The sequence below is a fragment of the Streptomyces sp. NPDC102462 genome, assembly GCF_044765425.1.
In the GTDB taxonomy this organism is placed as follows: Bacteria; Actinomycetota; Actinomycetes; order Streptomycetales; family Streptomycetaceae; genus Streptomyces.
Genome location: NZ_JBIWKB010000022.1, coordinates 1 through 89711, shown reverse-complemented (window position 1 = coordinate 89711; position 89711 = coordinate 1). Strand labels below are relative to the sequence as shown.

Genomic DNA, 89711 nt, shown 5'->3' with positions numbered 1-89711 from the left:
CCGCTGCAGTCGACTGATGGCGGGGTCGTGCCCCCGAAGGGGCGCGGGGCTGTATCAATATGCGGCTCCGCCGCGCGGGCGCGACCAGCCACGCCGGCGCTGCAGTCGACTGATGGCGGGGTCGTGCCCCCGAAGGGGCGCGGGGCTGTATCAATATGCGGCTCCGCCGCGCGGGCGCGACCAGCCACGCCGCCGCTGCAGTCGACTGATGGCGGGGTCGTGCCCCCGAAGGGGCGCGGGGAACTGCGCGACCAGCCACAACGCTGCCGCAGACGCCCGACGGCGGGGTCGCGCCCCGAAGGGGCGCGGGGCTGTACCGATATGCGGCTCGCCGCGCGGGCGGCGCCCAGCCACAACGCCGCCGCACCCGCCGGAGGCCCCCGCACCCCCTACCGAGGTAGCACCTCCACATTGGCTCCCAGGCGTGACGCCCGGCGCGCAGCCGCCCCGCACACTCGATCCCGTCGGCACGAGACCTGCCGTCGCTGAACCTTTGAGCCCGCCCAACGGGCTCGCCCACGCCGGTCCGCCCCCAGAACCCCGGGTCCTCGGCTCTCACGCATGGCCAGTGCAACCACTCTTGAAAGGCAGGACGTCCATGAGCGTGACTCTGGCTCCCCCGGTCCGTATCGGGAGGGCCGCTGTAGGGGCCCTCGGCATGCTGGCGGTCGCCACCGGTGCCTTGGAGTCGGTGGTGACGCCGACGCTCCCGCTCCTGCAACGCGAGCTGGACATGAGCCCGGCCGAAGGGGCCTTACTCAGCGTCATGCTCCTGATCACCGGCGCGCTCATCACACCGGTCGCGGGCAAGTTCGGCGACCGCTACGGCGGAAAACGCGTCCTGATACGGCTGATGTCGGTGGTCTGTGCCGGCGGCCTGGTGTCCGCGCTGGCGCCGAACCTGCCCGTGCTGCTGCTCGGCCAGGTACTACAGGGAGCGATGGTGGGCGCGCTGCCCCTGTCGTTCATCCTGGTGCGCACACACCTTTCCGCGGGAGAGTCGAAGGTGGCCATCGGGGTGGTCAGCGGGCTGTTCGTGGGCGGTGGGATGGCGGGAACGCTGGCGGCCGGGCCCGTGGCGGAGGGGCTGTCCCGGCACTGGATGTTCGCGCTGCCGACGATCGCGGTCATCGGGGCCACGATGCTGGTGAACAGGCTGATGCCGCAGGATCCGCCGGGCCGTTCGGACGCCGCCGGGGTCGACTGGCCCGGCCTGCTCCTCTTGAGCGGGACGCTGGTCACGCTCATGCTCGTGCTCGCGCTGGCGCCCGACATCACCTCGCAGCCACTCGTGCTCGGCGCGCTCATCGTGGTGCTGGCCGTCTTCGTGACCGCATGGGTGGCCGTTGAGCGGCGTGCGGCCGCGCCGATGATCGATCTGCGGATGCTGGCACGGCCCGCGATATGGACGTCGTGTGTGCTGACGTTCGTGATCTGCGTCGGTACGTCGGTGGCGGTCTATCTCGTCCCGCAGCTGTTCGCGGTGCCCGCCGACGAGCACGGTTTTGGGGCCGGCGCCACCGAGATCGGCATCTTCCTGCTGCCCGGCGCCGTGGCCGCGTCGCTCGCCGGTCCGCTCGGGGGGATCGGAGCGCGGCGTTTCGGCTCGCGTGCCGTGGTCACCGCCGGGATCGTCATCATGGCCGCCGCCCTGACCGCCCTGGCAGCCGTACACACCGAGACCTGGCACCTCGTCATCGGCAAGGCGGCCATCGCGCTTGCCAACGGCCTGTGTGTCACGGCGATGGTGACCAGCACCGCCACATCAGTCGAGCAGGGCGACACCGGCATCGCCACCAGCCTCGTCCTGGTGACCCGTGTGGTCGGCTACGCCGTGGGTGCGCAGGTCAGCGGCGCGATCCTCACCGCCGGAACCCCCTCCGGATCGGATGTCCCGGCCGAATCGGCCTTCGTCACCGGCTTCGTCATGGCCGGCGCCGTCACGGCGCTGTCCCTGCTCGTCGTCCGAAGCATAAGCAAAGGAGTAAAGGAATGACCCGCACCGATCAGCTGACGGACATCCGTTCCGGGCCGAGGCGCACGGTTCTGATATCCGGGGCCGGCCTCGCGGGGTCCGCCCTCGCGTTCTGGCTGAACCGCTACGGATACGCGGTCACGGTGGTCGAGAAGGCGGCCACGCTGCGCAGGGGTGGCTACCCCATCGACGTGCGCGGCACCGCACTGGAGGTCGTCCGGAGGATGGGCATCCTGCCGCGGCTGCGGGACGCGCACATCGACCTGCGCCGGCTGACCTTCCTCGACGCCGACGGCAGCGTGGTGGCCTCGGTCGACCCGCACACCGTCACCGGCGGTGTCGCGGGACGGGACCTGGAGGTGCGGCGCGGTGATCTGACCGACGCTCTCTACGCGGCGGTCCGTGACGACGTGGAGTTCTTGTTCGACGACTCCATCGACACCCTCGACCAGTCCGGCCACGGGGTCGACGTCACCTTCCGCGGGGGCGGCAGGCGTACGTTCGACATGGTGCTCGGCGCGGACGGTCTGCACTCACACACCCGGGAGATGCTGTTCGGCCCCGAAGAGCAGTTCCACCGGTACCTCGGCTGCTGCTTCGCCGTGTTCACCATGCGCAACACCTTCGGGCTCTCCCACGAGACCGTGATGTGGAACACCCCGGGCCGGGCCGCGGCACTCTACGCCGTAGGAGACGACGACGAAGTGCACGCCTTTCTGAACTTCGCCCAGCCGGAACCGCCGTTCGACGCGTTCCGGAACCCGCAGGCCCAACGGGACCTGCTCGCCGCGGTGTTCGCCGACGCGGGATGGGAGGTACCGGGCATGCTGGCCGCCCTGCGCGACGCGGATGACCCGTTCTTCGACGGGGTCAGCCAGATCCGTATGCCCCGCTGGTCCAGCGGCAGGGTCGCGCTGGTGGGCGACGCCGCGTACGCTCCGTCGTTCCTCACCGGACAGGGCACCAGCCTCGCCCTCGTCGGCGCGTACATGCTCGCCGGTTCCCTGGCCGGCCGGGACCACGCCGCGGGCTTCTCCGCCTACGAACACGACACCCGTGCGTTCGTGACCGTGAACCAGGGGCTGGTCGGCGAGGGCGGCGCCACCCTCTTCCCGACCACCGCCCGGGCCCTGCGACAGCGCAACGACAGGCTGCGCAACCCCACCGCCATACCCTCCCCGGAGGGACGACCGGCCCATTCGGCCCTCACCCTGCCCGACTTCACCCCCCTGCGGTGAGCCCGCACACACACCGACAACGGACGCCACCGCCGTCCGGGACCCCGGCGTGAGCCACCAGCCGCGTACGACGACGTCACTCCCCGTCCATCCGGTCCGGCCGCGAGCCCGAGCAGCCGCCGGACCGGGGCGCGGCCCCGTCAACTGCCTTGCGCCGTAACGGCGTTCATGCCTGCGGGGGACTGGTGGGCTCAGCGGCCGGTTGAGCCGTCGATCAGTTCGCGGAGGATGTCGGCGTGGCCGGCGTGGCGGCCGGTCTCCTCGATCATGTGGGCCAGTGCCCAGCGGACGGAGGGCGCGGGCTTGCCCGGCTGGGAGCGGGGGAGCGGTGCGCCGGGGTCGGCGCATGTGTCGAGTACGTCGTTCGCCTCTGTGACCGCTTCCCGGTAGCGGGTGACGACGTCGGTCGCGCTGTCCGAGGGAGAGGCATGGAAGGTCGCCTGCCAGTGGGTGATCCGGGCTCCGAGGAACGTCGCTCGTTCGACGCAGGTGAGGTGGTTGAGCAGGCCGAGCAGATTCGTGCCCGACGGCACCGCGGCCGTGCGGATCTGGGGCTCGGGGGCGCCTTCGACCTTCGCGGCGATCGAGTCCCGCAGATAGTCGAGGAACCCGCGCAGAACCTCCATCTCGGTGTTCTGGGTGCGGGGCGGCGGGGTGTCGGAGCGGCGGTTGCGGCGGGAGGAGGTGGCCATGGTGCCTGCCTTCGAAAGAGCGCGCCGGTTCAGACGGTGCGGCGGACGATCAGGACATGGTCGGTGACCTCGGCGGTGCGGCCGTCAGGTCCGTTCGCGGTCCGCACCTGTGCGTCGGCCCGCTCGACCGCCCACGTCCCCGGGTCCAGCGCCAGGCCGGCGGCGACCTCCTGCGGGCTCGGGTACCGGACATCCGGGTCCTGGTTCCACGACCACGGCGCAGTCGAGCCGTGGTCGACGACCAGCAACCGGCCGCCCGGGCGCAGGGCATGCGCGGCGGCACGCAGCACGGCCGCCCTGTCCAGGTCGAGGGGCGTGTGCAGGTAGTGAGCGCACACGAGATCGAATGTGCCGTCCGGGAAGGACTCGCCCAGGTCGTGGCGCCGCGCCGCGATCCGGTCGGGCAGGCCCTGGGCGAGGGCGAGAGCGGTGAGCCGTTCGACCGCCACGGAGGAGACGTCGACGGCGGTGACCTGCCATCCCCGGCGGGCGAGCCACAGCGCATCGCCGCCGTCTCCGCATCCCAGGTCCAGCGCGTGGCCGGGCGGCAGGCCGGTGACCGCCGCCGTGAGGCAGACGTTGGGGCGGGGGTCGGCGGCCGCGGGTCGGGCCGCGTACACGCCGTCCCAGAACTGGACCGCGTCGCTGGTGCTCATCGAGGCTCCTTCTGCCATGAACGAACGCGTCCCAGTCTCACCAGGCTTGCCCAGGCCGGCACGTCATCTTGCGGTTCCGGCAAATAGACTCGACGCCGTCCCATCCCGGCTCCATGCGATGCGCCGCGAACACGCCATGACCCTCACCGCCCCCGCCTCCGGGAGACCGCCGAGTTCCACACGCCCCTGCCGCACTGGCCGGGAAGTGCCGACGGCAATGCGGTCCAACTCCTCAACGACCCGAATCCTCGAGAGCATCAACGCCGCGACGGCGCCCACCTGGTGACGGCGTTGGCGTCAAGCCGACAATGCCGGTGAGCGGGAACGACGAGAGGCGAGAACGCGTGGGACTCAAAGCGCTCATGACGGGCGTCCTGTTCGGCCTGCCCGTCGGAGTCATCTTCGGGCTCTCGGCTTTCGACAACCTGTCGGTCGGCCTCATCGCAGGAATCGGGGTGGGTGGTGTCGCCGGCGTCGCCTTCGGCTCCACCCACCAAAGCGGTGAGGACCGCCGGGACGGGAAGTGACGCCGCCGCACGGGGCGGTGAACCCGCAACCTGCACACGGCGCGGGGGAGGGGCAGTCGTTCATCGGTGGGGCCTCGCCCACGCGAGGCCCACGACGGCATCAGACGGTGAGGACGAGCTTGCCCCGGAGGTGACCGCCGTCGAGCAGGCGGTGCGCGTCGGCGACGCGCTCGAACGGGAACGTCTCCTGCACATGGACCCGGAGCCTGCCCTGTTCGACGAGTCGGACGAGACCGCGCAGGGCGACCGGATCGGGGTCGACCGCGATGCCGCTGAAGCGCATGCCGGCCGCCTCGTACCTGGCGACCAGCGCCGAATCCCCCTCGGCGACCGCCGTCACCAGGTGACCGCCTGGGCGGAGCACTTCGAGCGACCGCTCGACGCTGTCGCCGCCGATCGTGTCGAGCACGACGTCGATGTCGCGGACCGCCTCGGTGAAGTCGACCGCCGTGTAGTCGATCACCTCGTCGGCGCCGAACCCGTCGACGAACTTCCGCTTGCTCCCGCCGGCGGTCGCGATCACGTACGCTCCGAGCGCTTTCGCGATCTGGATCGCGACGTGGCCGACCCCGCCACCACCGCCGTGGACCAGGACGCGGTCGCCCTCGGTCACGCCGCCGAGGTCGACGAGGCCCTGCCACGCAGTCAGCCCGACGACCGGCAGCGCCGACGCCTCGACGTGCGAGAGCGACGCCGGCTTGCGTGCCAGGTGCAACGCCGGCGCCGACACGAACTCGGCGTACGCGCTTGCCGGCCGGGGGAACAGCGGCATCCCGAACACCTCGTCGCCGGGCCTGAACCGCCCCGTCTGCGCCTTTTCGACGACGCCGCTGATGTCCCAGCCGAGGATGAACGGCGGCCGGCCGAACAGCGGGAACTCGCCGGCGCGCAGGCGTGCCTCCAGCGGGTTCAGCCCGATCGCCTTGACGCGGACGAGAACTTCGGTCGGCAGGGGCTCGGGCTCGGGCGCGTCCACGACGGTGAGCACCTCGGGACCGCCGAGCGTCTGCTGGGTGATGACTCGCATGACTCTCCTGGCTTTGAAAGGGGGGAGAGAACCCAGGCTAGGTTTCTGATAGGAACCCACAGGTACCTTTGGCGCCATGAGCGATTTCGGTCCCGGTGATCTCTTTCTCGCCGACTGCCCGGCGCGTATGGCGGTCGAGCTGATCGCCGACAAGTGGACGGTGGTCGTGCTCTACGGCCTCAGCAGGGGCCCGGTGCGCCATGGCGAGCTGATCGAGCTGATCGGCGGCATCTCCCGCAAGATGCTCACCCAGACGCTCCGACGGCTTGAGGCACACGGACTCATCCGCCGCCACGCCTACGCCGAGGTGCCGCCCCGCGTCGAGTACGAACTGACCCCGCTCGGGGCGACGCTGATCGATCCGATCCACATGCTGACCGAGTGGGCCAGGGAGAACGGCGACGCGGTCCTCGACGCGCTCGACGCCCATCCCGAGCCGGCCACCCCCGGCGACTGAGGGCCCCGCCAGGACAACCGGGCATCCCGGCCAGTGCGCGCTCATCCGCCGGTGATGTCCGAGGTCGTTGCGGCGGTGGTCTTCACCGCAGGTGAGAGCAGTCGGAATCAGGGTCTCGGGTGAGGGCGATCACGTCGTCGAGCCGGTCGCGCACAGCGAGCAGATCGGTGATCCGCTGGTCGATGCGGACCCGCTCGGCCGCCAGCTGGTCCAGGAGCGCCGGGGGCGCCTCCTTCTCACCCGAGTCCACGCAGGGCAGCACCTGGCGGACCACTCTGCTCGGGAGGCCCGCGGCATACAGCTGCTGGATCAGCCGGACCCGGCCGACGGCGGTGTCGCAGTAATGCCGGTGGCCGCCGGGGCTGCGGCACGCCTGGAGCAGGTCCTGTTCCTCGTAGTAGCGCAGCGCCCGGACGCTCACTCCTGCCTTCTCGGCGACCTCACCGATGCGCACAGGTCCTCCTCCGCTCGGGCGGCCGCCCGACTTGCAACTGACGCCAACGTCAGCTTTTAGCGTAGTGGGCGTCGGCGCTCGCCGAACATGCACCCACTGATCTCACGTACGGCCGGTTCGGGCCGTGTGGAAAGGCAGAACGTCATGCGCGCAGTCCGGTATCACCAGTACGGCGGTGTGGAGACACTTGTGGTCGAGCAGGTGCCGGACCCGGATCCCGGGCCCGGCGAGATCCGCGTCCGCGTCGCGGCGGCCGGCGTCAATCCCGTGGACTGGAAGGTGCGTTCCGGTGCGGTGCGCGAGGTGCTTCCCGTGGACCTGCCCGCGATTCCCGGGCGTGAGGCCGTCGGCGTGGTCGACGAGACCGGTGAGGGCGTGCGGGGGGTGAGCATCGGTGACCGTGTCTTCGGGCTGGGCGGCGTCACCGGCGCGACAGCGGAACTGGCCGTGCTGTCGGCCTGGGCCCACGCGCCTGCCACGTGGACCGACGAGGAGGCCGCCGGCGCCGGTCTGGCATCCGTGACCGCGATGGGCGGGCTGAAGGCACTCGGTCCCCTGCGGGGGCGCACCCTTCTCATCGAGGGTGCCGCCGGAGGCGTGGGCAGTGCCGCGGTCGAGATCGCGGTGGCTCAGGGCGCCACCGTGATCGGGACGGCAAGCGAGCGCAACCACGAGTTCCTCACCTCTCTGGGTGCCGTTCCCACCACCTACGGCACCGGCCTCGCGGAGCGCCTTGCCACCCTGGCTCCGGACGGTGTCGACATCGCGCTCGACACCGCGGCCTCCGGGTCCCTGGCCGATCTCGTCGCGATCGTGGGCGACCCTGCTCGTGTGGCGACGATCGCCGACTACTCCAACGCGCACCGCCTGGGTGTGCGTCTGGCCAACGCGGAGAACGACTCCACGCTCCTCGCCGAGGCGGGCGAACTCGGCCGGCAAGGCCACTACACACCGCGCATCGAGCGGACCTACCCGCTCGAACAGACCGCGCAAGCGCACGCATACGCCGAGCGCGGACACACACGGGGAAAGATCGTGGTCCGCATCTGAGCCTGTCCCACCCACCGTTCAGGGCGTCCCCCGGCTTCGGCCGTCGTCGGTGCAAGGGACGTGATTACCTGACCACACGTCAGGTACAGCCTGCTGTACCGGGAGTTGGGGTGCGCACCGCAATGATCTCTGGGCGCCGCACTGATGAGCTGAGCACATCACGTCAGCCCCTTCGAAAGGCACCGCGGTGAGCTCCTACGTTCCCGTCACCCCCGGCATCACACCGACCCCGCCGGCCCCGCCCCAGCAGGACACGGGTCTGCGCGGCAGCCTCCGCCGCCGCCCGCTGATCTGGTTCTTCGCGCTGGCCTACGGGCTGAGCTGGGTGGCCTGGACCCCCTACATCCTCTCCCGCAACGGCACCGGCGTCTGGCACTTCACCTTCCCGGGCGGCGCGGCCGGCTCCCAGGTCCTCGGTGTCCTGCCCGGCGCCTACCTCGGGCCGATCACAGCGGCCCTCCTGATCACCGGCGTCACCGAAGGACGTGCGGGGCTGCGGACCTGGCGGGCCCGTATGACCAAGTTCAAGGTCGGCTGGCGCTGGTATCTGGTGGTCCTCCTCGCGGTGCCGGGCGCGCTGGTGCTCGGCTCGGCCGCGCTGTCCGGCCGCGCGCCCGAACTGCCCCCCGCCGCGGTCCTCGTCGCCTACCTGCCCGCACTGGTCATGCAGATGCTCACGACCGGCCTCGCCGAGGAGCCAGGCTGGCGCGAGTTCGCCATGCCCCGCATGCAGAACCGCTACGGCGCCCTGACCGCCACCGCCGTCATCGGCGTCCTGTGGGGCATCTGGCACCTGCCGCTGTTCCTCACCGAATGGGGCGGCGGACCGGATGTGGCGCTGATCGAGCCTGTGGAGTTCATCGCCACGACCATCGCCTTCAGCGCCGTGATGACCTGGGTGTTCAACAAGTCCGGCGAGAGCATGCCGCTCGTGATGCTGCTGCACTGCGGCGTCAACAACTACACCTCCATGGCATGGTCGGACATGTTCCCCGACCAGGTGCGCAGCGACGCGTCCCACGCCTTCCTGCTCGCCTCGGCCACGGCGGCCCTGATCCTGCTGATCGCGACACGAGGACGGCTGGGCCAGCCCAGGACCACGCCGGCCGGCCCCGGGCTCTCGCCGGCCGGCTGACCGGGAGCGCCCACCACACGATCCGCGCGAAGCCCGGACCCGGCCCCCTCCCACAGACCGGCCGGGCTGCCGCGCCGCATGCGGTACGCCGTCGGGTCAGGCGGCCTTCTGCTGCCGTTCGAGTGCGTCGGCGGCCCTGCGGCGCTCGGTGTCGGTCACGTCCACCGGTGATCCGGCGCCGAGTCCAGGCTCGTCGGTCCAGTTCCGCAGCTTGGTCACAAGGGCCGTCAGCCGCCGGTCGCCCGGTGGTACGTCGATGGAGAACAGGGCCTCGTACGGGCGCTCGTCGCCGCCGCCCCACCGCACCACGCCGTCGCACTCGGCGAGGATGTCGCGGATCACCGTCAACTCGTGCGCGAAGAAGCCTCCCCTGGCTCCGGGCGGGTAGGAGCCGGGCCGGATCGCCACGGCGGTGCCGGAGGCCTGATTGCCCTCGGCCTGTTCGAGCCGCACCCGGGAGGGCGCGCGCCAGCCGGTGACGTCTCCTTCGCGGAGTTCGTCGATCTCGTAGTGGAAGCGGCGGACGAGGTAGACGAGCACGGTCTCCACGTCGCCGATGCGCACGTCCACGCCGAAGCCGGTGCCGGGCACCGGCCGCCTCCACACCGTGGAGACGTCATTGGCCTTCTCCTGGAGCGCCCATCCGTTGGGTGACGCCGGCCGTCCCCGGGCCTCGCCCGATCCGGGTCTGCCGGCGGCCGCCGCCACTGCGGGCACGGACAGCAGGGAGCCTCCCGTTCGAAGGGCGTGGTCTGCTCCTGCTCCCCTCCTTCTTCTGCTGGGGTGCCCCGATCACCCTGCGCGACGCGGGCCCCTCGCCCGTCATCGTCTACCCCATAGCGCACGACCTCGGCTGGTCCAGGGCGGATGCCAGGCCCGACCGGGAGGCGCTGCGCGCGCTGCTCGGGCGGACCCGTGCCGATCTGCTCGCAGCCATCGCCGATGGGGGCGGATCCACCACTGAGCTGGCGCGGCGACTTGTCGTCTCGCCGGCCGCCGTGTCCCAGCACGCCACCGCCCTGCGCGACGCGGGCCTGATCGTCACCCGGCGCCGCGGGCAGGGCGTGCACCACTGCGCGACCCCGCTCGGCAACGCGCTGCTGAACGGAAACCGTCGCATCCCGCCGGCACACGTGGTGCGTTCCGCGCCGGGACCGCGCGCGGCTCGGCTGCCGTCATAGCCGTCCAGGGGCCCGGGCCTGGGCGTCACGAGCGCCCGCGGTACCAGTCGGCGACAGCGGTGAACGCGGCTTTGGGCTCCCACGGCATGCCGGGGTAGGTCGCCCCCAGGCGGTCCTCAAGGGCCTTGACGACGCCGTAGCTGGCGAGGTCCAGATCGTCGCGGGGGTCGCCGCCGGTGCGGTGCGGATAGTCGTGAGATCACCGACGAGGTGTACCTGCCCCTGCTGCACGGCCGGGGCAGGTACACCGGCATCATGAGACCCCGCGCCAGGGTTCCTCTCACGCCGGTGCGGTGCTGGTGCCCGGCGGGCGGCGGAGCAGGTGCAGGCAGATGACCGAGGCGACGACGGTCCGGCGTTCGGAGACGTCGAGGCGAGGGTCCATTTCGACGACGTACTGCTGCAATCCGAGCCACCTGTCGACGGTGCTCACCGTGACCCGGCCGAGCATGTTCGGAGCCGGGTCCCCTTCCGGATCGGTCTCCGTGAGCTGCCATGCGCTCTCCAGGAGACCCGGCCGGGTGAGCAGGAGCCGGCGTCCCCGCTCGGTGCGGAGGCTCAGCTGCCGGGCCTTGACGAGTCCAGGGGCACCGGCGGTGCCGACCTCCCGGTCCGCGGCGTCGGTGAAGCGGAACTCCACCGGCCCGAACTGCTCGATGCCGACGATGAACTCGCCGGACGTCTGTCTGAGGACGCAGTGCGTGTCGTCGGTGTGTGTGACCCGGGCGAGCGGGGTTCCCTGCACGGTGGACACGGCCAGGGCGGGGCCCGTGTATCCGCGCCACCGTGAACGCTTCGGCTGTGCCACCACGACGGCTTCCCGCTCGAACAGACCGGGTTCCGTCATCGGTCTTCCTTCCTGCGGCAACGTACCGTGTGGTGCCTGCGGTCAGCGGCGGTTCAAAAGGGCTCGGGCCACTTCGATGTCGGTGATGAGGATGTTGATCCAGCCGCCGCGAACGGCTCCTCGGATGGCGGCCAGTTTCGACATGCCGCCGGCGACGCCGATGCGACGGTCCACGGTCCGCAGTTGTTCCGGAGCGATACCGATGATCCGGTCGTTGAAAGGAGCGTCCACCGCACGGCCCTCCGCGTCGAAATACCGCGTACAAACGTCGCCGACCGCCCCCAGTTCCTCGAGTTGGTGTTGTTCCTGCGCGGCAATCGCGTTACCGGAACGCCGCAGCAGCGGAGAGGGTTCCAGCGTTCCGATGCCGACCAGGGCAAGGGTGAGACGGGACCACGCTTTCATCACGCCGACCACAGCCGGTTCCTGCGACAGCAGATCGCGCAATTCACGGCTTCCCACCAAGGCGGCCGAAGGAGCGAATACGGGCCGGGCCCCGGTGAGTTCGGCAAGCCGGCTGGTGAGCCGGGTGGCGTGCAGCTGGACTTCGGGGCTCCCGGACCCTCCGACTATCTGAACCACGTCCTCGGCCACGGGCGGGTTCTTGGCGTGCATGACGTTGACCGCCTCGAGCAACGTCGCGCTCCACGACGAGATACCGATGACGTCACCGCCTTTGAGGGTGGCGTCCAGATAGGTGGCCGTCGCCGCGGCAAGAGCGGGAATCACGTCCGGTCCTGTGCCTTCGGTGTCCACGACGACGGCGTCACGCAGCTCGTACTGTTCGACCAGTGCTTCTTCGATTTCGGCGTGAACACCGTCGGGAGAGACGACGACCGTGCGCACTATGTTCCGGTCGGCGGCCTCTTTCAGGAGACGTGAGACCCGCGGCTGGGACATATGCAGATGTGAGGCGATCTCGGGCTGCCGCAGCCCCCGCTCGTGGTACATGCGAGCCACTTTGACCAGCAGTCGCAGGTGATCCTGGCTCGGCGTGGAAGCGATCGCCACCGGTGAGTCCTGTCTCCTCTGGCGTGCAAAGGGTTGATCGAAGTGTCTGATCATACATGTTAGGGCTGAATGGCACGGGGCGAAGCCGATTCCGCCGTTTTCGCCCCGTGCCATTGAGCGGCTTTCTACTTTCTGGCGAAGACGCCGAATTCGTCAGCGTTTGCCTTGGTGACCAGCTCACAGTCGATGGACTGCTTCTCCGGCTGCCCGGTCTTGCCGGTCTTGATGAACTTGTCCGCCTGCTCCACGGCCTGCTGAGCGCCAAGGGCCGCCGGCTGCAGCGCCGTGGCCAGCATCGCGCCGGACTTGATCTGCGCGATGGCGTCGGGGCTCCCGTCGAAGCCGACCACGACCACGTCGGTCTTCTTCGCGGCCTTCAGCGCGGCGAGCGCTCCGAGGGCCATGGTGTCGTTGCCGGCGATGACACCCTGGATGTCCGGGTTGCGCTGGAGGATGGTCTCCATCTTGGAGAACGCCTCCTGCTGGTCCCAGTTGGCGGACTGCTGCGCGACCTTCTTCAGGCCCGGGTACTGGGAGATGACGTCGTTGTAGCCCTTGGAGCGGACACCGGCGTTGGTGTCGGAGGCCCTGCCGGTGAACTCGACGTAGTTGCCCTTCTCCTTCATGCCCTTGACGAACTCCTGGGCGGCGATCTGGGCGCCCTGGGAGTTGTTGGACACGATCTGGGCCTTGGCGACGCCGGTCTTGTTGATCTCCCGGTCGATGAGGAAGACGGGGATACCCGCGTTCGCGGCCTTCTGCACGGGGCCGATCGACGCGTCAGCTCCGGCGTTGTCGAGGACGATCGCCGCGGCATGGCGGGAGATGGCGGCGTCGATCAGCTCACTCTGCTTGTTCGGGTCGTCGTCGTGCGAGGCCACGGAGGTCTTGTAGCCCATGCTCTCGGCCTTGGCCTTGGCCGCGTCCCCTTCCGCCTTGAAGAAGGGGTTGTCAGGCGACGGGATGATGATCGCTATCAGGTTGCTCTTGCTCGACGACTTCGAGGTCTTGGTGCCCTGCGCGTCGTTGCCGGAGTCGTCCGACGAACCGCATGCGCTGAGAGTGAGGAGCAGCCCGGTGGTGACGGCGGCAGTGGCCGTGGTGAGCAGGTGACGTCGAGAGTGGGACATGGTGGCCTCCTGGGTATGCGTCGACGCTGACGCCGGTGGGAGAGGACAGCAGGAAAGAGGCGTGGGGGAAACTGGTGGGGTGTGAGGTACGTCAGCGGGAATCGCCAGGGGACGTACGGGAATCGCCGGGGGGCGCGCCGGTGGCACGTGTTTCTGCCGGCGATGTGTCGGGCTGCGCGGTGGCGACGGCGACTGCCGAGGCGGCGGCACCTCGTCGCTGGAACCGCTGCTGGCTCTGGTCGAGGATGACCGCGACGATGATGACGGCGCCCTTGATGAACGTCTGCCAGAACGTGGAGACACCGAGGATGACGAGACCGTCGGCCAGGAAGCCGATCACGAAGGCGCCGACCATGGTGCCGCGCACCGTGCCGCGCCCTCCGGACAGGGCTGCGCCACCGATGACGACCGCCGCGATGGCGTTGAGTTCGTAGCTGTCGCCGGCCTGCGGGGCCGCCGAGGTCAGCTCGGAGGCGATGATGACTCCGGACAGGGCGGCGCAGGCACCCGAGATGACGTACACGACCATCTTGACCCGCTTGACGGGGACACCGGTGAGTTCGGTGGCGCGCTCGTTGCCGCCGGTCGCGTACAGCCAGCGCCCGAAGGCGGTGGAGCGCAGCAGCACGGTGACGACGACGGCCAGCGCGATCATCAGCCAGATCGCCACCGGCAGGCCCAGCGGGCGGCCGGAACCTATCCAGCCGAATCCCGTGTTGTGGGTGCTGGGGTGGCCGCCCAGATCGGGGTAGGTGGTGCCACCGGAGATCAGCAGGGCCGCGCCGCGCGCCACGTAGAGCATGCCCAGTGTGGCGATGAAGGGGGCGACGTTGAGGCGGGTGACGAGGATGCCGTTGATGGTGCCGACGACGGCGCCCGTCATCAGGCACAGGACGACCACGGCCCATACGGGCGGGTAGGCGACGACGTCCAGGATGCTGATGTGCAGCCCTTTGAGCGCTTCACCGGCGATCACTCCGGAAAGGCCGACCGTGGAGCCGACCGACAGATCGATGCCGCCTTTGAGGATGACCAGCAGCATGCCCAGCGCGAGCACCGCGTTGATCGCGACGTGCTTGGTCATGGTGATGACGTTGTCGACCGTCAGGAAGGAGTCGGAGAGGAGGCTGAAGACGACGATCAGGACGCCGAGTGCGATGAACGCCCGGAGTTCGAAGATCGAGTTGAGGGTCTTCAGCCGGCGGGCGTCCGCCGCGGCCTGCTGGCGTTGCCGCAGGGCAGAGGCGCTTTCAGTGGTCAGGGTGTCGGTCATTGCAGGCCCTCTTCGGTGGTGTCTGCTCCGTCGGCCAGGCTCATCAGCCGGTCTCGCGTGATCTTGCTGGGCGGTAGGTCCGCGACCAGGCGTCCGCGGACCAGGACGAGCAGGCGGTCGGGGATGTGGAGCGCTTCTTCGGCCTCGGACGTCGTGAACAGCACGGCCAGCCCGCGTTCTGCCTGCTGGGCCATGACGTCGAAGACATCCGCCTTGGCCGCGACGTCCACACCGCGTGAGGGCTCGTCGAGCAGCAGCACCCGGGGGCCGGTCATCAGAGCCTTGCCGATCACGACCTTCTGCTGGTTGCCGCCGCTGAGCGAGCCGATGGGCGCGGTCGGCCCTGCGGCCTTCACGGTGACGTCGCTGATCATCGACTCCACGGCGGAGCGTTCCCGGCTCCGGCTGACGATGAACCGGCGGACGAAACTGGTGAGCGCGGCCAGGGACAGGTTCTCGCCGACGCTCATCGTCTGCACCAGACCGTCGCGTTGGCGGTCCTCCGGGACCAGGGCGACCCCGGCCTGGATGCGCCGGCGGACGGGGCCGGTCAGCGGTTCGCCGTGCAGGCGTACCTCCCCGGAGGCGACGGGCAGCCGCCCGGCCAGGCACTCCAGGAGTTCGGTCCGTCCGCTGCCCATGAGCCCGTAGATGCCGACCGTCTCGCCGGCGCGTATCCGCAGGGAGACGCCGTCGACGGCGAGCCGGTCGGGGTTGGCGGGATCGGCGACGGACAGGTCTGTGGTCTCCACCGCGACCGGGCCGAGCGTGGGCTCACGGTCGGGGAAGAGGCTGTCCTGCTCACGTCCGACCATCGTCCGGACGACCCAGGCGAGATCGACGTCGTCGGCCGCCGCGGTCGCGACCATCGAGCCGTCCCGCAGCACCGCCACGTCGTCGGCGATGTCCAGGGCTTCTTCGAGATGGTGGGATATGTAGATCACCGCCACGCCTTCGGCGGTGAGTTCACGGATGACCTGGAACAGGACGTTCACCTCGGGGGCGCTGAGCGCCGACGTCGGCTCGTCCATGATCAGTACTCGTGCCCGCTGGAGCAGGGCACGGGCGATCTCCACCAGTTGCTGCTGCCCGAGGCGCAGATCACTGACCAGGCCGTCGGGGTCGAGGCTTTCGTCCAGGCGGCGCAGCACCGCCTTCGCCTGCTCGCGCTGCACGGCGCGGCTGAGCAGGCCGCGCCTGGTCTGCTCGCGTCCCAGAAACAGGTTGTCCTGGATGCTCAGGTTGGGGCACAGGCTCAGTTCTTGGTGAATGATGGAGATTCCCCGGTCGGCCGCGTCGCGTGCGCTGCCGAACTGCACGGTCTCGCCGTCGAGTTCGACATGCCCGGTGGTGGGGGACTCCACGGCGCTGAGGATCTTCATCAGGGTGGACTTGCCCGCGCCGTTCTCTCCGAAGAGCACCATGACACGTCCGGGCGCGATGTCGAGGGAGACGCCCTTGAGTGCCTGGGTTCCGCCGTAGACCTTGGTGACGTCGACGGCTTGCAGGATCGGGGTGCGTGCGGCGGTGGTCGGCCGCGTGGTCGTGGCCGTCACGGCGCCGGCTCGATCGAGATCGGCGTGATGGTGAGCAGGTCGGCGCTCAGCGGGCTCGTCGCACCGACGACGGTGACCTTCTTGCCCTGCAGCGCGGCGACGTCCAGGTCGGCGAGGACCGTGGCCTTCATCTGGTTGTTCAGCGCGGTGCCGGCGTCGGCGTAGTCGACCTGGTTGACGAACTGGCCGAACTTGATGAAACCGGCCGCGTCACGCAGCGCGGTGCCGTTGACGGCCGGGCCGATCTGGACCGACACACGGGCCTTGCCCGTACCCGGTACGGTGATGGGCAGAAGGCCGCTGGTGGCCTTGCCGGCGGTCCCGGTGAGGGTGACGGCGAAGCTGTAGAGACCGGTACCGTCGCGGTGGCCGTACTTCTTGCCGGCCGCGGCGCTGTCCGCGGTGAGCGCCTTGAGCAGGGTGACGATGTCGACGGCGTTCTTCCGGATCGCCGGCACGACCTTCGACTTGTAGGTGTCGGCCCCGTACTGGGCGGCGTCGAACCGGGCGGCCTGGCCGGGCGCGGCCTGGCTGTCCGAGCGGTAGGTCGTGGTGGCCAGCATCGCGGCGACGACGACCACGAGCGCGATCAGGCTGCCGCGGCCGAGGGTGATCGGACCGGTCCTGCGGGCATTTCCCGCCGGGGGCCGGGCTGGTGGCTCTGCTGTCATGATGTCCTCTCGTTTCCGCGTGCGCCCAGTTCGCGGGCGGCCAGTAGGCGCTCGTGCCAGCGCGCGGCGGCGGCCTTTCGCCGGTCCTCGCTCCATGCCGGAGTGAACACTTCGAGGCCGCGGTCGGCTCGCTCTTCCAGGTCGGAGGTGGTCCACAGGCCAAGGACCAGCCCGGCGAGATCCGCGACACCCGCGGCCGAGAGGTCCGGATGGCGGGTCCTGGCCACGTCCACACCGCTGAGGTCTGCCTGGAGTTGCATGAGTGCCGTACTGCGGGTCAGCCCTCCGTCGGCCATCACCCGCTCTATCCCGGACATGACGCCCAGGACGTCGTCGACCTGGTGGGCGACCGACTCCAGCGCGGCCCGGGCGAGTTGTCCGCGGCCGGTGCCGAGACTGAAGCCGGCGAGCAGGGGCTGGGCCCGGGGGTCCCACCACGGGGCTCCGACGCCGCCGAAGGCGGGTACGAGCGTCACGCCGTCGGCGCTGGAGCCGGCCGCGAGTTCGACGATCTGCTCGACCGGAGCCTGGAGAAGGTCGGCCAGCCAGGTCAACGTCCGGCCGCTGGAACGGATGTTGGCTTCCTGCGCGTAGGACGTCCGGCCCGTGGACCAGGCGATGGTGTCGCAGATGGCTCCCGCGGCGCCGGGTGACGCGGCGAGGGTCATCACGGAGGAACCGGTTCCGTACGTCGCCTTCGTCACCCCGGGCCGCCAGCCGGCGTGGGCGAACAGCGCGGCGTGCGAGTCCCCGAGCACCGCGACGACGGGGATCCCGTCGGGGAGGTGGGCGAAACCCTGGGTCTGCCCGAAGGGGCCGGTCGAGGCGACCACGTCCGCCAGGGCCCGCCGGGGTATCCCGAACGCCTCCAGCAGCTCGTCGTCGAACGCGCCGGTGTTGAGGTCGAGCAGCTGGGTGCGTGACGCGTTGCCGATCTCCGTGACGAAGGCCCCGGTCATGGCGCCGACCAGCCAGCTGTCCACCGTGCCCAGGCGCAGTTCGCCGCGGCCCGCGCGTTGCCGGGCCGGATCGTGCTCGTCGAGCAGGGCGGCCATGCGCAGCGCGGAGAACATCGGGTCCAGTGGAAGTCCGGTGCGCCGGCGGACCAGGTCGGCGAACGGTGTTCCCGCGAGCCGGGCGGCCCGCTCGGTTCCCCGCCGGTCCTGCCAGCTCACCAACGGAGCGACGGGCCGGCCCGTCGCCGTCTCCCACAGGACCACGGACTCACGCTGGGTACTCAGCCCGATGCCCGCGACGGATCGGGGATCGGTTCCTTCCAGGCAGGCGGCGACCGCCGCGCGCACACTGTCCAGCAGCGCAAGCGCGTCCTGCTCCACCAGACCGGGCGCCGGATGGCTCTGGGACAGCGGCGCTTCGCCGCGCGCGACGATCCGGCCGGTGGAGTCGACCAGCAGTGCCTTGGTCGAGCTGGTGCCTTGGTCAACGGCGAGGACGGGCCTTTCCATCAGCCCTGCCCCAGAGCCTCACGCGCCGCGCCGGCGATGCCCGCGGCGTTCAGACCGAAGTGCTCCAGCAGGAAGGAGGTGCTGCCGGTCGGAGCGAACGTCGGCACACCGAGCATCCGGATCGGGACCGGCCGGGTTTCCGCGACCACTCGCGCCACCGCGGCTCCCATGCCGCCCGAGACCAGGCCCTCTTCGGCGGTGACGATGGCGCCGGTGTCCTCCGCGGCGGCAAGGACCTCGGGGACGTCGAGCGGTTCGACGAAGGTCATGTTCACCACGCGCGCCGAGATGCCCTGCTCCTTGAGGAGGCCGGATGCCTCCAGAGCGCGGGAGACCATGGTGCCGACGGCTATCAGGGTCACATCGGTGCCCTCCGCCAGCCTGACGGCCCGTCCCCGCTCGAAGGGGGCGTCGGGCGGTGTGACCGCGGGGACCTTGAAGCGCGGGATGCGCAGGTAGGAGGGGCGGCCGGACGCGGCGGCCCAGCGCACCGCGCTGCGGGTCTGCGCGGGGTCGGCCGGCACCACGATCTGCAGACCGGGAACGGCCCGCATCCAGGACAGGTCCTCGATCGAATGATGGGTCGGCCCGAGTTCGCCGTAGGCCATGCCGGGGCTCTGGCCGCACAGGACCACATGGCGATCGCTGTAGGCGACATCCGCCTTGATCTGTTCCAGGGCGCGGCCGGTGAGGAACGGTGCCGCGGCGGACACGAAGGGGATGTAACCGGCGTTGGCCAGACCGGCCGAGACACCGACGAGATCCTGCTCGGCGATGCCGACGTTGATCAGACGGTCGGGGAACTCCTCACGGAAGGCGACCAGGTTGCTGGAGCCGACCGAGTCGTTGCACACCGCGACGATCCGTTCGTCGGCGCGGGCGAGCGCGATCAGTTCGTCCGCGAAGTCGGCGCGGCAGTCGTAGGTGAGGGCGGGCGCGCCGAGCGCGGTCATCGGCTCAGCTCCTCAAGGGCGAGACGTACCTGCTCGTCGGTGGGCACCTTGTGGTGCCACTCGACCCGGTCTTCCATGAACGAAATCCCCTTACCCTTGACCGTGTTGGCGATCACAGCGACCGGGCGGCCCGTGGTCGAGGGCCCGAGCGCTTCCTTGATCGCCCGGTGGTCGTGGCCGTCGATCACCCGGACCTCCCACCCGAAACTGGCCCACTTCTGGTCCAGGGGTTCGAGCCCCTTGGTCTCCTCGGTGCGTGCCCCCTGCTGCAACCGGTTGCGGTCCACCACGGCCGTGAGGTTCTCCAGGCGGTAGTGCGCGGCCGTCATGGCCGCCTCCCAGTTGCTGCCTTCCTGGATCTCGCCGTCGCCGAGCACGACGACGGTCCGCCAGGACTCCCCGCTCAGCTTCGCGCCGAGCGCGCAGCCGGTGGCGACCGGGAAACCGTGTCCGAGCGGGCCGGTGTTGGTCTCCACCCCAGGCACCTTCACCCGGTTCGGGTGGCCGTTCAGCGGCGACAAGGGGCCCATGAAATCCGTCAGCCGGTGCTGCGGGAAGAAACCGCAGGACGCCAGCGTGGAATACAGGGCGGCGGCGCAGTGGCCCTTGCTCAGCACGAACCGGTCCCGATGTGGGTCGTCCGGCTGGAAGGGGTTCAGCCGCAGCGATCCCCAGATGGCGGTGACCATCAGGTCGGTCACGGACATGTCCCCGCCGACGTGCCCCATGCCGGCGGCCTGAATGGTGGTCAGGATGTCCCGGCGGATCCGGGTGGAGATCCGGGCCAGCTCGGGGGCCGCCTCGGCCGGGGACGCCGCACGAAGCCGCGCGCTCAGTTCGACGTAGACGCGGGCGGCGGACTCGTCCGATTCGAGCGGGCCGGGCGCGGTCTCGACGGTGGTCACAGTGTCTCGCTCTCCGCAAGGGCGCGGTACAGCGCCCGCTTGGCGATCCGCTGGGCGCCGAGGGCGTCCTGTGCGGACTGGGCCGCCGCGAGGGCTTCCCGGTCGAGGTGGTTCAGCGCGTGGTGGAAGGCACGCATCGTACGGATGCCCGCGCGTGCCGCTTCGACCGAGTCCTCCCGGAAGGGGAACTGGTCGAGCTGCCAGACGCCCTCCCAGCCGGCATCGCGCAGGGCGAAGAAGAACTCGAACGTCTCCAGCAGGTGCACCGAGCCGACGACCATGTCGTCGTCCCAGCCGCGGAAGTTGTCGTTGACGTCGATCGCGAACAGCTTGTTCCGGGCGATCGCCATCCGGGCCGCCTCGGCCGGTGTCTCCCCGCCGTAGAGCGAATGGCCGAAGTCGAGCAGAACGCCGACGTTGTCGACGCCCATGTCCTCGATCGCGAGCAGGGTCCGTGCCACGGAGGAGAACACCATGCGGTTGCGCGGTTCACGCGGCTTGTATTCGATCGCGAACTTCAAGTCGGGGAAGGTCTGCGCCAGTTCGCGCACCGCGCCGACGGACTTGTCCCACAGGTCGTTGTAGTCGGCCTGGAACGGGTAGTCGTACCCGTCCTGGCCGGGCCACAGCTTGATGTAGTCGACGCCGAGTTCGCGTCCGACCTCGGCCGCCGCGGCGACCAGCTCGATGGCCCGCCGGCGCACCGCGGGGTCGGGGTTGGTGAACCCGCCCTTGGCGAAGGCGCCGGTGTAGAACTCCGGTGTCACGGCGATGGCGCGCAGCCCCTCGGCGGCAAGGGCGTCCTTCACCTCGGCGGTGCTGATGTCGCCGGGCGGGAAAGGCCAGTTCAGGTCGACGACGGACAGGTCGCCGACGGCACCGGCCAGCTTGATGGCGTCGAGGACGGTGCTGGGGTCGCCGTAGCCGTCGGTTGCGTAACGGTCGACGTACGTGGCGAAGTGCCAGATGCCGGCACCGTAGGTCGGCTCCTTGTGCATTTTTATGCGGTCCCGATCAGACATGCCGAGCAAGCTACGGGAGGCCCACTTACGTGTCAAGAAGGTTTCCATTACTGGTCCGCAGAGATACGTGCGACGCCTTCCGGCCCGAACGCTCCGAGGGTGCTCGACCCAAGACGGCCGCGGATTGCCCGTGTTCGATCCATTGACAGGGCTGTGACTCACTCACAGAATCCTTGCCTGTCGACTCAAGCATGAATAGACATACATCGCGGGCCGTCCGAGAAGACGCAGCGACGGTAAGGCGCCGCCACAGACGTCACCGCCCGCTGATCGCGTGCCCACGAATCCGGGGCCTCACGAGGAGGCGCATATGCACACCCACGGCCCGATACGTCGCCTACGGCGTCACCTCTCGACGGCGATCCTGGTCGCCCTCACGGCGGCCGCCCTGCCGACCGTGGCCCAGGCAACGCCCGCCACGTCCGCCGGCGTCCATGTCACACCCGTCGCGCAGCAGCACCACAAGCCGCGGGTCATCCTCACGACCGACGGCGAAGTCGACGACATGGACTCCTTCATCCGGTACCTCTACTACGCCAACGAGTTCGACACCGCCGGCATCGTCCTCACCAGCTCGCGGTTCCACTGGGCGGGCAACGGGGACACGGTGGCGCCGTACCGCTGGACCGGGACCCAGTGGGTCGACGACTACCTCGACCGATACGCCGAGATCTATCCCAACCTGCGCAAGCACGCGGACGGTTACCCCACCCCCGCCCGTCTCCGCTCGCTGTACAGGATCGGCAACGTCGAGAACGTCAGCGACACGTCCCACCCCACCGACGGATCCGAACTGATCAAGAAGACGATCCTCGACGACAAGCCGGGACCGCTCTACATACAGGCATGGGGCGGGCTCAACACCGTGGCTCGCGCGCTCATGTCGATCCAGGAGCAGTACCAGGGCACCGAGAAGTGGCCCGCCGTCCAGCGCAAGGTCAGCAACAAGCTGGTGCTCTACAACATCCTCGAACAGGACGCGCCCCTCAAGGACTACATCAAACCCAACTGGCCCGACGTCAAGGTCATCGACAACCAGTCCCAGTTCTGGAGCTTCGCCTACCTGTGGAAGCGGACCGTCCCCGAACCCTTCCAGTACACACTCCGCGCCCGGTACATGGAGGACAACTTCCTCAACGGACACGGACCCCTGCTGGAGCAGTACCGCACCTACCGGGACGGCAACCCGACCCCCGGCGACGACGAGAACAACCGCTGGCGCCCGGAATCCAGCTCCGCGAACCAGAACGCGGGCTACGACGTCCACGACTTCATCTCCGAAGGGGACTCACCCGCGTTCCTGCATCTGCTGGACTTCAACGGGCTGCGATCCTCCGAGGACCCGGCATACGGAGGATGGGGCGGACGCTTCACACCCAACGCCTCAGGGTGGATCGACACCTCCGACGCCAACCCGTACACGCAGAACGCGGCGGACCGCAACTACCCCCAGACCCGCTGGGTCGAGGACATCCAGAACGACTTCGCGGCCCGCGCCGCGTGGGGAAGCACGCGTTCCTACCGCGACGCCAACCACAACCCCACGGCCTCGGTGAGGCCCGGCACCGACCTCACCGCACGGCCCGGAGCCACGATCACCTTGAGGGGCAGCGCCACGGACCCCGACGGTGACCGTGTGTCGTACAAGTGGTGGCAGTACACCGACGCCGGCACCTACCCCGGGAAAGTCGCCCTGACCGGCGCGGACACGCGCAACGTGTCCTTCACCGTGCCGGCCGACGCCGCACCCGGATCCACCCTCCACATCATCCTGGAGGCGAAGGACAACGGCACTCCCGCGCTCAAGCACTACCAGCGCGTGGTCGTCACCGTCTCCAAGAAGTAGCCGCCGGCCGTGCGTCCGGCTCGGCAGAGACCGGACACACACGGCTGCGGTGGGCCCGGCCGAACCCGGTCGTGGGAGATTCGTCAGAAGGGAGCAAGGATGTTCAGACGCACTTCGTCCAACCGCCGACCCCTGCGTCTTGCGAGCGCGCTCGGCGTCGTGGTCTTGATGGCCACACTCTTCGGAGCCGGCACCGCGTCGCCCGCAGCGGCGCGAGGCGACGGTTCCGGTGAGGGGAAGCAGGAAAAACCCCGCATCGTCCTGATGAACGATCCAGAACTCGACGACCAGAACACCGTCATTCGGTATCTGCTGTACAGCAACGAGTTCGACACGGAGGGTCTGGTATACGCGAGCAGCGGAGTCCACTGGGCGGGCGACGGCAAGGGGACGAAGTGGTCGGTGCCCGGACGCGAGTACACGCGCTTCGGACTGAACCTCTGCCCGTGTGAATCATGGCGCTGGAAGCCCGGGGAGCGGTTCATCAACGATGCCGTCGACATCTACGCGAAGGTCTACCCCAACCTGAAGAAGCACGCCGACGGGTATCCCGCACCGAAGGACCTGCGCTCGAAGGTCCTCAACGGGAACATCGAGTTCGACGGCGACATCTCGAAGGACTCCGACGGGTCGAACCTCATCCGGCGCCTCCTCCTGGACAAGTCCAGCAAGCCCGTCTATCTGCTGACCGGCGCCGGGCAGTCGACGATCGCGCGTGCGCTGAAGTCCATCAAGGACGAGTACGCCGGGACGCCCGCATGGCCGGACGTGTACCGCAAGGTGTCCCACAAGGCCATCATCCAGTCGTTCGGTGACCAGGACGACATGTACGCCAAGTACATTCAGCCCAACTGGCCCGACGTGAGGTTCCGCCAGATGTCCACCAGCATCTGGGGCTACGGAGCGCGCTCTGCCGTCCTGCCGGGCGACGCGAAATACCTGTCCGCCGAATGGACCAAGGCCCATGTGTCCGACGTCGGCCCGCTCGGGGAGTTCTACCGGGTGTGGGGCGACGGACGTCAGATGGTGTCAGGTGACATCTTCGACTACTTCGGGTTCTCCGGCCTCACCACCGAACAGTTGAAGGCCATGGGCTATATCGTCTGGACACCCCCGCAGGCGAAGGGATCGTGGATCTCCGAAGGAGACACCTCCATCTACATGAATCTGATCCAGAACGGTCTCCGGGCAGACACCGACCCGAGTTGGGGCGGATGGGGCGGCCGGGCCGGTACGGACATCGGAGCGAACGGCAAGCCGTCGGCCGACTACGCGAGCGCCCGATGGTTCGGGGCGGCCCAGGAGGACTTCGCCGCACGCCTGAAGTGGACCGTCACGGACAAGTACCGCAACGCCAACCACGAGCCGACCGTCAACGTCCAGGGCAAGCTCGACCGTACGGCGAAGCCGGGGCAGAAGATCTCGCTGACCGCGAAGATCAGCGACCCCGACAAGAACAAGCTCACGGCCAAGTGGTGGCGGTACGCCGATGCCGACACCTATGACGGTTCGACGCCCGTGCGCATGACCGAGGCGCGCCACGGCGCCTTCTCCTCGGCGAACGTCACCGTTCCGGCGGACGCTCGGGCCGGTGAGAACCTGCACGTCATCCTGTCGGTGACCGATGACGGCGGCCTGACGTCCTATCAGCGAGTGGTCATCACCGTCGTGTGACCGCCCCCGAGGTACCGATTCCTTGTTGAGGAGGCCGGGACCCGCACCCATGGTTCGGGTCCTCCTTCTCAGCGCAGTTGCTCGGCCGGTCCGACGACGATGCCCTCCGGGCCGCGGACATAGCAGAGCAGATAGCTGTCCTCGAACCGGGCGATCTCGGCCGTCAGAACTGGGTTTCGCCGCCGTCGACGTACAGGTTGGCTCCGAGGATGAAGCTGCTCTGGTCGGAGGCGAGGAAGGCCACCACGTTGGCGACCTCGTCCGGGTGCCCGATGCGGCCGAGCGGGACGGCCGCGGCGAACTGTGACTTGGTGGCGGGCGTGTCCCCCGTGCTCACGACAGCGTCGAGCCCAGGAGTGTCGATGGTGCCGGGGGAGATCGCGTTGACCCGGATGTTCCGGTCCTTGAGCTCGTTGGCCCAGGTCCGGGCGAAGGACCGGATGGCCGCCTTGGACGCCGCATACGTGCCGAACGCCGCGACACCGTCACCGGCGCGGACCGAGGAGTTCAGGATCACCGATGCGCCGTCGTTGAGCAGTGGCAGCGCCTTCTGCACGGTGAACAGCGTGCCGCGTACGTTGACATCGAAGGTCTGGTCGAAGTGCTGCTCGGTGACCTGCTCCAGTGTCGCGAACGATGCGCTCGCCGCGTTCGCGAACACCACGTCCAGGCCCTGGCCCCGGGCGCGGACCGCGTCGTAGAGGCGATCCAGGTCGGTCAGGTTGGAGATGTCACCCACCACAGCGGTGGCCCTCGCCGGGCCGATGCGCTCCACGGCCGCGTCCAGCGCGGCCCTGCGCCGGCCGGTGATGAACACGTGCGCGCCCTCCGCTGCCAGCCGGACGGCGGTCGCCAGGCCGATCCCGGTGCTGCCGCCGGTGATGACGGCGGTCTTGCCTTCGAGCTGTTCCATGATGAATGGCCTCCTCACATTTCAGTACCGATCGGTACCGAAAAGGACCGTAGCACATCTGCACCGACCGGTGCGGAAGAGGTATGATCGGCGGCATGGAGACATCGCGGAAGGCACCGATCGGCCGGCCCAGAGGCTTCGACGCCGACGAGGCCCTTGAACGTGCCATGCGGGTCTTCTGGGAACAGGGCTATGAAGGCGCCAGCCTCACCGACCTGACCAGGGCCATGGGCATCACCCGCACCAGCATGTACGCGGCCTTCGGCAACAAGGAGGACCTGTTCCGCAAGGCCCTGGAGCGTTACACGGAGGGCCCCGCCTCGTACGGGGCCCGAGCCGTCCAGGAACCGACCGCCCGGCAGGTGGCCACCGCGTTCCTGGCCGGCTCCGTCCGGGCCACCACGCACCCCGGCTGCCCCACCGGGTGTCTGGGCGTCCAGGGCTCCCTCGCCGCCGGCGACCAGGGACGCAGCGCCCGCGACGCCCTCATCGTCTGGCGCAACGACGCCATTTCCCTTCTCCATGACCGGTTCCAGCAAGCCGTCGACGAAGGAGACCTGCCTCCCGGCACCGATCCCGGACTGCTCGCCCGCTACGTCATGACCGTGGCCAACGGCATCGCCGTCCAGGCCGCCAGCGGCGCCACACGTGACGACTTGCAGCAGGTGGCCGACATGGCCCTGCAGGGCTGGCCGCCCTCCTGACGGCCCGGCCCCGCTCGGTCCTTGTGTCCTCACCCCGCCACTGCGGACCGGTCGGCTGATCGGCGGGGTTGCGGACCGTCGAGCAGTGGCGGTCCTTCCTGGACGAGGAGGCGGAGGTCGCGGACGAGAAACGGATCACGGCTCTCGAAGAACGGCTCGGCACCCGGCTCCCGCCGAGCTACCGCGCGTTCCTGAGCGCATCGGACGGCTGGCTGATCATCGGTACGTTCGAGTACGACATGGGTACGACCGGCACCGTCGGCCGGCTCCACGAAAACGATCCCGCCCTGTGGGACATCATCAGGGACACCGAGTACCCGGGGAACGGCGACTTCTGGGGCCGCCTCCTGCTCGTGTCAGCCGAAGGCGATGCCCAGAACTGGCTGCTCGACTCCGGGGGCGTCGCGCAGGACGGCGAATGGGCCGCGTACCGCTGGACCAGCTCGTACCCGGGTCTGGTCGAGCGGTATGCGTCCTTCGCTGAACTCGTCGAGGCGGAACGCGAATCCTGCGAGGAACTTGAGGCCGACGAAGCCCGCGTCGTGCATCCCGAGGACGCCGAGTAACGTGTCGCCGAAGGCCGCGCCCATGCGTCGAGTCACGGATGGAACCGCCACCGGCCTTCGGAGATGACATCCACCTTGCCGTCCCTGACGCGAACGGCCGTCTCGTCGTCGATGAAGTAGATCGGGAAGTCCGCCCGCGCGGCGATGCGATCAGCCCAGGCGTCGTCCCGCTCGGGGAAATCCGGCGAGTACAGGTGGGGCTTGAGATACCAGTCGAAGAGGCCGAACGGCGGCTCCACGGTCGTCGCGCCGAGCACGTGGAGGTCCGCGGTGTCCCCGATGACGTCGGCGGAGTGTCCGGTGAGATGACGGCTGAAGATCATTGATCCGGCGCTGACCCCCACATAGACCCGGCTCTCCAGCGCCTCCAGGAAGCCGTCGGCCAGGCCGTTGCCGGTGATGCTGCGCGCGAGGTGGTAGTGGCTGCCGCCCTCGACATGGATGACGTCGGCGTGGAGCAGCCGGTCGAGCACCATCTGCCGGGGCAGGCCGTTCAGCTCCAGGACGTCGAACTCACGCCAGCCGAGGCCGTGCAGCCGGTTCATGTCCGCCACGAACCACCCGTGGTCCCCGGGCTCGGCGACTGACGCCGTGGGAACGTACACGACGTTCGCCGATCCGAACGGCTTCCCCAGCATGTCCCGCAGCGCGGCCCGCAGTGTCTCGTTGCGCAGACCGCTCGCAGTCAACAGAAAGTTCATCGGGCGAGCCAAACACAGCTGACGGACACGCGCAACGAACCCGGGACCCACCAGTACCCCCACGGCAGGGCCGCATCGGGAACAGGCGCTCGCACGCCGGTCCACGGCTGCCCCGCATGCCGCGCACCCGGTCGCCCGGGGGATGATGGCGACCGGGCGCGGTGGTGCGCCGCGCCGCACTCCGTCCGTGCCGCCGCCGGCGCGGCCGGCAGGGCGGCGGTGCGGTCGGGGAGGAAGCGTCGGAGGGGGTACCGCTGGTCATGCGGGTACGGAGGAGTGTTGTCAGCGCTGTCGCCTGTGTCCTGCTCGCCGGGGCCTCGATGTCCTGCACCGGTGGCTCCGCGCCCGCACCGGGACCGGTGGCGGACCTGCTCGACGGCCGGGACTGGGCCCACTTCGCCGGGGCGGAGCCGACGCGGTCAGGAGTGCGCATCACACGTCTCGACCGGCGCATCACCCGGCAGGACGGCAGCGGTGGGCAGCCGAATCCGCCGGTGAACCTGCGCGGTCCGCACCTTGTGTTCCAGGGCGGCGTCCGGGTCGAGGCGCGGCTGATACGGACCGACGGCACGGATGCCTACCTGCATCTGTACGGCGAGACTCCCGTGGTCTACGACGAGTGGCGTCACGAGCGGCGCGGTGTGCGGATCGGTGTGGTCGGCGGCCGGCTCCGGTTCGACCGCTGGGACGGAGACTCGGACCGGCCCGCCGTGACCCGTACCTTCGGCAGAGGTTTCGGGGACGACGTCCGCCTCGCCGTCGACGTACGGGGGGACAGGCTGGTGCTGGAGGCCGACGGGAACGTCGTGGGGACCGTCCCGGCCCGTGACGTCTTCCGTCATCGCCGTATCTGGTTCGGCGCGGATGCGGGCGACGGCGGCAGGGGCTGGACGCTCGGCGAGCTGCGCGCGATGCCGCTGGGCCGGGGACGGGTGTCCGTTCGGGACGCGCCCGCTCTGAAAGTACCCCGGTCCACCGATGCGTTGCGTGACCTGGCGGCGGGCCTCCGGCGTCCGATCCGCATGGGGACCGCCCTGGCCGCGGGCCCTTTGCTGACCGACGGCGCCTACCGCAGGACGGCGGGTGAGGAGTTCTCCATGCTCACGCCGGAGAACGATTTCAAGGCGCAGTTCGTCCAGCCGCGGCGAGGTGTGTTCGCCTTCGAGGAAGGCGACACCCTGGTGGACTTCGCCGACGCCAACGGGATGCGGGTGCACGCGCACACTCTCGTCTGGTTCGAGGCGCTGCCCTCGTGGATGCGCGCAGAGATGACGCACGAGGACCGCAGACGTGTCATGACGGAGCACATCCGGGCGGTCGCGGGCCACTTCCGGGGGAAGGTGGCGGAATGGGACGTGGTGAACGAGCCCATGTCCGACGAGGACGAGGACTACACCAACGGCAACCGCGGCGTGCGGCCGCACCTGTGGTTCGAGGCGATGGGCGAGCAGTACATGGACATCGCCTTCCGTACGGCCAAGGAGGCCGACCCGCACGCGGTGCTCTACCTCAACGAGTACGGGGTGGAGGAGGACGGGCCGCGCTGGGACGCCCTGTACGCGCTGCTGGTCCGGCTCAAGCAACGCGGCGTTCCGATCGACGGCGTCGGTTTCCAGAACCACGAGTACGCCGCCGAGGACCGTACCGACCCCGAAGTCTTCCGGCGCAAGGTCCGGGCGCTGGCCGGTCTCGGCCTGAAGGCCCGGGTCTCGGAGATGGACGTCCTCGTCGGCGAGGGCGAGGAGGACGTCCAGGCCCGCCAGTTCGCGGGGAAACTCGCCGTCTGCGCGGAGGAACCCAACTGCACCTCCTTCTCCACCTGGGGCTTCACCGACGGCTACGGTTCCACGGCCGACATACGGCACTATCCCCCGTCTCCGGGAGACGCCCTTCCCTGGGACGCGGCGTACGAGGCGAAATCCACGTACTGGGCCCTGCGCGACGTCCTCGGCCGCACTCGCCGCCGCCCGCCTCAAGCGCCTGACGGGCAAGGCGCTGTCGGCTGACCTGCTCGACCGTCCTGGCGGGGACGGCGACCGGGTCGATACCCGTGATCCTGGCCAGGGCGCTGCTGCCCGCCTGAAGGCGGACGCCGCGGCGTTGCGGCCGGCGCTCGCTCGTGCGGTGGGTCGGTCACGCGCGCAGCGCGTCGATCGCGGTGTCGATCGCGGCCAGGGCCGCGTCCTTGTCGATGCCCGCCCTGGATACGAGTGAGAGGCCCTGGACGACGAGAAGCAGCAGCTTGGCCTGGGCCTCGGGCTGGGCGTTGTCGGTGACTTCCCCAGCGGCCTGTCCACGACGGAGTGCATCGGTGACTATCTCGGTGAATCGACGGTACGACTGGGAGACGAGTTCCGTGGCTTCGCTGTCGCGGGGCACCAGCTCGACCGTTGTGTTGCCGACCAGGCAACCGTGTGGCGCGCCCACGTCAGAGGTCGCCTCGCCCGTGCCCAAGGGCAGCGTCAGGATCTCGCGAAGCGCCGGCAGGACCGGGCCGGTGCCGAGCGTGGCGAGCAGGCGCTGCTCGTACACCTCCCAGTAGAGCCTGACGGCCTCAAGGTAGAAGCGGCGCTTGTCCCCGAAGGTTCCGTAGAGGCTGCCGCGTTCCACGTTGAGGACGTCGACCATGTCCTGGATCGATGTCGCCCCGTACCCCTGGGACCAGAACAGCTCAAGTGCGCGCGCCAGCGTCTGGTCCTTGTCGAACTCGCGGGGGCGTCCGGTTCGTGCCACCCACGGGACGATACGACCTCTTGACCAGGCAATCAAGGCGGCGTACGTTCACACGTGCTACTTTTTGAACGCTCGCACAGAAGTCAGCGGCCAGCTATGTGACCGGAGCGACGGTGGCCGCATGAGCGAAGGCCGGCTGTCAGCCGCAGGTGCCCCGTGCTGACGGGGCCGGCCGGGAATGTCGCACCACATGCCGTGGCACCGGGTAAAGAGAGTGAGTTCATGGGACGCCTTGAAGGAAAGCACGCACTGATCACGGGCGGGACGAGCGGCATCGGTCTTGAGACTGCCCGTCAGTTCCTCGCCGAGGGGGCGAGTGTCGCGATCACCGGTCGCTCGCAGGAGCGGTTGGACGAAGCCGCCCGACAACTGGAGGGCCCGTTGCTGACGATCGCCAGCGACGCAGGCGACGTACCGGGCCAAGCAGTGCTCGCGTCGCGGCTGCAGGAGCAGTGGCCAAAGCTCGACATCCTGATGAGCAACGCCGCCGACGTCACCCATCTCCCGATCGAGGCATGGACCGAAGAGGCATTCGACAGACTCGTCGCCACCAACCTCAAAGCACCGTTCTTCCTGATCAAAGCCCTGCTGCCGCTGTTCTCGCAGCACACGTCGATCATCCTGGTGGGCTCGGTCTCCGCTTTCATCGGACACGAGAACGCGACGGTCTACGGTGCCGCCAAGGCGGGTCTGCTGTCCTATGCCCGCGGGCTGACCTATGAGTTGAAGGACCGGGGTATCAGGATCAACGGGCTGAGCCCGGGCCCCACCGTCACCAATGCGCTCAAGCCGCTGGGTGCCGAGCGTCAAGCCGCCGTCTACGAGGAGATTCGGCAGACCGTGCCCCTCCATCGTTTGGGGACCGCCACCGAGCTGGCAAAGGCAGCCGTCTATCTCGCCTCGGACGAGTCCGCCTTCACCGTCGGCACCGTGCTGCGTGTCGATGGCGGAATCGGGGAACTCGCCTACTGAGTCCAGCTTTCGTGGGGCCCGTCAGCGGGCTACGGGCACCACGAAAGCAGGTGCAGGCGCCCGATCCGGCTACGGGTGCTGGGGGCCGTGCCGCGGCTGTGTCATCCGCCGCACGGCTCGTGGTAGGAGTGGATCCGGCCCACCGCCTGTTGCCATCGGGTCCGGCTGAGCGGTTGCGGGCTGAGGGAACACAGATAGCGGTAGGCGTCCTTGGCGTTGTACTCGGTGAGCGTGACGCCGGGTCCACCACCGGGCATGGAGTCTCGCGTCATGGCGAGGGTGTGGCCGTCGGGGCTGAACTCACCCGCGTGTGCATAGGGATCCGGCAGCGTGCCCTTGTCCGAGGGATGCGTGGGGTCTTTGACGTCCCAGAGGTGTTCCTGCCCGCCGAAGAGCGTCTGGTCGGCCAGGGTGTGACGGTCAGGGCTGAGGGAGAAGCCCGCCATCTCACCGTCTGCGTTGGTGACCACTCCGACCCGCTCCGGGTTCGTGCCGGTCTCGCCGATGTCCCACAAGGTGATCCTGGAGTCGTTCTGGGTTGCCACGGCGAGGGTGTGCTCGTCGATGAAGCCCGCGCTCTGCACCTTGGCCGCGATTCCGCCGGCGCCGATTCTCCTTATGTGCCGGGGATCTTTGAGGTTCCACATGGTCAGAGGGCCCTCGAAGTCCCACATCACCAGCAGATGCGTCGCGTTGTTGTGTGCGAGGCCGGCGATGTAGTGCGGCTGGTCGAAGCGGTACAGGCGCTTCGGATCGGCGCCGCCCCCGACCTGCCACAAGCCGGCCCCGAAGTTGTCCCAGACCAGCAGTGTCGTGTCGTTCAGCAGGTGCGAGAGGACCTCGGAATAGGGGCCCTTGCTGTGCACCGGGACCTTTCCGATGGGCCGGGGCCGAGCTGGATCGCCGATGTCGAAGACGGATACGGTCGGCTGGCCGGTGGCGCTCACCGCCAGCATCCGTCCGTCGTTGGAGACCGTTGCCATGCCGGTCGCCGTGAGGTCCGACAGGTGCCTGGGGTGTCGGGGGTTCCGCATGTCCCACAGGGCGATCTTGGTTGGGCTCTGGGTGATCACACTTCTTCCGTCGCCGATGAAGTCGACCTTGTCCCATTGCCGGGGGAAGGTGTAGGCGATCGTGGGGTGGTGCGGGTCCGTGACGTCCCATACACGTGCCGGCTCCTGTTGCTCGCTGTCCGCGGAGAGGGCGAGCAACCGGCCGTCGTCGCTGAACCCGCTGCCGGGCACATTCGTGCCGTCGGCCGCGAGGGATCCGTGCAGTACGGGGCTCGCCGAACTCCACACGCCCAGTGAGCCCTTCTCGCCTCCGCTGGCGAAGGTGGAACCGTCCGGACCGCAGGCGACCGCGTAGACCGGCTGTGTTGTGGGGTAACTGTTGAAGACATGGATACTCAGGGTGTCCGGGGGACCGGTGTCCCTCTTCGCCTCCCACTGCTGGATCGTCCCGGTCGCGTCGGCGGCAAGGAACGTTCTGCCGTCCGGCTTGAAGCAGATCGACAGGATGTCGCTGTGGCCGCCCTCCGAGGACTGATCCACGTCCTCGGCGACGGGGTGGTCGATCGCGGTGGTGTCCCACACCGTCATGGCGCCCAGCGATCCGCCTGCGGCGAGCTGTGTGCCCTGCGGGTTGAAGGCCAGACTCCAGACGGAGTCGGCCTTCAGGGCGGCAGCGGGTTTCTCGGCAGCCCGGCCGTGGTCGTCGATGTTCCACAGCGTGACCCTGCCGGTGCCCCGGCCGGCACCGGTCGCCGCCGTGCCGACGGCCAGGGTGCTGCCGTCGGGCGCGAAGGCCACGGCATGCACGTCCGGGGCACCGACCGTGAGGTGCGGGAGCGGTGCCAGGTGGCCGACTGAGCGTGTGTTCCACAGGTGGACGACTCCGTGCGCGTCGGCCACGGCGAGCACCGAGCCCTCCGGGTTGAAGGCGATGTCCGGGGGGAGTGCCGCGGGGCTCGACCGGTGCGCTCTGGAGACGGGATGGGCGGGATCGGCCACGTCCCACAGGGTCAGGGACCGCTCCGTCTGCACGGCGAGCATGTGTCCGCCGGGCTGGTAGGCGATGGCCGCGAGCCCGTCGGTGGGCAGGACGCCGCGGGCGACCGGCCGGTCGGGGTGGGAGACGTCCCACAGCCGTACCGTCCGGTCCTTGGCGGAGGCGGCGAGGGTGCGGCCGTCACCGCTGTAGGCGATGTTGAACACCCGGTCGGTGGGACCGGTCAGAAGGACGGGGGCCGTGGTCACATACGAGTGCAGCACGCTGGCGCCGGCCTCGGCGGTGGGAGAGATGTCGTAGGCGGCCAGGCTCAGCCCGAGTGCCGTCGCCGGTTCGCCGTCGCGCAGTGAGTCGGCGAGCAGAGCGAGTTGCCGGGAGGCGATGGTGTCCGCCCGGTCGGCCGCCAGTCTGCTCTGCCGCACCGCGATCAGGCCGCTGAGCAGCGCGGCCACCAGTACCCCGACACTGACCACGGCCGAGGACCGCCGCAGCCGGTGACTGCGCACACTCCGCTTCAAAAAGCGCTGTTCGGCGGGGGTGAGCACGGCGCGGTGGCCGGCGTCGGCGAACCACTCGCGGGCCGTGGCCAGGCGTGCGCCGCTGTACAGGACCCCACGGTCATGGGTGCTGTGCCACTCGCGAGCCGCGTCGGCGAGCTGACGGTGGATCCGCAACCCGTCCCGGTCCTCGTCGATCCACTTCCGCAGGCGAGGCCACCAGCGCAACAGGGCCTCGTGAGCGATCTGGGCGGTGTGCCGGTCGAGGGTGATCAGCCGGGCGTCCGCCAGCGCGTCAAGAGCTGTAGAGACATGGGCCGCCTCGGCATCGGTGCGTCCCTCGGTGAGCTCGGCCAGGTCGACTCGCCGCCGGGTGTCCTCGAATTCCTCACTGACGTGCACCATGCGCAGGATCAGCTGCCGTGCCGCCTCGCGCGCACCGGGATCGAGCCCTTCGTAGACGTCGTCGGCCTTGTTGGTGACCGCGTGCCACACGCCGCCGCTGTCTTCGTACTGCTGGATGAGCAGATCGCGCCCCTCGCTGTGTGCCCAGGTCTGCTGCAGGGCGTACGAGAGCAGAGGCAGGAAGCCGGACTCGGTGGACTCCTCCTGCTGCTTCGCGCCGACGCGCAGGTCACGCAGTACGAGACCGCTCAGGCCCTCCTCCATGCGACAGCCGGCCACGGCCGCGGGCAGCTCGATGGCATGCCGCAGTTGTTCAGGGGTCATCGGCGCCACCGGCACCTGATACTCACGGAAGGTCGGGACCAGTTCCGGATAGGCCAGGCAGCGGCTGTAGAAGTCGGCCCGGACGGCGACCACGACCAGCGCCGCCGCGGGCCAGGGCCCGTCCCGTCTGCCGATCGAGCACAGTGCCTCGACGAAGGCGCGTCGTTCGGTTTCGTCGGTGCACTGGGTGAACAGCTCCTCGAACTGGTCGACCAGGACCAGAAGCCGTCCCTCGTCCGCGTCTTTGCGGCCGAGTGCCTGCCTGATCACAGCGGACAGCCGTCCCGGGGATGCGCGCAGCTCCGCGGTGAGCGCCTTGTCGGACGTCCCGGCGCTCTGCGCGAACCGTCTGCCCAAGGTGTCCAGCGGACGGTCCCCGGGCGTCAGCGACAGACACGGCCAGGTCTTCGATCCGCGCACCCGCAGCTCTCCGCGCCCGATCGCCGGCAGGAGCCCGGCGTGCAGCAGCGAGGACTTGCCTGAGCCGGACGGTCCGACGACCGCGACCGGTCCTCCCTTGTCGGACCACTCCGACATTTTCCGCAGCACGTCGCCGACCAGGTGCTCGCGACCGAAGTAGTACGCGGCGTCGTCGGCACCGAACGAGCGCAGACCCAGGTACGGGCACGGCGGTTCGGGCCCCTCCTGCCTCGTTTCCGGCGCCCGCCGCACCCGGGCCGGGCCTGCCGCGGGATTGTCCGCCAGCACCAGCTCGCCCCCGCGGTCGCTGAGGTGCTGGTGCGGCTCCGGCAGTCCTTGCGCCGGCAGGGCGCGCCGCAGATGCCGGTACGCGTCCTCGACGGTCAGATCCGGCGGTCCGACGGGGTCGCCCTCACGCAGAAAGGACAGCAACGCGCCGGTGAAGGCCGTGTACCGCGCGCCGGCCGGGGCCAGCGCCTGCTCATCGGCGGACGCCGAGGTCAGTACGTACGTCCCGCCCAGGGAGGCGAGTTCGAAGGCGTGGGCGGCCGCGGTGCCGAACGCGCCCTTGGCGCGCCCGGCGAAGCAGCAGTCGAGCACCACCACGACCGAGGGGGCCCGGCAGTCGCTCAGGGCCTCGCGCACCGCCTGGTACGGCAGGGCGTTGAACGTCAGCCCGGCCACCGGATCGTCGGTCGCCCGCGTGGCCAGGTACAGCTCGTTACCGGAGCTGACGAGACCGTGGCCCACGTAGTACACGAGCAGCACGTCGGCCGCCTCCGCGGCGACGTCCCGCAACGCGGTGCCCACGACGCGCGGATCCTCGGGGTCGGTGAGGGACCGCAGGTGTTCCGGCCGCAGACCGCACCGTTCCACCAGGATCCGGCTCAGCTCGCGCACCGTCTCCTCGACGGCCGGCACGTCGGGAAGCGTCGAACCCGGCAGATGACGGCCCGAGCCCACGATCAGCGCCCGTGATCCCTGCGAACTCAGCGCCGTGGGCCGGTGCGGGAGACCGGACGGCGTCATCAGCCATCCGCCTCGCCGGGGCGAGCGGCGAGATCCCGCGCCAGGCGGTCAGCAGTCTCCCGCAGTTCCTGCGCCGTCTGGGGCAGGACCAGGGTCGAACTGACCACCACCGTGGAACCGTCCGCCCTGGTGATCTTCACTTCCATCGGACCCGCTCGCCGCTTCAGCCATGTCACCGCGACCGTCGCGAACCCCGTGAAGGCACCTACGTTGCCGAGGGCGACCATCAGGACGTCCAGACCGGCGCCCAGCGTGCCCTCCGGCGGTGGGCCGGACACCAGCCGTACCCGCCCCCGCAGTGATTCCTCGGCCACGAGCCACTGCCGCAACGAACGCAGCTCGTCGGCGGAACGCTCTCCCGTGACTTCCACCCGTACGTCCACACGCACATGGTTGCAGCAACTCCGTGGCCGGTAAAAGGACTTAGCACGGTCTTTGACCTTGCGGGTCATGCGCCGGGCCGACCCGGGGATGCTCCGCAGGGCGCGGCCTCAGCCCTGGCGGCCGGCGGCGGTGAGGGTGCCTTCGACGAGGTCGCGCAGTTGGGCGCGGGAGGTGATGCCCAGCCTGGGGAAGCTGCGGTAGAGGTGGGAGCTGACCGTGCGCGGGGAGAGGAACAGCCTCTCGCCGATCTCACGGTTGGTCAGGCCGCGGGCGGCGAGCAGGATGATCTGCTGTTGCTGCGGGGAGAGTTCGGCGAGCGCGTCGGGGGTGGAGTCCGTGACGTCGAGGCCGGCGGCGCGTGCTTCGGCCCGGGCGCGCTCGATCCACGGGCGGGCGGCCAGCCGCCGGAAGGTCTCAAGGGCCTCGGTGAGCGGCGCCCGCGCCTCGGCGATGCGGCGCCGGCGCCGCAGCCACTCGGCGAGGTCCAGCAGAGTCTGGGCGCGTTCGAAGGGCCAGTGCGCAAGCACGGGGTCGGCCAGGGCCGCCCGGAAGTGCGGCTCGGCGTCCTCGGGGTCGGCCAGCAGGCCGCGGGCGCGTCCGATCAACGCGCGCAGGCGGGGCGAGGCGCCCGAGGCGAGGTTCCGTGCGCAACGCTCGACGATCACGGCGGCGTCCTCGCGGCGCCCGCAGCGCACCGCGGCGGCGGCCAGATCCGCGAGGGCCGGATACGAGGCGTGGTAGTGCACGGGCGCGCCGTCCGGCGTGAAGACCGCGCGGAGTTGGTCGTACGACGCCTCGTGCGCGCCTTCCGCGAGGGCGGCGGCGCCGAGCGCACGACGGGCGTAGACGGCTACCGATCGGCTCTCCAGCGGGTCGATCAGGGCGAGCGCGTCCGCGGCCCGGGCGCGGGCCGTGGTCGCGTCCCCCTGGTAGGCGAGCACGGTGGCGTCCACCGCGGCCGCACAGGCCACGGCGTGGTCGAGGCCGGCCGTGGATCCGAGCGCGCTGCTGCGGGCGCAGGCTTCCCGGGCGCGCCCCCAACGTCCTTGTTCCACATAGCTCCAGGCGGCCGCGCCGCCGAATCCGTCCGGCAGCGGCCCGCGCATGCCCCAGCGGTCGAAGGCCTCGTCGAAGGCGCGGACGGCCTGCGGGGTCTCGTCCAGCAGCCAGGCCATGACCGCGAACGCGGTGAGCCGTTCGGGGCGTCGGCGCGCTTCGGCGGCGACCTGCGGGAGCAGGCGGAGAAGTCCGCTCCTGTCGTCGAACGGGTCGGACACGGCCCGCACCCAGGTGCGCAGCCATGCGTCGGACGCGTCGTCGGGAAGGCGTTGCAGGGCTCTGTGGATGCGGTGCCGTTGGGCGGCATCTCCGCAGTAGAAGCGGACGACGGCGGCGCCGGCCAGGAGGTCCATCGCGGTGTCGGGCCGCGCGGGCGTCAACTCCTCGGCGGCGTCGGCCAGTCGGGAGAAGACCACGGTGTGCCGCACGGTCAGTGCCGCCAGTCGTCCGACCTGGGCCCGGGCATCGGCCAGGAGCGAGGCGTCGTCGGTACGCGCGCCTGCCGCGGCGGCCAGTTCCTCGACCCAGGCGAGGTCACCGGTGAGTGCGGCCTGCGCGGCGGCGTCGACCAGCAGCCGGGCACTGTCCTCGGAGCGCGGTGCCAGGTCCGCGGCGCGTTGCAGGGCCCTCGCCGCCGCCGCGTGGCCGCCGCGGCGCCGGGCCCGGCCGGCGGTCAGCTCCAGCTCCGCCGCCACGGCCGGATCCGGGCGCGTGGCCGCCGCGGCGATGTGCCAGGCCCGCCGGTCCGGCTCGTCGCGCAACAGCCCGGCGAGCGCGAGGTGCGCCTCGCGCCGGGCGTCGGCGGGCGCGGCGTGATACACGGCGGACCGCACCAGCGGATGGCTGAACCGTAGGCCCTGCCCGGTCCGCCGGATGAGCCCGGCCCGCTCGGCCGGCGGCCACGCCTCGTTCTCGGCGTTCGGCAGCACGGCCGGCACGGCGATCGTGGAGTCGGCGGTGCCCATGGCGGCGAGCAGCAGCAGGGCCCGCGTGGTCGAGGCCGGCAGGCGGTCCAGGCGGGCCGCGAAGATCTGCTCCAGGTGATCGGTGAGGGGCAGCGGCCCCGCGGACGGCTGCCCCGTGGCCGCCTCGCGGCCGGTGGCCGCCCTGGTCAGTTCGGTCAGCGCCAGCGGGTTGCCGGCGGCCTCGTCGAGGATCCGTATCCTCGTCCGGCCGGTCGGCTGCTGTGGCAGCAGGTCCAGCAGCCGGCCGGCCGCCGCGTCGCCGAGCGGTTCCAGGGTGAGCGTCGGCACCTGCCGGCCGAACCCCGGCAGATGATCGCCGGCGCGGGCCGCGATCAGCATGGTGACCGGCTCACCCGCCAACCGCCGGGCGGCGAAGGACAGCGCGTCCAGGGACGCACGGTCGAACCACTGCGCGTCGTCCAGCACCACGACCACAGCTCCTCGGTCCCCGAGGGCCGAGAGCACACTCAGCACGGCGACACCGATCAGCATGAGGTCGGCTTCCGCCGGAACCGGCCCCGCACCGAAGGCACCGAGCAGCGCCGCGCGTTGTCGCTCGGGCAGCCCCTCCACCTCGGCCGACACCGGCCGCAGCACCTGGTGCAGGGCGGAGAACGCCAGGCTCGACTCCGACTCACTGCCCTCGGCGCGCAGCACGCGCGCGCCGCTCGCCTCGGCCCGCCGCACCGCCCGGTCCAGCAGCGCGCTCTTTCCCATGCCCACATCGCCGACAAGCAGCAGAACCCGGTCGGGCAACGCCCCGTCCACCGTCTGAAAGAGACGTGCCAGTTCCGCGTCCCGGCCGACGACCGGCCTTTCACCGTCCGGCTCCGGTCCCGTGACCGCACGGGGCTCGCCTGCGTGCTCGTCCACGGAGTCTCCAGGAATCGTGGCTCGCCGAGCGGAGCCGCCTTGCCTTGCCGTCCCCAGGCTACAAGCGGCCGCACCCCACGCCCGGGCGGTGCGCCCAGGTGCAGTCACGTTACGGATACCCCGCGCACGGGGGCCGCTCCTAGCGTTTCAGGACAGCCTCCGAATTCCTGAGGAATCCCATGGAACAGATCACACTCGGCAATGTCACCATCACCCGGGTCCGGGAATATTACGGTGCTGTCGACATGACGCCCGACACCTTCTTCCCGGAAAGCTCTCAGGAAATCTGGGAAGCAGGCGCTCCCTGGCTGACCCCGCATTTCCTGGATGTCGAGAGCAATATCGTGAATTCCGCGATCCAGACCTGGCTGCTGCGCAGCGAGGGCAGGAACATCCTCGTCGACACCGGTGTCGGCAATCACAAGGAGGGCCCTTACGCGCCGGTCTGGAGCCATCTGGAAACGGACTTCCTGGCCAATCTCGCGCGGGCCGGCGTGCGGCCCGAGGACGTGGACCTCGTGATCAACACGCATCTCCACGTCGATCACGTCGGATGGAACACGTATCTCGACGGGCGGCACTGGGTTCCCACGTTTCCCAACGCCACGTATCTGATGCCGAAGGACGACTTCGACTTCTGGAACCCGGCCAACGGTCACGAGCCGCTGCTCGGCCGCGGCAACCAGAACGTCTTCGAGGACAGCGTGGCCCCGGTGCACCAGGCCGGCCTGACCCTGCTGTGGGAGAACAGCCACCAGATCGACGCCGACCTGCGTCTGGAGGCGGCTCCGGGACACACTCCCGGCTCCTCCGTGCTGACCCTCACCTCCGGGACGGACCGCGCGGTGTTCGTCGGCGACATGCTGCACAGCCCGGTGCAGATCCTCGAACCGGACGCCAACAGCTGCTTCTGCGAGGACCCCGCGGGCGCCCGCGCCACCCGCCGCAGGGTGCTGGGCTGGGCGGCCGACAACAAGGCACTCGTGATGCCCGCGCACCTGGGCGGCCACGGCGCCGCCGAAGTCGTACGCGAGGGCGACGGCTTCGCCATCAAGGGCTGGGCCCCCTTCACCCCGTACACCGAGCAGGGCTGACGCCCGCGGAAAGGCAGCACCGTGAACCACCACCCCGAGCCCGTCGTGACCACCGCGCAGGGCACCGTCCGCGGCCTGCGCCAGGACGACGGCACCGCCGCCTACTTGAACATTCCCTACGCCGCCCCGCCCCGCGGCGCCGGCCGGTTCGCCGCGCCCCGGCCGCACGAGGCCTGGGACGGCGTACGGGACGCCACCGCACCGGGCCCCACCGCACCCCAGTCCGAACGCCAGCTCGGCAGCGTGGACATGTCCCCCTACTTCGGCACCGGCTGGAGCCGCGGGGAGGACTACCTCACCGTCAACGTCTTCACGCCCGCGGACGCGAACGGCAACCTGCCCGTCATGGTGTTCGTCCACGGCGGCGGATTCGTCGCCGGATCGACACGCTCCGCCCTCTACGACGGCTCCGCCTTCGCCCGCGACGGCGTCGTCCTCGTCACCCTCAACTACCGGCTCGGCATCGCCGGGTTCCTCGACCTTCCCGGAGCACCCGCCAACCGTGGCCTGCTCGACGTCGTCGCCGCCCTGCGCTGGGTCCGCGAGAACATCGCGGCCTTCGGCGGCTCCCCGCACAACGTCACCCTGTTCGGCCAGTCGGCCGGGGCGACCATCGTCGGCGGCGTCCTCGCCACCCCCGAAGCCACCGGCCTCTTCCGCCGGGCGATCGTCCAAAGCGGCAGCGGGCTGGGGGCGTTCACGACCGGACAGGCCGCCCGCGTCACCCAGGCCGCCGCCGACGTGCTGGGCGTCGAGCCCCATGCCGACGCCTTCGCGGACATCCCCGACGAGCGCCTGGTCGAGGCCGCCGCGCAGCTCGCGGGCATCGACCTGCGGACCGCGACACACCACGACCCGCTGCTCGCTCTCAGCCCCTTCTGCCTGGTCCTGGACACCCAGCCCGCCGACTCCGTCGCGGCCGGCTCCGGCGCCGGCATCGACCTGCTCATCGGCACCAACACGGAGGAGGGAAACCTCTACCTGGTCCCCGTGGACCAGTACGCCAACTCGACCGCCGCGGACGTCGACGACACGGCGGCTCGCTCACACCCGGACCCGGCGCGGCTCGTCGAGACGTACCGCAAGAGCCGCCCGGAGGCGTCCTACGGCGAGCTGCGCTCCGCCATCCTGGGCGATGCGCTGTTCGGCGCGGGCAGCCGGGCCCTGGCCGGCGCGCACGCCGCCCACACCCAATCCGCCACCTTCGCCTACGAGTTCGCCTGGCGCTCGACGGCGCTGAACGGAGAACTCGGCGCCACCCACGCAGTGGAACTCCCGTTCGTCTTCGACCTCGCGCAGCTTCCCGAGTTGCGGGGTGCCGGCGCCCTGCTCGGCCCCGACAAGCCGCCCGCCCAGCTCGCGACCCGCATGCACGAGACCTGGATCCGCTTCGCCACCACCGGCAACCCCGGCTGGGACCCGTACAACACCGAGCGCCGCGCCACGATGCGCATCGACACCGAGTGGACACAGGTCGACGACCCCCGACGCCAGGAACGACAGTCCTGGATGTGACCGATGCACACGCTCCGCACACCTTCTTGGAGGACACACCGTGACCAGAACCGTCATCACCACCGAGCACGCACCCGCCCTGCCGGCCCCGCTGTCCCAAGGCATCCGCAAGGGCCCCGTCCTACAGGTCTCCGGGCAGCTCCCGCTCGACCCGGACACCGGCGACGTCGTCGGCACCACGGTCGCCGAGCAGACCACACAGACCCTGCGCAACGTCACCGCCGGACTCAAGGCGGGCGGCGCGGGCCCGGCGGACGTCGTGATGCTCCGCGTCCACCTCACCGATCCCGCCCACCTGGCCGCGGCACCGCCCTGACCCGTGACGATCTCGCGTGGGGTGCTGCCGCCGTCGTGGTGCAGGGGCGTCCGGTGCGGTCGGACGCCCTGGACGACCTCGCCGCGCAGACCCTCGCGGACGAGATCGCCGAACGGACCCCCTGCCGGTGGGGCCGGTCCCACGCCGACGCGGTACGCGCCGCGCTGTACCGGACCCTGGCCGACCTCGCCGACGCCCTCCTGGAGGTGTCGGAGTCGACCCCGACACCTCTCGACTGGAGGACCGCCGACGACGGCGGAGGACGCGCCTCAGCCATGATCGGGGGAGTGGTCCACGGCGTCCTGGTCCACAGAGCGCAGGCGCACCCGGCCGCGCAGCCCGTCTGGCACCACCCGTCGATCCCAGCCGCGCCCACGGCCTGGCAGTGGCGGATCGTGAGCGGACCGGCCGGCCGTGACTGCCATGGCCGTAGCCCCTTCCCCTCCGCGCTCGCGGCACGGCACGCGGCCGAATGCGCCATCACCGCACTCGCCGCCGGGAGATGCGGCGACCGTGACATTCCCGACAGGCCACGGCGTGAGTGAATAGGGGGCATGCTCTTCGACTTCACGTTCGATCACGACGGTGAACGGCTCAGCGGTGTGTACGGCGGTGATCCCTCCCGGGGCACCGCCGTGGTGCTGCACGGCGCGGGCAACAGCAGCAGGCAGAGGCTGCTACCGCTGGTGCGGGAGTTCGAGGCACACGGCGGCCGCGACCTCGCCGACGACCCCGACCACCTGTACTGGCGGCTGCTCGACGCCCTCGCCTACTCCCCGCACGCGGCGAAGCTCGCCGGACCATGGCGGGAACTGGGCCGGGACGATCTCACACCCGAGACGCTGGGAGACCGGCTGGAAACGTACGTGGACCAACTGCTGCAGCGATACGGCTGACCGGTCCCGGACCACTCGTCCGACAACGACACCACGGCGGTCGGTCACAAGGCTCATGGGGCCGGGTGTCGGAAAACCTCTGGAAGTGCCGCCGCGATGTCGGTTTTCCGGGCTCGGGGCGCTGTGGCTGGACCCGGGACGGAAACCGGCCGGAAGGTGATCGCCGTGCCGGCGAGGTGCCGCACCGAAGAGGAGGATGTGTGAACGTCGGAACAACGGCGACCGGGCCACGGCCAAGTCCGAAAGCCACGATCGTCATGGCCTGCGCCGGGGTGTTCGTCGCCTATCTGCCGGTCACCAGCGTCTCGGTGAGCCTTCCGGCCATCCAACGGGCCCTGCACGCATCGACCTCTCAACTGTCCTGGATCTCCGACGCGTTCGTCCTGCCCATGGCTGCCCTCATCCTGACCGCCGGCGTCTTCGGAGACGTACACGGCCGCAAGAAGGTCTTCCAGGCAGGGCTGCTGTTCGCCGCCGTCGGGGCCGCCGTCGCCCTGAGCGCGCAGTCGGTTCAGGTGCTGTGGGCCGGGCAGGCGCTGGCCGGTCTCGGCGCGGCCGCGCTGCTGCCCACGACACTGGCGCTGATCAGCCACGCCGTACCCGACCCGTACCGGCGCGCCAAGTTCGTCGGACTGTGGGCCGCGGCCCTGATGACGGCGCTGGCCGTCGGCCCGCTGCTGGCCGGGGTCATCCTCGACCACGCCGCCTGGCGCTGGATCTACGTCCCCGCCATACCGGTGGCCGTCCTCACCATGGCCGTGGCGGCCCCACTGGTCGAAGACTCCCATGCCCCCGGCTCGCGCCGGCTGGACTGGCCCGGGCAGATCACCGCCGCCCTGGCGATCACCTCGCTCGTGTACGGAGTGATCGAGGGCGGTGCCGGCTCCTTCACGGAGGCCCGGGTGATCGCGGCCCTGGTTCTGGCGGTGGCCAGTGCCTGCGCCTTCGTCCTGGCCGAACGGCGCAGCGCGAGCCCGATGCTGGACCTGGCGCTCTTTCGCAGCCCGGCGTTCAGTGCCACGACACTGATCGCGATGATCAGCTTCCTGGGTCTGATCGGATTCTTCTTCGTCCTCAGCCTCTACTTCGGCATGGTGCAGCGGCTCGACACCCTCGACGCGGGCTACCGGCTGCTGGCGGTGACGGCGGTGTGTCTGCTCGTCGGGGTGGTCGTCGGGCCGTTGATGCGCCGGGTCTCCGCACGCGTCCTGATCACCACCGGCCTGCTGATCACCACCGGCGCGCTGATGTCCCTGACCGCGCTGGACGCGCACACCCCGTTCGGTGCGCTGGCCTGGCGGCTGGCCCTGCTCGGCCTCGGCCTGGGCCTGGTCGTCACCCCCATGACCGCCACCGCCGTCGCCTCCGTGCCGCACCACCTGGCCGGCATGGCGGCAGCGGGCAACAACGCCTTCCGGCAGGTCGGCGGCGCCCTCGGCCCGGCCGTCCTGGGCGTGCTGCTCACCACCAGGACCACCGACACCCTGCCCGGCCATCTCGCCGACACCGGTGTGGACGTCGCGACGGCGCAGCGGATCACCGCCGCGGTGGACGCCGGTGGGCTGGGAGCGGTGGCCCGGATGGACCTGGGAGCGGACACCGGCCGCGCGCTGGGCGCTCTGTCCGCGGCGTTCCTCGACGGCCTGCACCTGTGCCTGATCGTGGCTGCCGTCCTCGCGCTGGTCGCCGCCGCCGTCGCAGCGGTGCTGCTGCGCACCCCCGGGGCCCCGGCCCGGGCGACGCCCGAGGATGCGACATCCTCGCCCGAACGGGAGCGTGAGCGGGAGCTGGCCGGCGTAGGCGGTGCGCACGGTCTGGCGCGTGCCACGTTCCCGCGGCCGGCCGAGCACGGCTCCGCAGGCGGCGCTCCACTCCCAGCGGGCTCGGGGGCGACTCTCCGCGGCCGGGTCAGCGATCCCGACGGCGACAGTCTGGAGGGCGCCACGCTCACCCTCGTCTCACCGGCCGGGCGACAGGTCGGCCGGGCGGTGGCCCGCGGCGCCGGCCACTACGAGCTGACCGCCCCGGCAGCCGGTCCGTATGTGCTGATCGCCGCGGCGGACGGCCATCAGCCCCAGGCGACCACACTCGTGCTCGGCGAGGAACCGCTGTCCCACGACGTGGCGTTGACCGGCGTCAGCACCCTCGCCGGCATCGTCGTGTCGGCCGGTGACGGGGCGCCGGTGCAGGGCGCCACGGTCATGGTCACAGATCCGCGCGGCGACGTGCTGGCCGACGGCCGAAGCGATGACCGCGGTGGCTTCGGCTTCACCGAACTGCCGGCCGGCGACCTCACGGTCACGGTGGACGCCGACGGGTTCCGGCCTGCCGCGCTCCCGGTCCAGGTGCCCCGCGCGGCACCATCCGAGCTGGAAGTGGCCCTGCGATCCGCCGCCCGGCTGCGGGGTGTCGTGCGGGCGGGCGCCGGCCACCGGGCCCTGGCCGATGCGCGGGTGACGCTGGTGGACGCGGCCGGGAACGTGGTGGCCACCACGACCACCGGCTACGACGGCGCCTACGCGTTCACCGACCTGGACGCGGGAAGCTACTCGGTGATCGCCGCCGGGTATCCGCCCGTGACCACCACGATCACCGTGGACGGTCGAGGACCGGGCGACGTCCACGTGGAACTGGCACACCCGGGCAGCTGAACCGCGGTGTCGCCGGCCGCTCGGACACATACCGGATCCGGTCACACCACGGCACGGTGACTGCCGGATCCGGTCACACCGCCGCACATGACTGCCGGATCCGGCACCGGGCGCCACCCGCGGGACGGGAACGCGCCCGGGTGAGGCCCGGGCCCCTCCGGGTCGGGCCTCACCCGCATGACCCGGACAGTCGCGGCGAAGGGGGGATCGTCCGCATCCCGTGGTGGGATCGGTTCACAGACATCCGCCTCGAACCCAAGGAGACGACCAGTGCCGCACTGGGCGCCCGATCCACTCGATCTGAAGCTGCTGCAGGCACTGCAGCTGGACGGCCGGGCGCCGTTCAACCGGATCGCCGACGTCCTCGGGGTGTCCGATCAGACCGTCGCCCGCCGTTTCCGCCGGTTGCGCACCACGGTCCAGCTCCGTGTGCTCGGCATCACCGACGAAAGCCGGCTCGGCCGCAGCACCTGGCTCCTGCGCCTGCGCTGCACACCCGACGCCGCCGAACAACTGGCGGGCGCGCTCGCCCGGCGCCCGGACACCGCGTACGTCAGCGTGATCTCGGGCGGCACCGAAGTGATGTGCGCGATGAAGCCGCGCAACCGGCAGACCAGGGACGAGCTCCTTCTCGACCGCCTCCAACGCACCCCGCGCGTCACCTCGGTCAGCGCTCACTGCCTGCTGCATCACTTCTACGGCGGCCCGCTCGGCTGGCTCAGCAAGATCAACGCCCTCAGCCCCGACGAACAGGACGCCCTCAGCCCGCCACCCGTCGAACCGGCCACCGCACCCGTCGTCCTGGACGACGCCGACGAGGCACTGCTCGCCGTCCTCAGCCGCGACGGACGCGCCCCGCTCACCGCTCTGCAGGCACACACCAGCCTGCCGGAATCCGCGGTCAAACGACGTCTGGACCGCCTGCGCTCCACCGGAATCCTCTACCTGGACGTGCAGTTCGACCACGGGCATCTCGGCCACGACGTCGTCGCCATGCTCTGGCTCACCGTCGCTCCGGCCTCCCTCGCCGACGTCGGCCGTGCCCTCGCCGGCCACCCCGAGGTGCGCTTCGCCGCGGCCACCACCGGCCAGGCCAATATCGTCGCCGCGACCCTCCACCCGAGCACCGGCGACCTGTACACCTACCTCAGCGACAAGATCGGAGCCCTGGACGGAGTCCGCTCCATCGAAACCGCGCTCACCCTGCGCGAGATCAAGCAACTCACCTACGAACCCGCCCGCTGACGCGGGACCGACGCTCGCCGACCAGAAGAGGCGACCATCACCGGCGAGCCACCTGAGGCGCCGGTATGTTTCGAAGGCCGGCTTGGGGGTTTCGAGGACCGCGGTGACCGCTTCCGCCAACTGGTCGGCGGGGACGGGACGGAACACGTCCGGGAAGAAGTCCAGGCCGACGTAGTCCAGGCTCTGCCGGAAGCGGTCGTCGGCCAGGGCGCCCAGCTCGGACCAGAAGGTGTCGGCCGGGTCGAAGGTCGGCACGGCGTTGAAGCCGACCGCCACGTCGCGGGATCGGCGGGCGTGGTCGGTTCCGCAGGAGTGAGAGGGCGCATGAGTACGCGTACTCAGCTGTCACCGTGTCCCGGCACGCGGCGTCCGGTTCTGGGGGCGGTCTCGCGTCGGCTGGTCGCGTCGGCACCCGGCTTGACGGCATTTTCGGGGTGGGGGCCGGCCGGCGGGTCGCGCTGGGGGTGGTGTCGGCATCACCCCCGGTTCGGGGTCTGGGGCGACTGTTTCACGGGCGAGCGAGGAGGAGGGTTGCTCGTGTCACCGTGAGTCCGGCCGACGTAGCCGGGTGTCGATGAGGGAGCGGGGAAAGTATGATGGCCAGTCACACGCGGCGGAGACTCCTCAAGGGGGCAGCGGTTGCGGCAGCGGGCAGTGTGGTCGGGAGCGGTCTCGGGCCCGGCTTCTTCACGGCTGCGGCACAGGCGAGCGGTCGAGCAGGGAAGAGCGGCGTGAGCGGGGCGACCCCGTTCCTGGAAGGGGCGTTCGCGCCGGTCACCGAGGAGCTGACCGCCTTCGACCTCAAGGTGACCGGACGTGTTCCACATGACCTGGACGGCCGTTACCTGCGCAACGGTCCGAACGCGCTGGGCCTTGAGGACGTCCGTGCTCACCACTGGATGCTCGGCGACGGAATGGTGCACGGGGTCCGGCTGCGCGGCGGGCGCGCGGAGTGGTACCGCAACCGTTGGGTGCGGTCCTGGCAGGTGACGGCGAAGCTGGGGGAGACGTACCCCGGTCAGGTCCCGCCGGACGACTTCGCATGCAACACACATGTGATCCCGTACAAGGGCCGCATCCTCGCGATGCAGGAAGGCGGGCCGCTGCCGTACGAGCTGGACGGCGAGCTCAACACCGTGCGCCCGTACGACTTCCGCTCCACGCTCCAGGGCGCGTTCACCGCACACACCAAGTACGACGCGGCGGCCGACGAGCTGCACGCGATCGCGTACTACCCCACCTGGGACCATGTGCGGCACATCATGATCGACCGGACCGGCCGGGTGGCGCGAACCACACGGATCGCCGTCGCGGACGCACCGATGATGCACGACTTCGCGCTCACCGAGAAGTACGTGGTGATCGTGGACGTGCCGATCACCTTCGATGGTGCCGCCGCGGAGGCGGGCGCGATCGTGCCGTACGTGTGGAACGACGAACATCCCATGCGCATCGGGCTGCTGCCGCGCACCGGCGGCAGCACACGCTGGTTCGAGACCGACCCGGTGTACTACTCGCACACCCTCAACGCCTACGACGAGGGTGACACGGTCGTGATGGAGTACACCGGGTTCCCCGCGCCGTTCTACGCCGCCGGCCGGGGTACGGGCGGTCCTTCCGCGACGGGCGCCCCGACGCTCGACCGCTGGACGATCGATCTGCGCGCGGGCCGGGTCCGCGGCAGCCGCCTGGACGACCGTCCGCAGGAGTTCCCCCGCATCAATGAATCCCTGGTCGCACGCCGGCACCGCTACGCCTACACCGCGAGCGCGGCCGAGATGTGGCGCGCGTACGAGACCGTCGACGGCGTACCGTCGGACGAGAAGTTCACCAACTGCCTGATGAAGCACGACATGCTGCGCGGCAGCAGGCAGATCCACCGCTTTCCCGGGGGCGCGGCGGTCAGCGAGCCGGTGTTCGTGCCACGGCGCGGGGCACGGGACGAGGACGACGGTTACGTCCTGTCGTACGTGAACGACCCCGACCGCGGCGCGACCGACCTGGTGATCCTCTCGGCCCAGGACTTCGGCGGCCACCCGCTGGCCCTGGTCCACCTGCCCGGCCGGGTACCGCTGGGATTCCACGGCAGCTGGATCGCGGACGCCGGGTAGTACGTGGCAGGTTGACATCGATTCCGGCATGCCGCGATGACGGGCGCCGGTCCGGAGTGCGAGGACGGCCGGTCCGGAGAAGACGCGGCCGAGCCGTCGCCCGCCACTGCCACCACCGCAAACGCAACTACCACCACACGTCGGCGAGTTCGGGATGGCGCGCCGCTCACCTGTGCCGGGCTCCGCGGCGAGGTTCAGCGGTTGCCCGGCTTCAGGGGCCGTGCCAAAGAAGCTTCGAGGCCGTCGATCGACGCTGGGGGCGGGGTGCCCGGCCGCCATGGCTGGCCGGGTCCGCGGTCGGCGGGGGTGGGCACCCGCAGCGCCTTCTTCAGGCGGGGCACCTGGGTGAAGCGGCGGGTGTGGTAGGCGGTTCTGAGAACCGATCCGGCATCAGCGAGGGTTCGGCGGACCGTTTTCGATCTTGCTCGTGCAAAGGATCGTTTGTGAGAATCTGCGTGAGGTTCGACTGCCAGGTGGCGTGCGTCCTGTGCCGCACACCACCTGGTTCCGCGGTCAGGGCTTGACGAGGACCTTGAGGCTCTTGCGGTCGGCCATGTCCTGGTAGCCGGCCGGGACGCCGTCGAGGTTCGTGGCGGTGTCGAAGACCTTTCCGGGCTCGATGGTGCCGTCGAGGATGGCGGGCATCAGTTCCTCGATGTAGGCGCGGACCGGTGCGGGGCCGCCGGCCAGGCGGATGTTATGGCGGAACAGGCTACCGAAGCCGATCGGTGCCTCCTCGTACTGCGGGACGCCGACGCGGCTGATCACGCCGCCGGGGCGGACGATCCCGGTGGCCTGCTCGTAGGCGGGCATGTTACCGACGCACTCCAGGACCACGTGCGTGCCGTGCCCGCCGGTCAGCTCCCGCACCGCCTCGATGCCTTCCTCGCCGCGGGCGGAGACGACATCGGTGGCGCCGAACTCGCGGCCGAGGTCAGTGCGCGCCTGGTGGCGGCCCATCAGGATGATCTGCTCGGCGCCCAGGCGCTTGGCGGACAGGACTCCCAGCAGGCCGACCGCGCCGTCACCGATCACGGTCACGCGGGTGCGCTCGTTGACACCGCCCGCCACGGCGGCGTGGTAGCCGGTGCCGAAGACGTCGGAGAGGGGCAGCAGGGACGGGATGAGCGCGGAGTCCGCGGCGACGGGCAGCTTGACGAGGGTGCCGTCTGCCAGCGGCACACGGACCGCTTCGGCCTGGCCGCCTTCCTCCGCCTCGCCGTCCCAGAATCCGGCGTGCGGGTGGGAGCAGGAGGTGTGCAGGCCCTCGCGGCAGAACTCGCAGGTGTTGTCGGAGATCGCGAACGGGGCGACGACCAGGTCGCCGCGCTTGACGGTGGTCACCTCGGAGCCGGTGTCCTCGACGATGCCGATGAACTCGTGGCCCATCCGGGCCGGGCCGTCCGCGGGCTTCATCGAAGCGTACGGCCACAGGTCGCTGCCGCACACGCAGGAGGCGGTGATGCGAACCAGGGCGTCGGTGGGGTGCTTGATGACGGGGTCGGGGACGTTCTCGACGCGGACGTCGCCGGCGCCGTACATGAGGGTGGCGCGCATGAGTGGTGCTCCATTTCCAGGTGGTACGTGGTTCGGGTGGTGGTATGGGTCAGGTGCCCGTGGAGAGGAGGACCTTGCCGATGGTCTGGCGGTCTTCCAGCAGCCGGTGGGCCTCGGCGGCATCGGCCAGGGGAAGGACGCGGGAGATGCGGGGCGTCAGCCAGCCGTTCTCGATGCCGTCCATCACCGCGCCGGCGCGGTGGAGCATCTCCTCGCGGGTTTCCATGAAGTGCCACAGGTCGTCGCCGGACAGCGACAGCGAGCGTTCCATGAGCACGTTGGGCGAGATGGGTTCGGCGGGTCCGCTGGCCGCCCCGAAGATCACGATGTGTCCGCGCAGCGCGGCGGCCTTGAGGTTTCCAGCGAAGGTGCTCGCAGCGACGCCGTCGATGATGAGGTCGGCGCCGTGCCCGTCGGTCAGGCGCAGGGTTTCCTCGGCGAAATCCTGTTCGGTGTAGAGGATGACGTCGTGGGCGCCCGCCTGGCGGACCGCTTCCGCCTTCTCCTGGGTGGACACGGTTCCGATGACGCGGGCGCCGAGGTGTCGGGCCCACTGCACCAGGAACAGGCCCACGCCTCCGGCTGCGGCGTGGACGAGGACCACGTCGCCTTCGGACGGCTTGCGGAACTCGTGGATCAGGTAGTGGGCGGTCATGCCCTGCAGGGGGAACGCGGCGCCCTGCTCGAAGGACACGTCGTCGGGCAGGGGGATCAGGCTGTCGGCCGGGACGAGGGTGGCCTCGGCGTAGGCGCCGATCTGCTGGGCGTAGGCGACGCGGTCACCTGGCTGGACGTTGCTCACGCCGGCGCCGATGGCCTCCACCAGGCCGGCTCCTTCCAGGCCGGGCGTGAAGGGCAGCGGCACCGGCTTCAGGCCGCGGCGCATGTAGATGTCCACGAAGTTGACGCCCGCCGCGGCCAGGCGGACCAGGACCTCGCCGGGGCCGGGAGCCTTCAGATGGACTTCCTGAGCGGTGAGGGCGTCCGGGCCGCCGTGGTTGTTGACGACCATCGCGCGGATGTCTGTCGTGCGGGGAGAGTCAGCCATTGCAGCTTCCTCCTTTCGGAATCGTTCAGTGCGGGACCGGCCGGTGCGGCCTGGGTCACCAGGCGGTCCATCCGGCTTCGACCGGGACGACGGCGCCGGTCATGAAGGAGGCTTCCTTGCTGATCAGGAAGACGATGACCTCGGCGATCTCCTGCGGCTGTGCGTACCGCTTGAGCATCTGCCGGCCGGCGAGCGCGTCGATGGCCTCCTGGGGGCTGGAGAAGCTCTTCTGGTGCTCGGCCGCCATCTGGGTGTCGACCAGGCCCGGGCACAGGATCTTCGCCCGGACGTTGTGGGGCGCGTACTCCATCGCGAGCGAGCGGGTCAGGCCGAGGACGGCGGCCTTGGACGCGCAGTAGATGCCGATGTTGGGCAGCGCGGCGAGGGCGCCGATGGAGGAGACGTTGACGACGGAGCCGCCGCCGGCCTTGACCATCTCCGGGACGACGCGCTTGGCGGTGACCAGGCAGGACAGGGTGTTGATGTGCATCACCTTGTCGAAGTCCTCGACGGTGTGCTCCAGCAGCGGCTTGGAGAAGACGATGCCGGCGTTGTTCACCAGGCCGTCCACCGTGCCGTAGGCGTCCAAGAGTTGGGCAGTCAGGTCATCAATGGTCTGCTCGTCGACGATGTCTCCGGCCACCGCGCTCCTCGCGCACGACCCCGCCCAGCGGGATCTTCTCCGCCTCGTCGAAGAACGCGCCCTCCTTGGCGATGGGCTGGTCCAGATACCGCTTGAGCAGGTCGATGGCGTCCATCACCGGCCGGTAGGCGGTGTTGTTGCACCTCAGGTCCAGGGCGTTCAGCAGCGGCGAGAGCATCCGCCGCCAGTGGTTGGAGTACGACGAGCGCAGCACCGTGCGCACCCGGGCCCGGTAGCGGGCCCCTGCCCGGAATGGACGAGCGCTGGGGCAAATCGGTTTTCCACTGTCCGTTCTGCCACGGCTGGGAGGTCAGGAACCGCCCCATGGGCGTTCTCGCCGGCGGCGCGGTCGGTGTGCACGGCGCACTGAACCTCCGTGCATGGAGCGACCGGATCACGCTGCTGACGAACGGAACCGAGTTGACCGACCAGCAGCGTGAGCAGTTGGCCGCCGGCGGGGTGGGCCTGGACGAGCGAATGATCAGTGGCTTCGAGGGGCCGGGTGACGAGTTGCGGGCTGCGGCGTTCGCCGACGGCGGCGAACTCTCCATCGGTGCCCTGCTGGTCAAGACGACTCTCCGTCAGCGTTCCTCGCTGGCCCATGACCTAGGAGCGAGCCTGACCGAACCGGACGAGATGCTCAGCGTCGAGGCGATCAAGGTCGACGCGATGTGCCGAACCGGGGTTCTTGGACTGTACGCGGCCGGAGACGCGGCCACGTCCGTCCCGCCGTCCATGGTGGCGGCAACGGCAACGGGCTACCTGGCCGCCGCGGTACAACTCACCGCTGGCTACTGACCTGGGAGGCGGGCGCGAACGGCCCGCTGACGAATGGTGCCGGCCGGATCGGCCGGGCCGGCGACACCGCTCGTCCGGTACGGGCCTGAGCGACACGGTCGCCACCCCAGGTGATGGGACTCTTGTCCCATCACTCCGCTACAGTGATGGGACAAGAGTCCCATCACTTGCGGGAGTACTTCCATGCACGTCTTCGTCACCGGCGGCACCGGCCTGATCGGATCCGCCGTCGTCGCCGAACTCCTCGGCCACGGCCACACCGTCCTCGCGCTCGCCCGCTCCGACGCCTCCGCGCAGGCCGCCGAGGCAGCCGGCGCCGAACCGCTCCGGGGCGCCCTCACCGACCTCGACGTCCTCCGCGCCGGCGTCGCCCGGACCGACGGGGTGATCCATCTCGCCTTCGGCAACGACTTCAGCAGCCCCGACGCCCTCGCCAGGGCGGTCGCCGAGGAAAGCGCCGCCCTCGCGGCCCTCGGCGAGGAGCTTGTCGGCAGCGACCGCCCCTTCGTCACCGTCTCGGGTACGCCCTGGGTGCCGGGCCGCGCCTCCACCGAGGCCGACCCGCTGCCGACCGACGGGCCGGTCGGAGGCCGCGGCCGCGCGGTCACGGCGGTCCTGGGCCTGGCCTCGCGCGGGGTCCGCAGCACGGCCGTACGCATGCCCCGCACCGTGCACCACCGGGGCACGGGCGGGTTCGCCGGACTGCTGACCGGCATCGCACGCCGGACCGGAGTGTCCGGCTACCCGGGCGACGGCACACAGCGCTGGCCGGCCGTGCACGCACTCGACGCGGCAGTCCTCTTCCGGCTCGCCCTGGAACAGGCCGAACCCGGTACCTCCTGGCACGCCGTGGCCGACGAAGGAGACCAGGTACGGGACATCGCCGCGGTCATCGGCCGACGCCTCGGCCTGCCCGTCGAGTCGGTCCCGGTCGACACCTACGGCCCCCTCGGCCCGATCTTCGCGACCGACCAGCCCGCCTCCAGCACCCACACCCGCCAGGCACTCGGCTGGCAGCCCAGGCACCCCAGCCTTCTGCACGACCTGGCGAACATCCAGCCCTAATGGGAGCTGCCGGGTCAGAGAGACTCGGTGCCGTAGCCGCCAGCAGGTGAGCACTCACCAGCCCGGAAGCATCCGACTTCTGTGGTCAGACCGTGCCCCCGCTGGTCGTCCGGAAGGCCAGACCGCTGATGGGGTGGCGTGCCCGCCGAGCAGAGCGTGAGCACTGGATCCATTAGGGAGCGTGCCGCGTCTTCCGCAGGTTGCATGAGAGGTCAACTACCTGACTGGGGAGGCAAGTTGCTACTGATCGGCGACGACTGGGCCGAGGACCACCACGATGTCGAGGTCCAGGACGCGGCCGGCCGCAAGCTGGCCACCGCAAGACTGCCCGAGGGCGTGGAGGGCATCACCAAGCTCCACGAACTCGTCGCGAAGCACGGCGGCGACGAGCTCGGCCCCGGCGACGTGATCGTCGGCATCGAGACCGACCGCGGCCCGTGGGTTCAGGCCCTGCTCGCCTCCGGCTACCAGGTGTACGCGATCAACCCGCGGCAGGCCGCGCGGTTCAAGGAGCGGTACGGCACCTCCGGTGCCAAGAGCGACAAGGGTGATGCCCACGCGCTGGCCGACATGGTCCGCATCGACCGCGACCAGCTGCGGCCCGTCGCCGGCGACAGCGGACAGGCCCAGGCTGTCAAGGTCGTCGCTCGTGCTCACCAGACCCTCGTCTGGGAACGCACCCGTACCTTCCAGCGGCTGCGCAACACGCTGCGCGAGTACTTCCCCGCAGCCCTGAACGCCTACGCAGACCTGGAACTGACCAGCACGGACGCGCTGGAACTGCTGCTCAAGGCGCCCACACCCGCCACAGCGGCGAGACTGACCCGACCCCAGATCACAGCCGTCCTGGCCCGGCACCGCAGGCACCACCGGAGCGCGAAGGCCGCCACGATCCAGACCGCGCTGCGCGAACAGCACCTTGGCCTGCCCGAACCCGTCACCGCCGCCTACGCGGCCGCCACCACCGCCCACGCGAGGCTGGTGATCGCCCTGAACGAGCAGATAGCCGACCTGGAAGCCCAGGTGAAGATACATTTTCTCGCGCACCCGGACGCTGAGATCTACCTCTCGATGCCCGGCATCGGGGTGATCACCGGCGCCCGGGTGCTCGCCGAGTGACGCCCTGCAACGCCAGGCGTTCTCCGCCCTGAACGCCTCACCCGGCGCCCGCCGCTACTACGACAAGCAGCGCGCCCGCGAGGCCGGCTACAACCCCGCCCTCCGACAGGTCGGCAACCGCCTCGTCGGCATCCTCCACGGCTGCCTCAAGACCCGAACCCCCTACGACGAAGCGACCGCCTGGTCACACCACGCACACCCCGCACCCCATGCAGCTTGACACCAAACGACATGGGGTGTCTGACCAGCGCGGAAGGCAGGCAGACCCGCTGCCGGCGCCCCCACCGGCAGCGCAGCAGCACCCTCTCGTACGCCACTCCGGATCGACCCGCTCGATCCCCACATGATCACATCCACAACCAACAGGAGGTCCCGTCATGGTGGTAGTTGTCTTCGGCGCTCGCGGCAACGTGGGCCGTCACGTGGCTGACGGCCTGCTGGCCGCCGGCGAACAGGTCAGAGCGGTCAGCAGAACCCCAGCCGCAGGCCGGACGCCCGAACTGGAAGCCGTCGCCGCCGACCTGGAACGTCCCGAGACGCTGCCCGCAACGCTTGAGGGCGCCGACAAGATGTTCCTCTACGGCATGCTCGACCCCCAAAAGCCCTACGACATCGAGAAGGTAGTCGCCACGGCCACCGCCGCGGGGATCCGGCAGGTGGTTCTCCTCTCGTCGGTGTCGGTCCTGGACCCCGATGCCGGCCACCACCCGGTCCCCCGCCTGAACCGCACGATCGAGCAGGCCGTCCAACGGTCCGGTATGGACTGGACGTTCCTCAGGCCGGGGACTTTCGCCACCAACACCCGCACCTGGTGGGCGGAATCGATCCGGAACGACAACGTCGTCCGCCTTCCCTATCCGCTGGCACAGTCGGCACCGGTGCACGAGAAGGACATCGCGGCGCTCGCGGTGACCGCCCTGACCGAACCGGGTCACTCGCACCAGACCTACACCATCTACGGGGCCGAGTCCCTGACCCTGCAACGCCAGGTCGAGCACATCGGCAAGGCCATCGACCGGCCCATCCGGATCGAGCACATCTCCGACGAGCAGGCCCGCGCGGAAGTCGCCAGAACAATGCATCCGGTCGTGGCCGAGGCGATCGTGAGCCAGTGGGCCGCCGCCAACGGCGTCCCGGCCCTGACCTCCGTCATCGCCGAGAAAATCACCGGCCGGCCGGCGCACACCTACGCCCAGTGGGCCGTCGACCATGCCGACGACTTCCGCCAGCCCGTCGACCGGCCCGGCAACGTCACGACATCGAGCGATGACAAAGACCCCCGATAGACGGGACGACCAACGAGAACCTGGTCCGGGCGACGACGGATGCCAACGTCTCGCCGTCTTCGCCCAGCCGTTCTTCCTCTCGCCCCCTGTGGGCGGGCACCGGCGCCGACACGTCCCCGGACTTCCTCGTGCCGCGTGAGAAGGACATGCCGCTGGTTGTGCACGTCAAGCCGCGCCACGTGCTCACGCGGCCGAAGGTGAACTTCGCATCACAGCACCCTCAGCAACACCAAACGGCGCGCGCCGGTCACCCCGGACGGACGGTCCCGGCATACGTGGCGACGGCCGCCGCCTGGAACGTCCCGGGCAAGACGACTGCCGTCCCCAGCGCGGGCGTTCGATCGTAGGCACTGCGGACAGCAACGTCGTGGGGCGTGCCGAGGACCACAGCGGTGACCAGGACTGAAGGACCTCGCAATTCGTCGGGAGTTCCAAACAACGGCCTGCACAACGCTCGCACGGTACCGGCCCGTACCCGCGAAGATCCGAGCGACACCGCTCGGCCCGCCCGCAGGCCGTCGAGTCTGCGGGGCCCGATAGGGTCCCGGCCATCGCGTTACGGCTGTTGTGGACAAAGGTGAGGCGTCTCATGGGGCGAATGATGTGGCTGGGGGATTCGGGCGAGCGGCCCCCGGCGACGGAGGCCGCCCTGACCCAGCCCGGGCACACGGCGGACAAGGACCAGGACCAGGACCAGGGGAGCGAGCCGCAGAACGGCGCCTTGTCCTGCGAGATACGGATGTGGGAGGCCAGCCGGGCGCCCGATGGGACCGACCTCGTACGGACCGTCGCCCACCTGGAGCGGCCGCTGCCCCCGGGCGGGCTGGACGAGTACCGGAAGGTACGTAAGCAGGGCAGCCGCTCCATCGTCCTGTGGGCCGACCCTCACCGGGAGCGGAAGCTGGCGACGGTGGTCACCAGGACGGCGTCCAAGGGCCGCCCGGCGACTTACGACGTGGTGGACGAGTCCGAGGCGCCGCTCGGCTCGATCGTCCGCGAACCGGCCGCGAGGGGCGGGCGGGCCAGGACTCGCTGGACCGTACAGCAGACCGGCCGCCCAGCCGCCGTGGGCCACAAGGGGCATCCCTTCTGGTGGGTCGTGTGGTGGCTGATCTGGCCCGTGCAGCTGATCCTCGCCTTCCTGAGCATCGTCGGGGGTGGCGCCGCGGCGCGGACACCGCGGCGCACGAAGTGGCGGATCGACGGCGAGATCGTCCTTGACTGGCACGACGGCGGCTACGAGTTCCAGCTCTCCCTCCTAGCGGACTGGTGGGACGAGCGGCTGATGGCCGCCCTGGTCGCGCTGGAGGAAAGCCACGAGAGCTGGCTGGGCGACGCGTGGGACAACGTCTCGCACTAGGTGGTTTCGTCGCTCGTCACAGCGCCATGGGCGCCGGCGAGCCACGAGGAACGCATGGACCAGGGCGAGCGTCCCGGACCTCACGCGCACCAGACCCGTGACCCGCAACGTCACGACGCACAGGCTCAGGGCACTTCGCGGACGACGGGCACGGTCGCGCCGTGGGCGAGGACCGGCGCTGTCTCGCACCGGTGGCACGCGCCGCGGCGATTCCCATGAGGTCTCACTCGCCACGTGCTCCGCGGCGTCGCGCCTGTTACTCGCAGGGGCAGGCTAGACGGAGAGAGCCTGTCCATACTCGGTCGCATGGACGAGACAACGCACGGCAAATCCCTCCTCGGCGAGTTCCTGTCCCGGCGCCGGGCACAGTTGAAGCCGGCAGACGTGGGGTTGCCGGACTACGGCGACCGGCGGCGGGTGCCGGGGTTGCGGCGTGAGGAACTGGCCCAGCTGGCCGGTGTCAGCGCGGCAGCCGTTCCCCCGGACGACCTGCGGGCGTCGTGGCCGCGAAGTTCGACGGGTACCGCCGCTTCTTCCGGCCGAAGGCCGAGGACCGTCGGGGCCGTGACGTCCCATGACGTCCCGCTGCGGCGCACCCTGTACGCACCTTCGACTCCGGGGGACCCGACCTCCAAGAAGGCTTACGGTCGAGCCGGCGCAGGCCAGCCGGCGGGTTGGGGGCGATGCCGCGTCGGCGGTTGCCCGTCGCGGTGACCGGCCGTGCGACACCTCACCGACGACGCCCCCGCCGGAACACCAGCCGGCGGGGGCGTCGTCGTCAGCGTTCGTCGGCATCGTGAACGCCGCCTTCATCGGCATTGTCAAAACGGCCAGTGCCACAGGCGTATCCCGGGTGGGAGTGGTGTTCTGGGGGTGTCGGCCGGCATCGGCAGCGGACTGAAGAACACCGCGTACAGGGCGAGTTGCGCCGCCGAGGTCGTCTGTACGCAGGTACCGAGTCCGGCCGGGCCCCAGGTCACGTCGAGCAAGCTCGGGGTGGCTGCGGTTCACCCGGCCCCCGTCCATCCGTCACCCGCGTACGGCGGCTGGGAACACCGGACATGTCACGCTCCATCACAGTGGTCGGCCGCAGGGACCGGGCCGGAGCCGGTCAGGGCGTGCGACGGGCCGTGGTCGGCCCGGGACGGGGCGCGCGTCGGTACCACGCGCACTGCGGCGGCAGGGGAGCGCGCGGCGGTGCCAGGCATACGGCCCCTTTCGTGGAGGCAGACAGGGGTCGCCGACCCACACCGGATGCTGTCACCCTGTTGCAACGTTGTAGCAAGCGCTTTCTCGGGGCGTCAACCCTTCGGCGTCCAAGGCGTCGGGACGGGCGACCGTCTGCCTGATCAGTCCCGCCCGGTCCCAACTCCTCGCGTACGTCCGGGGCTTCACGGATCGCTCCTGGTGGCCGGGCATTCCTCCTCGCGGTCAGGGGGTCGGAACCGGCGGCGGGAGACAAGGGCCCACGCTTGGGCAACACAACGAATTGCTGCACGTGCCGTTGACTTGGCGGCGGTACGACGCCATGGTGGCCGCCGCGGTAAACGTTGTAACGACCGATGGAGGGGGTCCACTGCGATGACGCGGTATCAAATCGGGCGTAGACGCCTGCTGCAGGCCTCGGCTCTGGCGTTCGCCGCGGCGGCCGCCCCGTGGAGCACTGCTGCCGCCTCGGCCGCGCGGCTCGTCGACGAGGACGGCTACGAACTGTGGCTGCGCTACCCGCTCGTGGCCGATCCCGACCGCCTTGAGGAGTACCGGCGGAGTCTGACGAGCATCGCCCGTCACGGCGACGGTCCGGTGCTGGAGAACGCCGAGGGCGAACTGCGGCGGGCCGTCGAGGGACTCACCGGCAATCCGCTCGCCGATGCCCGCGCCTCGAAAGCGGCGATCATCGTCGGCCGGGTGCAGGACTCGTCGCTGCTGCGCTCCCACGTGGACCAGCAGCGGGACTTCCGGCTCCGTGAGCAGGGCTTCGTGATCAAGTCGGTGGGAGCACGCGACGGGCGTCGGCGGATCTTCATCATCGGTCACTCCGAACGCGCCGTTCTCAGCGGAGTGTTCCACTTCATCCGACTGTTACAGCTGCATACATCGCTGTCGAAGGTGTCGACCCGGCAGAACCCGTCCGTCGGGTTGCGGATGATGAACCACTGGGACAACCGGGACGGCACGATCGAGCGCGGATATGCCGGCACGACGATCTTCGGCTGGGACGATCTGCCGGTGATCTCCGCCCGGCACGTCGACTACGCGCGGGCAATGGCCTCCATCGGGATCAACGCCTCGGTGATCAACAACGTCAACGCCGACGCGGACTTCATCACCAGCGGCATGCTGGACAAACTGGCGCCGCTGGCAGCTCTCTTCCACTCGTGGGGCATCTCCCTGTGGATCTCGGTCGACTACGCAAGCCCACTCGTGCTGACGGCCGACGACGAGGATCCGATCAGGACGGCTGACCCCGCCGACCCTCGCGTGCGGCAATGGTGGAGCGCGAAGGCCGGCGAGATCTTCTCGAAGCTGGACGGGTTCGGCGGCTTTCTGGTCAAAGCGAACTCCGAAGGCCGGCCCGGTCCGCTCGACTACGGCCGTACCCATGCCGAGGGCGCCAACATGCTGGCCAGGGCGGTCCGCCCGCACGGCGGGAAGATCGTCTGGCGCAGCTTCGTGCACGAGGACTTCAGTGACTGGGCGGAGTACCAGTACCGGACCTTCGCGCCCTTGGACGGCGCCTTCGACGACAACGTCGTCCTGCAGACGAAGTACGGACCGATCGACTTCCAGGTCCGTGAGCCGGTGCACCCGCTGTTCGGCCGGATGCGCCGCACCCACCAGATGGTCGAGCTCCAACTGACCCAGGAGTACACCGGCCACGCGGTGCACACCTGCTATCTGGCGCCCATGTGGCGCGAGGTCCTGAGTTTCCCGACACAGGGACCGGACCGCGGGCCGACCGTGGCCGAGATCCTCGCGGAGGGTTCGCTGCGCCAGCCGTCCACCGGCATCGCCGGCGTCAGCAACTTCGGCGACGACCGCGACTGGACCGGCTATCAGCTGGGCGCGGCCAACACCTACGCCTTCGGCCGCATGTGCTGGGACACCGACGCCGACCCCCGGGAGCTCGCCGAGGAATGGGTGCGTATGACCTTCGGTACCGACGCGCAGGTCACCCGGGTCGTCGTCGGCATCCTGGCCGGTTCCCGGGAGACGTACGAGGCGTACTCCTCTCCGCTCGGAGTGGGGTACTTCACCAACCCCGGCGGCGACCACTTCGAGCCGAATCCGCGGGCGACGCTCTTCCAGTCGCACCACACCACCGCCGAGGGCACCGGTTTCGACCGCACCGCGGCCACCGGCAGCGGCTTCGCCGGGCAGTACCCGAAGCCCTGGCAGGACGTCTACGAATCCCTGGAGACATGCCCGGACGAGCTGCTGCTGTTCCTGAACTGGGTCCGCTACGACCACCGCCTTCGCTCCGGCTCAACCGTCATCCAGCACATCTACGACACCCACTTCCGAGGCGTTGATCAGGCCGAGCGGTTCCTGCTCGCCTGGCGCTCACTCGCCGGGCGGGTCGACGGGCAGCGCCACGACGACATCGAGGCAGCCTTCACAGCACAGCTGGAACACGCCCGACTGTGGCGGGACGTCGTCGTCGGCTTCTATTTCGACTACAGCCGGCGCGTCGACGAGCGGCGCACATGGTTTCAGGTCGCCCTCGGGCGACGGCGCGTGCTGCTCGGCGGCAGGGCGAACCTCCTGCCGGTCGACATCACCAACGCTTCCCAGGACACGCATCAACTGCGTGTGCGACTGCGCCCGCCGAACGGGCAGTGGACCTCCGCGGCCGCCATCGGCGAGGCCGCCGGCGCCCGAACCGCCGAACTCGAACTGCCGGTCGCCCCACCGCTGGTCGGCACCGTCGCACCGTCCGACTTCGAGGTGTCACCGAAGCTCACCCGCCTGGACGGGGCGATCCCGGACCTCGTGGTCGCCCCCGACGGTGCCCGCTGCCGACTGGCCCTGAACGCGGGACCGGACGGCGGTGCGTCGATGCCCGGTTACACCCCGCTGAAGCCGTCGTCCGCCTGGTCCCCGCAGGCCGGCTTCGGCTGGGTGGGGGACAGGCCCACCGGACGCGATCGCGGCGGTGAACCGCTGATCCGCGACATGCTCTACAACGACCGCTCCCGGGTGCTGCGCATCGCCGTACCGGCCGGCCGGCACACCGCGTACGCGCTCGTCGGCGACACCGATGCGACGGCCTCGCCGACCAGGATCGTGGTGGACGGCAGGACGGTCGCCACCAGCCCCAGGCAGCCCGGCGGCACCTTCACCTGGCTGGAGCTGCCGCTGGACGGCGGCGCTTCGGACCGGACCCAGGACCTGACCTTCACCGGCGAGGGAGGGCCCTGGCGACTGAACGCGCTGGCCCTTCCGGACGAGTCGCTGCCGAAGCCGTCCCTGCTGGTGATGAAGGCGACCACGGAACAGGTCTGGTGGACCGGACGGCCCAACGAGGTCACGCTGCTGGTGCGCAACACGGGCGGTACGGACCGCGAGGTCACCGCCGAACTCGCCGCCCCGGGCAGCTGGGAGACGACGTCGGGCACCGTCATCGTCAAGGCGGGCACGGACGCGGAGTTGACGGTCACCGCCACCCCGGACCCGAAGCCCGGCTTCGCCACCGTAGGCATCCGGGTCGACAGCGGCAACGAGGAGATCGAGCGCGGCCGGTCGGTGCCGGTGGTGACCGCCCCGCACGCCGACGACGTCGTGCTGGCGCTCGACGCGGGGCCGGACGGAAGCCCCCTGGTGCCCGGCTGGACCCGGCTCACTCCCGGCGACCGGTACGACGACGAGCGCGGCTTCGGCTGGACCAAGGGGCGCCCCGAGCCGCGCGACCGAGGCACCGGCGACGTGCTGCGGCGCGACTTCGTCACCCAGAAGATCAAGGACTGTGCGATCCGTCTGCGCGTGCCGGCAGGCAAGCACACCGTGTGGGTCCTGAGCGGGGACATGGCCGCCGAGTCCGCGATCACCACCGTCTCGGAGAACGGCACCGTCCTGGGCAGCTCCGGCGACGCCACCTTGCCGGCGCGCACCTTCGTCTGGTTCGCCTTCGAGCTGGACGGCGGGGCGTCCGGCCGCGCCGCCGAACTGGACATCACCGGCTCGAAGTTGAACGGCCTGTGGCGGATCGGCGCGCTGGTGGTCGACTGACCGCGTCTCACGACCGCACACGCGCGCACCAGCACACCCGGACACCCGCCCCACGCTCACCGCCGCACGGCTGCCGTGGGCGGCCCGACCCGGAGAAGGAGACCACGACACATGGCACGTTCCAAGACGACTACGCAGACCGGAACAGTACGCAGACGGGCCGTGCGGCTGGCTGCGACGGTCGTGGCGATCGGCGTGACCGGTTTCGGCGCGCTGCCGGCCACTGCCGACCCCGGGGACCGTCCCGGGACGTACACGAACCACATCATGGACGACATCGCCGACGCCTACTCCGACCCGTCGATCATCCGCGGGAAGGACGGCTACTGGTACGCCTACGCGACTCAAACGTTCATGACCAGGCAGAACGCCGGCGGACCGTGGGAGTCACAGCACTTCATGCCGATCACCCGCTCGTCCGACCTGGTCCACTGGACCTACATCGGGGACGTGTTCGGTCCGGACAACCACCCGCAGTGGCGCGACTTCGAAAGCACCTACTACTGGGCGCCCGACATACGGTACATCAACGGCAAGTACTACCTGTACTACTCGGTGGCCGGCAACGACGACAACACCATCGCCCTGGCCACCGCCGACCACCCCGCCGGACCGTGGACGGACATCGGCCGCCCGGTCCTGCCGTACGGCAAGAAGGTCAACCAGATCGACCCGGCGGTGTTCGTCGACACCGGCGGGGAGAAGTACCTCTACTACGGCTCGTTCCGCGACGGCGGCATCCAGGCCGTACGGCTCAACGCCGAGGGCACGGCGCCGGCCGGCGAACCGGTGCAGGTGGTCGGCGCACGTCGCGGCGAGGCGGCGTACGTGGCGAAGCGCGACGGCTGGTACTACCTGTTCTACTCCGGGCTCGGCTGCTGCGCCCGGGACAAGGGCGCGTACCCGGTGTACGTCGGCCGGTCGAAGAGTCCGATGGGGCCGTTCGTCGACGCCGAGGGCGTGGGCCTGGCCGACCTGCATCCGGGCGGGACGATCGTCAACTCGCCCAACGGCAACAGGTGGGTGGCCACCGGGCACTCGGCCGACGTGGTGGACAAGTCCGGTCAGGAATGGATACTCACCAACGGCTTCGATCGTTTCGAGAAGGACCCCGGCTGGGGCGGACGCCCCACGGTGATGGACCGCCTCGACTGGATCGACGGATGGCCGACCGTGCGCGCCGGTGCCTGGACCAGCGAGGGCACCCAGACCGCGCCGGTCGCGCAGTGGGACGCCGGCAGTGGCTTCGGGTCCGGACTCGGAGGCTTCCGGACCCTGGGAACCGGCGTCTGGAAGACAGGCGTCGACTCGGACTCGGGCCGCTACGCGCGAGCCGCCGGCGACGGCTCCGCCCCTCAGCTGCTGCTGCCGAACCATGCCCCGAAGGGCGACGTGCGGCTGGAGAGCGACGTGCGGGTGCGTGACGACCGCGGGCGTGTCGGACTGGTCCTGGCCTCCCGGGGCGCCACCGACCACCTGATCGCCTGGGTCGGATCCGACAGGGCCCTGACGGTCGAGCTGACCCGGGGCGGCAAGGTGCGGAACACCTGGACGCGGCGACTGCACAACGATGCCGATATGAGGACCTGGCACTCGCTGAACGCCGAGATCCACGACGGCCGAGCGCGGGTGGAGATCAGCTCGGCGATGCTGAGGATGCCCCTCGCCGAGATCGATGTGGACGTCCCCGACACATGGGACAGGGGCGGCGCAGCGTCCAGCCACGGCTCGGGCGAGGTCGACAACGTCGGGGTCACCAGGCTCTTCACTCCGGTGACGAGGAAGAAGCCCGAGCCGAGGACCGGCAAGGAGCTGACGTCCCTCCGTGAGGACTTCACCGACGACAGCCTGGACGGCTGGGAGTGGTTCGGGCCGCCCGACGGAAAGGTGGCCGGCGGAAAGTATGTGTGGCCCACCCAGGACGCCGACTTCTCCGGCAGAGCAACGATGGCCTCCGCCCTGCTCCGTGCGGCTCCGAAGGGGACCTACACGGTGGAGACCAAGCTGCACCTGCCGATCACCGACGCCCCCGACGGCCGGAGCCAGGCCGGGATCATCGCCTTCCTCAGCCCGGAGGACTCCATCCACCTCGCACCGACCCGCACCGGACCGACTCGCCAGGTGTTCCTGTGGATCGGCCGCGACCGGGACTCGTGGCCCGAGATGCAGATCGGCCCCTCGGCCGACACCATGTGGCTGCGCATGCGACACACCGTCAACCCGAAGACAGGAGAGCACATGTATCAGGCGGCGACCAGCCGCGACGGGAAGAAGTACATCTGGGGCGGCGTCTGGCACCTGCCGGCCGGCGACGACCCGCGCATCGGCCTTGTCTCCCTGGCCGGCGAGGGGTTGACCGCCGAGTTCGACTACGTCCGCTTCTACCGCTGACCCGCCTGGGGCCCACGCGGCCGGGCAGGCCCGTTGCCGGTAGCCGCGGTCCATCCTCGCTGCCCTGACCGGCCTTCGGAAGCGTTCTCGCGGGTGGAGCTGACCGCGGACACCGAACAGAGCGCCCCCGACCTGTGGTTGCCCCAGGCCTGGCAAGCCCTGCTATGCGACACCCGGCACTGGCCTCACCCTCGCGAGACACCAAGTGCTGGCCGCCCCCCATCCGCGGAAAGCTCCTCAGTTCGGGTGGGGGAGGAGGAAACGTGTCGTGCCGTGGCCTCAGACGGTGTCGTAGAGGCGTATGTCGGGCTCTGCCCGCAGCAGGGGAGCGAGTTCTCCCACGACGTCCTTGGTGAACAGTTCGCTGTCCAGGTACGCCCGCGCGTCCGCCGCGGACCGGAAACCGTGGAGCACCTGCACGTCTTCGCCCCGGACGAGGAGTTCCTTACCGGTGGCACCGTCGACGGTGCCGAGGAACGGCTGCTTGTACTTTTCGTAGACGGCCGCCGCCGCGGGGCGGTCGGCCGGGTCCACGCGCAGGGTGATCTGGAGATAGACCATGGCTATGGGGGGTGCCGTTAACGAGCGCCGAACCAGGTGACAAGTAACCCGCCAGTAGGTTCCTGGGCGGGTTTTCACGTCTCTGGGCGGCCTGTCCGGTTGATGGGTGTGCTGCCGGTCCGGCGCCACGGCTTCTCGTACTTGCCGCCGCACGCACGGCACTGGGGCCGGAAGAGGGCGGCAGCGGGGCCCATCTGATCGCTGGGCTCGGCGGGGTACTCGGCGTTTTGGATTCTCGCGACGAGCTGCGGGGTGGTGCAGGTGCAGGTGGGCGGGCTCGACGAGATGCGCGGGCGGGATCTGGCGGGGCCGGAGGGCGGGGCGTCGACGAAGTCGGTCTGATAGCCGTCGATCGGCTTGTGCTTGGTGCGCTTCGTGGCTTTCTCGAAGCGCCGCCTGCTGGTCTGGCTGGGGAAGATCAGGAGGAGGCCGGCCAGGAGCCGGAAGGCGTGGCCGCGGACCCGCCCGGGGTCCGGGTCGAAGACGGCGGCCGTGACGCCGTTCTCGTCGACGAGGGGCACACCGCCGGCGTACCGGGGGTCGCCGGTGCTGAAGCCCACGGTCGCGGTGATGCCGTGCTCGTCGGCGAGTTTCGCCAGGGCCAGGTCGATGCCGGGGCGGAAGCGGATGGCGACCTCTCGCAGTCTCCCCGTCAGGGCGGCACGGGCGGCTTGCTCAGCTTCCGTGGCCTCGGCCAGGGCCTTCGCGCGGGAGACGGCGTTCTTGGCGCGGATCTCGTCCCGCTTCTTCTCCTGGGCCGCTCTTAGCGCGGCCATGCGGGTTTCGTATTCGCGCTGTCGGCGTTCTTCCTCGACGAGGTGGGTGTCCTCGGCGGCGATGTACTGCGGCGCGGTCCACACCGTGGCGAGCGCCCGCTGCGGGTAGTACATCGGACTCCGCGGTGTGTGTGCGTGACGATGCGGTGGGCGAATACCCAGGTGAGGAACTGGATGAGGGACGCCGGAACGACACTCCAGCCGCGGCCGGTGAACTTCACGAGCCCTTCGGCGACGGCCAGGTGTTTGGTCCCCTCGGGCCGCTCCAGGCGGACGGAGGGAACGGTGCCGAGCCAGGGCGGGCGGGGCCGGTCGCTGAACCAGATCGAGGTGACGCCGTCGGCGGTCATCTTTTCGGTGCGGGCGGTGATGTCGACGCTGGTGATCGGTGCGAGCTGGGCTTCGAGGGCCGTCTTCCAGGTTCCGGCGGGGTCGGTGGCCAGGACGTCGGCTCGCCAGGCGCCGTCGGGGCCGGGGGCTTCGAGTTCCGCGTGGGCGCCGGCGTCCCGGGCCGCGTTCGCCAGTTCCAGCTTCAGCAGGTGGTGGGCGACGGACTCCAGACCCAGCGCGCAGGTGGGGGCGCCGGGGGCGTGGGCGAAGAACCGTAAGCCGCTGCGGGAGGTCTTCGCGTGCATCGGATGTCGGCACTCGTCGCAGGTCAGCGGGGCGGGTGGCCGGGTTTTCCAGACCGCTTCCCAGCTGCGTCCGCATCCGAGGTCGGGCAGGTGTGCGAAGACGGTTCCCCACTCGGCGTGTACGGCCCTGAACGCCACGCTGGCCCCCTGCTGGTCGGCGAGGAGGCCAGTGTGGCGCGGGGCACTGACATCGCATCAGGCCGCGGCGGGCTCCGGCTCGGGGTCCGGCTCCTGGGGTACGGGGTGGGCGAGCTGGAGGCGGCTGCCCATGTTCAGCCGTACCTCGCCGTAGGGCTGGATGTGCATCCAGAACAGCGGGGTCAGGGCGCGTTTGTCCTCGTCGGTCAGGAGGTTCGCCCACTCGGGGTCGGTGAGCATGTCCTGGATCATCAGGGTGTTGACGAAGACGAGTGCGGTCTGGAGGAGATGGAGCGCGAGGACGGATAGTTCCTGCTGGTCACGGCGGTTGCTGCTGAGTTCGCCGCTCTTGCCGAAGAAGATGATGTCGTTGGCGCCGTTCCAGCCCTCGACGACGTTGAGGCCCTCCTGGATCTCGCGCTGGAGGTCGCGGTCGCGCAGGTAGCGGGCGACGAAGATGGTCTTCTGGGCGCGGCCGACTTCGAGCATGGCCTGGTAGACGGGGTGGGAGGCGGTGCGGGTGAAGCGGCGCAGGATGGCCTCGGTGGAGGCGGTGCCGGCCCGGATCGCGGTGGCGTACTTGATGAGCTGGTCGTAGTTGTTCTCGATGACGTCCCAGCGGATCGGGCGGGTCATCGCGTCGTCCAGGCGCTCGTAGCTGTCCTCGTCCTCCCAGCCGGGCCGGTACAGCTTGACCTTGTTGATCTGCTTGATGCGGGGCAGCAGGTCGTAGCCCAGGAGCCTGGTGAGTCCGAACCCGATTTCCGACTGGCCGTGCGAGTCGACGTAGTTGCCCTCGGCCTGCATCGTGGTGGCGTGCCGCATCATGCCCTCGATCGCGGCGGCGACCTCCGAGGCCGTGCAGTTCAGAAGCTGGCTGTGAATAGCCATCGACCCTTTTTCGATGTGCCAGTACACGAGCACGCCGCGGCCCCCGTACCGGGAGTGCCACTCGGTGAAGATGTTGCGGTCCCACGCTTTGAAGTGCGTGGAGTCCGAGGCGACGGTGGTGGTGCCCTGCCCCCAGACCGCCTCGGAGCGGGCGGCGAAGGTGGCGTTGGCGATCTCGACACCGGCGGCCTTGAGGCCGACGGCGGTCAGGTAGCGGCGCGCGGTGTAGCGCAGGTCTTCCTCGCTGTGCCCGTGGGCGCCGGCGGCGACCGAGCTGATCCCGGAGTTGGTGCCGTACGCGTACGCGATCAGGAGCAGGCGTTCCAGGAGCTTCGCCTCGTCGATCGACTCCCGGGTGCCGACCGGCGCGAGGGCCTTGAGCATCCCGGTGCGCAGGGCGGCCTCTTTGAGGATGTCGATGAGGGCGCCGGTGCCCCACTTCTTGCGGATCGCCCTTTTGAGCTTGCGCAGGTTCTTGGGCTCTTTTTGCGGCTCGGGCTCGGTGAACTTGATCGCGCCGTTGCGGTTCTTGCCGCTGATCGTGACCCATGGGAGCTTCGGGAGCTTGGTGTCCAGGGCGCCGAGCTCGGCGCGCATCTCGGCCTTCAGCTGGGCGGTGAAGACCTTGCCGTCGCGCGGCTTGTTGAGCTTGTCGTAGTACTCCGCGCGACGGGTCTCGAAGTCGTCGGGCAGGTCGTCGTCGGGGTTGCGCCACTTGTCGGCGCCGGTCACCCAGATCTCCTTGCAGCGCAGCCTCTCGCGCAGGGCCTGGAAGACGCACGCCTCGTAGACGGTGCGCATGACGCGCTTGGGCCCCTTGTCGGGGGTGAAGATCGCGAACTCCATCCAGTCCTTGCGTACGACGCCGTCGAGCGGGATGGTCTCGCCGAGCGGGAGGTAGGTGGTGGAGGAGTCCTTGTGCCGCTCGATCAGCTTCAGGGCGTCCATGACGGGCTTGTGCTGGTCGTTGGAGGAGCAGAAGTCCAGCACTTCGAGGAGCTTCATCAGGCCGCTGCGGTAGTGGTTGGAGTAGGAGGACTTGAACACCTCCCGCTTGTTGCGGGCGAACTCCGCGTTGGTGGCCTTCATCTCGGCGACGAGGTCCTTGAGGGTCTTCTCCCCGCCGGCCGCCGGGTAGACGACGGAGCGGACCGAGCCGTCGGGGGCGCCGAGGGATGCGGCGGCGATCTTCCCGAGGAGGCCGGACTTGCCGCGGACCTTGGTGAACTCGGCGACGAACGCCTCGGTCACCTTCTTCTCCGCCCGCGCGTTGATGCGGTGCACGGTGGAGTTGAGCAGCTCCACCAGGGTGTCGGTGATCTCCCGCTGGCGCTGGAACAGCAGCGCGGCCAGCAGGACGTGCCGTACGGGATCGTCGAAGCGCCGCAGGTGGCTCGGGGAGGCGGCCGACGCGCGGGCCCGCCAGGCGCCCACGACCTGCACGCCGATGCCGGTGAATGCCTTGGCCGGGACGCCGACGGCACGGACCTGCTTGAGCTTCTTGATCTCGTCCAGCAGTGAGTTGAGGCTGACGTTGCCCGGATGGGACTTGATGTCGGAGAGCACCGACTCCGTATCGTCTTCGTCCTCTTCTGGAGCCTCGCCGTCCGCCGCTGCCCCGTCGCCCTGTTCGGTGGCCTCGCCGGTCGGGTCGGTGAAGACCAGCGCGTCCAGCCGGCGGGGACAGTCCTCCACGCGCGCGAGCCGTGCGGCGACCTCGGCAACGGCCCGTTCGTCGGCCTGGTGCAGCGCGGACCGGATGATCGTGGTGATCTGGGCCGCGGTCGGCGGTTCGATCAGGTCCACGCGCATCTGTCGCAGCAGTTCGGCCCGCACCTGCTCCTCGCGGCGTTCGTCGTGCCAGATCACGTCCACCAGGTGCGAGACGAGCTTGACCAGGTCGGTCTTGGTGCACTCGTGCCAGCCGGTCAGATCCCGCAGCTCGCTGCGGTGCCGCTTCGCGGCGCGGGAGGCGAAGTCATAGAAACTCAGCTCGGACGCGGCGACGCCGACCTGCTTGGCGACGTGCTCGACCGCGTCGGGCGGGAGCTCCAGGCGCATCCTGGGGAACCGGCCGCGCCAGGTCAAAAACTTGAGCTGGACGGCGAAGCCCAGCCTCGTGGCGCCGGTCTTGTTCCATAACCAGCCCGTCTCGTCTTCGGACAGGGTGAAGTGGTCCACCACCCCGTCCAGACCCAGATCCCGCCCCACTGCTCAGCCCTTTCGCCCGCCCCCGTGATCACCTGTCGGGCTGGACGGTAGAGGCGCCGCTGTACGGCGGGCGCGGGTATCGGCGAAGTGCCCCGCGCGGCGGGCGGGCCTGGTAGAGGGGCGATTGGCCCGCCCGGGGCCGGGAGTGAGCGGGCCTTGGGCCATGGGCCGTGTCACCAGGACGGATGCGTTTCCGCCGTAGCGTCGTACGCGGTGTATGTGACGAACAGCCTTCGGGCGGGCATCCTGGGCGGCATGGACTTCCAGCCGGTTGAGCGCGCCTCGGAGGCGTTTCAGCAGTCACTAACCGCGGAGGAGATCGGGAAGGTCTGCCGACGGGCCTTCGGGGACGCCGCCACGCTCGTGTCCGCTGTCGAGCTGGGTACGGGGATGTACAACAATGTCTACCGCGTCGCCCTGGCCGACCAGGCCCGGCCGGTGATCCTGCGGGTCGCGCCGCCAGAGACCCGCCAGTTCCGCAGTGAGCGCCACCTGATGCGCAACGAGTTCGCGAGCGTGCCGTGGCTGGCGGTGATCGCGCCGCTGATGCCGCAGGTGCTGGCCGCAGACTGGTCGCACGAGGTGATCGGCCGGGACTGGATGATCCAGACCCACCTGGACGGCATCCCTGCACCGGAGCACCTGGGAACGTATCCGCGTGCCGCGTGGCCGGCGTTCTTCCGGCAGATGGGCGCCATCACCCGCTCCGTGCACGACGTGCGCGGCCCGCACTTCGGGCCCGTGGGCGGCCCGGGGTACGCCACGTGGGGCGAGGCGGTGATCGCGTCGCTGGAGGAGATCGCCGCCGACCTGGACGGCGCCGGCCTGGACGCGGCCGACGTGCGGAAGGTCGCCGCGGTGGCCGCGCACGAGAGCGCCGTGCTCGACGAGGTCACCGAACCCAGGCTGCTGACCGGGGACCTGTGGACCGTCAACGCCCTGATGGACCCGACGGCCCCCGAGCCGGTGATCACCGGCGTCCTGGACTTCGACCGCACATGGTTCGGTGACCCCGCCGCTGACTGGACCATCCGCATGGCAACGGCCAAGGCGGACGAGCGCGAAGCGTTCTGGGAGTCCTACGGCGCCCTGGACCGCTCGCCCGCCGCGGTGTGGCGGGCACAGGTCTACGAGGCCCGGCACCTGAGCGCGATCCGCCTTGAGCGCCACCGGCTGGCCAAGACGGACGCGGTCCGCGAGAGCTACGGCGCGATGGCCGAGGTACTTGCCGGCCTGACCTGACCGGGCCCGTTCGGGTACGGCTCGACGTGGATACGGGTCTGCCGCAGGAGCGCGTCGGCCCGCTCCTCGACCTCGACGGCGTCCGGGCCGGTGACCACGAACGACCCCAGCCGGTGGCCGTTGGCGTCCGGCGCGTGGACGGGGCCGCCGAGCGCCGCCCGCCAGCGGACGAACGGCACGCCCGGCCCCACCGTCGGGAGCCCGCAGAGCGACGTCAGCCGTCCGGCGCGCGGGCTGGTCACGAACCGCACGGTCGCGTATCCGCGGGCGGTGGGTGCGAGCCCGGCCGGGCGGCCGAGAGCGACGTCGAGCAGGGCCGCCCAGACGTCGATGCCCAGGGCGTGCTGGATCAGGACCCCGATCTGCCCGGCGGCAAGGCGGGCGCCGATCTCGATGATCGTGCACCGCCCGTCCGCAGCGACGATGACCTCGGTGTGCGAGGCCCCGTGCCGGATACCCACCGCGCCGATCGCCGCGCCCACTTGCCGGTACACGGCCGCCTCGATGGTCGGGGGCAGGCCGACGGGGAGGCTGTGCCCGGTCTCGACCCGGCTTGCGCCGCCGGTCACCTGCTTGCGGGTGACGGCGAGGTGCGTCGTGGTGCCGTCCTGGGTGAAGGACTCGACGCTGTACTCCGTCCCGGCGGCATACGCCTGGATCAAGACTCCTGGGTCGCCGCCGCTTCCGTACATGCCGGCCACCGCGCGGGCGGCGTCGGCGGCCACGGCGGCACCGGCCAGGCCGCTCACCACCGTGACGCCCGCGGAGCCCGCCCCTGACACCGGCTTGATGACACACGGGAAGCCCAACCGCGGGTCCGCCAGCGCGGCCCGCAGCCCGGCCGAGTCCCGGACGAGGACCGTGTACGGCGTGCGCACCCCGGCCGCCGCGAACGCCTCGGCCATGGCGGCCTTGTCCCGGGCCGCGTGTGCCCGGCCCGGATCGTTGCCGGGTACCCCCAGCTCGGCGCAGAGACGCGCAGCGAGCTCGGTCAGGTACTCGTTGACGGTCAGCACCGCGCCGACACCGCGGCGGCGGGCATACGCGGCGATCTCGTCGACAGCCCGGCCGGGCCGATCGAAATCGGTGACGACCCGCCCGGCCAGCAGGCCCTTCAGCTCCAGCCCGTAGCCCTCGTACGCCGCGGCGGTGGTCGCGGCGTGGACCTGGTGGCCGCGGGCGGCGGCCGCCGTGACGAGGGCGCCCGCTTCGGGGCCGGCCGCGTCCAGCAGCAGCACGCCCGGGAGGGTCACGACAGGTAGTCCTCGAAGCCGCCGGTGCGGTGCGTGTCCAGGGTGAAGCAGTGGAACCCGCCCCCGAACAACCTCCGGTGCCGGTGCCGTACGGACACCACGTCGAAGCCCTCGGCCTCCAGCAGCTTGGCCAGACCGGTGCACTCCTCGTTGACCAGCACCGTGTTCTCGTCGACGGAGAACACGTTGAGGTCGATGTAGGGGCTGGTGAGGACCAGGTCTTCGTAGTCGTCGTACACCGGGAACGCGCCCGCATCGGGCTCCGGCGGCACGACGAACTTCCACGAGCGCAGCGGCTCGGGCATCAGGTCCCGGATGCCGTCGTGCCGGGCCAGGAAGACCCCCGGCTTCAGGGCGAGGACCATCGAGTCGATGTGGTTGTCCGCCATCCGCCACACCCGGTGGACGCGGTACTGGTGGCCGAGGTGCCGCTGAAGCCACTCCGCGCCCCGGGTGTGGTTCTCCTGCGCGACGTTGACGACCAGGTCGCGGCCCAGCCGCAGCACCTGCGCGCCGTCCAGCATCATCTCCACACCGACGTCGTACGGGCTCGCCTGCGGGTCGTCGATGGCCTCGGTCGGCCCGCCCAGGGTGGTCGCGGTGTCCCGCGCGTACGACAGGTCGAAGCTGTTGTCGGTGAGGGTGGGACGAGGCATCGTCGTCCACCGCGCGCCGGCCTCCCAGTAGGCGGTGAAGACCGGGGCGAGCAGGCGGGTCTCCAGGTAGCGGGAGCGGATCGCGGGCGGCGTCTCAATGATCTCGTCGCCGAGGATCAGCGTGTTGTCGCGGACGTTCAGTGCCGGGGTCGGTGCCGCCTCCCAGCCCAGGCCCGCGATCGGAGTCGCGTCGGGCGGCAGCGGTAGCGGCCGGTGCACGGCGATGCCGAGCCCGGCGAGCGTGGTCGCGAGGGCCTCGACGTCCTCGTGCAGCTCCTCGGCGTACCGCGCCTTGATGGTCCAGCTCTCCCGGTGGCCGGCCGCCGCCCGGGTCAGGCGCGGGTAGGCCCAGTCCGACCGGAAGCCCTTCAGGTTCTCGTGGTGGAACAGCTCGAAGCTGACGTCACGGTCGTGTCCCACGTAGTTGGCGGCGGACCCGACGATGACCTCCTTGAGCGGGGTGAAGTCGTCGTGACTGTTCAGGCGGGGCATGGGCGTTCCTCTCGGATGCGCGGGGCGGTTAGGGGGTGCGGGGGGCTGCGGTCACGTGCCGGTCGGCGAGCGCGCGGCCCCGGCGGACCCGCAGGGTCAGGCCGCCGCCGTCGCTGTCCGGCTGGAGGGTGCGCTGCTCGCTCCAGCCGGAGAACCGGAACTCGGCGCCGCCGACCGCGACGAGCGCGAAAGTGCGCCCGGCGATCGTCAGGGCGAGGACGCCGTCCGCGTCCCGGTCGATGCGGGCGGGGATAAGGGAGCCGTCGAGCGGGGCGGCCGCGTCGAAGTCCGCGAACCCGGACGGCAGCAGTGACTCGTACGGCAGTCCGGCGGACCAGGCCGGGGCCGAAGCCGGGCCGGTGCGGTTGAACAGGACCTCGCCACGAGTCAGCAGTTGCTGCCAGGAGTCCGGGAACCAGGCGGCGAGGTCGGCGGTGAGCAGGGCGTCGATGACGACGTGGACCCGGGTCACCGTCTGGCTGGTGTTGCGTACCAGGTGCTCGCGGGAGAAGTCCCCGTACCAGAGGGTGCCCGGCTGCCAGCAGTGTTCGATGCCGTCCAGGACGAGCACGGCGCCCGGGTCGGTGACGACGGGGATGTGGAGGCGGACAATGCCCCGGTCCAGGCGGTACTTGGGGTCGCTGTGCGGGTTCGAGACGGCGCCGGGCCCCAGCGCCATCAGCCGCACCGCGTTCAGCGGGGCCGGGAGCGAGTCCAGGATCGACGCGAGGTAGGGCAGGCGGTCGAGCCAGCGCGTCGTCGCGAAGGGCTGGGGGCCGGGGCCGCCCGGGTCGGTTCGCTCCGGGTCGCCGCCGAGGCTGCGCAGGGGCAGGACGCGCCAGTCGATCGCGGCGGCCTGGCCGACCTGTCCGCCGTAGGTGTGGATGCGCTGCGGGTTCCAGGTGTGGGCGGTGACGGCCGCGAGTTCGGCGGCGAGCTTGTCCGCGTCGAAGACGGGGGAGAGTGGGGCGGCCTCGGCCGCGGCGGTGGGCGAGGTGGTCATGGTGAGGCTCCCGGGTCAGGAGGAGAAGGACACGGCGCCGGTGCCGATGTGCTGGCTGGCGTCGTAGGTGCCGGCGGGCACGGTCGCGAACCGCGCGTCGAGCTGGTCGAACACGTCCGCGTGGCCCTCGGCGGGGTCGTAGGCGATGCAGAACACGAACTGCGCCGGGGCACCCACTTCCAGGGGAATGGCGGGCATCGACACGATCACCCCCGTTCGGGTGGCCGGGTCGTACGTCAGGCCCAGTTCGTCGAGCGCGGCCAGGAACGCGGCGAAGCCGGGCACGGCCCAGGTGGGCGGGACGTGGTACTCGACCACCTGCCGCTGCGGTTCGGCGGCGACGTCGACGATGCCGTGGGCGATCGACTGGTAGATGTGCAGCGACCCGCTGACCTGGGCGTTGACCTCGGTGAACACCACCCGCCCGCCGGGCAGGACCAGGGCGTCCGCGCTCAGGTACCCGCGGTAGCCGAACGCCCGGTACGACTCGGCCAGGCGGGCGCCGCCGTCCAGCAGCGCGGCCCGTACCGGCTCGGTGACGCCGTCCAGGGGCACGACCTGGTGGCTCAGGCGGCGCCCGACGTAGAGCAGGCGGCCCGTCTCGGTGGCCCGGGTGCCCGCGTCTGAGACGTAGTGCTCGGAGTACACGGCATCGGCGCCGGGCGCGAACTCCTCGATGACGACCGGCCAGCGGCCTTCGCCGCTCGCCCACGGCCACCGCTCGGCCCAGTACGCGGCGATGCCGTCGACGCCCGGGGCCAGGTGGTGCAGGTGCCGGGCCCCGACGTGGTCCACGGCCATTTCCGGATCGCGCACGAGCAGTTGGTTGCCGACCCCGGCCCCGTTGTGGGCCTGCTTGACCACGACGGCCCCCGATGCGGAGCGCTCCAGCAGCGCGCCGGTCGCTTCCGTCGCTTCGGCGAGGCTGCGGCAGATGCGGCCCGGCAGGATCGGCACCCCGGCCGCCGCGGCCAGGGCCCGGAAGTTCGCCTTGTTGTTCCCGATCTCGCCGCCGCCCTGCCCGAAGAACGCCGCGCCCGGGAAGCGGTCGGCCACATCCAAGGCGTCGGCGAGCCGCGCCACGGCTGCCGACGGCCACAGCGCGAACACCTCCGTGACCGCGCCGGCCCCGGCCGGCGCGAGCGCGGCCCGCACCTGCTCCACGAACACGGCCTCGGTCAGCGAGGCGGGATCGAACAGCCTCTCGTCGTAGGCTCCGGCCGGTGCGACCAGGACGGTCAGCTCCTCGCGCTTCACGCCGGTGTGAGCCAGGGCGTAGTCGACGAACGCCGTGTCCGGCTCGCAGCACAGGATGAGCAGGTCACCGGGGCGGGCGAACCAGAACAGGCGCTGGGTCCAGGCGCGCATGTCGCCGCGCGCGCGGATCGAGGGATCGATGTGGTTGCCGATGAGGATGCGCACGGCGGACTCCTTCAAGACGTGGGCGGATACCCGGGCGGCCGGTGCCTCGCGGCACTGGGCAAAGGGGAAGAGATCAGGGATGAAGGAGGGTGGCGGGCAGCGTGTCGAAGGCCCGCATGGTCGCCGTGCGGCGCCGGACGCCGTCGTCGGCACCGGCCAGGTGCGCGGGGTGCTCGTTCAGGGCCGCGACCAGGGCGCGCAGTCCCGCCTGGGCGACGGTCGTACCGATGCAGGAGTGCGGCCCCCACCCGTACCCGAGATGCGGGTTCGGGGTGCGGTCCAGCACCAGCTCGTCCGCCCGCGTGAAGGCGGCGGGGTCGCGGTTGGCCGCCGCGAACAAGGTGACGACCTTCTGCCCGGCGGCGATCTCGACCGCGCCGATCCGGCACGCCCGTACCGCCGTGCGCGTGGTGCCCTGCACCGGCCCGTCGAAGCGCACCAGCTCGTCCACGCCCTTGGCCAGCAGTGCCCGGTCCCTCATCTGGTGCAGGGCCCCGGGGTGTGCGAGGAGGGTGTGCACGGCGTTGCCGACGGCGGCCGCCATCGTGCTGTAGCCGCCCTGGAACATCACCCGCGCGGTGTTCTTCACGTACAGCCGGGTGCGTTCGTCGGAGTCGGGGGCCGCGGCCTGCCGGACCCGGGCCAGCAGGCCGGGCCGGGCCGAGGCCGCGAACCAGGAGTCGACCAGGTCACTCAGCTGCTGGCGGGCGATACGGCCCGGCTCGACGAGCGCGGGGTTGAGGCCGCCGTCCATGCTCCGCATGATCGCGTCCGACACCGCGGCGAACTCCCCGTACGGCGGGGGCTCGACACCCAGCAGATCGGCCACGACCGCCACGGACAGCGGCACCGCGAACTCGGCCACCACATCGAACGGGCCGGTGCCGGCCAGCTGGTCGAGCCGGTCCAGCACCAGGCGGTGGGCGCGCTCCTCGATGCGGGTGAGGTCCTGGGCGCGCAGCGCGGTCATGAACAGGGAGCGCACCGCGCTCTGCTGCGGCGGGTCGAGCGTCTGCACGCTCAAGGACGACTCGGGCACCGTGCCCCCGGTTCGCCGCGGGTCGCGGGCGAACGTCTCGTGGTCGCGCAGCACCCGCACGCTGTCCGCGTACCGGGTCAGCGCCCACGAGTCCATGCCCTCATGCCAGAACACCGGCTCGCGCTCGCGCTGTTCGGCCAGCACCGGGTACGGGTCGCGCAGGATCTGCGTGTCCAAGGGGTCGTAGCGGTCGGTCACAGAGGGCATCGCGGTTCCTTCCAGAGCGGGGAGGGCGGGCCCGCCCCAGCGGACCCGCCCCGGATGCCTCGGGCTCAGTGGTCGTACGACATGGCAGTCCCCTTCCTCGGCGTTGACGGCGGCGGACGTCCCGCAGGGTGGCGAAGGCTCCGTTCGGCCCTCGCCCGACGGGCGGCCAGGTGCAGCCCGGCGGACGGGACAAAGGCCGTAGGGAACGGGTTCGTCACCGTGGTCCCGCCCGGCCGCGGGCGCCGGGCGAGACCACGACGAGTACAGCCCCCGGCCGGTCTCGGTGCCCAGACGCGCGCCCTATCCCCGCCCTATCCCCGGTCTGCCCGAACCGCTCCCCCTGGGGGCGGAGCGGGTGGTGCAATGGGCGGGTGGACGACGAAATCCGCCACCCCCTCGCGTACGCCAGGAACGAGCGCGGATGGTCGCAGGAGGAACTGGCCCGCCGTATCCGGCGGGCCGCCGAGCGCCGTGGCCTGCGCTCGGGCACCAGGGGGTCACGGATCTACAAGTGGGAGACCGGCCGGGCCACCCCCGACGAAGACGAATCCCAGCCGCTCATCGCCGAGGTCTTCGGCATCGACTACGCGGCCGTCGCCCATCTCGGCTGGCCCCACTGGCTCCCGAGCCAGGACAGACTGTTGCCGCTGGGCCCGCACAACGCCGTCCCCTCCCTCCGAGAGGCCCTGATGACCTCCCTGGACCGCCGTTCGTTCCTCGCCTACACCAGCGGCTCCCTGGCCTCTCTCGCCCACCAGTGGGCCATCACCGAGCCCGGCCGGTTCCCGCGCCTCACCGCGCGCGGCGAGGTCGATGCCGAGATGGTCACCTGGCTGGAGAACAGCGGCGCCGAACTGATCCGCCTCGCCACCGAGCGCCGACAGCACACCCACCGCCTGCTCGGCGCGCACCTGAGCGCCGTCACCCACCTCATCGGCGAGGGCCGCTACACCCGCCCCGCCGAACAACGGCTGCACACCCTGGCCGCCGCCCTCTCCCAGGCCATCGCCTGGCAGCACTTCGACGAACGCCGCCACGCCTCCGCCGGCCGCTTCTGGCACGCCGCACTCCACAACGCCCACGCCGCCAGCCAGCGCGACCTCGGCGCAGGCATCCTGTCCGACCTCGCATACCAACTGCTGTGGCTCCAGGACCCGCGTACGGCGGCCGACATCCTCGAATACGCCATCCCGCGCACCCGGCACCCCGCCGCGCGATCTCTCCTGCACCTGCGACAGGCCCGCGCCCTCGCCGTCCTCAACGAGGGCGGCCGGTGCCGCCGCGCCCTCACCGCCGCGGAGAAGGCCCTGGACACCCCGTCGTACGACCCTGCACCCGCCTGGTGTTCGTGGATGTCGCACGCCGACCTCGCGGCGGACGGCGGGCGCTGCCTCGCGGATCTCGGCCAGCGGCGCCAAGCCCACCAGCTGATGGACGAGGGCATCGCCCTGTTGCCCGCCACCCGCTCCAAGACTCGGTCCGTGTTCCTGACCTACCAGGCCGAGACCTACCTCCGGGACGGCGAACCGGAGATCGCCGCGGCGACCGCTACCCGTTCCCTGGACCTGGCCAGCCGGATCGACGCGCCCCGGTGCGTGACGATGGTGCACGACATCGAACCGGAGCTGTCGCGATACGCGCACACGGCCGGCGTCGGCGAACTCCTCGAACGACTCCGAGCCATTGGCTGAAGCTCTGTCACCGGCCGCCGACCCTCCTTGCGAAGCTCGAACGGATGGGCCACCAACGCGCCCGCCGCACATTGGCGATCTTCCCCGAAGGAGCAAGGGCCAGAGTTGCACGCGCGGTTACTCTCACAAACGGTCCTTTGCCCGAGCAAGATCGAATACAGGCCGTCGAAGATCGCCAAGACCTCGATCGGTTCGCAGAACCCGTTCTCACTCAAAAGCGGGACGGACCCCCTTCTGAGACTTGCATTGTGCGAAAATCCGGGCCCATGACGGACCCTCAGCAGCCTTCCCCGACCGACCGGTCGGACGCCGACGATGTCGAACAGCACTCCTGCCCGAAGTGTGACGCACAGCCCGGATCGCCGTGCCGCTCGCGCGGCGGCGCGGTCGCCTCCGCCTACCACACCCGCCGCTTCACCATGGTCCCCCGGCTGAAGAAGGCGCTGCGGGTGCCCACCCCCGCAGACCGCGGGCCGGGCCAGCCGTGGCGGCCCGGCACCCCGCCCCCGGCGCCCCTCGATCCGGACCTGCCGAGCGCGGACATCCGGATCGGGTACGCCCGCTGCTCGACCCTCGGCCAGGAACTCGACTCCCAGCTCGACGCGCTCACCCAGCACGGCATCCCCCGGGACAAGATCTTCAGCGAGAAGATCAGCACCCGCGTGCGGGTCCGCCCGCGGTTCGAGGAGGCGCTGCGGACGGCGCGGGAGGTCAAGTCGCACGCCCCGCACTGCCGGGTCATCTTCACCGTCTACGAGATGAAGCGGCTCGGCCGCGACGCCGCCGAGCTCACCGCGCTCGCCGACCACCTCACCGCCCACGGCCTGGTCCTGGAGATGCTCGCCGGGCCCCTGCCCGGCATCTACGACCCCACCGGCCCCGGCAAGCTGCTGTTCGCATTCTTCGCGGCCATGGCGGAGACCGAGCGGGAGAACATCCGCGAGTCCACGCTCGAAGGGCTCGACACCGCGGCCCGCAAGGGCAAGTACGGCGGCCGGCCGCCGGTCATCACCGACGACATGCTCCACACCGTGCTGCGACGCCGCGCGGGGGGCGAGTCCGTCGAGCAGATCCAACCCGACCTGATCATCCCCACCGGCAAGCGCAAGGGACAGAACCCCTCGGTGGCCAGTGTATACCGGGCCCTCGCCGAGCACGCCAAGCGCGAGGCGTACCCGGGGTCTGACCGAGATACGCGCCAAAGGGGCAACGAGATGATCTTGAAGCCTTGATCTGCTCAGATTTACGTGCGGCGGCGTGCAGCGGGGTCGCGTTCGGCGACGTGCCGGGCGACCGAGTCGACGCCGGGACGGGCGTACCGCTCCAGGGAGCGAACGGATGCGTGGCGGGAGCGGGCCAGCAGCATCGGGGTAGAGGTGCCGTCCTCCGCGTCGTATGTCAGGGCACTGTGACGTAGTCGGTGAAGCGTCCAGCCGTCCAGGTCCTCGATGTCGTCGGGTGAGGCGAGGGGGTTGGCCAGCAGCCGGGTGTTCTCCTCGAAGATCTCCTCAGCGCGGCGGTAGGAGAGCCGGGCCCGGCCGGTCTCCGGGCACACGTCGAGCGTCGGTGTTCCGGCCGGGGCCTTGCGGTCGGTGAGGAACAGCGGGCCGCGGGTACGGCGGGCGATGAGTCGGGGCAGTAGCTGGGCGGTGCCGGACTGCCAGTGAATCCACTCGGTCGCCCCGCCCTTGGCGGTGATCTTCCCGCGCTTGTCCTGCGGGTAGAGGTCTTCCACGTTGAGGCACAGCACCTCGTCGGCCCGGGCGGCGGACTCGTAGAGCATCTTCCACTGCGTCTTCTCCCGCAGTGCGACGTCGAGGCGCCACAGAGCGGTGATCTGGTTCTCCGCGAGAGCCTTGGTGCGGTCCGGCGGTGCTGGCCGCCGCTCGATGCCGATCGTCGGGTCTCCGTCGATCCAGCCCTGGCGTTGCCACCAGCCGATCGCCTTGCGTGCGATGGACAGTTCCCGGTTGACGGTGTCGGCGTCCATCTCGTCCGCCCGCGCTGCCGCCAGCTCCGCCAGGACCTCCGGCAGCGCCGGGTCGTCGATCGCGGCGACGGGGAAGACGGGCGGCTTCGCGCCCCGGCGGGCCGGACCGGTCGGCGCCGGTTCCCCGGCAAGCATCCACCCCCACGTCGTCAGCGAGATCCGGTAGATCCGGGCGGAGGACTTCGCGATGCCCGCGCCGGTGAGGTACCGCTCGACCGCCGCGGTGTACGACGACGGCGGGGCGGACAGGGGCATGACCCGAGCGTGCGGCAACCGAAGTGCGCCCCCGCTCCCGCGTTCGGTCGCCGGTTCGATCGTCACGCTGCCCCCGCCCTTCCGGCACTGCCGCAGTAAATGCGTACACCTCGCCCCGGCGGCTGGATTGGTCCGCCGCAGGTCGCGGTGATCACGGTAGGGGGTCTGTCGCAGTAAATCCGGCATTTACTGCGGCACCACTCTGGCAAGCCGTCAGGCGACAGAAGGCTGATAAGCCGACCCTGAAACGGAGCCCACCTCTACCGCCGCCCGCTACCCCTGTCGACCTTCATGGTGAACGCAGCCCCGATCATCACTCAGTGTTACACGCCCGTTCGCCTGGTAGCTGCATGAGAACGGGGCTATGCCGCCGTGCCGGTTGGCCTCTGCGCCGCCGGTCGGTGGGGCCACGGTGGTGTCGAGAAAATATGAAGGCCAGGTTTGCAAGGCTGACCTGCAAAGGGTAAGTTTAAGATATGAGTGAAGCTGAGAGCCGACCGGCCGAGGTGCCAGGTGTCCGTGAGACGGCCAATCGGCTGCGGATGGCCATCGGTGCGTTCAAGCGCCGTATCCAGGAGGTGACGACCGTTGATGAGCTCACCAACCCGCAGCTCACCGCTCTGTCCCGGCTCGACCGGCTCGGCCCGATGACGATCTCCGACCTGGCCAGGCGCGAGCAGATCACCCCGCAGGCGATGGGGGCGACCATCGCGAGCCTGGAGGAACTCGGCCTGGTCTCGCGCAGCCCGGACGCGACGGACAGGCGCCGTTCGACTCTGAGCCTTACCCCGGACGGTGAGGTGGCCGTCCACTCGGGACGCAACGCCGTGGTCGACAAGGTCACAGCGGTCCTCCAGGACTCCTTCGCCGACGCGGACATCGAAACCCTCTCCGCTGCGGCGCCCCTGATCGAGCGGCTCGCGGAACTCCTCTAGCACCAACTTCCCCGCACCACCGGGAGCCTTCATGCCCGCACCATCCGGGGCCCGCCCCTCCGTCGCGAACCGCGACACCGCGATCCCGCAGGAGCGCGCGTTCTCGTGGCGGTTCACCACACCGCTGTTCATCGGCTCGGCCCTCAACCCCATCAACAGCTCCCTGATCGCCACCGCCCTACTGCCGATCGCGCACGGCATCGGCGTGCCGATCGGCCAGACCGCGGCGCTGGTCACCGCCCTCTACCTGGCCAGCGCGATCGCGCAGCCCACCGCAGGCAAGGCCGCCGAGGTCCTCGGACCGCGCCGGGTGTTCCTGGCCGGGACCATCCTGGTCACCGCCGGCGGACTGCTCGGCGCACTCGCCCAGAACCTGATCACCCTTCTGATCAGCCGCGTCCTGATCGGACTGGGCACCTCCTGCGCCTATCCGACCGCCATGCTCCTCATTCGGCGCCGGGCGCACGATGCCGGACTGGACAAGCCACCGGGCGGCGTACTCGGCGGTCTGCAGATCGCCGGCATCGCCACCGCTTCCCTCGGCCTCCCGCTCGGCGGCGTCCTGGTCGGCGTGCTCGGCTGGCGCTCGGTCTTCCTCATCAATGTGCCGGTCGGGCTGATAGCCCTCGCCGCGACCCTCGTCTGGGTCACGCCCGATGGGCCGCTCAAGCACCCGCTCCGACTGCGCGAGGTGGCCGTCCGCCTGGACGTCGCCGGCATCACCGGGTTCGCCGCCGCGATGATCGCCCTGCTGCTGTTCCTGTTCTTCCTCCCCACCGCGCACTGGTACCTGCTGGGCATCTCCATCGTGCTGTGGATCGCCCTTGTGCTGTGGGAACTGCGCGCCACCGCCCCCTTCCTCGACGTGCGGATGCTCAGCTCCAACAAACCGCTCTCCAGCACCTACCTGCGCTTCGGCCTGGCCCTGCTGTGCCAGTACGTGGTGCTGTACGGCATCACCCAGTGGGTCGAGGGCGTGCGGGGCCTGAGCGAAACGCAGGCCGGCCTGCTGCTGCTCCCGATGACGCTGGTCTCCGGCCTGATCATCTCGCCCGTCGCGCGACGCAACCTGGTCCGCGGACCCGTCATCGCCGCCGCGATCGCCTGCGTGATCGGCTCGGCCGGGGTGCTCGTGCTCAGCGCATCCGCCTGGATCGGCTGGGTCGTGATCATCACTCTCTTCTTCGGCCTCGTGGTGGGTTTCGCCGCCGCGGGCAACCAGACCGCCCTGTACGCCCAGGCGCCGCCGGACCAACTCGGCACCGCCTCCGGACTGCTGCGCACCTTCGGCTACGTGGGCTCTATCGCCTCCTCAGCCATCACCGGACTCGTCTTCCACACCAGCGTCAGCGACCCCGGCGTCCACCTGATCGCCTGGATCATGATCGGCGTCAGCCTGGTCCTGCTCCTGGTCTCCGTCCTCGACCGCACCCTCCCGAGCAGGACCGCCGCGTAGAACCCCTCCACAGGGACCTGCACAGCGAATCGCCCGGTCGGCCAAGCCCAATCAACAATCAGCTCAGCAGAGAGAGAACGCACCCATGACTGACCCCCTCACCCCCATCGACACGGCCCGTACCGCTCTGGTGCTGATGGACTTCCAGCCCGGCGGCCTGGGGATGTTCCCGCACTCCGAGACACTGCTGGCCCGCGTCGGCGACGCGCTCGCCTGGGCCCGCAAGACACAGGTCCAGGTCTGCTTCGTGCGCGTCGCCTTCACCGAGCAGGACCACCAGGCAATCCCCCCGCACAACAAGACCTTCGCCTCCGTGGGACAGCACAAGCTCTTCGGCGCCGACACCCCCGAGACGCAGGTCCACCCCTCGCTGGACATCCGAGAGGAGGACCTGGTGGTACGCAAGACGCGCGTCGGCGCGTTCAGCACCACCGACCTCCACACCCGCCTGCACGCGCGGGGCATCGACACGCTGATCCTCGCCGGTATCGCCACCTCCGGCGCCGTGCTCTCCACCCTGCGGCACGCCGCCGACGCGGATTACCGCACCTTCGTGCTCGCAGACGCCACCGCCGACCCTGACGCCGAGATCCACCGGGTCCTGACCGAGAAGATCTTCCCGACCCAGGCCGACGTCATCACCACCCCCGACCTGCCCGCTCTGGCGGTCTAGCCAGGAGGTGTCACCCACATTTCTCGGGTGGTGGATCACAGGATGCGTCACCTCGCCATGAGCTTGTCTGACCCCGACGGCTTGTGCGGAGTTGTGATCAATACTGTGCTCCGAGGTGTCGCGGTCTCGCCCCTGGCCTTCGGCCTCATGATTGCCGCCCGGCGCTGCATCGCCCCCACCCGCACCTGACAGCGCACCACGAAAAGCGGCGCCCGAAGCCATAAGAGGTGGCTTCGGGCGCCGCTTCGACTGTACGGCCCGTGCTCGCGTGGGGAGGCGCGGTCGGGATCAAGCGGCCTGGCCGAGTCCATCTGCGGTGAGGTCCTGCTCGCGCAGCGGGGTGAAGTCGACGTCGAGTTTCGGGTCGTACGCGTCGGGCTGGATGCCGAGTTCGTGGGTGGAGTACTCGCCGAACCGGTTGATGTGTTCGGTCAGGTACGGCGAGATGTGGGCCAGGTCCTCCGGGTCGATCTCCCATCCCTCTTCCAGCAGTTGCCGCACGATCTCCGCGATGTCCAGGGCGTTGTGGAAGATCACCGCGTTCGTGAGCAGCGCGTTGAACTTCATCGCCTTCTCCTGCTCGATGGGGTCGTTGTCGGCGATGACGCCGCGGTTGCCGAAGCCGATCCACTGGGAGAACCGGTTGAACGACTCGACCTTGTTCGTTGCCGCCGTCACGCGCTGGCGCAGCGGCGCGTCCGACAGGTAGCGCAGGAGCTGGACGGTGCGGATGACGCGGCCGACCTCGCGGAAGGCGGCGTAGGTGGCGTTCTTCCTCGACCCCGACCGCAGCCGCTTGAGCAGCGTGGAGGAGGAGATGGTGCCCTCGCGGACGGAGACGGCCACCCGCATCAGGTGGCGGAACTGGGACTCGATCAGGTCGAAGTCGATGACGTTCTTGCCCGGCTCGCCGAACAGGGCGTCGATGTGTACGTACTCGCTGTGCTTGGAGGGCCGGTAGAAGGTCAGTTCTTTCCAGTTCCTGATCCTGGGCATCAGGTCGAAGCCCAGCAGGTGGGCGAGCGCAAAGACCGGGAAGCTCTGGCCCTGCGTATCCGCGTGCACCGTGGTCGGCTGCACCTCGGACGTGTTCTTCAGCAGGCCCTCGATGATGTAGACGGCCTCCCACACCCCGCACGGGATGAAGTGCGTGAACAGCGCGATGTAGGTGTCCGAGACGTGGTGGTAGGCGATGCCGCCCGGCTTGCCGTACCGGACGCTCGTCTCGGAGAGCAGGTTGTCGAGATAGGTGTCCATGTGGGTGCCGTCCGCAGCCACCGCGGTCCCGTCGCCCCACGCTTGCGAGATGTCGAGGCGGGCGTGCGCGTTCACCAGGTCGGCGATCGCCTCGTTCAGCAGCACGATCGAGAAGTGCTTGTTGGCGACGTACGACAGCTCGTGCCCGCTCACGCCGGGGATGTGCCGGGCGGCCTCGTACGGGCCCATGTTGGTGCCCTTGACGAACGTGACGATCACGTAGCGGCCCAAGGGGTCGGTGAGCTTGGGCTCGTTGCCCGACGGCGGGCCGAAGCGGCGCCACCACTCCACCCAGTACGCGGTCCGGGCCACGATCCCCATCAGGGAACGCTCCGGCATCCTCGCCTTGATCTCCTGCTCCAGCCGCTTCGCTGAGGGCCGCTGGCCGTCAGCCCGGTGCGCCTTCAGCGACGGGATGCCCGTCTCCGGGTCGATGACCAGGCCGTCGTTCTCCGGGTACCCGGCGTCCGCTGCCGCGGCAGCGTTTCGCAGCTTGTCCTCCAGTTGCCGGCGGAAGAACTTCGCGTCGAACTCGGCGCTCTCGCCCGCCACGCACAGGCCGACCTCCACCAGGTAGGACCCCAGCGTCTCCTGGACGACCTCCCAGGCCAGCAGCTGCTCGGACCAGTCGGCGTACTCCTCCGAGCCGACCACCGCGACGTCGCCGGTGCGCAGTTCCTCGGCGAGCGCGGTGAAGACCATCGCCTCGAAGTGCTTGCGGACGAACTGCCCGGTCCGGGTCTTGTCGAGGACGGCCTTGCGCCAGTTCTGGGTGGCGAAGGAGATGTCGACCTCCTTGCCCTCCTCGTTGAAGGCGGTGATGTACTCGCCGCGGGCCGCCTGGTGCCGCTGGGCGTGCGCGAGGGCGTCCAGCACCCGGCTGTCCTCGCTGGTCGCGGTGAACTTCAGCTTGTCGTTGTCGGCCAGGTCGAACATCACCGCCCGGTCCCGGCCGATCTGCCCGTACAGCAGCACTTCCCAGAAGTTGCCGTGGTGGGCGGAAACCTTCTCGATCTGCTCGTACTGCTTCGCGAATCCGCCGAAGCCGTCCACCGCGCGGGTGACCGCGCCGAACCCGCCGGCATGCACCACCTGCGCCTTCACCAGAGCGAGGACCGCCGGCGAGACCTTGCCCTCCAGCCGCGTCGCGACCTCGTCCACCGACGCCTCCTCGTCCAGGCCATCCAGGGCCTGGCGAACCTCGGCGGTCATGGCCGCAGCCTTCGCGAGCGCCTCCTGGGCCGGGCCGCCCTCGTCGATGTGCTTGAGCACGGTGCGGTAGTTCCCGATCAGAGACTCGACGATCTCCCGCTCGGCGAGCCGGATCTCCTCCAGCTCCGCCTTGGCCTTCTTGATCTTCGTCGCCACGCGCTTGCAGAACATCGTCGCGAGGTCGTCCCGCACCCGCATTCTCGCCTTGTGCGTCAGAGCGGCGACCAGCGCGATGCGTTTGACGGGGACGAAGTCCCGCAGCTCCGAGGCGTCCGCCGCGTCCGCCTCTCCGGCGAAGTCGGTGACCTTCCCCGCGGCGACTCCGTCCATCCACACGTCGGTGTCGCCGAGGTCGTCCAGCCATTCCAGACGCTTGGTCAGGTTCTTGAAGTGCGACCAGGTCGGGCCCTTGGCGGGCTTCTTCAGCCGGTTGAACAGTGTTGTCCCGTCGCTGTCGCGCTCCTCCAGCAGCCGCATGAGCCCCGCCCGCTGAGCGGCGCTCATGCGGTCGTGGATGCCCGTACGGATCGAGGCGTTCACCTCGGTGCGGATTTTCGAGGCCATCTTGTCGAAGGTGGAGAACCTCGGCAGCTCCAGTCCGGCCTCCACGACCTTCTCCAGCGCGATGTTGATGAGGTCCGCCGGGCGGTTCTTCGCCGCGGCCTCCTTGCGGATCGACTGCTCGACGATCTGCCGGGCCTTGGCCTGGTCGTACGTCACACCGGCCTGCTTGCGGACCAGGCCCCGGTGGTGCTTGGCGGTCCGCTCCGCCCGGTAGACCGGCAACGTGCCCTCCGGCAGCTCCACCGCGCGCCGGACGAAGTCCACCACCATCTCCGGGACGTCCTCCAGCGCCGGGAAGCATCCCATACGCCGGTACGACTTCAGCATCAGCAGCAGGGCCAGCAGATGCTCATCACAGTCCGTGGCATCGGCCGCCCACTCCAGCTCATCGCGGCTCGGGGAGAAGAACAGATGCAGCTCATGCGCGGTGATCAGCCGCTTGAACCGCGGATACGCAGTCCGTTCAATCGATGTCACAACCCACCCCAGGCCCCAGACGACGCTCAACATCACCACCAACGACACTGAGCCGAATGGGTGACGGCCGACGGCGCTCAAGGCTTCAAGATCATCCCATTGCCCCTTTGGCGCGTATCTCGGTCACACCCCTACCCCGAAGCCGTCGAGCAGGCCCACGCCGACCTCGCCGCCCTGAAAGCCGGCGAGGTTCCCGAGCCTCGCGGTACGAACGAGGTACCGCAGATGCTGGGAGCCGTCCAGTGATCCCCGCCCCTCACCGGATGAAGGGCGGCGCCCCGCTTCGCGGAGCACTGCCCGGACAGGTCGGGCCCTTCGGCCCGTACGGCGCCAACATGCGCGATCCTGGAGACATGGAGATCGAGGTCCTGGTCGTGCCGGACTGCCCTCACCAGCAGCTCGCTGAGGAGCGGCTGCGGCAGGCGCTGGACGATGCCGGGCTGGACACCACCGGCTTCACCACCCGGGTGGTCGCCGACCAGGCCGAAGCCGAGCGGTCCGCTTTCACCGGGTCCCCGACGATCCTGATCGACGGCCGTGACCCGTTCGCCGAGCCCGGCACCACACCCTCGCTCTCCTGTCGGATCTACCGCACCCCGCAAGGCCCGGCCGGGGCGCCCGGTCTCGACCAGCTCCGGCAGGCCCTCCACGAAGTCGCCGGCACCGCAGCCTGACCGCCGAGGAGCGGCACGACGCAGAGGACCCCGACGGTCAAGTCACCGCCGGGGTCCTCTGCTGTTCAACCCGACGGGGCTACAGCGGTTCCGCAGTGGCCAGCGCGTCGCGTAGATCGGCGGGAAGCGCGGGGTGGTCGCGCCAGACGACGCAGGTGTTCAGCATGCTCCGCCAGATCGAGCGGGCCGCCTCCGGGTCGGCGAACGGGCCGTCGAGGGCGTCCAGGAGCAGGCGGGCGTAGTGGTTGATGGCCTTGCCCAGGGTCTCCGGGACGCTCAGGGGGACCTGTCCCCGAGTGGTGGACACCTCTGAGCCCGGCCCCGGCAGGGGCCGGGCAGGAGGGATCTCTTATGGTGATGAAGGTCTACTCGCCCG

At 70.2% G+C, this 89711-nt stretch carries 69 protein-coding genes and 4 pseudogenes; 36 read left to right on the top strand and 37 right to left on the bottom strand.

What is annotated here, in order from left to right; translation table 11 throughout:
- Positions 1–598 precede the first annotated feature (598 nt).
- A complete protein-coding gene (locus ACIRFL_RS20580) occupies positions 599–1996 on the top strand; it encodes an MFS transporter (RefSeq protein WP_404030233.1) in 1398 nt (465 codons plus the stop codon).
- Entirely contained in the window at positions 1993–3213 is a 1221-nt protein-coding gene (locus ACIRFL_RS20575; RefSeq protein ID WP_404030232.1) for an FAD-dependent monooxygenase, read from the top strand. Before ACIRFL_RS20580 ends, ACIRFL_RS20575 begins: the two co-directional genes overlap by 4 nt.
- A 191-nt stretch (positions 3214–3404) precedes the next feature.
- Here ACIRFL_RS20575 and ACIRFL_RS20570 read toward each other — a convergent pair whose 3' ends face one another.
- The gene (locus ACIRFL_RS20570; protein WP_404030230.1) at positions 3405–3905 is read right to left on the bottom strand and encodes a DinB family protein; all 501 of its coding nucleotides are present in this window, start codon (positions 3903–3905) and stop codon (positions 3405–3407) included.
- A 29-nt stretch (positions 3906–3934) separates the two neighbouring features.
- A complete protein-coding gene (locus ACIRFL_RS20565) occupies positions 3935–4561 on the bottom strand; it encodes an SAM-dependent methyltransferase (protein WP_404030228.1) in 627 nt (208 codons plus the stop codon).
- A gap of 344 nt (positions 4562–4905) precedes the next feature.
- On the opposite strand from ACIRFL_RS20565, the gene ACIRFL_RS20560 reads away from it, so the two are divergent.
- Positions 4906–5088, top strand: coding sequence for a hypothetical protein (locus ACIRFL_RS20560; protein ID WP_404030226.1), 183 nt, complete (start codon positions 4906–4908; stop codon positions 5086–5088).
- Positions 5089–5188: 100 nt separating this feature from the next.
- On the opposite strand, the gene ACIRFL_RS20555 is transcribed toward ACIRFL_RS20560, so the two are convergent.
- On the bottom strand, positions 5189–6115 hold the full coding sequence (locus tag ACIRFL_RS20555) for an NADP-dependent oxidoreductase (protein ID WP_404030224.1): 927 nt from the start codon (positions 6113–6115) through the stop codon (positions 5189–5191).
- 76 nt (positions 6116–6191) lie between these two features.
- Here ACIRFL_RS20555 and ACIRFL_RS20550 point away from each other — a divergent pair, with 76 nt between their 5' ends.
- Positions 6192–6572 (top strand): winged helix-turn-helix transcriptional regulator, encoded by a 381-nt coding sequence (locus tag ACIRFL_RS20550; RefSeq protein WP_404030223.1) that lies wholly within the window; start codon positions 6192–6194, stop codon positions 6570–6572.
- 82 nt (positions 6573–6654) lie between these two features.
- Here ACIRFL_RS20550 and ACIRFL_RS20545 read toward each other — a convergent pair whose 3' ends face one another.
- A complete protein-coding gene (locus tag ACIRFL_RS20545; RefSeq protein ID WP_404030221.1) occupies positions 6655–7026 on the bottom strand; it encodes a MerR family transcriptional regulator in 372 nt (123 codons plus the stop codon).
- A gap of 144 nt (positions 7027–7170) precedes the next feature.
- Here ACIRFL_RS20545 and ACIRFL_RS20540 point away from each other — a divergent pair, with 144 nt between their 5' ends.
- Complete coding sequence (locus ACIRFL_RS20540) at positions 7171–8076, top strand: NADP-dependent oxidoreductase (RefSeq protein ID WP_404030219.1); 906 nt, start codon at positions 7171–7173, stop codon at positions 8074–8076.
- Between the two features lie 187 nt (positions 8077–8263).
- Positions 8264–9211, top strand: a complete 948-nt coding sequence (locus tag ACIRFL_RS20535) for a CPBP family intramembrane glutamic endopeptidase (protein WP_404030218.1) — start codon at positions 8264–8266, stop codon at positions 9209–9211.
- A gap of 96 nt (positions 9212–9307) precedes the next feature.
- Here the strand turns inward: ACIRFL_RS20535 and ACIRFL_RS20530 are convergent, their stop codons facing one another.
- A complete protein-coding gene (locus tag ACIRFL_RS20530) occupies positions 9308–9802 on the bottom strand; it encodes a hypothetical protein (RefSeq protein ID WP_404030216.1) in 495 nt (164 codons plus the stop codon).
- 59 nt (positions 9803–9861) lie between these two features.
- On the opposite strand from ACIRFL_RS20530, the gene ACIRFL_RS20525 reads away from it, so the two are divergent.
- Entirely contained in the window at positions 9862–10392 is a 531-nt protein-coding gene (locus tag ACIRFL_RS20525; protein WP_404030215.1) for an ArsR/SmtB family transcription factor, read from the top strand.
- A gap of 280 nt (positions 10393–10672) precedes the next feature.
- Here ACIRFL_RS20525 and ACIRFL_RS20520 read toward each other — a convergent pair whose 3' ends face one another.
- From ACIRFL_RS20520 to ACIRFL_RS20475, 10 genes are all read right to left on the bottom strand, one after another.
- A complete protein-coding gene (locus tag ACIRFL_RS20520) occupies positions 10673–11239 on the bottom strand; it encodes a hypothetical protein (protein ID WP_404030214.1) in 567 nt (188 codons plus the stop codon).
- Between the two features lie 42 nt (positions 11240–11281).
- Positions 11282–12250 (bottom strand): sugar-binding transcriptional regulator, encoded by a 969-nt coding sequence (locus ACIRFL_RS20515; protein ID WP_404030212.1) that lies wholly within the window; start codon positions 12248–12250, stop codon positions 11282–11284.
- A 125-nt stretch (positions 12251–12375) separates the two neighbouring features.
- Positions 12376–13380 (bottom strand): D-ribose ABC transporter substrate-binding protein, encoded by a 1005-nt coding sequence (locus ACIRFL_RS20510; protein ID WP_404030210.1) that lies wholly within the window; start codon positions 13378–13380, stop codon positions 12376–12378.
- Between the two features lie 91 nt (positions 13381–13471).
- Positions 13472–14653, bottom strand: a complete 1182-nt coding sequence (locus tag ACIRFL_RS20505) for an ABC transporter permease (protein ID WP_404030208.1) — start codon at positions 14651–14653, stop codon at positions 13472–13474.
- Positions 14650–16209: a sugar ABC transporter ATP-binding protein gene (locus tag ACIRFL_RS20500; RefSeq protein ID WP_404030206.1), complete on the bottom strand. Its 1560-nt coding sequence runs from the start codon at positions 16207–16209 to the stop codon at positions 14650–14652. The genes ACIRFL_RS20505 and ACIRFL_RS20500 overlap by 4 nt, the downstream gene beginning before the upstream one ends.
- Positions 16206–16880 (bottom strand): DUF2291 family protein, encoded by a 675-nt coding sequence (locus ACIRFL_RS20495; RefSeq protein WP_404030205.1) that lies wholly within the window; start codon positions 16878–16880, stop codon positions 16206–16208. Before ACIRFL_RS20495 ends, ACIRFL_RS20500 begins: the two co-directional genes overlap by 4 nt.
- Complete coding sequence (locus tag ACIRFL_RS20490; protein WP_404030203.1) at positions 16877–18346, bottom strand: glycerol kinase; 1470 nt, start codon at positions 18344–18346, stop codon at positions 16877–16879. Before ACIRFL_RS20490 ends, ACIRFL_RS20495 begins: the two co-directional genes overlap by 4 nt.
- Entirely contained in the window at positions 18346–19299 is a 954-nt protein-coding gene (locus ACIRFL_RS20485) for a transketolase family protein (protein WP_404030202.1), read from the bottom strand. Before ACIRFL_RS20485 ends, ACIRFL_RS20490 begins: the two co-directional genes overlap by 1 nt.
- Positions 19296–20204: a transketolase gene (locus ACIRFL_RS20480; RefSeq protein ID WP_404030201.1), complete on the bottom strand. Its 909-nt coding sequence runs from the start codon at positions 20202–20204 to the stop codon at positions 19296–19298. The genes ACIRFL_RS20485 and ACIRFL_RS20480 overlap by 4 nt, the downstream gene beginning before the upstream one ends.
- The gene (locus tag ACIRFL_RS20475; protein WP_404030199.1) at positions 20201–21226 is read right to left on the bottom strand and encodes a sugar phosphate isomerase/epimerase family protein; all 1026 of its coding nucleotides are present in this window, start codon (positions 21224–21226) and stop codon (positions 20201–20203) included. The genes ACIRFL_RS20480 and ACIRFL_RS20475 overlap by 4 nt, the downstream gene beginning before the upstream one ends.
- Positions 21227–21536: 310 nt before the next feature.
- Here ACIRFL_RS20475 and ACIRFL_RS20470 point away from each other — a divergent pair, with 310 nt between their 5' ends.
- Together ACIRFL_RS20470 and ACIRFL_RS20465 are read left to right on the top strand one after the other, a co-directional pair.
- Positions 21537–23072, top strand: a complete 1536-nt coding sequence (locus ACIRFL_RS20470) for a nucleoside hydrolase-like domain-containing protein (RefSeq protein ID WP_404030197.1) — start codon at positions 21537–21539, stop codon at positions 23070–23072.
- 264 nt (positions 23073–23336) lie between these two features.
- On the top strand, positions 23337–24746 hold the full coding sequence (locus ACIRFL_RS20465) for a nucleoside hydrolase-like domain-containing protein (RefSeq protein ID WP_404030195.1): 1410 nt from the start codon (positions 23337–23339) through the stop codon (positions 24744–24746).
- A 68-nt stretch (positions 24747–24814) separates the two neighbouring features.
- On the opposite strand, the pseudogene ACIRFL_RS20460 reads toward ACIRFL_RS20465, so the two are convergent.
- Both ACIRFL_RS20460 and ACIRFL_RS20455 read right to left on the bottom strand, forming a co-directional pair.
- Positions 24815–24913: pseudogene (locus ACIRFL_RS20460) on the bottom strand (VOC family protein); the annotation flags it as partial.
- The gene (locus ACIRFL_RS20455; protein WP_404030194.1) at positions 24910–25659 is read right to left on the bottom strand and encodes an SDR family NAD(P)-dependent oxidoreductase; all 750 of its coding nucleotides are present in this window, start codon (positions 25657–25659) and stop codon (positions 24910–24912) included. The gene ACIRFL_RS20455 and the pseudogene ACIRFL_RS20460, both read right to left, overlap by 4 nt.
- Positions 25660–25754: 95 nt before the next feature.
- Between ACIRFL_RS20455 and ACIRFL_RS20450 the strand changes: the two genes are divergently transcribed.
- Both ACIRFL_RS20450 and ACIRFL_RS20445 read left to right on the top strand, forming a co-directional pair.
- Positions 25755–26363, top strand: a complete 609-nt coding sequence (locus ACIRFL_RS20450; protein WP_404030192.1) for a TetR/AcrR family transcriptional regulator — start codon at positions 25755–25757, stop codon at positions 26361–26363.
- Positions 26364–26431: 68 nt separating this feature from the next.
- Entirely contained in the window at positions 26432–26929 is a 498-nt protein-coding gene (locus ACIRFL_RS20445) for an SMI1/KNR4 family protein (protein WP_404030190.1), read from the top strand.
- Positions 26930–26961: 32 nt separating this feature from the next.
- On the opposite strand, the gene ACIRFL_RS20440 is transcribed toward ACIRFL_RS20445, so the two are convergent.
- A complete protein-coding gene (locus ACIRFL_RS20440; protein ID WP_404030189.1) occupies positions 26962–27630 on the bottom strand; it encodes a Type 1 glutamine amidotransferase-like domain-containing protein in 669 nt (222 codons plus the stop codon).
- Positions 27631–27890: 260 nt separating this feature from the next.
- Between ACIRFL_RS20440 and ACIRFL_RS20435 the strand changes: the two genes are divergently transcribed.
- Entirely contained in the window at positions 27891–29636 is a 1746-nt protein-coding gene (locus tag ACIRFL_RS20435) for an endo-1,4-beta-xylanase (RefSeq protein WP_404030188.1), read from the top strand.
- Positions 29637–29763: 127 nt separating this feature from the next.
- Here ACIRFL_RS20435 and ACIRFL_RS20430 read toward each other — a convergent pair whose 3' ends face one another.
- Positions 29764–30363, bottom strand: a complete 600-nt coding sequence (locus tag ACIRFL_RS20430) for a TetR/AcrR family transcriptional regulator (RefSeq protein WP_404030187.1) — start codon at positions 30361–30363, stop codon at positions 29764–29766.
- Positions 30364–30585: 222 nt separating this feature from the next.
- On the opposite strand from ACIRFL_RS20430, the gene ACIRFL_RS20425 reads away from it, so the two are divergent.
- The gene (locus ACIRFL_RS20425) at positions 30586–31335 is read left to right on the top strand and encodes an SDR family oxidoreductase (RefSeq protein WP_404030186.1); all 750 of its coding nucleotides are present in this window, start codon (positions 30586–30588) and stop codon (positions 31333–31335) included.
- A 101-nt stretch (positions 31336–31436) separates the two neighbouring features.
- Here ACIRFL_RS20425 and ACIRFL_RS20420 read toward each other — a convergent pair whose 3' ends face one another.
- The 3 genes from ACIRFL_RS20420 to ACIRFL_RS20410 all read right to left on the bottom strand — a co-directional run bounded on the left by ACIRFL_RS20420 (position 31437) and on the right by ACIRFL_RS20410 (position 39301).
- On the bottom strand, positions 31437–36020 hold the full coding sequence (locus ACIRFL_RS20420; protein WP_404030184.1) for a caspase family protein: 4584 nt from the start codon (positions 36018–36020) through the stop codon (positions 31437–31439).
- Positions 36020–36403, bottom strand: a complete 384-nt coding sequence (locus tag ACIRFL_RS20415) for a hypothetical protein (RefSeq protein WP_404030183.1) — start codon at positions 36401–36403, stop codon at positions 36020–36022. The genes ACIRFL_RS20420 and ACIRFL_RS20415 overlap by 1 nt, the downstream gene beginning before the upstream one ends.
- A 108-nt stretch (positions 36404–36511) precedes the next feature.
- Positions 36512–39301 (bottom strand): helix-turn-helix transcriptional regulator, encoded by a 2790-nt coding sequence (locus tag ACIRFL_RS20410; RefSeq protein WP_404030181.1) that lies wholly within the window; start codon positions 39299–39301, stop codon positions 36512–36514.
- A gap of 179 nt (positions 39302–39480) precedes the next feature.
- On the opposite strand from ACIRFL_RS20410, the gene ACIRFL_RS20405 reads away from it, so the two are divergent.
- From ACIRFL_RS20405 to ACIRFL_RS20370, 8 genes and pseudogenes are all read left to right on the top strand, one after another.
- On the top strand, positions 39481–40395 hold the full coding sequence (locus ACIRFL_RS20405; RefSeq protein WP_404030179.1) for an MBL fold metallo-hydrolase: 915 nt from the start codon (positions 39481–39483) through the stop codon (positions 40393–40395).
- A gap of 21 nt (positions 40396–40416) precedes the next feature.
- On the top strand, positions 40417–41910 hold the full coding sequence (locus ACIRFL_RS20400; RefSeq protein ID WP_404030178.1) for a carboxylesterase/lipase family protein: 1494 nt from the start codon (positions 40417–40419) through the stop codon (positions 41908–41910).
- A gap of 40 nt (positions 41911–41950) precedes the next feature.
- Positions 41951–42226, top strand: a complete 276-nt coding sequence (locus ACIRFL_RS20395) for a RidA family protein (protein ID WP_404030176.1) — start codon at positions 41951–41953, stop codon at positions 42224–42226.
- A gap of 35 nt (positions 42227–42261) precedes the next feature.
- A complete protein-coding gene (locus ACIRFL_RS20390) occupies positions 42262–42771 on the top strand; it encodes a hypothetical protein (RefSeq protein WP_404030174.1) in 510 nt (169 codons plus the stop codon).
- Between the two features lie 150 nt (positions 42772–42921).
- Positions 42922–43122: pseudogene (locus ACIRFL_RS20385) on the top strand (aminoglycoside phosphotransferase); the annotation flags it as partial.
- Between the two features lie 200 nt (positions 43123–43322).
- Positions 43323–45773, top strand: a complete 2451-nt coding sequence (locus tag ACIRFL_RS20380) for an MFS transporter (protein ID WP_404030172.1) — start codon at positions 43323–43325, stop codon at positions 45771–45773.
- A gap of 270 nt (positions 45774–46043) precedes the next feature.
- Positions 46044–47018, top strand: a complete 975-nt coding sequence (locus ACIRFL_RS20375) for an Lrp/AsnC family transcriptional regulator (RefSeq protein ID WP_404030171.1) — start codon at positions 46044–46046, stop codon at positions 47016–47018.
- Between the two features lie 596 nt (positions 47019–47614).
- Positions 47615–49129 carry a carotenoid oxygenase family protein gene (locus tag ACIRFL_RS20370; protein ID WP_404030305.1) on the top strand — a complete coding sequence of 505 codons (1515 nt, stop codon included), beginning with the start codon at positions 47615–47617 and terminating at the stop codon, positions 49127–49129.
- 513 nt (positions 49130–49642) lie between these two features.
- On the opposite strand, the gene ACIRFL_RS20365 is transcribed toward ACIRFL_RS20370, so the two are convergent.
- From ACIRFL_RS20365 to ACIRFL_RS20350, 4 genes are read right to left on the bottom strand one after another with little or no spacing between them, the layout of a single operon-like run.
- Positions 49643–50686, bottom strand: a complete 1044-nt coding sequence (locus ACIRFL_RS20365; RefSeq protein ID WP_404030170.1) for a zinc-dependent alcohol dehydrogenase family protein — start codon at positions 50684–50686, stop codon at positions 49643–49645.
- A 49-nt stretch (positions 50687–50735) separates the two neighbouring features.
- Positions 50736–51734 (bottom strand): quinone oxidoreductase family protein, encoded by a 999-nt coding sequence (locus ACIRFL_RS20360; protein WP_404030168.1) that lies wholly within the window; start codon positions 51732–51734, stop codon positions 50736–50738.
- Positions 51735–51789: 55 nt separating this feature from the next.
- Complete coding sequence (locus ACIRFL_RS20355; protein WP_404030166.1) at positions 51790–52377, bottom strand: SDR family NAD(P)-dependent oxidoreductase; 588 nt, start codon at positions 52375–52377, stop codon at positions 51790–51792.
- The gene (locus ACIRFL_RS20350) at positions 52343–52600 is read right to left on the bottom strand and encodes a hypothetical protein (protein ID WP_404030164.1); all 258 of its coding nucleotides are present in this window, start codon (positions 52598–52600) and stop codon (positions 52343–52345) included. The genes ACIRFL_RS20355 and ACIRFL_RS20350 overlap by 35 nt, the downstream gene beginning before the upstream one ends.
- A gap of 29 nt (positions 52601–52629) precedes the next feature.
- Between ACIRFL_RS20350 and ACIRFL_RS20345 the strand changes: the two genes are divergently transcribed.
- The 8 genes and pseudogenes from ACIRFL_RS20345 to ACIRFL_RS20310 all read left to right on the top strand — a co-directional run bounded on the left by ACIRFL_RS20345 (position 52630) and on the right by ACIRFL_RS20310 (position 65625).
- On the top strand, positions 52630–53175 hold the full coding sequence (locus tag ACIRFL_RS20345; protein ID WP_404030162.1) for an FAD-dependent oxidoreductase: 546 nt from the start codon (positions 52630–52632) through the stop codon (positions 53173–53175).
- Positions 53176–53358: 183 nt separating this feature from the next.
- Entirely contained in the window at positions 53359–54240 is an 882-nt protein-coding gene (locus ACIRFL_RS20340) for an SDR family oxidoreductase (protein ID WP_404030160.1), read from the top strand.
- Positions 54241–54477: 237 nt separating this feature from the next.
- A pseudogene (locus ACIRFL_RS20335) lies at positions 54478–55579 on the top strand (IS110 family transposase).
- A 157-nt stretch (positions 55580–55736) separates the two neighbouring features.
- Positions 55737–56645 (top strand): SDR family oxidoreductase, encoded by a 909-nt coding sequence (locus ACIRFL_RS20330; RefSeq protein WP_404030158.1) that lies wholly within the window; start codon positions 55737–55739, stop codon positions 56643–56645.
- Between the two features lie 589 nt (positions 56646–57234).
- On the top strand, positions 57235–58005 hold the full coding sequence (locus ACIRFL_RS20325) for a hypothetical protein (RefSeq protein WP_404030156.1): 771 nt from the start codon (positions 57235–57237) through the stop codon (positions 58003–58005).
- A gap of 306 nt (positions 58006–58311) precedes the next feature.
- A pseudogene (locus ACIRFL_RS20320) lies at positions 58312–58476 on the top strand (transcriptional regulator); the annotation flags it as partial.
- A gap of 1110 nt (positions 58477–59586) precedes the next feature.
- Positions 59587–63234 carry an alpha-glucuronidase family glycosyl hydrolase gene (locus ACIRFL_RS20315; protein ID WP_404030154.1) on the top strand — a complete coding sequence of 1216 codons (3648 nt, stop codon included), beginning with the start codon at positions 59587–59589 and terminating at the stop codon, positions 63232–63234.
- 111 nt (positions 63235–63345) lie between these two features.
- On the top strand, positions 63346–65625 hold the full coding sequence (locus tag ACIRFL_RS20310) for a family 43 glycosylhydrolase (RefSeq protein ID WP_404030152.1): 2280 nt from the start codon (positions 63346–63348) through the stop codon (positions 65623–65625).
- 279 nt (positions 65626–65904) lie between these two features.
- Here the strand turns inward: ACIRFL_RS20310 and ACIRFL_RS20305 are convergent, their stop codons facing one another.
- The 3 genes from ACIRFL_RS20305 to ACIRFL_RS20295 form a co-directional block, all read right to left on the bottom strand.
- The gene (locus ACIRFL_RS20305) at positions 65905–66186 is read right to left on the bottom strand and encodes a hypothetical protein (RefSeq protein ID WP_404030150.1); all 282 of its coding nucleotides are present in this window, start codon (positions 66184–66186) and stop codon (positions 65905–65907) included.
- 74 nt (positions 66187–66260) lie between these two features.
- Positions 66261–67076, bottom strand: coding sequence for a hypothetical protein (locus ACIRFL_RS20300; protein ID WP_404030149.1), 816 nt, complete (start codon positions 67074–67076; stop codon positions 66261–66263).
- Between the two features lie 716 nt (positions 67077–67792).
- Positions 67793–70837, bottom strand: a complete 3045-nt coding sequence (locus ACIRFL_RS20295) for a Tn3 family transposase (RefSeq protein WP_404030147.1) — start codon at positions 70835–70837, stop codon at positions 67793–67795.
- A gap of 219 nt (positions 70838–71056) precedes the next feature.
- Here ACIRFL_RS20295 and ACIRFL_RS20290 point away from each other — a divergent pair, with 219 nt between their 5' ends.
- Complete coding sequence (locus tag ACIRFL_RS20290) at positions 71057–72079, top strand: phosphotransferase family protein (RefSeq protein ID WP_404030146.1); 1023 nt, start codon at positions 71057–71059, stop codon at positions 72077–72079.
- On the opposite strand, the gene ACIRFL_RS20285 is transcribed toward ACIRFL_RS20290, so the two are convergent.
- The 5 genes from ACIRFL_RS20285 to ACIRFL_RS20265 form a co-directional block, all read right to left on the bottom strand.
- The gene (locus ACIRFL_RS20285; protein WP_404030144.1) at positions 72040–73332 is read right to left on the bottom strand and encodes an ATP-grasp domain-containing protein; all 1293 of its coding nucleotides are present in this window, start codon (positions 73330–73332) and stop codon (positions 72040–72042) included. The two genes, ACIRFL_RS20290 and ACIRFL_RS20285, sit on opposite strands and share 40 nt — an antisense overlap.
- Complete coding sequence (locus tag ACIRFL_RS20280; RefSeq protein WP_404030142.1) at positions 73329–74480, bottom strand: glycine amidinotransferase; 1152 nt, start codon at positions 74478–74480, stop codon at positions 73329–73331. Before ACIRFL_RS20280 ends, ACIRFL_RS20285 begins: the two co-directional genes overlap by 4 nt.
- Before the next feature lie 28 nt (positions 74481–74508).
- Entirely contained in the window at positions 74509–75483 is a 975-nt protein-coding gene (locus ACIRFL_RS20275) for an aspartyl/asparaginyl beta-hydroxylase domain-containing protein (protein ID WP_404030140.1), read from the bottom strand.
- A 15-nt stretch (positions 75484–75498) separates the two neighbouring features.
- Positions 75499–76905 carry a peptide ligase PGM1-related protein gene (locus tag ACIRFL_RS20270; protein ID WP_404030138.1) on the bottom strand — a complete coding sequence of 469 codons (1407 nt, stop codon included), beginning with the start codon at positions 76903–76905 and terminating at the stop codon, positions 75499–75501.
- 73 nt (positions 76906–76978) lie between these two features.
- The gene (locus ACIRFL_RS20265; protein WP_404030137.1) at positions 76979–78151 is read right to left on the bottom strand and encodes a cytochrome P450; all 1173 of its coding nucleotides are present in this window, start codon (positions 78149–78151) and stop codon (positions 76979–76981) included.
- 371 nt (positions 78152–78522) lie between these two features.
- Here ACIRFL_RS20265 and ACIRFL_RS20260 point away from each other — a divergent pair, with 371 nt between their 5' ends.
- Together ACIRFL_RS20260 and ACIRFL_RS20255 are read left to right on the top strand one after the other, a co-directional pair.
- The gene (locus ACIRFL_RS20260; protein ID WP_404030135.1) at positions 78523–79842 is read left to right on the top strand and encodes a helix-turn-helix transcriptional regulator; all 1320 of its coding nucleotides are present in this window, start codon (positions 78523–78525) and stop codon (positions 79840–79842) included.
- A 266-nt stretch (positions 79843–80108) separates the two neighbouring features.
- A complete protein-coding gene (locus ACIRFL_RS20255; RefSeq protein ID WP_404030133.1) occupies positions 80109–81074 on the top strand; it encodes a recombinase family protein in 966 nt (321 codons plus the stop codon).
- Between the two features lie 11 nt (positions 81075–81085).
- On the opposite strand, the gene ACIRFL_RS20250 is transcribed toward ACIRFL_RS20255, so the two are convergent.
- Positions 81086–82087: a tyrosine-type recombinase/integrase gene (locus tag ACIRFL_RS20250; protein WP_404030131.1), complete on the bottom strand. Its 1002-nt coding sequence runs from the start codon at positions 82085–82087 to the stop codon at positions 81086–81088.
- A 476-nt stretch (positions 82088–82563) separates the two neighbouring features.
- Between ACIRFL_RS20250 and ACIRFL_RS20245 the strand changes: the two genes are divergently transcribed.
- The 3 genes from ACIRFL_RS20245 to ACIRFL_RS20235 all read left to right on the top strand — a co-directional run bounded on the left by ACIRFL_RS20245 (position 82564) and on the right by ACIRFL_RS20235 (position 85151).
- Positions 82564–83022: a MarR family winged helix-turn-helix transcriptional regulator gene (locus tag ACIRFL_RS20245; protein ID WP_404030130.1), complete on the top strand. Its 459-nt coding sequence runs from the start codon at positions 82564–82566 to the stop codon at positions 83020–83022.
- Between the two features lie 31 nt (positions 83023–83053).
- The gene (locus tag ACIRFL_RS20240; RefSeq protein ID WP_404030128.1) at positions 83054–84478 is read left to right on the top strand and encodes an MFS transporter; all 1425 of its coding nucleotides are present in this window, start codon (positions 83054–83056) and stop codon (positions 84476–84478) included.
- Between the two features lie 85 nt (positions 84479–84563).
- Positions 84564–85151: a cysteine hydrolase family protein gene (locus tag ACIRFL_RS20235; RefSeq protein ID WP_404030127.1), complete on the top strand. Its 588-nt coding sequence runs from the start codon at positions 84564–84566 to the stop codon at positions 85149–85151.
- A 288-nt stretch (positions 85152–85439) separates the two neighbouring features.
- Here the strand turns inward: ACIRFL_RS20235 and ACIRFL_RS20230 are convergent, their stop codons facing one another.
- Positions 85440–88661 (bottom strand): Tn3 family transposase, encoded by a 3222-nt coding sequence (locus tag ACIRFL_RS20230; RefSeq protein ID WP_404030125.1) that lies wholly within the window; start codon positions 88659–88661, stop codon positions 85440–85442.
- 242 nt (positions 88662–88903) lie between these two features.
- Here ACIRFL_RS20230 and ACIRFL_RS20225 point away from each other — a divergent pair, with 242 nt between their 5' ends.
- Positions 88904–89335, top strand: coding sequence for a DsbA family protein (locus tag ACIRFL_RS20225; RefSeq protein WP_404030123.1), 432 nt, complete (start codon positions 88904–88906; stop codon positions 89333–89335).
- Between the two features lie 79 nt (positions 89336–89414).
- Here ACIRFL_RS20225 and ACIRFL_RS20220 read toward each other — a convergent pair whose 3' ends face one another.
- Complete coding sequence (locus ACIRFL_RS20220; RefSeq protein ID WP_404030121.1) at positions 89415–89642, bottom strand: hypothetical protein; 228 nt, start codon at positions 89640–89642, stop codon at positions 89415–89417.
- Between the last annotated feature and the right edge of the window lie 69 nt (positions 89643–89711).

Coding starts and splice junctions, on each gene's coding strand:
- ACIRFL_RS20580 (WP_404030233.1), top strand. CDS start 599: ATGAGCGTGACTCTGGCTCCCCCGGTCCGTATCGGGAGGGCCGCTGTA.
- ACIRFL_RS20575 (WP_404030232.1), top strand. CDS start 1,993: ATGACCCGCACCGATCAGCTGACGGACATCCGTTCCGGGCCGAGGCGC.
- ACIRFL_RS20570 (WP_404030230.1), bottom strand. CDS start 3,905: ATGGCCACCTCCTCCCGCCGCAACCGCCGCTCCGACACCCCGCCGCCC.
- ACIRFL_RS20565 (WP_404030228.1), bottom strand. CDS start 4,561: ATGAGCACCAGCGACGCGGTCCAGTTCTGGGACGGCGTGTACGCGGCC.
- ACIRFL_RS20555 (WP_404030224.1), bottom strand. CDS start 6,115: ATGCGAGTCATCACCCAGCAGACGCTCGGCGGTCCCGAGGTGCTCACC.
- ACIRFL_RS20550 (WP_404030223.1), top strand. CDS start 6,192: ATGAGCGATTTCGGTCCCGGTGATCTCTTTCTCGCCGACTGCCCGGCG.
- ACIRFL_RS20540 (WP_404030219.1), top strand. CDS start 7,171: ATGCGCGCAGTCCGGTATCACCAGTACGGCGGTGTGGAGACACTTGTG.
- ACIRFL_RS20520 (WP_404030214.1), bottom strand. CDS start 11,239: ATGACGGAACCCGGTCTGTTCGAGCGGGAAGCCGTCGTGGTGGCACAG.
- ACIRFL_RS20510 (WP_404030210.1), bottom strand. CDS start 13,380: ATGTCCCACTCTCGACGTCACCTGCTCACCACGGCCACTGCCGCCGTC.
- ACIRFL_RS20505 (WP_404030208.1), bottom strand. CDS start 14,653: ATGACCGACACCCTGACCACTGAAAGCGCCTCTGCCCTGCGGCAACGC.
- ACIRFL_RS20495 (WP_404030205.1), bottom strand. CDS start 16,880: ATGACAGCAGAGCCACCAGCCCGGCCCCCGGCGGGAAATGCCCGCAGG.
- ACIRFL_RS20490 (WP_404030203.1), bottom strand. CDS start 18,346: ATGGAAAGGCCCGTCCTCGCCGTTGACCAAGGCACCAGCTCGACCAAG.
- ACIRFL_RS20485 (WP_404030202.1), bottom strand. CDS start 19,299: ATGACCGCGCTCGGCGCGCCCGCCCTCACCTACGACTGCCGCGCCGAC.
- ACIRFL_RS20475 (WP_404030199.1), bottom strand. CDS start 21,226: ATGTCTGATCGGGACCGCATAAAAATGCACAAGGAGCCGACCTACGGT.
- ACIRFL_RS20470 (WP_404030197.1), top strand. CDS start 21,537: ATGCACACCCACGGCCCGATACGTCGCCTACGGCGTCACCTCTCGACG.
- ACIRFL_RS20465 (WP_404030195.1), top strand. CDS start 23,337: ATGAACGATCCAGAACTCGACGACCAGAACACCGTCATTCGGTATCTG.
- ACIRFL_RS20455 (WP_404030194.1), bottom strand. CDS start 25,659: ATGGAACAGCTCGAAGGCAAGACCGCCGTCATCACCGGCGGCAGCACC.
- ACIRFL_RS20450 (WP_404030192.1), top strand. CDS start 25,755: ATGGAGACATCGCGGAAGGCACCGATCGGCCGGCCCAGAGGCTTCGAC.
- ACIRFL_RS20440 (WP_404030189.1), bottom strand. CDS start 27,630: ATGAACTTTCTGTTGACTGCGAGCGGTCTGCGCAACGAGACACTGCGG.
- ACIRFL_RS20435 (WP_404030188.1), top strand. CDS start 27,891: ATGCGGGTACGGAGGAGTGTTGTCAGCGCTGTCGCCTGTGTCCTGCTC.
- ACIRFL_RS20425 (WP_404030186.1), top strand. CDS start 30,586: ATGGGACGCCTTGAAGGAAAGCACGCACTGATCACGGGCGGGACGAGC.
- ACIRFL_RS20420 (WP_404030184.1), bottom strand. CDS start 36,020: ATGACGCCGTCCGGTCTCCCGCACCGGCCCACGGCGCTGAGTTCGCAG.
- ACIRFL_RS20405 (WP_404030179.1), top strand. CDS start 39,481: ATGGAACAGATCACACTCGGCAATGTCACCATCACCCGGGTCCGGGAA.
- ACIRFL_RS20370 (WP_404030305.1), top strand. CDS start 47,615: ATGGCCAGTCACACGCGGCGGAGACTCCTCAAGGGGGCAGCGGTTGCG.
- ACIRFL_RS20365 (WP_404030170.1), bottom strand. CDS start 50,686: ATGCGCGCCACCCTCATGTACGGCGCCGGCGACGTCCGCGTCGAGAAC.
- ACIRFL_RS20360 (WP_404030168.1), bottom strand. CDS start 51,734: ATGGCTGACTCTCCCCGCACGACAGACATCCGCGCGATGGTCGTCAAC.
- ACIRFL_RS20345 (WP_404030162.1), top strand. CDS start 52,630: ATGGACGAGCGCTGGGGCAAATCGGTTTTCCACTGTCCGTTCTGCCAC.
- ACIRFL_RS20340 (WP_404030160.1), top strand. CDS start 53,359: ATGCACGTCTTCGTCACCGGCGGCACCGGCCTGATCGGATCCGCCGTC.
- ACIRFL_RS20330 (WP_404030158.1), top strand. CDS start 55,737: ATGGTGGTAGTTGTCTTCGGCGCTCGCGGCAACGTGGGCCGTCACGTG.
- ACIRFL_RS20325 (WP_404030156.1), top strand. CDS start 57,235: ATGGGGCGAATGATGTGGCTGGGGGATTCGGGCGAGCGGCCCCCGGCG.
- ACIRFL_RS20315 (WP_404030154.1), top strand. CDS start 59,587: ATGACGCGGTATCAAATCGGGCGTAGACGCCTGCTGCAGGCCTCGGCT.
- ACIRFL_RS20310 (WP_404030152.1), top strand. CDS start 63,346: ATGGCACGTTCCAAGACGACTACGCAGACCGGAACAGTACGCAGACGG.
- ACIRFL_RS20305 (WP_404030150.1), bottom strand. CDS start 66,186: ATGGTCTATCTCCAGATCACCCTGCGCGTGGACCCGGCCGACCGCCCC.
- ACIRFL_RS20300 (WP_404030149.1), bottom strand. CDS start 67,076: ATGTACTACCCGCAGCGGGCGCTCGCCACGGTGTGGACCGCGCCGCAG.
- ACIRFL_RS20280 (WP_404030142.1), bottom strand. CDS start 74,480: ATGCCCCGCCTGAACAGTCACGACGACTTCACCCCGCTCAAGGAGGTC.
- ACIRFL_RS20275 (WP_404030140.1), bottom strand. CDS start 75,483: ATGACCACCTCGCCCACCGCCGCGGCCGAGGCCGCCCCACTCTCCCCC.
- ACIRFL_RS20265 (WP_404030137.1), bottom strand. CDS start 78,151: ATGCCCTCTGTGACCGACCGCTACGACCCCTTGGACACGCAGATCCTG.
- ACIRFL_RS20255 (WP_404030133.1), top strand. CDS start 80,109: ATGACGGACCCTCAGCAGCCTTCCCCGACCGACCGGTCGGACGCCGAC.
- ACIRFL_RS20250 (WP_404030131.1), bottom strand. CDS start 82,087: ATGCCCCTGTCCGCCCCGCCGTCGTCGTACACCGCGGCGGTCGAGCGG.
- ACIRFL_RS20245 (WP_404030130.1), top strand. CDS start 82,564: ATGAGTGAAGCTGAGAGCCGACCGGCCGAGGTGCCAGGTGTCCGTGAG.
- ACIRFL_RS20240 (WP_404030128.1), top strand. CDS start 83,054: ATGCCCGCACCATCCGGGGCCCGCCCCTCCGTCGCGAACCGCGACACC.
- ACIRFL_RS20235 (WP_404030127.1), top strand. CDS start 84,564: ATGACTGACCCCCTCACCCCCATCGACACGGCCCGTACCGCTCTGGTG.